The following is a 112,823-nucleotide window of genomic DNA, read 5'->3' as shown; positions in this document are numbered from 1 at the left end:
GCTGGTCTGGAATGCGCGCCAGGTGGCGCTGGCCGACAGCGCCACGCAGGCCACGCGCTTCGTGGCCGGGGCCGAGGCGGCGCTCAACCGCTCGCTGCTGTCGGTGGACGTGCTGCTGGCCAGCATGGACGAGCTGCTGGGGCTGTCGGCCGCCATGGTGGAGTGGATCGACTCCGACAGCGCCAGCCAGCGCCTGCGCAGCTCGGCGCGCCAGAACCTCATGGTGCGCTATGTGGCCCTGGTCGACGCCCAGGGCAAGGTGATCGCATCCTCCGACGCCGCAGGCAGCCGGCTGGCGCTGGACCTGCCCTCCGGCTTTCTGGACGACGTGCTGCGCCAGCCGGTTTCCACCCTCATGGTCAGCCAGCCCGTGGTGAGCTTCGCCAGCGCCGAACGGGTGCTGTATTTTGCGCGCCACCTCAAGCTGGCCGACAGCTCGCGCGTGGTGGCTCTGGCCGAGCTGCCCGTCGCCTCGCTCAGCTCGGTGCTGGTGCAGGGCGTGGACATCAGCGGCCTGCAGGTCACGCTGGAGCGCGCGGGCGGGCAGATGCTGCTGAGCGTGCCTGGCCGCGAGGACGTCGTCACCCACACCCTGTCACCGCCGCTCGATACCCTGGACGACAGCGGTCCGAACTGGCGCGCCCCTGCACGCCTGAGCGGCGAGGTCGCGCTGGTGGTGTACCGCCCCATCCTGTACCAGGACCTGCGCATCTCGGCCAGCATTCCGCAGAGCGATGCCCTGGCGTCCTGGCGCACCGAGCGCAATGCCGTGGCCCTCACCGCGCTGGCCTTCCTGGCCATGATCCTGGCGGCAGGCGTTTTCGCGCTGCGCTACATCGACCGCATGGTGCAGGCCCGCCTGGCCATTGCCCAGAGCAAGGCGACGCTGGACCAGGCCCTCGAATCCATGGTCAGTGGTTTCGTGCTGCTCGACGGCGCGCAGCGCGTGGTGCAATGGAACCGGCGCTTCGAGGAGATCTTTCCCTGGCTCCAGCCCATCCTGGCGCCCCAGGTGCCGTTCCGCAAGGTGCTCGAAGAAAAGGCACGGCACCACCTGCCGCATGCCTCCGACTCGGAGCGTGCCCTGTGGATAGAGCACCGCCTGGCGCTGCAGCTGCAGCCCCAGGGGCCGCACGAGCAGTCCCTGCCCGATGGCCGCGTGATCCAGATCACCGAGCGGGTGACCCCGGAATCGGGGCTGGTCATCACCTACCACGACGTGACCGAGCTGCGCCAGGCCAGCGCCGAGATCGAGAGCCTGGCCTTCTTCGACCCCCTCACCAACCTGCCCAACAGGCGCCTGCTGATGGACCGCATGCAGCAGGCCACGGCCGCCAGTGTGCGCAGCGGCCAGCACGGCGCGCTGCTGTTCCTGGACCTGGACCACTTCAAGACGCTCAACGACACGCTGGGCCACGAGGTCGGTGACCTGCTGCTGCGCCAGGTGGCACAGCGCCTGAAGACCTGCGTGCGGCGCGAGGACACGGTGGCCCGCCTGGGCGGCGACGAATTCGTGGTGATGCTCAGCGACCTGTCGGAGCACAGCAGCGAGGCCGCCGCCTATGCGCGCCGGGTGGGCCAGAAGATCCTGCGCAAGCTCAACCAGCCCTACACGCTCGGGACCCACACCTACCACAGCACCCCCAGCATCGGCGCCACGCTGATGGGCGGTGCCATGCAGCCCTCGGTGGACCTGCTCAAGCAGGCCGACATCGCCATGTACCAGGTCAAGTCCCAGGGCCGCAATGCGCTGTGTTTCTTCGACCCGCAGATGCAGATCGCCATCAGCCAGCGCGCACAGCTCGAGAGCGACCTGCAGGCGGCCCTGACCGGGCGCCAGTTCGTGCTGCACTACCAGCCCCAGTTCCACCTGGACGGCCGCATCGTCGGGGCCGAGGCGCTGATCCGCTGGCACCACCCCGAGCGCGGCCTGATCGGGCCGGGCCACTTCATCGGCGTGGCCGAGGAGAGCGAGCTCATCGTGCCCATGGGCCACTGGGTGCTGCGCACGGCCTGCGAGCAGCTGGCCGCCTGGCAGGGCGATGCGCGCTACCGGCATGTGCAGCTGTCGGTCAACGTCAGTGCGCGGCAGTTCCGCCAGCGCGATTTCGTGGCCCGGGTGGTCGAGGTGCTGCGCGAGACCGGGGCCCGGCCGCACCTGCTCAAGCTTGAACTCACCGAGTCCCTGGTGCTCGACAACGTGGACGACACCATCGCCAAGATGGGCCTGCTCAAGACCAAGGGCGTGCGCTTCTCGGTGGACGATTTCGGCACCGGCTATTCCTCGCTGGCCTACCTCACACGCCTGCCGCTGGACCAGCTCAAGATCGACCAGTCCTTCGTGCGCAACCTGGGCGTCAAGCACACCGACGACGTGATCGTGCAGACCATCATCGGCATGGCGCGCAACCTCGAGCTCGATGTGATCGCCGAAGGCGTCGAGACCCAGGCGCAGAAGGACTTCCTGGCCTTGCACGGCTGCCAGTTCTTCCAGGGCTACCTGATGGGCCGCCCCGTGCCGGTGGCCGACCTCGAAAGCCTGCTGGGTGCCAACAGCACCGCGCTCACCGCTTGACCTCTGGCGGTGCCCAGGTTGTCAGCGCCGCGACGATACGACGATTCCACCGACGATCAGCGCGAAGGCCACGCCGTGGAACAGCTGCGGCGTGTCGCCCAGGAAGGCCGCCGACAGCAGGGCTGCGAACAGCGGCGTGAGGTTCACGAAGAAGCTCGCCAGCGCCGGCCCGGCACGCTGCACCCCCACGCCCCAGAAGCGGTAGGCCAGCACCGCAGGCCCCACGGCGATGAAGGCCAGCGCGGCAACCAGGGGCCAGCCCCATTCGATGTGCGTGCGCCCGCTGGCCCACTCCAGGCCCGCGAACGAGCCCGACCAGGCCAGGCCGAAGACCATCTGCGCCATCAGGAAGGCGGCCCAGTCGCCGCGGATGGTGGCCGGCTCGCGCGTGCCCGAGAGCATCCAGCTGTAGAACGCCCAGGAGATGGTGGCCAGCACCATGAACAGGTCGCCCAGCACCAGGCGCAGGGCCAGCAGCTGGCCCCACTCCCCACGGCTGAGCACCAGCAGCACCCCGCACATGGACAAAAACGCCCCCGCCACCTGGCGGCGCGTGACCGGCGCGCCGAAGAACAGCGCGCCCACGGCCAGCATCCAGACCGGCATGCTCGACCCGACCAGGGTGGCGTTGATGGGCGTGGACGTTTGCAGCGCCATGTACTGCAGCGCGTTGTACAGGCCCACGCCGAGCAGGCCCAGCAGCGCATAGCGGCGCCAGTGCGGCCACAGCGGGCTGTCCCGGCGCAGCACGCCATGCGCCAGCGGCAGCAAAATGAAAAAGGCCAGCACCCAGCGGATGAAGTTCAGGGTGAGGGGCGGGATCAGTTCGTGCACCAGGCGGCCGACCACGGCATTGCCGGCCCACAGCAGCGGCGGTACCACCAGCAGCGCCGCGGTGCCGGGCGAGAGTCTTTGCGTCATGCCGTGACTGTATCTGCCTGCGGCGGGCAAGACTTGCAGATTCATGGCAGGATGGCCGCCGTTTTGTCGCACACGCACAAGGAGACCGATCCCATGAGCCTCGCCGTCCAGATCCGCCAGCATGGCGGCCCCGAAGAACTCCACCTCGCCGATGTCACCGTGGGCGAGCCCGGCCCGGGCGAGATCCGCATCCGCCACCATGCCATCGGCCTGAACTACATCGACGTGTACCACCGCACGGGCCTGTACCCCCTGAACATGCCCGCCACCATCGGCATGGAAGCCGCCGGTGTCGTCGAGGCCGTGGGCGAGGGCGTCACGCACCTGAAGGTGGGCGACCGCGCCGCCTACGCCAGCCAGCCGCCCGGCAGCTACTGCGAGCAGCGCGTGATGCCTGCCAAGTGCGTGTGCAAGCTGCCCGATGCCATCAGCTTCGAAACCGGTGCCGCCATGATGCTCAAGGGCCTCACGGCGCAGTACCTGCTCAAGAAGACGCTGCCGGTACAGGGCCTCGTGGCCGGCGACCATGTGCTGTTCCACGCCGCCGCCGGCGGTGTGGGCCTGATCGCCAGCCAGTGGGCCCAGGCCCTGGGCCTGCAGCTCATCGGCACCGCCGGCACCGATGCCAAGTGCCAATTGGCGCTGGCCAATGGCGCGGCCCATGCCATCAACTACAACACCGAGGACTTTGCGGCGCGCGTCAAGGAGATCACCGGTGGCCAGGGCGTGAAGGTGGTGTACGACTCGGTGGGCAAGGACACCTGGGACAAGTCGCTCGAATGCCTGCGCCCCTTCGGCCTCATGGCCAGCTTCGGCAATGCCTCGGGCCCCGTGCCGCCGTTCGCTCCGGGCTCGCTCGGCGCCAAGGGCTCGCTGTACGTCACGCGCCAGACGCTGTTCACCCACATCGCCACCCGCGAGAGCACGCAGGCCATGGCCGACGACCTGTACGCGGTGGTGGCCAGCGGCCAGGTGAAGATCCACATCGACCAGCGCTACCCGCTGGCCGAGGTGCAGCAGGCACACCGCGACCTCGAAGGCCGCAAGACCACCGGTTGCACCATCCTCACGCTGTGAGCGCGCCCGCGCAGACCTTTGCCGGGTGGCTGGCGGCAGCCCGGGTTGCTGCCCGGCAACCGCCGGCACAGGCCCGGCTGCCGCTGCAGGTGGCAGGGCAGGTGGTGGGCTCGGTGGCCGACGGCGTGCTGGAGGCGGTGGCGCCGGCCCTGGAGGCCGGCCATCGCCTGCACAGGGCGGCAGACGGCTGGCACCTTGGCGTACCAGCCGGCCTGGCTACCGCAGGCCTCAATGCCATCGCCGCCGCGCTGCGCGCCCGGGGCCAGTGCGGCCCGTGGCGCAACGAGCAACTGGCGGTGCCCAACGCCCAGGGCGAGGTGATCGCCACGGTGGAGCGTGGCGCCGTGCGGGTGCTGGGCATTGCCACGCGCGCCGTGCACCTGGTGGGCCTGGCGCCCGACGGGCGCATGTGGGTGCAGCTGCGCTCGCGCAGCAAGCCCAACAACCCGGGCATGTGGGACACGCTGATGGGCGGCATGGTCGCGGCCGTGGATACGCTCGACCAGGCCCTCGCGCGCGAGACCTGGGAAGAAGCGGGCCTCGCTACGGCGGATCTGGCCGATGTCGCGCATGGCGGCCATGTGCTGTTCTCGCGCCCCAGCCGCGAGGGCGGCGGCATCGGCTACATGGTCGAGCGCATCGACTGGTTCCGCGCCACGGTTCCAGGGGGCATGGAGCCCGCCAACCAGGATGGCGAGGTGGAGCGCTTCGAACTGCTCGGCCTGGATGAAGTGCAGCGGCGGGTGGCCCGCAGCGAGTTCACGCAGGAGGCCGGGCTGGTGGTCGGCGCCTACCTCGATTCCACCACCGCTGGCGCGTAGCGTCTTACTCTGTCGTCACGGCGGCGCGCAGCCGGCTTGGCGCCAGCGCCCCGGCCGATTCCAGGATCGGGTAGGCCACCGAGCACAGCAGCGAGTTGATGCGCTTGAGCTCGCTGATCAGGTCGATGTGCAGCGAGCTGGTCTCGATGCTCTGCACCGTGTTGTCCGACAGGCGCACCAGGTGGGTCGCCGAGTAGGCGCGCTCCAGGTCGCGAAAGCGCGCTTTTTCCTCCAGCAGCTTCTGGGCGTCACGCACGTTGCCGTTGAGGAACACGCTCATCGCCAGGCGCAGGTTGTCCAGCAGGCGGGCGTGCAGTTCGTTGATCTCTTCCATGCCGGCCTCGGAGAAGTGGCGGCCTTTCTTGATCTTCTTGTCCTCGATGTCGATCAGCACGCGCTCGATGATGTCGCCGATCTGCTCCATGTTGATGGTGAAGCTGATGATGTCGGCCCAGCGCCGGCCTTCGCGCTCGTCCAGGGCCTCGCGCGAGATCTTGGTCAGGTAGTACTTGATGGCCGAGTACAGGCCGTCCACCTCGTCGTCGAGCTTGCGCAGGTCCTGCGCGAGCTTGAGGTCGTCGGTGCGGATCACGGTGTGCAGGCCGATCATCATGGACTCGACCACATCGGCCTGGTGCAGGGCCTCGCGTGCCGCACACGAAATGGCCAGCGACGGCGTGGCCAGGGCCGAAGGGTCCAGGTGCCGGGGGCGCGTGCCGGCCGACGAGGCCTGTGCATCGGGCGGCGGCAGCAGCCGCTGCACGGCACGTGCCACGGTTCCGGTCAGGCCGATGCAGACGATGCCCACCACCACGTTGAAGGCCAGGTGGAACAGCACCACCAGCGTGGCCGTGTCGGGGACATGCGGCCGCACGTGCTGCAGCCACAGGCCGGTGAGCGGCGTCATGATGGCCACGCCGATGACCTTGAAGAACAGGTTGCCCAGAGGCACCTGGCGCGTCTGCACATTCGCCTTCATGGTGGTCAGCACGGCCAGCAGGCCGCTGCCCAGGTTGGCGCCCAGTACCAGGCCCAGCGCCACATCCACCGGAATGCCGCCCGAGCCAGCCAACGTGGCCGTCAGCAGCACGGTGGCCAGGCTGGAGTAGGCCACCACTGCCAGCACGGCACCGGTGAAGATCTCCAGCAGCAGGTCGCTGGTCAGGGCACCCAGCAGCGTGCGCACCGTGGGCGACTGGGTCAGCACGGTGGTGGATTCCGTGATCAGGCGCAGCGCCAGCAGCATCAGCCCCAGCCCGATCAGCACCCGGCCCACGCGGCCGGCTGCCGTGTCCTTGCGCGTGATGAACAGCACCACGCCGACGAAGATGAACAGCGGGGACAGCCAGGACAGGTCCATGGAGAACACCACGGCCATCACGCTGGTACCTATGTCGGCCCCCAGCATCACGGCCAGGGCAGCGGGCAGGTTGACCAGCCCCTGGCCCACGAACGAGGACACGATGAGCGCAGTGGCGGTGCTCGACTGCACCAGCGCCGTGACCCCGATGCCCGACAGCACGGCGGTGATGCGTGTGCTGACGCTGTGGGCGATCAGCTGGCGCAGGTTGGCGCCGAACACGCGCAGGATGCCGGTGCGCACCAGGTGCGTACCCCAGATCAGCAGCGCGACGGCGGCCAGGAGATTCAGGAGATGCTTCATGAGTAAACGCTAACTTTTCTTATTTTTGACCTGCACTGTGAAGCACGTGCCATGCCCGCTGCGGCTGCCTTGGGGGCAGGCTGGTGTGGCCCGGAAACGGGCGCGGGAAAGGTTTGCGAGGCCGAAAGACCGGCACTGCAGCAAAAACGGCAGACCGCAAACCAGGGAAGCGCCCGCTTTAGTCACAAAACTGTCACATTGCGGACGCTCTAGCATACTCCTGAATCCATAGCACAGGAACCATGTCCATGACACGGCAAGGTGTGTTGCCCCAGCCGGGCTGGCAAGGGTGCGCGCTGCCCCCCGGTGCCGGGCCGCCTCAATCGATCAGTTGCCCGCCGTCGTGGAACGGATAGGGCCCCTCGTGCACGCCGCTGGCCACGGCATGGCTCACCAGGCGCCCCCCCTCGGGCAGGGCATGCAGGCCGAAGCCGGGCGGCTCCAGTGTCCAGGCCGAGGCTGCGTCGGGCGCCAGGTCCAGGCAGACCTGGTGGGCCGGCGAGGGCACGGTCATCGCAATGGAGCCGCCAAAGCGCACCTGGATGCTGCGGTGCAGGTGGCCGCAGACGATGCGCTCCACGTTCGGGTGGCGCGCCACCAAGGCTTCGAGCTCTGCCGCACCGCTCAGCAGCCCGATGGCGTCCATGTGGCCGATCAGCGTCTGGAACGGTGGGTGGTGCATGGCGATCACCACCGGGCGGTGGCGGTGTGCATCGAGCGCATCGGCCAGCCAGGCCAGGCGTTCGCGGCACAGGCTGCCCTCGCTGGCGCCGGGCACCACGGTGTCCAGCGCGATCAGGGTCAGGCCGCCGACGGGCACGCAGTACTGCACGAAGCCTTCGGCGCCCAGGTAGCCGTGCTCCGCAAAGCTCCGGCGCAACTGGGCGCGTTCGTCGTGGTTGCCGGGCAGCAGGTAGGTCGGCATGGCACCCAGCGGCGCCAGCAGCGCGCGCAGGTGCGCGTACTCGGCCGCGCGGCCGAAGTCGGTCAGGTCGCCGGTGATCACCAGCGCATCGGGGCGCTGCGGCAGGCGCAGGATGGCCTGTACCGCCTGCGCGAGGTAGGGCGCGGTGTCGATGCGCCCATAGGCCAGGCGCCCGGGCTCGCGGATGTGCAGGTCGGACAGTTGCAGCAGCAAGGTGGTCATGGGAATGCGTGGAAGGGGGTCAGGAAGCCCCATGGCTGGGCATGAGGTGCTCGGGGCGGATGCGGATCGCTACCTGCTGGCCCTGGCGGGCCGGGTGGTCGCGGGCCACCTCGGCCTGCAGCGGGGGCTGGCCGGCCAGCGCCAGGGTGAGCTGCACGCGCTCACCCAGGAAGCTGCGGCGCGTGACCTCGGCACGGCCCCAGCCGTCGCCGCCAGCGGGGTCCACCTGCACCTCGATGTCCTCGGGCCGCACCAGCAGCACGGTGTCGGCGGCGCAGGCCGCGGGGCTGAGCAGCTCGATGCCGCCCAGCGGCAGCACCTGGCGGGCTCGCGCAGACTCGTCGCGCTGCAGCCGGTTCACCCGCCCCAGGAAGGCGGCCACGAAGGGGTGGGCCGGCGTGCGGTACAGTGTCTCGCCATCGCCCACCTGCACGATGCGGCCGGCCTGCATCACCGCCAGGCGGTCGGCAATCGCCAGCGCTTCCTGCTGGTCGTGCGTGACGTGGATGGCGGTGATGTGCAGGCGGCGCAGCAGCTCGGCCAGTTCGTCGCGCAGCGACTCCTTGAGCTTGGCATCGAGCGCGGTCAGCGGTTCGTCGAGCAGCAGCACGCGCGGGCGCACGGCCACGGCGCGCGCCAGGGCCACGCGCTGGCGCTGGCCGCCCGAAAGCTCGGCCGGGCGCTTTTTTTCCAGCCCGTTCAGGCGCACCAGGTCCACCAGCTCGCCCACCACGCGGCGCTCTTGGGCGGCATCGGTGCCGCGGATGCGCAGGCCGTAGCCGATGTTGGCCGCCACCGTCATCTGCGGGAACAGCGCGTAGTGCTGGAACACCATGCCGATGCCGCGCCGCTCGATCGGCAGCTGCGTCACGTCCGCACCGCCAAAGGCGATGCGGCTGCCTGCGTCAGGCGACTCCAGCCCTGCGATCAGGCGCAGCAGCGTGGTCTTGCCGCATCCCGAGGGGCCCAGCAGCGCCAGCACTTCGCCAGGCTCCACCGTGAGGTCGGTGGGTTGCAGGCCGCGCGTGCCGTCGGCATAGGTTTTGGCGCACTGGACCACGTCCACGCGGGTGCGTTCAAGTTCCATGGTGTTTCTCGATGAAGGTGCCGACGGCCTGCAGGCCCCACAGCACGGGCAGGATGACGATCAGGAAGACCAGGGTGTAGGCCGAACCGATCTCGATGCGCATGGACGCATAGCTGTCGGCCAGGCCCACGGGAAGGGTGCGCGTGAGCGGGGTGTGCAGCATCCAGGTCAGGTTGAACTCGCCCACCGAGAGCGTGAACACCATCAGGCTGCCTGCCACGATGGCTGGCAGCACGGCCGGTACCAGCACGCCCAGGAAGCGCTGTGCGAAGCTGGCGCCCAGCGAGCGCGCGGCTTCTTCGAGCGAGCGCAGCTCGTTCCTCTGGAAGGCCGAGCCCACGGTGCGCACCATGAAGGGCAGCGTGAACACCATGTGCCCGACGAGGATGAAGGCGAAGCCCTGGCGAAAGCCCTTGAGCGTGCCGTAGGCCAGGATCAGCGCCAGCGCGGTGGCCAGCCCCGGCACGGCCACGGGCAGGGTCAGCAGTTCCTCGAACAGGCGCGCCCAGCGCGAGCGGCTGCGTGCCAGCGCATAGGCGCAGGGCACGCCGATGAGCAGGTTGCCCGCCACGCACAGCAGCGCCAGCAGCAGCGATGCGCCCACCGTGCCGCCGTAGTTCTCCCACACCTCACCGAGCCAGCGCAGCGTGAGCCCGCTTTTGAGGCCCATGCTGTAGTTGTTCACCAGCCCGGCCAGGACGGACAGGGCGATGGGGGCGAGCATGAACACGGCCACCAGGGCCGTGAGTGCCACCAGGGACCAGGGGGCTTGTCGTGCGTTTCTCATGGTCGATGCTTCAGAAGGCCGGGGTGCCGGAGGCGCGGCGTGCCGCCCACAGCACCAGCCAGGTGATCAGCCCCAGCGTGATCGACAGGCTGGCCGCCAGCGCGAAGTTGGCGTAGTTGGTGAACTCGTTGTAGATGGTGATGGGCAGCACCTCGAACTTGCTGGCCAGCGTGAAGGCCGTGCCGAAGGCGCCCATGGCGGTGGCGAAGACGATGGCCCCGCAGGCCAGCGTGGTGGCGGCCAGCTCGGGCAGCCACACGTCGCGCGCCACACGCCAGCGCGAAGCACCGAGCGACCGGGCGGCCTCTTCCAGGGCGGCGTCCATGGCACCCGCCGCCGCGGTGTAGGTGGCAATCGCGCGCGGCAGCGAGAAATACAGGTAGGCCAGGAACAGGCCTGCCAGGCCGTAGGCGAAGGTGATGCGGCCCAGGCCCAGCGCGTCCGTCAGGTCCGCCACCAGCCCCTGGCGGCCGCCCAGCAAAATCATGAAGAAGCCCACGATCACCCCGGGGAAGGACAGCGGCAGTGTGAGCAGCGACAGCAGCAGCTGCCGCCCGCGAAAGCGCTGGCGCGCCAGCGTGATGCCCACCAGGGCACCCAGCAGCAGCGTGGCCAGCGTCACGGCCAGCGACAGGCCCAGCGTCTGCAGCAGGCTCTGCAGGTAGCGGGCATTGGTGAGCACGGCGAAGTAGCTGGCCCAGCCCTTGCCGGCCGGCAGGGCCAGCAGCAGGGCCACGGGCAGCAGCCAGAAGGCGGCGAAGAAGGCCACGGCCGGCGCGGCGCAGGCCAGCAGCAGCGTGCGCGAGGGAGCGAAGCCGTGGCGCATCAGGATCACTTCACTTCTGCAAGGTAGCGGTCCGAGAACGCCTTCTGCACCGCGGCCATGCGGCGGTAGTCCACCGTCTTGGCGCGGGCGTACTCGCTGGCGGGCAGGAAGCGCGCCTGCACCTCCTTGGGCATGGCGCTGGCGCGCACCGGGCGCAGGTAGGCATTGGCCCACAGGGCCTGGCCTTCGTCGGACAGCACGAAGTCCAGCACCTTCTTGCCCTCGGCCGCGTGGGGTGCGCCAGCCACCAGGCCCATCACGTAGGGCACCACCAGCGTGCCTTCGGCGGGGATCACGAACTGCACATTGGCCTTGTCCTTGTACTTTGCGCGGTAGGCATTGAAATCGTAGTCCAGCAGGATCGCGATTTCACCCGAGAGCACGCGCGCGTACGAGGTCTGCTTGGGCACGATGGGCTCGTTCTTCTGCAGCGCCTTGAAGTAGTCGATGCCGGGGCCGAAGTTCTCCAGCGTGCCGCCGCGCGCCTGGTTCGCGGCCACGGCCCCCACATAGCCCACGAACGCCGAGGCCGGGTCCAGGTAGCCGATGAGGCCCTTGTAGTCGGGCTTGAGCAGGTCTGCCCAGGACTGCGGCACAGGCTTGCCCTTGAGCGCATCCACGTTGACCATGAAGCCGAGCGTGCCCGAGTGGATGGTGAACCAGTGGCCGGCCGGGTCCTTGAGGCCCTCGGGAATGTCCTTCCACGCCGCAGGCGGCTGGTAGGTGGTGACGAGGCCGTCCTTTTGCGCCTGGATGGCGAAGGTCACACCCAGGTAGGTCACGTCGGCCACGGGACTGGCCTTCTCGGCCGCCAGCTGCGCCAGCGACTGGCCCGAGTTCTTGTTGTCCGGCGGCACAGTGATGCCCGTTTTCGCCTTGATGGCCCTGATCTGGCTGCCCCAGTCGGCCCATTCGGGCGGGCAGTTGTAGCAGATGGCCGTCTGCGCCATGGCCGTGCCGCAAGCGGCCAGGCCAAGGGCGAGCGCGGCGGCGCGCATGAAGTGGGTAAGCGTGTGCTTCATCGAAGACTCCTGTGGAACGTGGGGTGGCGGGGAAGTGGGATCAGGAAATGGGATCGACCGGCGCTGCGCAGGACTCGCCGGTGCGAAAGTGGTGGGCCAGGGTCAGCCCGGCGTCGGGCGCCAGCGGCGTGCCGCTGGCCATGGCCTGCACCAGCAACTGCACGCTGCAGCGGCCGATGTCGGCGTTGGGCTGGGCCACGGTGCTCAGCATGGGCGTGAGGTCTTCGCCGAGGGCGATGCCATCGAAGCCCGCCACGCTCAGCTCGCGCGGCACGGCCAGGCCCGCCAGGTGGGCGGCACGGATGCTGCGGATCGCCAGCAGGTCGTTGGAGCAGACCAGGGCCGTGGGGCGGTCCGGTGCCTGCAGCCGGGCCGTCACGTCCTGCACGGCGGTCTCGATGAAGGGCACTTCGAGCACCGGCCCCTCGGCCAGGCCCGCCGCCGCCATGCCGCGCTGAAAGCCCCGGCAGCGCTGCTGCGCCCGGTCCGACGCCGCGAGCTGGCCGCTGACCATGGCGATGCGCCGGTGCCCGAGCGACGCCAGGTGCGCCACCAGCTCGGCCACGGCCTGTTCGCTGTCCACCGAGACGCAGGGGTGGTCCGGGTGGCGGTTGTAGGCCAGCACATAGGGCAGGCCGGCTTCGGCCAGGCGTTGCAATGCACTGGAGGTGGCGGGGTTGGAGACCACGAGGATCATGCCGTCCACGTTGCCGGCCAGCAGCAGGTGCACGGCGCGGTCTTCCTGCGCGATCTGGTAGTCGGTGGCAAATGGCAGGATGGCATAGCCGCCCGCAACGGCCGCCTGGGCGATGCCCTGCAGGCACTCGGCGAACACCGGGTTGAGCAGGGTCGGCAGCACCACGCCGATCACGCGGCTGCGCTGGGTGCGCAGGGTGCGCGCGCTGGCGTTGGGCAGGTAGCCCAGGGCCTGGGCGACCTGCTCCACATGCTCGCGCGTGGCCGGTGTCACCTTGCCGGGCAGGTTGAAGACCCGCGACACGGTGGCGACCGACACGCCCGCCTGGCGGGCCACGTCCTGGATGCTCATGGAACCTCGTTGCAATGTAAACGTTTACATTGGAGCGAAGCCGTGTGACGCCCGTGTGACCGGGGCGGCGCGCGCGGGCCATGAAGAACGGCCCGCGAGGGGCCGTTCAGGAATGCGCAGGCGAGCGGGGCTACTTCGCTTTCTTCATGCGCAGCAATTCGTCGAGCACCAGGCACACGGCACCCACGGTGATGGCCGAGTCCGCAAGGTTGAAGGCCGGGAAGTGCCAGCCGCGTGCGTAAAAGTCCAGGAAGTCGACCACGTAGCCGTGCATCAAGCGGTCCACCACGTTGCCCACGGCGCCGCCCAGGATGCTGGACAGCGCAAAGCAGAACAGCTTCTGTTGCGGATGCGCGCGCAGCTGCCACACGATGAACACGGTGGCGGCCACGCCGATGCCGGTGAAGGCCCAGCGCTGCCAGCCCCCGGCATCGGCCAGGAACGAGAAGGCCGCGCCCGTGTTGTGCGCCCGCACGATGTTGAAGAAGCTGGTGATGGGCGTCGCATCGCCCAGGCGGTAGGCATCCAGGATCAGCGACTTGGTGATCTGGTCGGCGACCAGGATCACCAGCGCCCAGGCCAGCCAGGGCCACATGCGGCCCAGGGCCGAGCTAGAGGTGCCGCTTGCCGCCATCATGCGTGCACCCGGGTTTCGCCGGCGCCGTACAGGTTGCTCGTGCAGCGGCCACAGATCGTCGGGTGGGCCACGTCCTGGCCCACGTCGGCGCGGTAGTGCCAGCAGCGGTCGCACTTGGCGTCGGCGCTGGGCTTGACGCCGATCTGCAGGGCATCGCCTGCCGCCAGTTCGATGGCCGAGGTGATGAAGACGAACTTGAGGTCGTCGCCCAGGCTGGCGAGCAGGGCATGGTCCTCGGGTGCCGCCGTGAGCACCACGTTGGCCTGCAGCGACGAGCCCACCTGGCCGTCGGCGCGCAGCACCTCGATCTCCTTGTTGACCACGTCGCGGATCTCGCGCAGGCGCGTCCACTTGGCCAGGAGGCCTTCGTCGCCACCGGCGATGGAACCATAGGTCTCCACGAAGATGGAGTCCGACTTGCCGAACACCTTCCACGCCTCTTCGGCCGTGAACGACAGGAAGGGCGCCATCCAGCGCAGCATGGCGTGCGTGATCTGGTACAGCGCGGTCTGCGCGCTGCGGCGCGCCAGGCTCTTGGGGGCCGTGGTGTACAGGCGGTCCTTGAGCACGTCGAGGTAGAAGCCGCCCAGGTCTTCCGAGCAGTACAGCTGCAGCTTGGCCACCACGGGGTGGAACTCGTAGACCTTGTAGTGCGCGAGCACGGTGGCCTGGAACTCGGCCGCGCGCGTCAGCGCATAGCGGTCGATCTCCAGCATCTGCTCGAACGGCACGGTGTCCGTCGCCGGGTCGAAATCGCTCACGTTGGCCAGCAGGAAGCGCAGCGTGTTGCGGATGCGGCGGTAGGCGTCGACCACGCGCGCCAGGATCTTCTCGTCGCCTGCGATGTCGCCCGAGTAGTCGCTGGCGGCCACCCACAGGCGGATGATTTCGGCGCCCAGCTTCTTGTTGATCTCCTGCGGATCGATGCCGTTGCCCAGCGACTTGCTCATCTTGCGGCCCTGGCTGTCGACGGTGAAGCCGTGGGTCAAGAGGCCCTTGTAGGGCGCGCGGCCTTCGAGCGCGCTGGCCAGCAGCAGCGAGCTGTGGAACCAGCCGCGGTGCTGGTCATGGCCTTCCAGGTACAGGTCGGCCTCGGGGCCGGTGTCGTGGTGCACGCCGGGGTGGGTGCCGCGCAGCACGTGAAAGAAGGTCGAGCCCGAGTCGAACCACACCTCCAGGATGTCGGTGCTCTTGGTGTAGCAGGCCGCGTCCTCGGCGCCCAGGATCTCCTCGGGCGTCACCCGGCTCCAGGCCTCGATGCCGCCCTTCTCGACGATGTCGGCCGCCTGGTCCATGATCTCCATGGTGCGCGGGTGCAGCTCGCCCGAATCCTTGTGCAGGAAGAACGGGATGGGAACGCCCCAGCTGCGCTGGCGCGAGATGCACCAGTCGGGCCGCCCGGCGATCATGTCGTGCAGGCGGGTCTTGCCGTTCTCGGGGTAGAAACTGGTGTGCTCGATGGCGTCCAGCGCGATCTGGCGCAGCGTCTTGGCGGGCTTTTCACCGGCCTTGGTGAACACGCCTTCGCCTTCGTCCATGCGGATGAACCACTGCGCGGCCGCGCGGTAGATCACCGGCGTCTTGTGGCGCCAGCAATGCGGGTAGCTGTGGGTGATGTCCTTGGTGGCCATCAGGCGGCCGGCATCGCGCAGCGCCTCGATGATCACGGGCACGGCCTTCCAGATGTGCTGGCCGCCGAACAGCGGAAAGTCCGGCGCATAGGTGCCGTTGCCCTGCACGGGGTTCAGGATGTCGTCGAGCGCCAGGCCGTGGGACACGCAGGAGTTGAAATCCTCCAGCCCGTACGCGGGCGATGAGTGCACGATACCGGTGCCGTCATCGGCCGTGGCGTAGTCGGCCAAGTACACCGGCGAGAGGCGGCGGTAGCCGGCATCCACGTCGTACAGCGGGTGCTCGAACTCCAGGCCACCCAGGTTCTTGCCGGCCGTGGTGGCCAGCACCTGGCCGGTGAGGCCGTAGCGCTCCAGGCATGAGGCCACGAGCGGCTCGGCCACGAGCAGCAGGCGCTCGCCGGCATCCACCAGCGCGTAGCTGATCTCGGGGTTCAGGTTCAGCGCCTGGTTGGCGGGGATGGTCCAGGCGGTGGTGGTCCAGATCACCACGAAGGCGTCCTTGGCCAGGGCCGGCAGGCCGAAGGCGGCGGCCAGCTTCGCCGGCTCGTGCGCCTTGAAGGCCACGTCCAGCGTGGTGCTCTTCTTGTCGGCGTATTCGATCTCGAACTCGGCCAGCGAGCTGCCGCAGTCGAAGCACCAGTACACGGGCTTGAGGCCGCGGTAGACGAAGCCGCGCTCCATCACGCGCTTGAAGGCCCGGATCTCGCCCGCCTCGTTGGCGAAATTCATGGTCTTGTAGGGGTTGTCCCATTCGCCGAGCACCCCCAGGCGCTGGAAGTCGCCCATCTGCTGCGCGATCTGCTCCGTGGCGTAGGCGCGGCTCTTGGCCTGCATGTCGTCGCGGCTCAGGTTGCGGCCGTGCTTCTTCTCGATGGCGTTCTCGATCGGCAGGCCATGGCAGTCCCAGCCGGGCACGTACAGCGCGTCGAAGCCTTCGAGCTGGCGCGCCTTGGTGATCATGTCCTTCAAGATCTTGTTGACCGCGTGGCCCATGTGGATCTGGCCGTTGGCATAGGGCGGGCCGTCGTGCAGGATGAACTTGGGCGCACCGCAGCGCGCGTCGCGCAGGCGCTTGTACAGGCCCTTGTCTTCCCACTCCTTGACCCAGCCCGGCTCGCGCTTGGGCAGGTCGCCGCGCATCGGGAAGGGCGTGTCGGGCAGGTTCAGGGTGCTGCGGTAATCCGGGGCGGTGGATTCGGTGGTACTGGCGTTGTCGGACATGGGGGAGCCTTAAAACGGGGCAATCCGGGGCAGGCCCGGAGCAAAGCGGGAAAAGAGGAGGCGTGGAGAGGTGTCGGGCCTGCGAGGCAGGCGCTGCGCAGGCAGCCCCCTCAAATTCGGTCGCGCGTGGTCTGGCGCCGGGTCTCGGTGTGGTTGGTGGGTGCGTGGGCCAACGCGAAATAGGCGCGCGCATCCGCACAGTCCTTGGCAATGCCCGTCGTCAGGGCATCCAGACCGTCGTATTTGAGCTCGTCGTGCAGTTTGTGCAGCAGTTCCACCCGCACGATTTTACCGTACGCCCCTTCGGCCCCCAGATCGGCGGGCCATTGCAGGCAATGTGTCTCCAGCAGCACGCGCCCGCCGTTCACGTCGTCGGGGTCCAGCGAGGGGCGCACGCCCAGGTTGGCCACGCCTTGCAATGGGAACTCGCCCAGGCCATGCACCAACACGGCAAAGATGCCGCTGGCAGCGGGTTTCCAGTGGGCAAAGCGCAGGTTGAGTGTGCGAAAACCGTCGCCCGCACCCTCGGCCGTGGCCCCCAGTTCGCGCCCGAGCTTGCGGCCATGCACCACGTGGCCCGAGATGGCATAGGGCCGGCCCAGCAAGCGGGCGGCGGCCTCCATGTCGCCCTGGCCCAGTGCCTGGCGCACGGCCGAGCTCGACACGCGCAGCCCATGCACCTCGTAGCTGTTCATGCGCGCCACGTCGAAGCCCCGGGCCTGGCCCGTGGCGTCCAGCAGCGCATAGTCGCCCGCGCGCTGCGCGCCGAAGCGGAAGTCGTCGCCCACCAGCACGTAGCGCGCGCCCAGGCCGCAGACCAGCACCTCCTCGATGAAGGCCTGGGGCGATTGGGCCGCCAGCCGCGCATCGAAGGGCAGCACCACCGTCTGCTGCACGCCACAGCGCGCCAGCTCGGTGAGCTTGTCGCGCAGCGTGCCCACGCGCGCAGGCGCCAGTTCGGGCTTGTGCAGCGCCCCGGCAAAGTAGTCGCGCGGGTGGGGCTCGAAGGTCAGCACGCAGCTTTCCACCCCGCGATGGGCGGCCTCGCTGTTGAGCAGGGCCAGCATGGCCTGGTGGCCGCGGTGCACGCCATCGAAGTTGCCGATGGTCAGCGCGCAGGCAGGGGCGATGCCGGGGTGGTGGAATCCGCGGAAGATCTTCATTGATTTGTTATCTTTTTGATAGCAGCTTGGGCCGGCGGGTAAAGCACCAGACGCCAATCTGTCATGAAAACAGAGTATATTGTGTACTACGGACTCCACAGCGCAGTGGGGTCCGCGAGACATCCGCGTTCCGATTCCTTGTGTTCATTCTTGTTCCAGGAGGCGTGTTTTGAAGGTCTTGAAGCTGTCAGCCCAGGGGCTGCCCCAGTCGTGGATATCGCTGGAGCAGGCCGTCACCCATTACGCCGCCGGCGAAGTGCGCTGGGAGTCCGGCGGCGAGGTAGCGCTCTTTCGCGGGGGCTACAACGCCGTCACGGGCGAGCAGTCGGTGATCGCCGTCAACAGCATCATCGGCACCAAGGGTGTGCCCAGCATCAACCCCTTCGACCTCAAGCCGGGCCTGACCAACAGCAAGCTCTTCATCCGCGACCGCAACGTGTGCGCCTACTGCGGCGGGCACTTCCACGAAGACAACCTCACGCGCGAACACATCGTGCCCTTTGCCCGCAACGGGCAGGACCACTGGATGAACGTGGTGACGGCCTGCCGGCCCTGCAACCACCGCAAGGGGCCACGCACGCCGGAGCAGGCGCACATGCCGCTGCTTTACGCGCCCTATGTGCCCAGCCTGTGGGAAGACTTCATCCTGCGCAACAGAAGAATTCTTGCAGACCAGATGGAATTCTTGATGGCACACGTCCCCAAATCTTCGCGTCTGTTGGCTTAGTTGGGGGAGCGGCCAATACGGCCCCGCTGGCGTCGTTGCTCCGTCTTGCCGCACGAGGGCCTGCCAACGCTCTTTTCGGGGATCGCGTTGCCCAGCCAGGGGGCTGGATGCTAGGCGCCCGTGCGCAGCAAGGCTGATGCCTTGCAAGCGCGGGCAACGCCGCAGACGGCCCCCAGGCTGAGCAACCCGAAGGGAAGGCCCTTGCCGGCGCGCCACTCGTCGTTGCGCTCCTTGCGTGTGCAAGAGCACACGCTGCGTCGCGCGCCTAGATTGGCACGCCGGCAATGGCCTTCGCGACCCCGAAAAGAGCGTTGGCAGGCCCTCCGTACTGTCTGCGACGGAGCGCCTAGCCATCGGGGCCGTCTTGACCACTCTTGGGGGTGTGCTGCACGGAATTCGGGTACCGCGCAGCGTCTGCTCATCAATACGTCAGTTCCAGAAACACCAGGTGCCTGTTGGCTGCCGGCCAGGTCTGTCCCACCACGCGCTCCCCATTGAATTGCGCGGCCACGCTGCGCTGGGGTCCCTCGGGCTTGATCTTGGCCGATGCGGCACCGGCGCCGGCGGGCACACCCACGGGCGGCACGCCGTCGAACAGCATCTGGTCACGCGCCGGGTCCAGGTAGCCGCGGGGGCGGGTCATGGTCACCACATTGGCGGCGGTCTTGTCGGCGTCGGCGATGCGCTCGGCGCGCAGGTGCACGATGGCGCTGCTGCGCGGAAAGCCGCTGCGGTAGATGTGGGTGGTGGCGTAGCCGGGTGCGGCAATGGCGAATTCGAGCGGGGCACCGGTGGGCACCACCAGGGGGCCCCACAGTCCGTCGGCGCCTACCGTGGTGCGCAGCAGGGCGTTGCCTGCGCGCGCGCCCGTGGCGGCATCGGTGGCATACACCTCCAGCTGCGCGCCGGGCAGGGGCAGGTTGTTGCTGAAGTTGCCGGTCTTGGCGTCCAGCGGGTCCACGCCCAGGCCCGTGACCTTGCCCGAGATCGCCACACGCGCTTCGCTGGCGATGGCCGTGGCAGCAGGGGCCTTGCCGGTGATGAACTGGTAGGCCGCCGCAAACGCTGCGGGTGAGAACGAGGTCTCGCGGTGGTCGATGCGCGGGATCACCACGTTGGTCGCGCCCTTGAGTTCGGGGCCTGCCGCCGTGACGTTGGTGGGCTTGCCCTTCTGGCCGATCCACAGGCCGTCGGGCTGCGCGAACTTGTCGTTGTTGTCCGAGCGCACGGTCATCCACCGCACGGGGCCGGTGACTTCGTCGCCTGCGGCGTTCTTGGGCGCGTTCAGGCTTTTCAGGAAGGGGCCGGTGCCGGCGAACTCGCTGCCTTCGCGAAAGCCGGGAATCGCCCAGACGCCGTGGTTGGGCGTGCCGCCCAGGATGGCGTGGCTCACGGTCTGCTCGCCGCCACCGTTCTGGATGTAGTTGCGGATGGCATTGCCGCCCCGCGAGTTGCCCATGAGCACCACCTTGCGCGCGCCCGTGGCCTTGAGCACCTTGTCCACTTCGGCCTTGAGGTAGGCCATGTGCTCTGCCGTCGAGGTGCGGCCGGGTTGGGCCTTGGTGTCGTCGTCGCGGTTGATCGGGTAGGGCACGTCGATGGCGTGCAGGCGCTCGCGCGGCCAGCCGTTGGACTCGAAGCGCCAGGCCGTGGTCTGCCACAGCGCCGCAGTGTCGCCATTGCCGTGCACGAAGACGATGGGGGGCAGCGCCTGCTGTGCAGTGCCTGGTGTGGCGCAGCCGGCGAGGGCCAGGACGGCAGTGGCCGCGGCCATCAGTGCCAAGCGGCGTTGCAGGGGAATCATCATCATGGTGTTCTTCTCTGGAAATGAAAAATGCCCGTGGATCGGGGAATCCACGAGCATGATCGATGGGTGTTACGCCCTTGCGTCAGTGGTTCTCAGGCAAACACGCCGGCCGTGTCCTGCATGCGGGCCGAGACTTCACCGAGGTGGTGCAGCGTGTCGCCGAAGGTCATTTCCAGCTGCGTGAGCTTCTTGAAGTAGTGGCTGCCGATGTACTCGTCGGTCACGCCGATGCCGCCATGCAGCTGCACCGACTGCTGGCCCACAAAGCGCATCGACTGGCCCAACTGCACCTTGGCGCGTGCCATGGCGGCGCGGCGCTCGGCGGCGGGGGCTCCCAGCTTCAAGCTGGCGTAGTAGCTCATGGAGCGGGCCAGTTCGAGCTGCATCTTCATGTCGGCCACGCGGTGGCGCAGCGCCTGGAAGCTCGAGATCAGCACGCCGAACTGCTTGCGCTGGTTCATGTACTCGACCGTGGCGGCCACGGTCTTGTCCATCACGCCCACAGCTTCGGCGCAGGTGGCTGCAATGCCGGTGTCCACGGCCAGTTCCAGCGCGGCCAGGCCGTCGGTGGTCACCAGGGTGGCGGGGGCGTTGGCCAGTTGCACCTCGGCGGCGCGGCTGCCGTCCTGCGTGACGTAGCCCTTGGTGGCCACGCCGCTGGCAGCGCGTTCCACCAGGAACAGCGCGATCTTGCCATCCAGCTGGGCGGGCACGAGGAAGGCATCGGCCTGGTCGCCCGCCGCCACGATGCTCTTGGTGCCGCTCACGCTGTGGCCGCCAGCGGCCGCCGTGGCCTTGGCATCGCAGACGCCGAGGCGGTAGCGCGCCTTGCGTTCTTGCTGGGCCAGCACCACCAGGGCCTCGCCGCTGGCAACGCGCGGCAGCCAGGCGCCCTGCACCTCGGCAGAGCCGTACTGCGACAGCACGGCACTGGCGATGAAGGCCTGCGCCAGGGGTTCGAGCACCATGCCGCGCCCCAGCTCCTCGGCCACCACCATCGCGTCGATGGCGCTCTGGCCCAGGCCGCCCTGGTCTTCAGGCACGGTCAGCGCCGTCAGGCCCAGCCCGGCCAGTTCGGTCCAGGCCTCGCGCGAGAAACCGCCGGCCTCCACGGCCGCACGGCGGCGCTCGAAGGTGTAGCCCTTGTCCACCCACTTGCGCACGGCGTCGCGCAGTTGTTCCTGGTCGTCGGAAAAATCGAAATCCATGCTCTTGTCTCCTTAGCCCAGAACCGTCTGCGCAACGATGTTGCGCTGCACTTCGTTCGAGCCGCCGTAAATGGTGGTCTTGCGCAGGTTGAAGTAGGTCGATGCCAGGGGCGCATTGGCCACCTCGCCGCCAGGGAAGTCGCCTTGCCAGCCGGCTTCCATGGCCTCTTCGATGAAGGGCAGGGCGAAGGGGCCTGCGGCCAGCATCATCAGCTCGGCATAGCGCTGCTGGATCTCGCTGCCGCGGATCTTGAGCAGGCCGGCGATATCGAGCGAGTTCTTGCCCGACTTCTCGGCCGACAGCACGCGCAGCACCAGCATTTCCAGGGCCACGATGTCCACTTCGAGCAAGGCCACCTGGTCGCGAAAGCGCGTGTCTTCCCACAGGCCTTCGGCCTTGGCGATGCGCTTCAAGCGTTCGAGCTCGCGCTTGCTGCGGTTCACGTCGGCGATGTTGGTGCGCTCGTGGCTGAGCAGGTGCTTGGCGTAGGTCCAGCCCTTGTTCTCTTCGCCGATCAGGTTCTCGGCCGGCACTTCGACGTTGTCGAAGAAGACCTCGTTGACTTCGCACTCGCCGTCGAGCAGCTTGATCGGGCGCACGGTGACGCCGGGCGACTTCATGTCCAGCAGCAGGAAGGAGATGCCGGTCTGCGGCTTGCCCTCGGTGCTGGTGCGCACCAGGTTGAACATCCAGTCGCCGTGTTGGCCCAGCGTGGTCCAGGTCTTCTGGCCGTTGACGATGTACTTGTCGCCCACGCGCTCGGCGCGCGTCTTGACCGAGGCCAGGTCCGAGCCCGAACCCGGCTCGCTGTAGCCCTGGCTCCACCACACTTCGCCGCTGGCGATGCCGGGCAGAAAGCGCTTTTGCTGTTCGGCATTGCCAAACGCCATGATCACCGGGGCCACCATCACGGGGCCGAAGGGGATGATGCGCGGCGCGCCGGCCAGGGCGCACTCTTCTTCGAACAGGTGCTTTTGCACGGCGGTCCAGCCGGGGCCGCCGAACTCCTTGGGCCAGCCAAAACCGAGCCAGCCCTTCTTGCCCAGTATCTTGGCCCAGCCCTGCAGGTCGTCGCGGGTCAGGCGCAAGGCGTTGTGCACCTTGTGGGAAATTTCGGGCGGCAGATTGCTGCGGACCCATGCGCGAACTTCGTCGCGGAAGGCCTGTTCTTCGGGGGTGAATGCGAGATCCATGCGGCTTGTCTCCTGAGAAGTCGTGTTTGTAGCACGGTCGTTCGTTTTATTCCTGTCCGGGTGGCGACATCGCCTGCGCCTCTGGCGCGATCCCCAGCTCCGCGCACAGGCGCTGCACCGTGGCGCGCAGGCCGGCCACCTCGGTCTCCAGCGCCTGGACGCGGGCCTGCAGGGCAGGCGTGGCAGCGCCGCTCGCGGCCGGCGCACTGGCACTGCTGCTGGTATCGACCGCTCCGCACAGCAGGTGCGCCCAGCGCTGTTCGCGGGCGCCTGGCGCCCGCGGCAGCAGCACCACCAGCGGGCCGCCCTTTTCGGCGCTGCGCTCCTGCAGCTCGTCCAGGAAGGCCTCGACCGAGGAAATGTCGGCAAAGCGGTACCAGCGCTCGGCGTTGATGCGCAGCTCGCCGGCCGTCTGCGGGCCGCGCAGCATCAGCAGGCCGAGCAGCACCGCCGATTGCTCGGGCACGCCCACGCCGCGCTGGAAGTTGTGCTCCCAGCGCGTGGTGCGGTTGCCGCTGGTCTCGAACGCCAGGGTCAGCTGGCGCAGGGAGTCGAGGGCCTCCTGCGCCTCGGCGTCGCTCAGGGTCATCACCGGCTCGCGGCTGGTCTTCTGGTTGCAGCCCGTGAGCAGGCCGTTGAGCGACATCGGGTAGCTGTCGGGCACGGTGCGGGCTTTTTCCATCAGCGTGGCCAGCACGCGGGCCTCGTTCGCGGTCAGGGGGCGGTTTGCGGGGTCGAAGGGCATGGCAGGGATAATCCGGGGTTGAGCGTCGTCGTGCAATTTATGAAGAACATCGTGATTTTGATCTCCGGCAGCGGTTCCAACATGGCCGCCATCGTCCGGACTGCGCAACAGGAGGACTGGGCCCGCCGGTATGGCGCCCGCGTGGCCGCCGTGCTGAGCAACAAGGCCGACGCGGCGGGCCTGTCGTTTGCCCGCAGCGAAGGCATTGCCACCGAGGCGCTGAGCCACAAGGCATTCGACAGCCGGGAAGCGTTCGACACCGCCCTGGCCCAGGCCATCGATCGCCATGAACCCTCCCTGGTGGTGCTGGCTGGCTTCATGCGCATTCTCACGCCGGGGTTCGTGGCGCGCTATGCGGGGCGGCTGATCAACATCCATCCTTCGCTGCTGCCCGCCTTCACGGGCCTGAACACCCACCAGCGCGCGATCGATGCGGGCTGCAAGGTCGCGGGAGTGACGGTGCACCAGGTAACGGACGAACTGGACGTGGGCCCCATCCTGGACCAGGCCGTGGTTCCCGTGCTGCCAGGGGACACGGCCGAGACGCTGGCCACGCGGGTGCAGGCGCAGGAGCACGTGATCTACCCGCGCGCCGTGCGGGCCTTCGTGGCGGCCCTGGCGTAGTCCGGGGCTACAGGGTCCGCACTACCTGGGCTTCGCTGCTGTCCAGCAGGTCCTGGGCGAGTTTTGCCTGGTGCGAGTCGACCGGGTGGGCCACCACCACCCATTGGCGCTTGCGCAGCGCCGACCGCACCCGGTTGACGACCCAGATCCGGTCGGGCCGCAGTGCATTCAGTGCCCCCAGCATGAGGCCGAAGGTGGTGCCGAAACCCACGATGGCGATGAAGGCCAGCAAGGGCTTGTCCAGTACGGCAGGTTGACGGGTGGCGACCAGGTAGCCAAATGCCATGAGCCCCAGCACGGAGCCCACCAGTCCGGCAATGGCATGGGTACGCACGAAAGTGGTGAATACGCCCTCGGTCTCTGGTTCCAGCGCCCGGCTCAGCAGATCGCGGTTGCGCAGGTCGGCATGCTGCGGCCCCAGCAGCCGGACCTGGCCGGGCTCCATGCCGGGCAGCCGGAGCAAGCGGCGCACAGCGATGTCCGCATCGGCCTGCCGGGCGAAAAACCCGACGACCTTGCTCAGCGACTTGTCGTTGAACATTCCTTGCAATAGATAGTCCATGGTGTGGTCCGTGCCATGCGCTCCAAGGTGCGAGGCGTGCAGTGCCCCCAGCCTGGGCTGGGGGCGGTTCCCCGCAGTCAGCCCGTGGCAGCACGGGACGTATGGGGGACGGTTCCCCAAGGTAACCCGGGTACCGCACCCGGGCTGTAGGACGGTGCGGCATGGGCGCGCAAGTGCAGGGCCTGCGCTCCAGCCACCCTGCCTCGGTCAGGCCAGGGCGCTCAGCGTACTGCCGGTGCTCGACCAGGATCCTGCGACGGCCTCGTACTGGCTGCGTGCGAATCGGGCCAGTTGCATCAGGTCCGTCGTCTGCCCGCTGTCCGCCGTTTGGCTGGCGGCATCGGTGCTGCTGCTGGCGCTGCGCAACTGGCGGGTCAACTGGTCGATGAAGGACCGCGCCTCCTCGCTGCTGATGCTGCTGTCGCCGTCGGTGTCGATGGTCTTGAACAGTGCCGTGATCGCATCCGCCTGGGCGGCGCCCGCCGCCTGCTCGGTCGCAGAGACCACCCCGTCCTCGTTGGTATCGAGCGGGTCGTAGGTCGTGCCGCTGCTGGCCGAGGCCCCGCCGGGACGGCCAGGCCCACCGGGCGGTGGCGGGGGCATGCCACCCACCGCGCCACCACCGGCCTCGCCCGAAGGCCGGCCGGCGTCGAACTCGGCCTCCGAGAGGCTGCCGTCGCCGTCCGCATCGAGTTGGCTGAACAGTTCGTCGCTGCTCACGCCCGTCTTGCTGGCGGTGCCGCCGGAAATCTTCTCCAGCAAGGCCTGCAGCTCGGTCTGGCTGACTGCGCCGTCGCCATCGCTGTCCACCTTGCCGAACAGGTCATCGCCGGCCTGGCCCGTGGCACCCGGGCTGGCGTCGCTGCGCGACTGCGCAAAGGCCATGGTCGAGGGCGGCGCGGGCAGGGCGCTCTGCAGCGTCTTGCCCAGTTCGTCGGCGTCGAGGCTGCCGTCGCCGTCGCTGTCGTACTGCTGGAGCAGGTCGGCAGCGCTGGCCTGGCTGCTGGCGCCGGCTTTTTTGGCCACATCGTCGAGCAGGCCCTGCAGTTCGGTTTCATTCGCGCCGCCGCTGCCATCGGCGTCTATTTGGGCCAGCAGCCGCTCCGGCGAGGGGCCCGGGCGTGGCGCCCGCTGCACGCTTGCACTGGACCAGGCACTGCTGACGCTGTTGATGCTCGTCATCGTCGTTCCTTCCAAGGGTTGCGGGCCGCGGCCCGTGCTCTCCGAGGCGGTGAACAACGCCGGCAGCGGCCCGAATCCATTCTTTTGGGACGAGGTCAAGGCGGTTTGTACGGTTTGTGTCCAGGGGGACACAATGGCGGCACCAATCCTCCGAACTGGCGGATGATTGCCAGGCAGTTCGGCGTTTTGGCCGCGTGCGGTGGTGCAGGTCGGCGATCAGGCCGGTGCTGACGGTGGGGGTAAAGCCTCGTCGGCGCACTTTTCGAAGCGTGGGCGCATGCGGCCATCGATCAGCACGTCCTCGGCGAACATGGCCGCCGGACGCACCCACAGGCCGCGCTGCCCGTACAGCGCGCGGTACAGCGTCATGGGCTCCAGGGTCTCGCTGTGGCGCACGGTGTCGATCACTTCGTACAGCATGCCCTTGTAGTGCCGGTACAGACCGGGCGGGGTGGGGGTGAATGGGGGCAGGTCGTCGTCGGTCATTTAGGATGGCAGGTGGTCAAAAAACAAGGTTGAGGGGAAAATCCAGTGGATCAGGCAGATTTTGTGCACCTGGTGCGCATGAGCGAGCATGACAGCGCCGACAACAGCCGCCGTTACCGGCTCGGCGTGGCCGCGTTCGCCGCCCTGGGCTATGCCTGGGTGCTCGGCTGCCTTGCCGTGGGGGCCGGCCTGATCGCCTGGGTCGTACCCCAGTTGCTCAATGGCCGGTTCCGCCTGGTGCTGGTGTTCGTGCTGCTGGGGGCGGCCAGCCTGCTGTGGGTGAGTATCCGCGCGCTGTGGGTGCGCCTGGACGAGCCCAAGGGCATGGAGATCACGGCGCTGGAGGCGCCCGAGCTGTTCGAGGCGCTGGAGCGCATGCGCCGCAAGATCAAGGGCCCGCCCATCCACCATGTCTACTTGAACGACGAATTCAACGCCAGCATCCAGCAGTTGCCGCGCTACGGGCTGCTGGGCGGTGCGGTGAACTACCTGACTATCGGCCTGCCGCTGCTGCTGGCACTGGACCGGCCGCGCTTTCTGGCCGTGCTCGCGCACGAGTACGGGCACCTGCGCGGCGACCACGGCCGCTTTGCGGCGTGGATCTACCGCACCCGGCTGTCCTGGATGCGCCTGAACAGCAGCCTGGAGGATGACGAGGGCGCCGTGGCCGTGGCCACCCAGGCCTTCATGCGCTGGTACTTCCCGCGCTTCGTCGCCAAGACCTTCGCGCTGGCGCGCCAGGACGAGTACGAGGCCGACCGCATCGCCGGTAAGCTGCTGGGGCGCGACGTCGCTGCGGCCGCGCTGATCGAGATCGAAGTGCGCGGAGAGTGGCTGAACGACAACTTCTGGGGCGCCCACTGGAGCGAGGCCGCTGGCAATCCCTTGCCCGTCGGGCCCTACCGGGCCATGCGCAAGCGCCTGGCCGAGGTGCCCGAGGCCGCTTTCGCCAACGACGCGCTGCGCCAGGCGCTCAAGCGCATCAGCAACGTGGACGACACGCACCCGGGCCTGCGCGATCGCCTTGAATCGCTGGACGCCGTGCCCACCCTGCCTGCCGAGTGGTCGCGCGGTGGTGCGCTGGCCCTGCTGGGCTCCGAGGCCAAGCGCTGGGTGGCGCATTTCGACAAGCAGTGGTGCCGCGACAATGCCGGCGAGTGGAAGCGCCACCATGGCTGGCTGGGTCGCGTGCGCGACCGCGCGCAGACCCTGCAGGCGCGCATGCCCCAGGCCAGCGCGGCCGAACTGGTGGAGCTGGCGCGCCTGCAGCGCCACCTGGATCCGCAGGCCGACGTGCGTGGCCTCTACGAGACCGCGCTCGCGCGCAGCACCGACTACCCGGGCGCACTGCGCGGGCTGGTGCAGTGCCTGGCCTCCGAGGACCGTGAGGGCAAGATGGCGCTGCTGCACCGCCTGTGGGAGGTTGGCAGCGGCGACCGCTACTGGACGGCGCGCACTGCGCTGGCCGAGCTCGAGACCCCGCGCCTGGGCCACGACCACGATGCCGCCGCCTTCAAGCAATGGCGCAAGCGGCTCGAGCGCGCCCAGGAGTCCGAGGAGCGCGCCTGGGAGGAGCTTTCGGGCACCTCCTTCTTCAGCCAGACCACGCGCCATGACCTGAGCCCGTTCGAGCTTGAAGAACTGCAGGCCGAGCTGGTGCGCTATGCCGACGTGGAGCGCTGCTGGCTGGTGCGCAAGAACCTGCGCGAACACCCCCAGCGCCGCGCCTACCTGGTCTTTGTGGACCTGCCCGACCTGGACGACGGCAGCCGCTACCAGCTGTGCCGCGCCATGGAGCGCCAGCTCAGCCTGCCCGGGCCGGCCCTGGTGCTCTGGGCCGGCGAGTCGCCCACGCTCAAGGAAATCCAGCGCTCGGCGTTCGATCCGGTCTTCGCACGTTGATCGGGCCGGCGAAGGCCCTGAAAGAGGGGTTTGGGGCCACAGTGGGACAATCGGGGGATGCATCCCAAAGTTCTTCTCGACTCCTGTGCCGAACTCGTCAGGCTCACCCTCACCTTCGAACACCCCGCCGATGCGGTGGTGTCGCGCTTTTTCCGTGACAACCGGGGCCTGGGGCCCCGCGAGCGCGCCACACTGGCCGAAACGGTCTACACCGTGCTGCGCAAGAAGCTGCTGTTCGACCACATGGCGCCCTCGGGCTCCGGCCCCAAGGAGCGGCGCCTGGCGATCCTGGGCTTCTACGGCCCGCGCGATTTTCTGGAGGGCGCCCTGACTGACCAGGAGCGCAAGTGGCTTGACCAGTGCGATGGCGTCACGGCCGACGACCTGATGGAGCGCCATCGCCACAACCTGCCCGAGTGGCTGGTGCAGCCCCTCAAGGACCAGTTGGGCACGGGCTTTTGGCCGCTGGTGGAGAGCCTGTCGAACGCGGCGCCACTGGACCTGCGCGTCAATGCCCTGCAGGACAAGCGCGCCGATGTGCAAAAAGAACTCGCCAAGGCCGGCATCAAGGCCGTGCCCACGCCGTACTCCCCCTGGGGCCTGCGCATCGACGGCAAGCCGGCGCTCGCCAAGTTCGACGTGTTCACGCGCGGTGCCGTGGAAGTGCAGGACGAAGGCTCGCAACTGCTGGCCCTGCTGCTGGACGCCAAGCGCGGCGAGATGGTGGTCGATTTCTGCGCCGGTGCGGGCGGCAAGACCCTGGCCATCGGCGCCACCATGCGCAACACCGGGCGCCTGTACGCCTTCGACGTGTCGGGCCACCGGCTCGACGCCCTGAAGCCGCGCCTGGCGCGCAGCGGGCTGTCCAACGTGCACCCGGCCGCCATCGCGCACGAGCGCGACGACCGCATCAAGCGCCTGGCCGGCAAGATCGACCGCGTGCTGGTCGATGCGCCGTGCTCGGGCCTCGGTACCCTGCGCCGCAACCCCGACCTTAAGTGGCGCCAGTCGCCCCAATCGGTGGAGGAACTGGTCGCCAAGCAGACCGCCATCCTGGCCAGCGCAGCGCGCCTGCTCAAGTCGGGCGGCCGGCTGGTGTATGCCACGTGCAGCATCCTGCCGCAGGAGAACGAGGCGATTGCGGAGGCCTTCAGCGCCGCCCACCCCGATTTCGTGCCCCTGGACGCAGGCGAAACGCTGGCGCAACTCAAGGTGGAAGGGGCCGAAAAATTGTGCAGCGGCGGCGCGTCGGGCACTGGTTATCTGCGCCTGTGGCCCCATATCCACCAGACTGACGGGTTTTTTGCTGCGGTCTGGACAAGGAAGTAAGCACCCCCTGAGGCGCTTCGCGCCTTCACCCCTCTCTCGACTCGCTGCGCGAGTCGGGAGGGGGACGCCCCAGGCGCGGCGGGGCGGCCCTTGCGCGAGGGCACTGGTGGGGCTGCGCCCGTTTTTCGGTGGCGCCCTGGGGCTGGCACAGCTGTTGCATCCCCTTCGGTGCGGCCAATTCACACTGGATACTGTGGATAACCTCTAATCCAAAAGAGGGGGCGCCCTTTAAAATCCGCACACCTGCCATCGCTGGTGGCGGGGTACTTTGTACAAGGTCTTTCTGAATATGCTGTTACCCGACTGGGTTGTACTGAACGCGGCCATCGACTGGCTGGGCCACGGCCTGTGGAATCTCGCCTGGTGGCAGATCGTGCTGTACACCCTCGCGACGACGCACGTCACGATTGCGGCCGTCACCATTTTCCTGCACCGCTCGCAGGCCCACCGCTCGGTGGACCTGCACGCGATTCCTTCGCATTTCTTCCGCTTCTGGCTGTGGCTCGGCACCGGCATGGTGACCAAGGAGTGGGTCGCCATCCACCGCAAGCACCACGCCAAGTGCGAGACCGTGGACGACCCGCACAGCCCGCAGACGCGGGGCCTCGATACCGTGATGTGGCGCGGCGCCGAGCTGTACCGCGCGGAGTCGAAGAACCTGGAGACCATGAAGAAGTTCGGCCACGGCACGCCCGATGACTGGATGGAGCGCAACGTCTACACCCGCTTCGGCTGGCAGGGCGTGGGCCTGATGCTGGTGCTCGACCTGGCGCTGTTCGGTGCCGCAGGTGCCGCCGTCTGGGCCGTGCAGATGCTGTGGATTCCGTTCTGGGCGGCGGGCGTGGTCAATGGCGTGGGCCACTACTGGGGTTACCGCAACTTCGAGGCGACGGACGCCAGCACCAACCTCTCGCCCTGGGGCGTGGTCATCGGTGGCGAAGAGCTGCACAACAACCACCACACCTACCCCACGTCGGCCAAGTTCTCGGTCAAGCCCTACGAGTTCGATATCGGCTGGGCCTACATCCGCCTCATGAAGTCCATCGGCTGGGCCACCGTGAAGAAGGTGCCGCCCAAGCTGCAACGCGGCGACGTCAAGCCCGTGGCCGACGAGAAGACGCTGGAGGCGCTGATCGCCAACCGCTACGAGGTCATGGCCGGCTATGCCCGCGGCGTGCGCCAGGCGTGCAGGGAAGAGATCGCCGCGCTGCAGGCCCGCCAGGCCGACGCCTCGGTGCTCAAGGCAGCCAAGCGCTGGCTGCACCGCGACACCGAGAAGGTGCCCGCCGGTGCCTTGCCCCAACTGGCCCAGGTGCGTGCCGCCCATCCGGCCCTGGACAAGATGGTGACCATGCGCGAAGAACTGCGCCAGCTGTGGCTCAACACCACGCAGTCGCGCGAGCAGCTCACGGCCGACCTGCAGGCCTGGTGCCGCCGCGCGGAAGAGAGCGGCATTGCCGCGCTGCGTGATTTCTCGATCAGCCTGCGGGCTGCGCGCGCCTGACGAGCAGTTTTCTCAGGCTGTGCCGAAGCCGCTGCAGGGCCCCATGCCCTGGGCGGCTTTTTTCATGGGCACCCGGCGATTCTGCAGGCTGCGCCAGGTCGGCGCCCGCTGGCATGGTCAGCGTGAGCGCGGCGGGTGACGACCCCTGGGCCTGAACGCCCACCCACATGCCCTGCGGGCTGCGCCAGGCCGCATGGGGTGGCAGGCAGGCGGGCGGCGCGGCGCCCAGGTGGCCCGGCGTCGCGCTTTGCAGCAGGGCCGTGCCCGAGAGGCTGCGCAGTTCGCAGCCCGCATCCAGCCAGACAAGGCGGCCCTGGCCGGCTGCCAGTGGCAGGTGCACGACCTGTGGCGCAACGCCGCTGGCCGTGAAGGAGGGGGTGCAGTGGAGGTGCTGTTTCATGCCTCCAGCTTAGGGTGACAGCTTGCATCGCAACAGATACAGAAACCGCGTGAGCGATGCAGAGCAGCGGATTGATTTTCGCTCTGTTCTGATCGGCTTTCGGTATTCCTGTATCTGTTCTGGTTGCCGATTCGGGCGCATCATCGATCCGCCATGCCCGTATCTTCCGAAGAGAACCTCCCCCTGTACCGCCAACTGGCCGACCACTACCAGCATGCGGTGGCCCAGGGCGTATTGCTGCCCGGGGCGCGCATGCCTTCGGTGCGCGAGCTGATGCAGCGCCATGGCGTGAGCCTGTCGACCGCGCTGCAGGCGCTGCGAACCCTGGAGGCGCAGGGCAGCGTGCAAGCGCGTCCCCGGGTCGGCTATTTCGTGCAGGACCACCGGGTGCACCTGCTGGGCCACAGCAGCGAGCCCGACCCCCGCTGCCCGGTGCAGCAGATCGACGGGGCCCAGTTCGCCGGCATCAACGAGCGCATCTCGCTGTGGCTGGAGCAGGGGCGGCGCGCGCAGGTGCGCGTGGACCTGGGGGCCGCCATGCCCGCGCCCGAACTGTTCGACCACCTCACCCTCAACCGCATCGGTGCCGCCTTGCTGCGCGAGTTTCCCGAGGTGCTGGTGCAGGGCAATTCACGGCCCGGCACCCACCCGCTGTTCCAGGCGGCCATGGCCCGCCAGGCGCTGGAAGTCGGCGTGAACGTGGCACCGCAGGAGGTCATGGCCACCCTGGGCAACTCGGATGCGGTGAATCTGGCGCTTGCCGCCGTGACCGAGCGCGGCGACGTGGTGGCCGTGGAATCGCCCACCTTCTATGGTGTGCTGCAGGCGGTGGAGACGCAGAACCTGCGCGCGCTGGAGATCCCCAGCAGCTCGCGCACCGGCATCTCGCTCGATGCACTGGAGCTGGCGGTGCAGCACGAACCCCGCCTGAAGGCCGTGGTCGTCGTGCCGCACCTGCAGATGCCCAATGGCGCGCTCATGCCCGACAGCCACAAGGAGCGGCTCGTGGCGTTCTGCCGGCGCCACGGGCTGGCGCTGATCGAGGACGACATCTACCGCGAGCTGGTCGATGTGCCCGAACTCCAGCGCCCGCTCAAGGCCTGGGACGAGACGGGCCAGGTGATCTACTGCGTGTCCTTCAACAAGACGCTGGCGCCGGGCCTGCGCCAGGGGTGGATGAATGGCGGGCGCTGGCACGAGCGCATCCAGATTCTCAAATTCGCGCGCACGCGCAACATGCAGGTCTGGGCCCAGTTGCTGGCGGCGCGCACCGTGGGCACGCCCGCACACGAGCGCCACCTGCGCCGCTTTCGCAGCGCGCTGCGGGTGCAGCGCGAGCGCAGCGTGCAGATGGTGGCGCGGCATTTTCCGCAGGGCACGCGCCTGTCGGTGCCGCCCGGCGGGCTCAGCCTGTGGATCGAGTTGCCGGCGGGGGTATCGTCGTCGCTGCTGTTCGAGCAGGCGCTGGCCCTGGGCATCCGCGTGGCGCCAGGGCCGATCTTTTCCAACTCGGGCCGCTACGAGGGCTTTTTGCGCCTGAGCTGCGGCCTGCCTTTCTCGCCCGAGGTGGAGTGGGCCTATGGAGAGCTCGGTCGGCTGCTGCATGAGCAGGTCCGCGCAATGCCACCCCAGCGCCAGGCGGCCTGAAAGAGAAAAGCCGCCGGGCACGGGGCCGGGCGGCTTTTTCTGGGGGAAACCAAGCCGAGTTACTTCAGCTTGATTTCCTTGTATTCCACATGCTTGCGTGCCTTGGGATCAAATTTCATGATCAGCATCTTTTCGGGCATGGTCTTCTTGTTCTTCGTCGTCGTGTAGAAGTGGCCGGTACCCGCAGTGGATTCCAGCTTGATCTTGTCGCGTCCGCCTTTGCTTGCCATGGTGTTTCTCCTTAAGCCTGGCCACGTGCGCGCAGGTCTGCGAGCACCGAGTCAATACCGTTCTTGTCGATCAAACGCAGGGCAGCGCTCGAAACGCGCAGGCGAACCCAGCGGTTTTCGGTCTCGACCCAGAAACGGCGGTATTGCAGGTTCGGCAGGAACCGGCGCTTGGTTTTGTTGTTGGCGTGGGAAACATTGTTCCCGACCATGGGCTTCTTGCCCGTTACGTCGCAGACGCGTGCCATGAGGACACTCCGATACTTTTTAACGGCTGCTCGCTGCGTGCTGCAGGGATGTTTCCCAGCAGCACAGCGTGCGGCCTCACCTCGCCAGAAAGGGTGGCGGTAACCCCGGGACGACCGATATGGCCGGCCCGATTGGATTTTTGCCTGCAGGAAAAGCGGGTACGAAAATACCCGCCTGAATTCAGGAAAGCCTCGGATTATAGCGGCCCGCGCGCCAGCGCGTCAAATCGCGCACCGGGCGGCAGTTTTCATTCCTGCTGTTCGAGGAAGCGCTGGGCGTCGAGCGCGGCCATGCAGCCCGTGCCGGCGCTGGTGATGGCCTGGCGGTACACGTGGTCGGCCACGTCGCCGGCCGCGAACACGCCCGGCACACTGGTCTGCGTGGCAAAGCCCTTCAAGCCGCCCTGGGTGATGAGGTAGCCACCCTCCATCTCCAGCTGACCCTTGAAGATGTCGGTGTTGGGCGAGTGGCCGATGGCGATGAAGCAGCCGTGCAGCGTGATGTCCTCGGTGCTGCCGTCCTTGGTGCTCTTGATGCGGATGCCGGTCACGCCGGTGGCATCGCCCAGCACCTCGTCCAGGGTGTTGAACAGCTTGAGCTCGATCTTGCCGGCAGCGACCTTCTCGTTGAGCTTGTCCACCAGGATGGGCTCGGCCTTGAACTTGTCGCGGCGGTGCACCATGGTGACCTTGCTGGCGATGTTGGAGAGATACAACGCTTCTTCGACGGCCGTGTTGCCGCCGCCGACCACCGCCACAGGCTTGTCGCGGTAGAAAAAACCGTCGCAGGTGGCGCAGCCCGACACGCCGCGGCCCATGAACGCTTCTTCGGAGGGCAGGCCCAGGTACTTGGCCGATGCGCCGGTCGCCAGGATGAGCGCGTCACAGGTGTAGGTGCCGCTGTCGCCGGTGAGGGTGAACGGGCGCTTGCTGAAGTCGACCTTGTTGATGTGGTCGAAGATGACCTGGGTCTTGAAGCGCTCGGCATGCTCCAGGAAACGCTGCATCAGTTCCGGCCCCTGCACGCCATGCACGTCGGCCGGCCAGTTGTCGACTTCGGTCGTGGTCATCAGCTGGCCACCCTGGGACATGCCGGTGATCAGCACCGGGTTGAGGTTGGCACGGGCCGCGTAGACCGCTGCGGTGTAGCCAGCCGGGCCGGAGCCGAGGATCAGAACTTTCGCGTGTTGGGTGGTAGACATGGTAAAAGCCTGTGTTTTGCGCCCGCTACACGGGGCGCTGTTGGGAAAGCTGGGGGGCGGGGCGCCAAGTATCAACCGCGCTCGGTCTCCACACGCAGCCCCATTTTCAATCACGGCGATTGTAAGAACCGATCAGAGTGCAGGAGATAGCGCCCTGAATAACCCGCTGCGGCACCGGTGGAGCCGCGCCTTTTGAGAGGAGAAGTTTCCATGTCAACGATGTTGTCCAACCTGGACCTGCTGCGCCGGGTGCCACTGTTCTCGCTGCTCACCATGCCGCAGGCCGAGGTGATCAGCGGTGCCGTGGTCAAGAGGCGCTTCAAGCGCGGCGAGGCGCTGGTCGAGCAGGGGCAAAAATCCAACGCGCTGTTCATCCTGCTCACCGGGCGGGCGCGCGTGCTCACCACCGACAGCCGCGGGCGCGAGGTGATCCTGGCCACGCTCTCGCAGGGGGACTACCTGGGCGAGATGAGCATCATCGACAATGAACCCCATTCGGCCACGGTGCGCGCCGAGGTGCAGACCGATGTGCTGATGCTCGGGCGCACCGAGTTCGCGCGCTGCCTGACCGAGAACGCCTCCATGTCGCTGGTGGTCATGCGCGGCCTGGTCAAGCGCCTGCGCCATGCCGACCGCAAGATCGAATCCCTGGCCCTGCTGGATGTGTACGGCCGCGTGGCCCATGCCCTGCTGGATTTTGCGGTCACCGACGCCCAGGGCCAGCGCATCATCCGCGACAAGATCTCGCGCCAGGACCTGGCCAAGATGGTCGGCGCCTCGCGCGAAATGGTCAGCCGCGTCATGAAGGACCTGGAGGAGCGTGGCTTCATCGAGGTGCTGCCCACCGGCGCCACGCTGCTCAAGGATCGGCTGGACGCGCTGGGCTGAGCGGCCTGCCGGGCTGGCTCCATGGGGTAAGCTCGCTGCGCGCCTATGACCTATTCACTCAATACCCTGAACGCATCGTCCGCCGCGAAGTCGTCGCCCCGCTCGGGAGCGGCCCGCTTCGGGCATGAAATCGGCCTGGTGCTGGGGCTCCTGGCCCTGGTCTTCTGGCTGCTGGCGCTGGTCAGCTATTCGGCGCAGGACGCCGCCTGGTCCTCCTCGGGTCCTTCGGACTCGCGCGCCGTGCTCAACTGGGCCGGGCGCCTGGGTGCCTGGCTGGCCGACGGCAGCTACTTTGCCCTGGGCTTTTCGGTCTGGTGGTGCGTGGCGGCAGGCGTGCGCTCCTGGCTGTCATCGCTGGCGCGCTGGATGCGCGGCGGCGAGGTGCTGCCCGGTGCCCTGAGCCCCATGGCGCGCCGCGGCCTGTTCTGGGGCGGGCTGGTGGTGCTGATGTGTGCCAGCACCGCGCTCGAATGGTCGCGCCTGTACCGCTTCGAATCGCTGCTGCCCGGCCATGCCGGCGGGGTGCTCGGCTACCTCACGGGGCCGGCCAGCGTCAAGTGGCTGGGCTTCACCGGCTCGGCCCTGCTGTGCATCGTGCTCGCCGTGCTGGGCGCGGCGCTGGTGTTCCGTTTCTCCTGGGGCCATGTGGCCGAGGTGCTGGGCGGGCGCATCGATGCGCTGGTGCAGTCGCGCCGCACGCAGCGCGAAGTGGCCAAGGACGTGGCGGTGGGCCGCAAGGCGGCGCGCGAGCGCGCCGTGGTGGTGCTGGAAGAGAAGACCGAGAGCGAGGAGCACCACCCGCAACCGGTGCAGATCATCGAGCCGATTCTGGTCGACCCGCCACTGAGCACACGCGTGGTCAAGGAGCGGCAAAAGCCCCTGTTCACCGAGATGCCCGACAGCAAGCTGCCGATGGTCGACCTGCTCGACGGCCCGCAGCAGCGCCAGGAGACCGTGGCGCCCGAGACGCTGGAGATGACCAGCCGCCTGATCGAGAAAAAGCTCAAGGACTTTGGCGTCGAAGTGCGCGTGGTGGCGGCCATGCCCGGCCCGGTGATCACGCGCTACGAGATCGAACCCGCCACGGGCGTGAAGGGCTCGCAGATCGTGGGCCTGGCCAAGGATCTGGCGCGCTCGCTGAGCCTGGTGTCCATCCGCGTGGTGGAGACCATCCCCGGCAAGAACTTCATGGCGCTGGAGCTGCCCAATGCCAAGCGCCAGTCCATCCGCCTGTCCGAGATCCTCGGCTCGCAGGTCTACCACGAGGCCAAGAGCATGCTCACCATGGGCCTGGGCAAGGACATCGTGGGCAATCCGGTGGTGGCCGACCTGGCCAAGATGCCGCACGTGCTGGTGGCCGGTACCACGGGCTCGGGCAAGTCGGTGGGGATCAACGCCATGATCCTCTCGCTGCTGTACAAGGCCGAGGCGCGCGACGTGCGCCTGCTGATGATCGACCCGAAGATGCTGGAAATGTCGGTCTACGAAGGCATTCCGCACCTGCTTGCGCCCGTGGTCACCGACATGAAGCAGGCCGCCAACGGCCTGAACTGGTGCGTGGCCGAAATGGAGCGCCGCTACAAGCTCATGAGCAAGCTCGGCGTGCGCAACCTGGCCGGCTACAACGTCAAGATCGACGAGGCCAAGGCGCGCGAGGAGTTCATCTACAACCCCTTCAGCCTCACGCCCGAGGAGCCCGAGCCGCTGCAGCGCCTGCCGCACATCGTGGTCGTCATCGACGAGCTGGCCGACCTGATGATGGTGGTGGGCAAGAAGATCGAAGAGCTGATCGCGCGCCTGGCGCAGAAGGCCCGTGCCGCCGGCATCCACCTGATCCTGGCCACGCAGCGCCCCAGCGTGGATGTGATCACCGGCCTGATCAAGGCCAACATCCCGACGCGCATCGCCTTCCAGGTCAGCAGCAAGATCGACAGCCGCACCATCCTCGACCAGATGGGGGCCGAAGCGCTGCTGGGCATGGGCGACATGCTCTACATGGCCAGCGGCACCGGCCTGCCGATCCGCGTGCACGGCGCCTTCGTCTCGGACGAGGAAGTCCACCGTGTCGTCCATTATCTCAAGGAACAAGGGGAGCCGGACTACATAGAAGGCGTGCTCGAAGGCGGAACTGTGGACGGCGACGGGGATCTGTCAGGGGAGGGCGGTGGCGGTGAAGGGGGTGAAAAAGACCCGATGTACGACCAGGCCGTGGAAGTGGTCCTCAAGGACCGCAAGGCCAGCATCTCCTACGTCCAGCGCAAGCTGCGCATCGGCTACAACCGGTCCGCGCGCCTGCTGGAGGACATGGAGAAGGCCGGCCTGGTCAGCGGCCTCACCGCCAGCGGCCAACGCGAAGTGCTGGTGCCTGCGCGCCCCGAATAAGGGGCTGCGGGCACCTGCGCCCCACCCAAGGAGTCTATTTTTGAAAAAAGTTGTGACAGCCATCGTGATCGCCGCCAGTGCCTCAATGGCCAGTGCGGACGGGCTCAAGAGCCTCGAATCCTTCATGAAGAGCACCCAGACGGGCCGGGCCGAGTTCACCCAGGTGGTGACCTCGCCGCCCAAGGAGGGGCAGACGGCGCGCACCAAGAATTCCAGCGGCTCGTTCGAGTTCCAGCGCCCCGGGCGCTTCAAGTTCGTCTACAAGAAGCCGTTCGAGCAGACCATCGTGGCCGATGGCCAGACCCTGTGGCTGCATGACGTCGACCTGAATCAGGTGACGCAGCGCGCCCAGGCCCAGGCCCTGGGCACCACGCCGGCGGCCTTGCTGGCATCGGCACCCGACCTGTCGGCGCTCAAGGCCGATTTCACGCTCGAGGCGGCGCCCGAGGCCGACGGCTTGCAGTGGGTGCTGGCACGCCCCAAGGCCAAGGACGGGCAGCTGCAGAGCGTGCGCGTGGGCTTTGCCGGCGAGCAGCTCGCGGCCCTGGACATCCTGGACAGCTTCGGCCAGCGCTCGGCCATCCGCTTCAGCGGCATGCAGGCCAACCCGTCGCTGCCGGCCGGCACCTTCCAGTTCAAGCCGCCCGCCGGGGCCGACGTGGTCAAGCAGTAACTGCCGCAGCGCCTATTTCTTTTGGATGACGCCGCGCGCATAGCCGCCGTGCGCCGAGGGCAGCACCATGCAGATCATGGCGCGGCCCTGCTGCTTTTCCAGCTGCTGGACCACGGTGCGCTGCTCGTCGTAGTCCTCGCCGGCACGCAGGTCTGCCGCGCTTTTCTTGATGCGCTTGAGCAGGTCCTGCACCTTGTCGTCGTTGACGCTGAGGTTGGGGCAGTTCTTGGCCGCGAAATCGGCCGACGCCAGGGCCGAGCCCAACTGGGCCTCGATGGCCTCGGCTTCGGTCACATCGGCGTGGGCGGCGCCGCACAGCAGGGCGAGGGTCAGGCCCAGCAGCAGGCTGGGTTTGGCAAAGCTTGATGGATGCGTCATGGTTCAGTTCTTTGGGAGGACAGGTGGGATCATGCAAAGGCGTGTTGTCACCAGCGGTAGACGGCAGGCAACTGGCCCGAATGCCTGCGGTGCCGGGTCTTTTTCGCCCCGCTGTCGGAGAGGACCATTTCGGCCCCTTCGAAGGATATCTGCGCCTGGCGGTTCAGGGTGCGGCCGAGAACGGTGAACACCATCTCGATGCTGGTCTGGTCGTTCGCAAGCTTCCAGGTGCCGTCCAGGGTGCGCAGCGCGCCGATCTCGTCCTTCTTCAGGTAGAGCCTGACCGTGCCATCGGGCAGAAACTGCACGATGTTGGACGAGGGGGAATACTCCTCCCACCAGCCCGCCAGGGCGGTGGCCGCATCCGGTGTGCTGGCCTGGGTGGTGGCCTCCTGCGCATGGGCGGGGAACATGGGCTGCAGAAAGCCCAGCAGGGCCAGTACGAGAAGCCGCAGGGCCCTGTGCCAGTGTGTCATGGTCATGGAAGAAGAAGGCAGTGATTGTTCTGCCGGGCTTTATAAGCGATGCAGGCACCGCCTCGCGCCAGTGTCTGCGGGCTTGTGTGACATTTTCGGCATCTGGGGCATGCGGCTGTGTTGGAATCGGGGCCTGCCACCGGCTTGCAGTCTGCCGCCGTGCCTTCACCTGAATGCCATGGCATTCGCTGTTCCCTTTCGGCTGTTTCCATGAGTACCTCCCGCAGTCCTTCGTCCCCTCCCTCCTCTGGCGCAGCCCACCAGCCGCTGGCCGAGCGCCTGCGCCCGCGCACGCTCGCGGAGGTGATCGGGCAGCAGCAGGTGCTGGGGCCCGGCATGCCGCTGCGCCTGGCCTTCGAGTCGGGCCGCCCGCACAGCTGCATCCTGTGGGGCCCGCCGGGCGTGGGCAAGACCACCATCGCGCGGCTCATGGCCGATGCCTTCGATGCGCAGTTCATCAGCATCAGCGCGGTGCTGGGCGGGGTCAAGGACATCCGCGAGGCGGTGGAGCGCGCCGAACTCGCGCGCGATGGCCTCATGCAGCAGCGCACCATCGTCTTCGTCGACGAGGTGCACCGCTTCAACAAGAGCCAGCAGGACGCGTTTTTGCCGCATGTGGAAAGCGGCCTGTTCACCTTCATCGGCGCGACCACCGAGAACCCCTCGTTCGAGGTCAATTCCGCGCTGCTCTCGCGCGCGGCGGTGTATGTGCTGCAACCGCTGTCGACCGAGGACCTGCAGCAGCTCGTGGCCCTGGCCCAGGCGCACAAGGCGCTGCCCGCGATCGAGCAAGACGCCATCGACCGGCTCGTGGCCTATGCCGACGGCGATGCGCGGCGCCTGCTCAACACGCTGGAAACCCTGGCCATGGCGGCCACGCAGGAGCAACTGGCCGAGATCACGGACGAGTGGCTGCTCAAGGTGCTGGGCGAGCGCATGCGCCGCTACGACAAGGGCGGGGAGCAGTTCTACGACACCATCAGCGCGCTGCACAAATCCGTGCGCGGCTCCGACCCCGATGCGGCGCTGTACTGGCTGGTGCGCATGCTCGACGGCGGGGCCGATCCGCGCTACATGGCCCGGCGCCTGGTGCGCATGGCCAGCGAGGACATCGGCCTGGCCGACCCGCGTGCGCTGCGCCTGGCGCTCGATGCCGCCGAGGTCTACGAGCGCCTGGGCACGCCCGAAGGCGAGCTGGCGCTGGCCGAGTGCGTGGTCTACCTGGCCGTGGCGCCCAAGTCGAATGCCGTCTACAAGGCCTACAACGCCGCGCGCGCCTGGGTCAAGCAGGACGGGACGCGCCCTGTGCCCATGCACCTGCGCAATGCACCGACAAAGCTCATGAAGCAACTCGACTACGGCAAGGGCTACCGCTACGCGCACGACGAGGAGGGGGGCTTTGCAGCCGGAGAAAACTACCTGCCCGAAGGCATGCCGGCGCCCGGTTTCTACCAGCCGGTGGAGCGTGGGCTCGAAATCAAGATCGCACAGAAATTGCGTGAACTGCGCAATCGCAATACCACGGCCGATGGCACAGCCCTGCCCGAGGATTGATGGGTTGCAGGGGAAATGGCCCCCAAACCGGCGCTATGCCGATTTTGCATGATTCCAGTAATAAGTTTGCTCAGCAATATTCTTGCGTGCATCAAAATTACTTATGTACCCGGGCGGTCACTGATGAACCGATGAACCCGAGGGAAAACCCCGCCAATCATGGAGAGGGGCTCCTGACACTACTGGCTACAATCCCGTCCACAAACCCGCACAGCTGCATTTCTGGCGGGTTTTTTGCTAGATGGCAGTCGGGCCCACAAGGCTGTACCGATTCCGGTGCCTGCGCTTGGGGTGCGTTACAAACGAAGGACTTCTCTTATGGACATTTTGCTGCAACAGATCATCAACGGTCTGGTTCTCGGCAGCATGTATGCCTTGATAGCCTTGGGCTATACGATGGTGTACGGCATTATTCAACTGATCAACTTCGCCCATGGCGAGGTGCTCATGATCGGTGCACTCACCAGTTGGAGCTGTATCGGCCTGATGCAAGGGGCGATGCCCGACGCACCCGGCTGGCTGATCCTGCTGTTGGCGACCATCATTGCCTGCGTGGTCGCCGCCACCCTGAACTTCGTGATCGAAAAAGTCGCCTACCGGCCGCTGCGCAGCAGCCCGCGCCTGGCCCCCCTGATCACCGCGATCGGCATGTCCATCCTGCTGCAGACGCTGGCCATGATCATCTGGAAGCCCAACTACAAGCCCTATCCGACGATGCTGCCCAGCTCGCCGTTCGAGATCGGCGGCGCCTTCATCACCCCCACCCAGATCCTGATCCTGGGCGTGACGGCGATCGCCCTGGCCTCGCTGGTCTACCTGGTGAACCACACGAACCTGGGTCGCGCGATGCGCGCCACGGCGGAGAACCCCCGCGTGGCCTCGCTGATGGGCGTCAAGCCCGACATGGTGATCTCCGCCACCTTCATCATCGGCGCCGTCCTGGCGGCCATCGCCGGCATCATGTATGCCTCCAACTACGGCACGGCGCAGCACACCATGGGCTTTCTGCCGGGCCTCAAGGCCTTCACGGCAGCCGTGTTCGGCGGCATCGGCAACCTGGCCGGCGCGGTGGTCGGCGGCATCCTGCTGGGCCTGATCGAAGCCATCGGCTCGGGCTACATCGGCACCCTCACTGGCGGCCTGCTGGGCAGCCACTACACCGACATCTTTGCTTTCATCGTGCTGATCATCATCCTCACGCTGCGCCCCTCGGGCCTGCTGGGCGAGCGTGTGGCGGATCGAGCCTGAGGACCCTGTCATGAAGAACAACAACCTTGCCAAATGGATCGCTGGCGGCATCGCGCTGCTGATCCTCCCGCTGATCCTCCAGTACTTCGGCAACGCCTGGGTGCGGATCGCCGACCTGGCCCTGCTGTACGTGATGCTGGCCCTGGGCCTGAACATCGTCGTCGGCTACGCCGGCCTGCTCGACCTGGGCTACGTGGCGTTCTACGCCGTGGGTGCCTACCTGTTCGCGCTGATGGCATCGCCCCACCTGGCCGATACCTTTGCCGCGTTCGCCGCCATGTTCCCCAACGGGCTGCACACCTCGCTGTGGCTGGTGATACCGGTGGCGGCCTTGGTCGCGGCCTTGTTCGGGGCCTTGCTCGGGGCGCCCACGCTCAAGCTGCGCGGCGACTACCTGGCCATCGTGACGCTGGGCTTCGGTGAAATCATCCGCATCTTCCTGAACAACCTGGACCACCCCGTCAACCTGACCAACGGCCCCAAGGGCCTCGGGCAGATCGATTCGGTCAAGATCTTCGGCCTGGACCTGGGCAAGCGGCTGGAGCTTTTCGGCTTCGAGATCAACTCCGTCACGCTGTACTACTACCTGTTCCTGGTGCTGGTGATCATCAGCATCGTCATCTGCTACCGCCTGCAGGACTCGCGCATCGGCCGCGCCTGGATGGCCATCCGCGAAGACGAAATCGCCGCCAAGGCCATGGGCATCAACACCCGCAACCTCAAGCTGCTGGCCTTCGGCATGGGCGCCTCGTTCGGCGGCGTCTCGGGTGCCATGTTCGGTGCCTTCCAGGGCTTCGTCTCGCCCGAGTCCTTCAGCCTGATGGAGTCGGTCATGATCGTCGCCATGGTGGTGCTCGGCGGCATCGGCCACATCCCCGGCGTGATCCTGGGCGCCGTGCTGCTGTCGGCCCTGCCCGAAGTGCTGCGCTACGTGGCCGGCCCGCTGCAGGCCATGACCGATGGCCGCCTCGATTCCGCCATCCTGCGCCAGTTCCTGATTGCCGTGGCCATGATCGTCATCATGCTGATGCGCCCCCGTGGTCTGTGGCCTGCGCCCGACCATGGCAAGAGCCTCACGCAGAAGTCCTGAACACCACCGAAAGTTAGAACATGGCAGAGAAATCCAATGAAGTGGTGCTGAAGGTTGCCGGCATTTCCAAGCGCTTTGGCGGCTTGCAGGCCCTCTCCGACGTCGGCATCACGATTGAGCGCGGCCAGGTCTATGGCCTGATCGGTCCCAACGGTGCTGGCAAGACCACGTTCTTCAACGTGATCACCGGCCTGTACACCCCCGACGCCGGCACCTTCGAGCTCGCAGGCAAGCCCTACGAGCCCACGGCCGTGCACGAGGTGGCCAAGGCGGGCATTGCCCGCACCTTCCAGAACATCCGTCTGTTCGCCGAAATGACGGCGCTCGAAAACGTGATGGTGGGCCGCCACATCCGTACCAAGTCCGGTCTGCTGGGCGCGATACTGCGCACCAAGAGCTTCAAGGAAGAAGAGCTGGCCATTGCCAAGCGTGCGCAGGAGCTGCTCGACTATGTGGGCATCGGCAAGTTCGCTGACTACAAGGCGCGCACGCTGAGCTACGGCGACCAGCGCCGCCTGGAGATTGCCCGCGCCCTGGCCACCGACCCCCAGCTGATCGCGCTGGACGAGCCGGCCGCCGGCATGAACGCGACCGAGAAGGTGCAGCTGCGCGAGCTGATCGACCGCATCCGCAACGACAACCGCACCATCCTGCTCATCGAGCACGACGTGAAGCTGGTGATGGGCCTGTGCGACCGCGTGACGGTGCTGGACTACGGCAAGCAGATCGCCGAAGGCACGCCTGCCACCGTGCAGAAGAACGAAAAAGTGATTGAGGCCTATCTGGGCACCGGAGGACACTGAGAATGGCCGAAAAATCCAACAAGGTACTGCTGCAGGTCAAGGGCCTGAAAGTGGGCTACGGCGGTATCCAGGCCGTCAAGGGCGTGGACTTCGAAGTGCGTGAAGGCGAGCTGGTCTCGCTCATCGGCTCCAACGGTGCCGGCAAGACCACCACCATGAAGGCCATCACCGGCACGCTGCCCATGGGCGATGGCGACATCGAGTACCTGGGCAAGAGCATCAAGGGCAAGGGCGCCTGGGACTTGGTCAAGGACGGCCTGGTGATGGTGCCGGAAGGGCGCGGCGTGTTCGCGCGCATGACCATCACCGAGAACCTGCAGATGGGTGCCTACATCCGCAAGGACAAGGCGGGCATCCTGGCCGACATCGAGAAGATGTTCACCATCTTCCCGCGCCTGCGCGAGCGCAAGGACCAGCTGGCCGGCACCATGTCGGGCGGCGAGCAGCAGATGCTGGCCATGGGCCGCGCGCTGATGAGCCAGCCCAAGGTGCTGCTGCTGGACGAGCCCTCGATGGGCCTGTCGCCCATCATGGTGGACAAGATCTTCGAGGTGGTGCGCGACGTGTACGCCCTGGGTGTGACCATTGTGCTGGTGGAGCAGAACGCCAGCCGCGCCCTGGCGATCGCCGACCGGGGCTACGTGATGGAGTCGGGCCTGATCACCATGACCGGCCCGGGCAAGGAGCTGCTGAGCGATCCCAAGGTGCGTGCCGCCTACCTGGGCGAGTAAACCCCGGATGCATGCAAAGAAAGATGCCGCCCCTCGGGGCGGCATTTTTCATGGTGCAGGCCGGATTCAGTACTTGTACTGCACGCCCAGCGTCGTCATCTTCACACCCGCATTGTCATCGGCGAAGTGGAACTTGTGGCGCTCCCATTCCACCACGGCGGCCCACTGCTGGTTGAAGTTCCAGCGTGCGCCCAGGCCGTAGGACAGGCCGAAGCCGCTGTCCTTGCCCGTGGCCACGCCCAGGCCCGAGAAGCCCGTGGTGCGCGTGCGCCCGTACGTGGTACCGACCTTGCCGAACAGGTCGAACTGCTCGTTCAGCGGGGCCCGCCCGACCAGGCTCAGGTTGACGCCCTGGGCTTTGGTAGTGCCGCCCAGGCGGTGGGCCTTGCCGGCATTCAGATAGCTCAGCTCCACGCCGGCATTGGGGTGGAAGTAGCCGCCGGTGGAGAGCTTCCAGGCCGCGTCGGAATCGTCGAAGCCCAGGCCGGTGCCCGGCGGGCCGCCGTTGAGGTCGTAGTGTGAGCGGCCGCCACTCAGGCCGAAGTAGCCTTGCTGTGTGTACGGAATGAAGGAGTCGCGCTGCTGTGATGCAGCGCTGCTGGTCTGCGCGTGCGCGCCCGTGGCGGCGCAAGCGGCGGCTGCAACGGCCAGCCAGGGAATCATTCGGAGCGGGAATGGCATGGGGTAGGTCCTTGGGATGTGGGGAGGTTCGGCGGGCGGGGGTGCCCGCGAGGCGAATGCCCAATCTAAGGCGCTGCGTGGCCTGCCCCTGTAGGACTGGGGGCGGCTGGCAGGTAGGCCCGGCTCGGGGATGGGGCCTGCGCCGATGGGGCGGATCGGGCGAATGGTCCGCAGGGGCCGGGCCTGCAGCGGCCCGGCGGTTAAACTCCCGGCAGTCACGTTGGCGTCATGGTTTTGTCATGGCGTCGTCATTTTTCAGAAATCCTACCCCCCCGTTCCAGGAGCCGCTCCCATGCTGTTTGCCAAGCTGTTGCCACGCGAAGGCAACTTTTTCGAAATGTTCAACCAGCATGCGGACCGCATCGTGGAGGCGGCTCGCGCCTTTTCGCAACTGGTGGCGAACTACAGCGATCCGCACCTGCGCGACAAGTACAACCAGGATGTGGACAACGCCGAGCGCGCTGCCGATCGCGTGACGCACGAGGTCAACAAGGCCATCCACAAGACCTTCATCACCCCCATCGACCGCGAGCAGATCCACACGCTGATCAACACCATGGACGATGTGGCCGACCTGATCCAGGACTCGGCGGAAACCATGGCGCTGTACGACGTGCGCCACATGACGGAGGAGATCACGCGCCTGACGGACCTGAGCCTCAAGTGCTGCGAGCGCGTGCGCGACGCCGTCAAGCTGCTCGACAAGATCGCCGACCCGGCCGTCGCCGAGGCGGCCCTCAAGACCTGCGAGGAGATCGACAGGCTCGAATCCGACGCTGACCGCGTGATGCGCAGCGCCATGAGCAAGCTGTTCCGCGAAGAGCCCGATGTGCGCGAAGTGATCAAGCTCAAGGCGATCTACGAGCTCTTGGAAACCATCACCGACAAGTGTGAGGACGTGGCCAACTGCATCGAGGGCATCGTCCTCGAAAACTCCTGATCGGCAGGGCTTCGCAGCATGGAAACCGTACAAGCAGCCCTGTGGGTTGTCATCTTGCTCGTGGCGCTCGCTCTCCTGTTCGACTTCATGAACGGGTTCCACGATGCCGCCAATTCGATCGCCACGGTGGTCTCCACCGGCGTGCTCAAGCCCGCGCAGGCGGTGCTGTTCGCGGCGTTCTTCAATTTCGTGGCCATCTTCGTGTTCCACCTGAGCGTGGCCGCCACGGTGGGCAAGGGCATCGTGCAGCCGGGCATCGTGGACACGCATGTGGTGTTCGGCGCCCTGGTGGGCGCCATCACCTGGAACGTGATCACCTGGTACTACGGCATCCCCAGCAGTTCCTCGCATGCGCTGATCGGCGGCATCGTGGGCGCGGTGATTGCCAAGGCCGGCGCGGGCGCGCTGGTCTCCACCGGCATCCTCAAGACCGTGGCCTTCATCTTCGTCTCGCCCCTGCTGGGCTTTGCACTGGGCTCGCTGATGATGGTGGCCGTCGCCTGGATCTTCCGGCGCTCAAGGCCGAGCAGGGTGGACAAGTGGTTCCGGCGCCTGCAGCTCGTCTCGGCGGGGGCCTACAGCCTGGGCCACGGCGGCAATGATGCGCAAAAGACCATCGGCATCATCTGGCTGCTGCTGATCGCCACGGGGTATGCCTCGACGGCCGATGCCTCGCCGCCGACCTGGACCATCGTGAGCTGCTACGCGGCCATCGGCCTCGGAACCATGTTCGGTGGCTGGCGCATCGTCAAGACCATGGGCCAGAAGATCACCAAGCTCAAGCCCGTGGGCGGTTTCTGCGCCGAGACGGGCGGGGCGATCACGCTGTTCCTGGCCACCACCCTGGGCATACCGGTCTCCACCACGCACACCATCACCGGTGCCATCGTCGGCGTGGGCTCCACGCAGCGCGCCAGCGCCGTGCGCTGGGGCGTGGCGGGCAACATCGTCTGGGCCTGGGTGCTCACCATCCCGGCCAGCGCCTTCGTGGCCGCCATTGCCTATTGGGTGAGTCTGCAGCTCTACTGAGTGCGCCTCCGCCCCTGAAAAAAGCCCTCCGGGAACTGCTTCCCGGAGGGCTTTTTGCGCTGTGGCGCGTGCCTATTGCGAAATCTTGCGCGCCTCTTCGATCTGGTATTCGAAATAGCGCTGGAAGCTGAAGGCCAGGCTGGCCATCAGCACCGTGGTGCCCAGCAGCAGGGCCAGGACGATGGCGCCGATGGTGGTCCAGCGCGTCTGGCCGGCGGGCGCTTCCACGGGCATGTCCGGGTTGTGGCGGGCATTCCAGCGCTCGGGCGTCATCAGGCCGTACAGGATGGCGCGCAGCGCGCAGCCGGCGATGGTGAAGCCCAGCAGGGGGATCAGCACCCAGCTGTAGTGGTCGTCCTGTCCCCATTGCTGCACGCGCTGGATGCCGTAGATCCCCAGCGCCGTGGGGATGGGCAGCAGCCAGCCCAGCATGTCTCCCATGCCGTGCAGGTAGAAGCGGTGCAGGCCCAGCGGGCCGCCCAGGAAGGCCAGCCAGGCGGCCAGGGTTTTGTTTTTCATGGGTCGATTATTCAGGCGAAGTGGTGTCGCCCGTGCCGAGGGTCTTTTCCATGAGCACGATGTCGCGCCAGGCGCCGAACTTCCAGCCCATGGAGCGCATCACGCCCACGTCGGTAAAGCCCAGGGCGCGGTGAACGCCGATGGAGCCGGCATTGGCCGAATCGCCGATCACCGCCAGCAGCTTGCGCACGCCCACTGCCTCGGCCTGTGCGATCAGTTCGGCCAGCAACTGCCGGCCCAGGCCCATGCCGCGGGCGTTGTCGGCCACATAGATCGAGTCTTCGGCCGAAAAGCGGTAGGCCGGGCGCGGCTTGAACCAGTTGGCATAGGCAAAGCCCAGCACCTGGCCGTCCTGCTCGGCCACCAGCCAGGGCAGGCCCCGGCCCAGTACGTCGGCGCGGCGGCCTGCCATGTCGGTTTCAGTGGGGGGATCGATCTCGAAAGTGCCTGTGCCGTGCAGCACGTGGTGGGCGTAGATGGCGGTGATCGCCGGGAGGTCGGCGTCGGTACTGGGACGGATGGTGGGCATGGCTGGAGGCGTGGGAATGCAGGTTTGCGCGCGTTCGCCGAAGTGTATGGCACGCTTTTGCGGGAATTGGATATAATCGCGGGCTTTGCAGCGTGTCGCTGGCCGGGTGGCCATGTCGCGTGTCTCAAGCGTTGCGAGAATATGGTTGCGAACACTGTGGCTTTCGGCAGGCACTGCCGGAACCCAACACCCGAAGGATAAATCATGGTCGTCATTCGACTCTCTCGCGGCGGCTCCAAGGGCCGTCCTTTCTTCAACATCGTCGTCGCCGACAAGCGCGTGCGCCGTGATGGCCGCTTCATCGAGCGCCTGGGCTTCTACAACCCCACCGCCAAGGAAACCGAAGAAGGCCTGCGCATCGCCCAGGACCGCCTGACGTACTGGCAGAGCGTGGGCGCCCAGTCCTCGCCTACCGTGGACCGCCTGATCAAGCAAGCCGCCAAGAAGGCTGCTTAAAGCTCCCTGAAAAGGGCGGGTTCCGTCGGCTTGCCTGGCGGAACCCGCCCTTTTCCTATTTCCGAGACCCATTCCATGGCCACGAACCTGACCCTCGCACCCGCAGAACTGCCTGCCGACGCCGTCGAAGTGGGCCGCATTGCCGACGCCTGGGGGATCAAGGGCTGGTTCAAGGTGGTGCCCCACAGCAGCAACCCCGAAGCCCTGTTCTCTGCCAAAAGCTGGTACCTGCAGCCCTCGGATCGGGGTGCCAAGGCCTTCTCGGGCACGGTGCTGCTGCCCATTCGCCAGGCCAAGGACCACTCGGACACCGTGGTGGCCTGGGCCCAGGGCATCGACGACCGCAATGGCGCCGAGGCGCTGCGCGGTGCGCGCATCTTCGTGCCGCGCTCGAGCTTCCCGTCCACCGCCACCGACGAGTACTACTGGGTGGACCTGATCGGTCTGGCCGTGGTCAACCGCGAGGGCTTGGCCCTGGGCACCGTGCGCGAGCTGCTGTCCACCGGTCCCCAGACCGTGCTGGTGCTTGAGTACGAGGAGGCAGGCAAGGTGCAGGAGCGCATGATTCCCTTCGTGGCCCATTTCGTCGACAAGGTGGAACTGCCCGAAAAGCGCATCACCGTCGACTGGCAGCCCGACTACTGAGCGACCCGGTTGCGGTCCGCTGCGCGCCATGCGCTTTGACATCATCACCCTGTTCCCCGAGCTGTTCGCGCCCTTCCTGGCGAGCGGCGTGACGCGGCGCGCCTATGCCGGCGGCCAGGTGGACGTGCGGCTGTGGAACCCGCGCGACCATGCCGAGGGCAACTACCGCCGCGTGGACGACCGGCCCTTTGGTGGTGGCCCGGGCATGGTGATGCTGGCCGAGCCGCTGGCGCGCTGCCTGGCCGCCATCCGCGCCGAGCGCGCCGAGCCTGTCGCGGGCCAGGCCCCGCTGGTGCTGTTTTCGCCCATCGGTGCGGCGCTCAACCACGCGGCGGTGGAGCGCTGGTCTGCCAGCGCCGGGGCCGTGCTGCTGTGTGGGCGCTACGAAGGCATCGACCAACGCTTCATCGACGCCCATGTGGATGTGCAGATCAGCCTCGGTGATTTCGTGCTCTCGGGCGGCGAGATCGCCGCCATGGCCTTGCTCGATGCCGTGGCGCGCCTGCAGCCCGGCGTGCTCAACGACGAGGGCAGCCACCAGCTCGACAGCTTCAACCCCGCGCTCGACGGCCTGCTCGACTGCCCGCACTACACGCGCCCCGAGGAGTGGGCGGGCCAGGCCGTGCCGGCCGCGCTGATGTCGGGCCACCACGCGCAGATCGAGCGCTGGCGGCGCGACCAGCGCCTGGCCATCACCGTGCGCCACCGCCCCGATCTGATCGCTGCGGCCCGCCAGGCAGGCCGCATCACACCTGCCGATGAGGCCGTATTGGCCAAGTTGCGCTGACTTGCTATAATCAAAGGCTTTTCGATCCTCTGGCCGGCCGTTTTGCTGGAAAACAGGGGGAGCATGCAGGCTCCCTTCGTTTGTGCGAAACACTGAGACGTCAATCCCGACGCTGCCATTTTTGGCGCGGACATGATCGTTGGATGTAAAAATGAACCTGATTCAAACCCTGGAAGCGGAAGAAATCGCCCGCTTGAACAAGACCATCCCCGAGTTCGCCCCTGGTGACACCGTCATCGTGAGCGTGAACGTGGTGGAAGGTACCCGCAAGCGCGTGCAGGCTTACGAAGGCGTGGTGATTGCCAAGCGCAATCGCGGCCTGAACAGCGGCTTCACCGTGCGCAAGATCTCCAGCGGCGAAGGCGTGGAGCGTACGTTCCAGACCTACAGCCCGCTGATCGCCGGCATCGAAGTCAAGCGCCGCGGCGACGTGCGCCGTGCCAAGCTGTACTACCTGCGTGACCGCAGCGGCAAGTCGGCACGTATCAAGGAAAAGCTGCCACAGCGCGTCAACAAGGCGGCTGTTGCCGCCGCAGCAGCAGCAGCTACTGCCGCCTGAGGACTGGACCCGTCCAGACAAGCCGCTACAGCCAGCCTGTAGCGGCTTTTTGCATTGTGCCGCCCCACCAACGCCCCCTTGGTACCCTCATCTCGACTGCAGTGAAACCACCGATCAGCCCCGTATCCTCCATCATCCCGCCCCTGTCCACGCTGCCCGATTTCGATCCGCGCAAGGTGCCCGTGGTGGGGGTGGATGCGCACCTGGCTGCGGTGCCGCTGGCGGCGCAGACACCCGAGGCGCTGCGCCTGCGCTTTGCGCGCCCGCCGCAGTGGGAGCCCGAGGTGGTGCTGGAGCGCAAGTTCGCCAACCGCGAGCCGGCCCACGCCTCGGTGCTGCTGGCCATCGTGCTGCGCGAGCAGCCCATGGTGCTGCTGACCGAGCGCACGGCCCACCTGTCCACGCATTCGGGGCAGATCGCCTTTCCCGGCGGCCGCGCCGACCCCGAGGATGCCGACCCGGCCGACACCGCGCTGCGCGAGGCCTTCGAGGAAGTGGGGCTGGAGCGCCAGTACGTGGAGGTGCTCGGTTCGCTGCCCGTCTACGTGACGGGCACCTCCTTCATCATCACACCCGTGGTCGCGCTGGTGCGGCCCGACTGCGTGCTCACGCCCAACCCCTACGAGGTGGCAGACCTGTTCGAGGTGCCGCTGGCCTTTCTGCTCGACCCGGCCCACCACCAGCGCCACCGGCTGGAGTGGGAGGGCGTGGCCCGTGAATGGTTCTCCATGCCCTACCAGGATGGGGAGAAGAACCACCACATCTGGGGCGCCACGGCGGGCATGCTGCGCAACTTCTACCGTTTCATGATGGCGTGAGGCGGCGAGGGCGCACGCGCCTCCTGCACAAACACCTGCCCGCCGGCCGCCACGCCAGTATCATTGGCGCCCATGAGTTTCTTCGCCATCCTGTTCGCTCTGCTGATCGAGCAGGCCCGCCCGCTGGCCCGCAGCAACCCCATCCACGCAGGCCTGCGTGCCTGGGCCCTGTCGGTGAGCCGCAATTTCGACGCCGGCAAGTCGCACCACGGCTGGGTGGCCTGGGGCCTGGCGGCGCTCGTCCCATCCCTGGTCGTGCTGGCCATCCACTGGCTGCTGCTGTGGGGTCTGGGCTGGCCATTCGCCGTGCTCTGGAGCGTGGCGGTGCTGTATGTCACCCTGGGTTTTCGGCAGTTCAGCCACCATTTCACCGGCATCCGCGATGCGCTGGAAGAGGGCAACGAGGACGCGGCCCGCGAACGCCTGGCCCACTGGCAGCAGGTGGATGTGGGCCTGCTGCCGCGCAGCGAGATCGTGCGCCACGTGATCGAGTACTCGGTGCTGGCCGCGCACCGCCATGTGTTCGGCGTGCTGGCCTGGTTCTCGGTGCTCGCGGCGCTGGGCCTCGGCCCCACGGGGGCGGTGCTGTACCGGCTGGCCGAATTCGCCTCGCGCTACTGGCATTACCGCCAGCGCATGGGCGCCCAGCCTGCGAGCGAGTCGCTGCAGCGCGCCTCGGCCCAGGCCTGGACGGTGATCGACTGGGTACCTGCGCGCCTGACTGCGCTGAGCTTTGCGGTGGTGGGCAGCTTCGAGGAGGCGATCGAGGGCTGGCGCTTCCATGCCCAGCGCTTTCCCAATGACAACGATGGGGTGGTGCTGGCGGCGACGGCCGGCGCCATCAACGTCCGCCTGGGGGGCGAGGCGCTCAAGGCCCGGTCGGTGCTGCATACGCCGCAGGGGCTGGAGATCGATGCGGACATGGGGGACAGTGACTCTACCCCGGGGCGGGAGCCTGAAATCGGGCATCTGCGCAGTGTCGTAGGGCTGGTGTGGAGGTCGGTGGTGGTGTGGATGCTGCTGCTGGCTTTGTTGACGTTGGCTCGGTTGTTGGGCTGATCTCGGGTCTTTCCTCGGGTTTTCGCTGGCTGGCAGGCTTGTTTGTGCTGCATGCCTGGTTTGAGGGCGGAGGCCGGGATGTGCGCCCGGCGGCGCACCTACTTTCTTTTTGCGCATGTACGGACCGGACACATGGTGAACACCTGTGCGGGGACATGGTGGACGGGTTTCATTAGACGGCGTCGGTACTGGTCAGGTCAATCACAAGGCAGCGGTGATGGGCAAAGAACACCTCGAAGCAGCCATCCTTGCCAGGCTTTGCCCTGATGCCCACCTGGTGACGATGCAGGGCACTGCTCAGCTTGTAGCGCCTGCCCCTGAACCTCAGAAGCCCGTTCCAGTCGACTGTGCGCACCTCGTCTTCACTGGTGTACTCTGGCGCGCTCAATTGCTCAGGGAACGCCCTCTTGCTGGGCCGGTAGCGCGTGACCGGTGTGGCCCCGTTCAGTGCCTCGTGCGGGCGTTGGTGGTTGTAGACCGTGCGCCAGCCATCCAGCGCCTGCTGGACCTTGTCCAAGCTCTCAAAGCACCGCCCCCTGAGCACCTCGATCTGCAGCGTTCGATGGAAGCGCTCGTCCTTGCCATTGGTCTGCGGGTGGTACGGTCTGCTGTGGCTGACGCGGATTCCCAGCTGCACCAGCCACACACCCAGCGCTGTGAGCTGGCCTGGTGCACTCGGGGAGCCCCAGGGGGCACCGTTGTCGAAGTTGATCTGTGCAGGCAGGCCGTAACGCCGAAACACCTCTGTCATGTGCATTTGAACGACCTCAGTGGCGGTCTTGCCGCAGGCCTGCAGCGCTAAGTTGAAGCGCGAGTGGTCGTCCAGCATGGTCAGCGGCGAGCAGCGTCCCTCCAAGGTCTCAAAGTAGCCCTTGAAGTCGGCCTGCCACAGGGCATTGGGCTCGTCGCGCTCGAACCGCTGCCAAGGCTTGGCGGCTTCGCTGGCCTCGGGCGTGATCAGTCCATGGCGCTTGAGGATCGAGTTGATGGTGCTGGGCGCTACAGCAGGCCCGCCCAGGTGCTGCAGGCGCCAGTTGATCTTGCGCCCGCCCCAGGTGGGGTGCTCGGTGCGCACCGCGATGACGGCAGCCTGTATCTCAGGAGAACAGATGGCAGGGCTGTTCAACGGCTTGCGTGAGCGATCCGCCAGTCCTTGATCGCCCTGCTGCTCAAAGCGATGCAGCCACTTGTATGCAGTCGTAGGACTGATGCAAAAGCGCCGGCACAGATCGCGCAGGTTGGCGCCTTCTTGCCGTGCCAGCTCAACAAATTCGTGTTTCAAAGTCATGGTGTTGCAAGCCTTCCAGGGCATAGGGACCTCCGGCGAAGTTTGCCGAAAGTGTTCACCATGTCCCCGCACACCTGTTCACCATGTGTCCGGTCCGTACATGCGCAAAAAGAAAGTAGGCAAAGAAACAGCGCCCCGCAGTCTGCGTCCCTTCGCTTCGCTGCGGGCAACCTGCGATGCTCGGTCCTGGGGTGGTGCCGATGAACTCGCTGCGTTCCCCCTGCGGGTGAACTCCGCTCAAACAGCATCGGCAAGCCAGATGACGAAGTGCGTGTGTCCTTCGGCACACGCACCCACCCCAGGCCCTGCGCTTCTCGGCGCAGCCTGAAGGGGTGGGAGCGGGGACAAAGACGGCTGCTGCTTCGCAGCTGCGCCTGGGGTCGGTGACGCGCGCGGTGCGCGCTGCCGACGGCCTGATCGCGATCGCTTTGCCCAGGCCAAGCGCAGCGAGGCAGGTGGGGCCGAGCGAAGCAAAGGCCCGTGTGGAGCCCGATCCCACCCCCTTCTGACCGTGCCGAGAAGCGCAGGGCCTGGGGTGAGCGCGTGCCGAAGGACACGCGCATCGTTGTCTGACTCACCGCGGTTGTTTGAGCGGAGTTCACCCGCAGGGAGAACGCAGCGAGTTCCGCGGTGCACCCCAGGTCCGAGCATCGCAGGTTGCCCCCAGCGCCCGACAGGGCGATGGGGGACACGGGCAGCGGGGTCGCCTTTCTTTTGGGCACTTTTCTTTGGCGAAGCAAAGAACAAGTGCCTCGGCCGCCGGGCCGAGACCCGGCCTCCGCCTTCAGCAAAGGCATGCGGAAAAAAATGCACTGTGCCGCCGGGTGCACACCCGGGCCTCCGCGCTCGGCACACAGCAGAAGCAACCAAGAAGCCGAAACTTCAATACCGCGTATGGCTCAACTCAGCAAACAGATCCCCATAGATCCGGTACCGGTTCTCGCTGATCCCATCGTCCGCAGGCCCGCGCTTGACGGCGTCGATCACCCCGCAGCCCGGCTCATGCAGATGCGTGCAGTTGTAGAACTTGCAGTCCGTGGCATGCGCCGCGATGTCGGGCATGCAGGCCGCCAACTGCATGGGCGCGATGTGGTGCAGGCCGAATTCCTGAAAGCCCGGTGAGTCGATCAGCGCCGTGGTGCGCTCCTTGTCCATCCAGTACCAGTGCGTGCTGGTGGTGGTGTGCTTGCCGGAGTTCAGGGCCTGCGAGATCTCGTTCGTGAGTACCGTGGCGCCGGGCACCAGGAGGTTGATCAGCGTGCTCTTGCCTGAGCCCGAGGGGCCCAGCACCAGCGTGATCTTGCCTTGGAGGTGCTCCATCAGCAGCGCCCGGTCCACATCGCTCGACAGGCGCAGCGACAGCGGCAGCACGCCGTAGTGCTTGCCTGCACCCATGTGGCGGTAGGGCAAAAGGCGCTCCCAGGCCCGCGCGAAGGGCTCGACCAGATCGCTCTTGTTGAGCGCGATGATGGGTTGGATGCGCGCCGCCTCGGCCGCGATCAGGGCGCGCGAGAGCTGGCTTTCGGAAAAGACGGGCTCGGCTGCAATCAGGATCAGCACCTGGTCCAGGTTGGCGGCAAACGACTTGGTGCGGATCTCGTCCTGGCGATAGAACAGGTTGCGCCGCTCCTTGACCTTCTCGATCGTGCCTTCCTCGCCCTGGCCGGGTGGGGGCGCCTGCCAGAGCACATGGTCGCCCACCACGGCCTGGCTCTTCTTGCCGCGGGGGTGGCAGATGCGGCGCTCGCCATCGGGCGTCTCGACCATGCAGTGGCGCCCGTGGCTGGCGACCACCGTGCCTTCCATGAGGGCGCTGCGCTCAGCCATGGTGTTGCTGCCCCATCACGCAGCGACCAGCGCGTCGAAGCGGGCGGCGCACTCGAAGTCGGTGCTGGAGATGCCCTTGACGTCGTGCGTGTTCAGGCGCACCACGCAGCGGTTGTAGTGCACCGACAGGTCGGGATGGTGGTCCTGCGCATTGGCCACGAAGGCCACGGCGTTCACGAACGAGATGGTCTCGTAATAGTTGGCGAAGCGGTAGGTCTTCTCGATGGCCACGTCGGCACCATCGCCGGCCAGGCTCCAGCCCTCGACCTTGGCCAGTTGGGTGACCACCTCGGTGGCCGTCAGCGCGCGGCGCGTGATGGCCGACCAGTCTTTTTTGGGGAGCATGGAAGAGGAGGATGTCATGGGGCGGGTGCGGGGGTGTGCTGCATGCGTGCCAGCCGTTCGGTGGCGGGCGGGTGCGAATAGTAGAACCTCACGTACACGGGGTCGGGTGTCAGCGTGGAGGCATTGTCCTCGTACAGCTTGAGCAGGGCCGACGACAGGTCGGCACCACTGGCCTGGGCGACGGCATAGGCATCGGCCTGGAACTCGTGGCGGCGCGACTGCCGGGCGAAGAGCGGAGAGATGAAGAAGCTGAACACCGGCACCGCCAGCATGAACAGCAGCAGCGCCAGGGCATCGTTGGGGGCGGAGGCCACGCCCGCGTCGAACGAGAGGTTGGGCCGCACGCCCAGGCCGGTGTAGAACCACACCTGGTTGGACAGCCAGCCCAGCAGCGCAAAGCCCACCAGGCTCATGGCGAACATGGCCACGATGCGCTGCACGATATGGCGGTGCTTGAAGTGGCCCAGCTCATGGGCCAGCACGGCCTCCACCTCGCCGGGGGCGAGCTGGCGCAGCAAGGTGTCGTAGAACACCACGCGCTTGGCTGCGCCAAAGCCCGTGAAGTAGGCATTGGCGTGGGCGCTGCGGCGGCTGCCGTCCATCACGAACAGGCCCTTGGCCGAGAAGCCGCAGCGCTGCATGAGGGCCGTCACGCGCGCCTTGAGCGATTCGTCCCCGAGCGGCTGGAACTTGTTGAACAGCGGCGCGATGAAGGTAGGGTAGACCACCATCAGCAGCAGGTTGAAGCCCATCCAGAAGCACCAGGCCCAGAGCCACCACAGGGGGCCGGCAGCGCCCATGAGCCACAGGATCAGCGCCGCGATCGGCAACCCGATGAGGGCGCCGACCAGCAGGCCCTTGAGCGCATCGGCCAGCCACAGGCGCAGCGTCATCTTGTTGAAGCCGAAGCGTTCCTCCACCACGAAGGTCTGGTACAGCGAGAGCGGCAGGTCGATGAGGCCGCTGATGGCCGCAAACGCCACCAGCAGGGCGAGCTGCTGCCACATGCCGCCGCCCAGTACGGCCAGCAGCGCCTGGTTCAGCGCATCCAGGCCACCGAGCAGGGTCCAGCCCAGCAGCACGGCGGCGCCGAGCGCCATCTCCAGCAGCCCCAGGCGTGCCTTGGTGATGGTGTAGTCCGCCGCCTTCTGGTGCGCGGCCAGGGGAATGCGCTCGGCAAAGGCCGCCGGCACGCTGGCGCGGTGGCGCGCCACGTGGCGGATCTGCCGGCTGGCCAGCCAGAACCGGAGCGCCAGGCCCATGACCAGGGTCGCGGCAAAGGCCAGTGTGAGCAGCATCGAGGGGGAAAAGTCGTCTGAGGTGGGCATGTGCGGCGAGTTTAGGTCATAGGAGACAATGCCGGCCATGTCAGAAGCCAACAACCCCACCCCTGTAAAGCTCGCCAAATCGGACCAGAACCTGGTCTGGCTCGATTGCGAAATGACCGGCCTGGAGCCCGATACCGACCGCCTGCTGGAGATCGCCGTGGTCGTGACCGGCCCCACCCTGGAGCCCCGCGTCGAAGGCCCGGTGTTCGCCATCCACCAGTCGGATGCACTGCTCAATGGCATGGACGCCTGGAACAAGGGCACCCATGGCCGCAGCGGACTGATCGACAAGGTCAAGGCCTCCACCGTGACCGAGGCCGAGGCCGAGCAGCAGATCATCGCCTTCCTGGCCCAGTACGTGCCCAAGGGCACCGCACCCATGTGCGGCAACAGCATCGGGCAGGACCGGCGCTTCCTGGTGCGCTACATGCCCAAGCTGGAAAAGTTCTTCCACTACCGCAATGTCGACGTGAGCACCTTGAAGGAACTGGCCAAGCGCTGGAAGCCCGAGGCCTACACCAGCTTCAAGAAGGCGCAAAAGCACACCGCCCTGGCCGACGTACACGAGTCCATCGACGAACTGGCCCACTACCGCGAGCATCTGCTGTCCGTGGAGGTGAAGTAAATCTGGGGGGCGCTCGGGCTCCCTTCCCGGTCATGGGATGGGGCCGTGCGGCTTGCAAGTTTTCGAAGTTGAGGGGTATTGCGGGGAAACCCTTAATCGTGCAATAATCGCTGGCTGCGCAGGAATCCCCTCGCAGATTGTGCATCTCCCCTCACACACCGGGCTTGCCAGCCGACTGTCCTTCGACAGTGCAGGACTGGCGAATAACGCCCACCCGCACCGGCCTATACGAGCCAGCGCAGGTTTCGTTTGATGGTTGATGTTTTTTAACCATTTGACGAAGCCAATCGTGGGCAGCGCCCGCGACCGTCTTCGTGAGAGAAAAATTCATGACCGACACCTCTTTGGTGCAGGGCGAATTCGCGCCTGCCGATACTTCCTTTGCTGCCGACCTTTCCGTGCAGTCCTCCACCCTGGATGCCGCAGTGGCCGTTGCCGCTGAGGCCGACGCCGCCGTGACCGCAGAGCCCAATGGCTTCGTGGAACTGGGCCTGGCCCCTGAACTCGTGCAGGCCGTGGCCGACCTGGGCTACACCCAGCCCACCAGCGTGCAACTCAAGGCCATTCCCCTGGCCATGGGCAGCGATGCCTCGAAGTTCATCGACCTGATGGTCTCCAGCCAGACCGGCTCCGGCAAGACCGCAGCCTTCCTGCTGCCCGTGCTGCACACGCTGATCAACCAGCAAGCCGCTGCCGAAGCCGAAGAACGTGCCGCTTTCGAGCGCGCCGTGGCCGAAGCCGCCGAGCGTGGCGAACCCGCTCCCAAGCGCGCCAAGCGCAAGGACCCCACCAGCGCGCGCAACTTCAAGGCCGCCACCCCCGGCGCCCTGATCCTGTGCCCCACGCGTGAACTGGCGCAACAGGTGGCGCACGACGCCATCGACCTGGTCAAGCATTGCCGTGGCCTGCGCGTTGCCAACGTGGTGGGCGGCATGCCTTACCAGCTGCAGATCGCCAAGCTGCAGAACGCCGACCTCGTGGTCGCCACCCCCGGCCGCCTGCTGGACCTGCAGCGCTCGATGCAGATCAAGCTCGACAAGGTGCAATTCCTGGTCGTCGACGAAGCCGACCGCATGCTCGACCTGGGCTTCTCGGACGACCTGGCCGAACTGAACCAGCTGACCGCCCAGCGCAAGCAGACCATGATGTTCAGCGCCACCTTCGCGCCGCGCATCCAGCAACTGGCCATGCGCGTGATGCACGACGGCGGTTCGTCCGTGCAGAAGGTGACCATCGATTCTCCGCAAGAGAAGCATGCCAACATCAAGCAGGTGCTGTACTGGGCCGACAACGCCCAGCACAAGCGCAAGCTGCTGGACCACTGGCTGCGTGACACCACGATCAACCAGGCCATCGTTTTCGCCAGCACCCAGGTGGAGTGCGACGGCCTGGCCAATGACCTGCAACAGGAAGGCTTCTCGGCCGTGGCACTGCACGGCGCCCTGAGCCAGGGCCTGCGCAACCGCCGCCTGATGGCGCTGCGCGCCGGCCAGGTGCAGATCCTGGTGGCGACCGATGTGGCTGCCCGCGGCATCGACGTGCCCACGATCACCCACGTGTTCAACTTCGGCCTGCCCATGAAGGCTGAGGACTACACCCACCGCATCGGCCGCACCGGCCGTGCCGGCCGCGATGGCCTGGCCGTGACGTTCGCCGAGTTCCGCGATCGCCGCAAGATCTACGACATCGAAGCCTACAGCCGCCAGCAGTTCAAGTCGGAAGTGGTTGCCGGCATGGAGCCCACCCAGCGTGCGCCTCAGGCACCACGCGGTGGTGACTTCGGCGGTGGCCGTGGCGGCCCCGGCCGCTCGTACGACAACCGTGAAAACCCATCGCGCGGCCGCTTCAATGGCCCCGCACGTGGCAACGACCGTGGCGGGTTCGGCGGTGGCTTTGGCGGCGGCTTTGCCGGCCGTGGCAGCGACAACCGCGGCGCCCCCCAGGGTGGCGGCCGTGAAGGTGGCTACCAAGGTGGCAACGGTGGCGGCGGCTACGGCGCTCCCCGTGAAGACCGTGGCTTCGGTGGTGGCGCTCCCCGCCGCGATGCCGATGGCTATGGCCGCAAGCCAGGCTTCGGTGACGCGGGCCAGGGCCGCTTTGCCCCCCGTGCCGACGCCGGTGCACCGCGTGGTGACTTTGCTCCCCGCAAGCCCGCATTCTCCAAGCCAGCCGGTGCTGGCGGCGCCAAGCCGTTCGTGGCCCACGACGCGCGCAAGCGTCCTGCCCGTCCTGCTCGCTGATCGCACAGACACCCTGGTCTGAAGGGTCATGAAGGGCTGGCACCGCAAGGTGCCAGCCCTTTTTTGCGTGCGGATGGCATGCCGCGCCGGTTTTCCCGGGCCATGTCGTCAATAATTGCCCACGGAGGAAATTGTCGTGGTGTCATCTCTATCCTCGGGGGCCGATTACGAGCACATGTTCGAGCTGGCGCCCGTGTCCTTGTGGCTGGAGGACTTCAGCGAGCTCAAGCAGCTGTTCGACGGCTGGCGCGCGCAAGGGGTGACCGATCTGCGTGCCCATCTGGGCCAGGACCGGGCCCGCCTGCGCGAGTGCAGCGCATCGCTGCGCGTGCTGCAGGTCAACCGCCGCACGCTGGAGCTGTTCTCCGCCGACAGCCTGGAGCACCTGGTCGCCAACCTCGACAAGGTCTTTCGCGACGACCGGCACGACACCGCAGCGCACGAGCTGGCGCAGCTGTGGGATGGGCAGCTGGAGTTCGCCAACCAGACGGTGAACTACGCGCTCGATGGCCGGCGCCTGGACGTGCAGGTGCGTGCGCGCATCCTGCCGGGCTACGAGCACGACTGGAGCCGCGTGCTGGTCTCGCTCGAAGACAACACCGTGCAGTTCAACGATGCGCGCCGCATCCAGCGCAGCGAGCAGTACGCGCGCGACCTGTTCGAGCATTCCCCCGTGTCGCTGTGGGTCGAGGATTTCAGCGCAGTGAAGAACCTGCTCGATGGCGTGCGCGCCCAGGGCATCGGCGATTTCAAGACCTTCCTCAAGGTGCACCCGGACTTCGTGGCGCGCTGCATGCAGGAGATCCGCGTCATCGACGTGAACCAGCAGACCCTGCGCATGTTCGGTGCCTCCAGCAAGGAGATGCTGCTCAACAGCATCGGCCGCGTGTTCCGCGGCGAGATGCACGAGTCCTTCGGCGAGCAATTGCAGGACCTGTGGGAGGGCAAGACCTTCCAGCAGCGCGAGGTGGTGAACTACGCGCTCTCGGGCGATGCGGTAAACATCCACATGCAGTTCTCGGTGCTCGACAGCCACCGGCACGACTGGGGCCTGGTGCTGCTCTCGCTGGTGGACATCACCGCCCGCAAGAAGGCCGAGGCCTACCTCGAGTACCTGGGCAAGCACGACGTGCTGACCCAGCTGCGCAACCGCGCCTTCTATGCCGAAGAGCTCAACCGGCTCACGCGCAAGGGGCCCTGGCCGCTGTCCGTGATCGCCATCGACCTCAACGGCCTCAAGGTCGTCAACGACGAGCAGGGCCATGCGGCGGGCGACTCCATGCTGCGCCGGGTCGGCGAGGTGCTGGCCAAGGCCGTGGATGCGCCGGCCTGCGCGGCGCGCATCGGCGGCGACGAGTTCACCGTGCTGCTGCCGGGCACCGACGAGCGCGGAGCGCTGGCACTGCAGGATCGCATCAATTCCATGCTGGACCTGAGCAACCAGTTCTACCCCGGCCAGCACCTGAGTCTGGCCATGGGCATCGCCAGCTGCCAGTCCGGCGATGCGGTGGAGGCCACCATCAACCGCGCCGACCAGGCCATGTACGCGGAAAAGAACCGCTACTACCAGCAAAAGGACCGCGACCGCCGGCACGCCGACGCGTGACGTGGCCGCCGCTTGCCCGGGTCAGAGGTTGACCGGGGTGCGGCCGATGTCGGGCCAGCGGTGGTGCAGGTAGATCCAGGCCAGCATGCCGATGCCCATCATCAGCAGCGACGACAGGGCCAGCAATACCGTCGAATGCATCACCAGCGGCGCGATGACCCCGGCCACCAGGCCGTTGGCGGTGGAGCCCACAAAGGCCTGCATCGACGAGGCCATGCCGCGGCGCTCGGGGTACAGGTCCAGCACCAGCAGGGTCACCACCGGCACCATGAGGGCCCAGCCGAAGGCAAACACCGCGATCGGCAGCAGCGCCCACCAGGCATGCGCAGGGAACAGCAGGTTGGCCACCAGGTTGAGCACCGCCACCGTGAACATGATCAGAAAGCCATGGCGGATCTGCCGCTTGGGTGGAATGCGCCCGGCCAGGCGCCCGCTGAGCCAGGCCCCGCCCATGATGCCCGAGATGGTCAGGATGAAGAACCAGAAGAACTGCGTGGGTGCCAGCGACAGGTGGTCGCCCAGAAAGGCCGGCGCCGACAGCACGTACAGGAACATGCCGTTGAAGGGCACGCCGCTGGCCAGCGCCAGCAGCACGAAGCGCGCGCTGGAGCCGAGCTGCACATAGCCCTGCATCAGGTGGCGCACGTTGAAGGGCTGGCGCTGCTCGATGTGCAGCGTCTCGGGCAGCAAGCGGTAGTTGGCGGTCCACAGCACCACACCCACCAGGGTCAGGAACCAGAAGATGCTGTGCCAGCCGGTGTGCACGAACAGCCAGCCACCCACGATGGGCGCGATGGCCGGGGCCACGCCGAAATAGATCGTGACCTGGCTCATCACCTTCTGCGCCTGGGCGGGCGGGAACATGTCGCGGATCACCGCGCGCGAGACCACGATGCCCGCGCCCGTGGACAGGCCCTGCAGCGCGCGGAACACCACCAGCTGCCCGATGGTCTGCGACAGCGCGCAGCCCGCCGAGGCCAGCGTGAACACCGCAATGCCCCACAGGATCACCGGCCGGCGGCCGAAGCTGTCGGCCAACGCACCGTGGAACAGGCTCATGAAGGCAAAGCCGAACAGGTAGGCCGAGAGCGTCTGCTGCATCTCCACCGGTGTGGCACCCAGCGCCGCCGCGATGCCCGAGAACGCCGGGATGTAGGTGTCGATGGAGAACGGCCCCAGCATACCCAGCACCGCCAGCAACACCGCCAGGGCCCAGCGGGGTGCTTTCCAGAGCAGGTGGGCTTGTGGGTTCATGCGGGAGGGGCCGGGAGTTCGTGAGGGGGGGCCGCAGGTGGGCAGGAAAGAGGCCCGACGCGTGGCGGGCTCCCCGGCTGATTATGCGGGAAGCGGCGGACTGCGGCACGGTGCCAGCGCAATTCCTGCACCAGGTTGGGGCCGGGAGCGTGCGCCCCCGGGCGTCAGTAGGTATACGGAATCCACTCTCCGTTGCCCGACTTCATCATGAACTTGCCGGCCGCGTTGCGCATCACGATCACATCCGCGTTCTCCGAAACGAAGGGCGTGGTCTCGGGGGCCTGCAGGCGCTCTGCCAGCGGGCGGGCCGTTGCTGCATAGGGGTTGTCGGCCAGCATGTCACCCAGCAGCGTGAACAGGCCCAGGTAGCTCATGGGCTGGTTCACCACCACCGGCGCGGCGGGCGGCGCGTCTGCAGCCTTTTTCATGCCGACCAGCTTCACGGCGGCCGGCACGAGGGTGATGCGCGGGCCCGGGATCTCGCGCATGCCCGAGATCTGGATCTTGTCGCCGCGCAGCGAGGCGCCATGCTCGGGCACCAGCACCACCACCACCGGGCGGCCGGCGCTCTCCAGCTCCGTGATGAACTTGTCGAAGTCGGCCATCAGCTGCACCAGGCGCGGCTTGTAGGTATCGAGGCTGCTGCGCGAGCTCATGCCCGGCACGCGGTTGCCGTCGTGCAGCGAGATGGTGTTGTAGTACAGCGCCACGGGGGCGCCGCCGCTCTGGGCGCTGCGCTTCTTCCACCACTGCGAGAGCAGGGCATGGTCGTTGTAGATCGGCGAACCATCGAAGTTCTGCATGTGCACCGGCGCATCCTGGTTGCGCTGCAGCTTGCCCGCCAGGCCTCCACGCTGCTCCAGCGTGTGGGCGAACTCCTCGTACACGCCATCGTGGTTGAGCAGGCCCGCCGTCTCGTAGCCGAGCTTTTCCAGGTTGGGGAACACATAGCACTGCGGATCGATGCCTTCGTAGAGCTTCTTGTGCGGCGTCTGCCCGCACGAGCCGTGCAGCACCCGCAGCGAGGCCGGGCCGCTGTAGCTGGCCGCGCTGTTGAAATTGGTGAACAGCACGTCAAAGCGCTGCAGCAGCGGGTGGTTGCGCTGGCCCACGAATTCCATGTCGTCCCAGGACAGCGAGCACACGTGCAGCAGGATGAGGTCGAAGGGCGGCGTGCCGCCCGCGGCCGGGGTGAACTGCAGGCGCTTCTGGCCCTCGCTGGCGTAGAACTTCTGCAGCAGGGCATCGGGGTCCGAGGCATCGGCCGCCTGCGTGCCGTCGCCCTGGCTGGCCAGGGTGCCGGCGGCGTTCTCTTCGGCCTTGCGTTCCTGGATCGCGGCCACCAGTGGCACGCTCAGGATGCCGACGAGGGCGAAGGTGGCAAAGCGCACGCGGCGCGCCAGCGCGCCGTACAGGAACAGGCCGGCGATGGCCAGCACCAGGGCCGCCGGGCTCACCAGGCGCCCGGCCAGCTCCAGCCAGTAGTCGGCGCTGAAGCCGGCCAGGGCCTTGAGCTGGGAGAGCACCCGCTCCAGCGTGGGCAGGTAGGAGTCGTGGTACAGCAGGGCGATGGCCGCGGGCCAGGCCAGCACGGCGCGCGTGCGCCGCAGCAGCGGGTGCGCGATGGGTGGCAGCAGGGCCAGCCACAGCAGCAGGTTCAGCCACCAGCTGAAGCCGATGTAGCCCGTGAAATGCAGGCCGACCTTGACCAGGAAATACAGGTTCCAGTAGCTCATGCGCGCAGCCCCTGCTGCGACCGCTGGCGGCCCAGCGGCCAGCGCGCCCGTGCGGCTTCGAGCAGTGATTCCCAGAACTTGCGGTAGCCCAGCACGCCCAGCTGGGCGATCTCCTGCAGGCCGTGCAGGGGGCGGTCGGTGTCATGGCTGTCGTTCCACTCGCGCCAGGTGTCCGGGCGCGCGAAGGTGCATTGCACCAGGTCGATCTGTTGTTCGCGGGTCATGGTGTCGAATTGCAGGCCCGTGGCGCCCTGGCCCCGGTGCAGCATGATGGTGGCAGGGAAGGTGCACTCGGTGTCGCCGCGCCACAGGCCCACCTGGACCCTGTCGCCCACGGTCAGCGGCGTGCCGCCCGGCAGCTGCAGGCCCAGGCCCGTCATCGAGAAGTCGATGCACACCGCCTGCAGCACGCTGCCATCGTCCTGGTACAGCGTGGCCTGCAACTGGGTGGCTACGCGGTGCATGCGGCGCACCTGGCGCGCCTCGGAGGCCACGCCCAGCGCGGCGCCCAGCATCAGGATGCTGTAGGTGGTCCACAGCAGGTTCAAGAGCACGGTGGCGGTCTCCTCGGTGTTCCAGAAGAACAGGCGCCCGATCCCCATGCCGAAGGCCGCGAAATTCAGCAGCACCAGCACCGTGTAGGGGCGCGAGATCACCCAGTCAAAGTACGGCTGCTCCACCAGCCCTCCCTTGGCCGTGACGTTGAACTTGCCCAGGCGCGGGTTGATCAGCGCCACCGTGGTGGGCAGGGCCACGTACCAGGCCAGCACCGTCTCGTAGACCTCGGCCCAGAAGGTGTGCCGGTGCTCGCCCTGCACGTGGGCGTTGGCAATGTTCGATTGCAGGATGTAGGGCAGCACGTACAGCGCGATCATGATGGCGCCCGCGTTGATGATGTGCCACTCGAAGAACAGGAAGGCCATGGGCGCGGTGAGGAACACCAGCCGTGGCAGCCCGAAGAAGAAGTGCACCATGGCGTTGGCATAGCAGATGCGCTGCCACAGCGTGAGGCCCTTGCCCAGGAACGGGTTGTCCACGCGGAAGATCTGCGCCATGCCGCGCGCCCAGCGGATGCGCTGGCCCACGTGGGCCGACAGGCTCTCGGTGGCCAGGCCGGCGGCCTGGGTCTCGTTGATGTAGGCCGTGGTATAGCCGCGGCGGTGCAGCTTGAGGGCGGTGTGTGCGTCCTCGGTCACCGTCTCCACGGCGATGCCGCCCACTTCCATCAGCGGGCCGCGGCGGATCACGGCACAGGAGCCGCAGAAGAAGGTGGCGTTCCAGAAATCGTTGCCGTCCTGGATCAGACCGTAGAACAGCGCGCCCTCGTTGGGCACGCGGCGGAAGGTGCCCAGGTTGCGCTCGAACGGGTCGGGCGAGAAGAAGTGGTGCGGCGTCTGCAGCATGGCGCACTTCGGATCGCGCTGGAACCAGCCCACGGCCGTGGTCAGGAAGGAGCGCGTGGGGATGTGGTCGCAGTCGAAGATGGCGACCAGGTCGCCGTCCGTCTTGGCGAGCGCGTGGTTCAGGTTGCCGGCCTTGGCATGGTTGTTGTCGGGGCGCACGATGTAGCCCACGCCCATGGACTCGGCGAAGGCGCGAAATTCCTCGCGCCGGCCGTCGTCCAGGATGAAGACCTTGACCTTGTCCTCGGGCCATTCCAGCGCCATGGCGGCCAGCACCGTGGTGCGCACCACGCTCAGCGGCTCGTTGTAGGTGGGGATGTACACGTCCACCGTGGGCCACGAGGCCGGCATGCCCTGCAGTGCGGCCGGGCGGCGCTGCAGCGGCCATGCGGTCTGGATGAAGCCCAGCACCACCACCAGCCAGGTGTAGGCCTCGGCTGCCAGCAGGCCATAGCCCAGGAAGGCCTCGATGACCGAGTCGAACTCGATGGACGAGGTCACGCGCCACCAGGCGTAGCGCCCCATGGCCAGCAGGCTGATGGCTGCGAGCGCCAGCGACGGGTAGCGCCCCGGCAGGCGGCGCAGCACCAGCGACAGGCCCCAGCACAGCAGCATGAACAGGGTCTGCCCGAACCAGTTGAAGGGCGTGGTCATCACCACCAGGCCGGCGAGCAGGCCCACGGCCAGCACCACCCAGCGCAGGCCCGGTATCTCCAGGGCGGGCGACAGCACCTGGTCGGCCAGGCGCATGCCCTTTTCCACATTGACGTGGGTGGCCAGCCGGTCCATGGCGCGCAGGAACAGCCGGATCGGCCAGAACACGGCGGTCAGCAGCAGCGCCAGGCCCTTCCAGCCCCAGCGCAGCACGAAGGCAAGGCCCGCAAACAGCCAATGCACCGGCTGCAGCAGCCAGGGCAGCAGGGCGCGCTCCGGCGTGGCGGGCAGCACCACGCAGCGCCACAGCCACATCCACCAGGGGGCGCCAGGCGCTACTTCGAGCTGGCGCGCCAGCCACTGCCATGCCAGGCGCAGCCGGGCGCGGGCGCCCTGCGCCGTGGCGGGTTCGGCGGGCGTGGACACGCGGGTATCGACTTGTTCCATCATGGCCGGCTGGCTCCAGCCACCAGCATCGACAGGGGTGCCTGGCGCTGGCCGGTGAGCCAGTTGCACACGCCCTGCAGGTCACGGGCCGACTGCGCCTGGGGCGCGAAGCTGCCCACGCACATGCCGCGTGCGAGCGCGCGCGGGATGTTCTCGTCTTCGTGCAGCGTGTAGGGGATCAGCTGCTCGCCCCATTGCTGGCGCAGCGTCTGCAGGGCATCGCGGTGCGAAATCCGGCGCGGGTCGAAGCGCGTCACCAGCACGCCCTGGTCGGCCGGTGCCGCCGCCGCCTCGTGCAGCATGGCCTGCACCCCGGCGGGGTCGGCGCAGGCGCGGGCAGAGGCCTCCAGCGTCACCAGCACGGCATCGGCGCAGCGCAGCGCCGCCCGCGCCAGGGGCGATGGCCAGGCAGGCGTGTCCAGCACCACCGTGCAGTCGTCAGGCACGTCGAGCAGTTCCAACTGGTCCTGCAGCCAGCGCGGTTGCGCCTGCAACTGCCGGTGCAGGGCTTCGATGGCGTCAGGCGGCGCCTTGCCAAAGGGCAGCACGCTGACGCCGTCCGTGTTGTCGAAGCCACCATCGGCCCACCACCGGCCTGCCGCCGCCAGGGGGGCCCAGCCCAGGGCGCTGGGCTGCTGCATGCCCAGGTGCATGCCCAGCAGGTTCTGGGCGCACAGCTCCACCGCCAGGCAGGGCTGGCCCTGGCGCGCCAGGAGCGTGGCCAGGTGGGCGGTCAGGGTGGTTCGCCCCGATCCACCGAGCGGCGATACGACGGCAATCACGCGCATGCAGGGTCTCTCTTCTTCATTCGTTCGGTCATTCCGCGCGCGGCGGGGTCACTGCGCCAGAGGACGGCAGTTGGGGGCGGTAGGGTTGCACGCAGCGCAGCGGCCGGCGCGCGTGCCGCACGCGGCGCAGCAGCAGCCAGCAGGGCCAGGCCAGCAGGGCGCCAAGCACGGTGTAGAGCAGCAACTCGATCAGGATCTTCATGCCATCGACCTCGGTGAGGGGCGCGGCACGGCACGCCGCGCAATGGGCCGGTGCTGCACGCCAGGTCCGGCGGCCACGGGAAGCAGCGGACGGGATTCGGTGCCGGCCACCTCGGGCGCCAGGCCAGGCGCCAGCGGCAGGGCCGGCATGCCTGCCAGAACCGGGGTAGCCGCCGGCACGGCACGCGCCACAGGCAGTGCCGCGGCGGGCCGGGCGCTGCCTGCGAGCGCAGCGCTGTAGTCGGGCAGGCCCTTGCGCACCGATTCCTGCAGGGGGGCCACCATGGCGCGGATGCCGGTGTCCGTGCTGTCCGTGGCTTCGCTGGCGAACAGCTGGGTCAGGGGCAGTGTGAACAGGCGGTGCAGCGCCAGCTCGACGTCGGGCTCGCGGCAGGCGAACAGGAAGACGTAGACGCTCTCGTGGTCGGCCGTGAGCAGGTCGCCGTCGCGCGAGGTGTGGCAGGCGCGCAGGGCATCGAGGTGCGGGATCTGTGCCAGCACGTTCAGCCGCACCAGGCTGTGCGACAGGCCGATGCCCTGCGTGCGGTCCAGCATGCCGCGCACCAGGGCGCAGAACTGGGCCGGCGGCTGGTAGCCGCGCTCGCGCGCGGGCATGAAGCTGTCCAGCGCCTGTTCGTAGTCGGGGTGCACCTTGCGCGTGTGGCTCTGGGCGTTGATGTCCTGCAGCAGTTGCAGCAGCCGGGAGAAGCCCACTTCCTTGTAGACCACGGCGCTCGCGCCCAGTTGCAGCAGGGCCTGCTCGCTGTGCGTGCGCAGCTTGCCCAGGTTCTCGCGCACCACGATCTTGAGCGTGAGCGGGCGCGACAGGCGCAACTGGTGCACCAGGCGCGCGCGCGCCTCGAAGTCCGAGGCCTGGCCGGCGTCGATCAGCACCGTGGCGGCCACGCTCGCAGCGGCGGCCACTTCCATGTCGGCCAGGCTGTCGACGATGCGCCAGTGGCCGGGCACGCCGCGCTGGCCATCGACCGAGGCACGCGTGGCGATCACCTCCGATTGGTCCACGGCCTCGACCAGCTCGCGCACGGCGCCGCGGGTGCGCGTGCCGTCGGCGGCCAGGCGGCCCGATGCGCCATCGTGCAGCAGGCCGAAGGCGGTCTGGAAGAGGGCGCCGGCATCGGTGTTCCAGCGCTCCAGCCCCAGGCTCCAGCGGTCGGCCTCGGTGCGCAGCGTGGCGATGTGCATGGACATCTGGCACAGATTGCGCAGCGTGGGCAGCAGCACTTCGGGCGCAAGCGGCGGCAAGAAGCCCAGCACCACGGGGCGCAGCCGCTCGCGGCACAGCGCACTGAGCTGGCGGCTCACGCGCGCCAGCTCGGTCACGCTCAGGCCCGTCAGCAGGCCCTGCGCATCGCAGATGTACAGGGCGTGTTCGTCCTTGAGTCCCGTGCGCCCGAGTTCGTCCAGCAAGGGCGGCAGGCCGTGGCGGCGCACCTCGGCCTGCAGGCCGGGCGAGAGCACCCACAGCATCAGCCGGCCTGTGCGATAGGCTTCTCGGACCGGCGGGCGCAGCAGCAGTTCGTCCGCCCAGGCGGTGCCCGACGCCACCAGGGCCACCGGGCCTGCAGCGACGGCATCCTCGATGAGGGCCGGGAACCACCGCGCGGCACTGCTGTCGTCGGCCGCCACCAGCGACACCGGCACATGCGGCGGCAACTGCCCCACGCCGTCGGGCAGGCCTTGGATGCCGATGCGCGTGGGTGCGGCGCTGCCGACCATCTCCTGACGCGATGGGGGCCGCACGAGCCGGGCAAGGGAGCGCAGCCAACCCGCAGGCGGGGCAGCTGTGCGCTGGGAAGAGGGGGCGGAGGACATGTCAGAAACTCGAATAGGGCTGAACGGGGCGCGGCCGGTTCTCCAGCGGCGCGAGCACCGGATCGAAGCGGAAGCGGCCATAGACCATGAGGTTGGTGGGCGCGTAGTAGGCCGAGCGGTCCAGCTCCAGCTGGGCACCCAGCGCGAGGTTTTTGGTGACCTGGTACTCCAGTGCGCCGCGGAACGAGCGGCCGAAGCCCGAGCCCGAGCTGCCCGTGTACACCGGCACGCTGCCGCTTTCGGCCAGGCGTGCGCGCGCCAGCGACTGCAGCAGCGCGTTCTGCGGAAAGTAGTCGGTATCGCCGCTGCTGCTGCGCGAGACCGAGATGGAACCCCGTGCCAGCCAGGTGAGCGCACCCTTGCGGCCGCTCCACTCGAGGGGCAGCGCCACGGAGGCGTAGCTGCGCGGGCTGTAGTAGCCGCCATGGCCGAAGCTGTACTCCGACAGGTCCTTGCCGTAGTGCCAGGCCGAGAAGGCCACGCCCATGTTGACCACGCTGGTGTCGCCCTTCCAGACATCGCGGTCCACCGCCACGCGCAACTGGGCGCGGGTGTTGCTTTCCACGTTCTTGCCCGTGAGGGCCGCCAGGCTCAGGCTCACCGAGCTGCTGTAGGGGCCGAAGTCGGTCGACAGGCGCCCGGAGGCGCCAGTGGCGACCACGCCGCCCCAGACCTGGCCGGTGATGGGGTCGCGCGCGCCGGCATAGGACAGCAGGCTGCCCGTGATCGGACGGCGAAAGCCTTCGAGCTTGTAGCCGTAGCGGCCCAGGTCGCCGGTTGTGGCGATGCCGCCTACCAGGTTGGTCACCGGAAAGCCCACGCCCGTGGTGCCGATGTCCCACTGGAAATCGTCGCCGACGAAGCCGAAGCCCAGGTTGGTGCCCGTGCCGCGCTGGCGCCGGTAGGCCAAGGGCGAATTGGGCGGCAGCGCCGCGATCTGGCCGAAGTCCGTGAAGTCCGAGCCATCGGCCGGCAGTTCGCCCGCATCGAGCTTGACCCGGTCCACGTGCAGGAAGTAGTGCCCGTCGTAGCCACGCGGCATGAAGGCCACCACGGGCCGCTCCCAGCCGCGCAGGCTGGAGATGCCATCGGTGGAGTTCTTGCGCAGGCCCGTGTGGGCGGCTTCGATCCACACCTGGCGGCGCGCTTCGATGGAGTCGATCTCGCCTTGGATCTTGGCCACCACGGCCGTGTCCACGGGCAGCGAGAGCGCATAGCTCTGCTGCAGTACCAGCGGGGGCTCGACCACTACGGATTCGCTTGGGGCGGGCTCCGTGGGCGCGCTGGCAGCGCCGCGCGTCTCCAGCGTGAGCGCGCTGCGGAAAAACACCAGCGCCTGCGCGTAGTTGCGGTTGGCGCGCTCGAGCCGCGCCGCATGCAGCAGCACGTCGCTGTCCTGCGGAAAGTCCTGCAGCAGCCTGGCGGACAGGGCACGCGCCTCGTCCATGCGGCCGGCGCGCTGCCAGATGCGCAGCAGCGCCAGCTGCTGGCCGGCATCGGTGGGTGGCAGGTGGTCCTGCAGCCACAGGGCCTGCTCGGTGGCGCCCCGTGCATCGCCCAGGCGCGACAGTGCATCCGCCAGGTTCATGCGGACCTCCAGGCTGTCGGGCTGGGTCTTGGCCAGCGGGGCCAGCAACTGAGCGGCATCGGCGTACTCGCCGGCAGCCATGAGCAGGCGGGCCTGCGTCTGGGGGCGCTGCTGCGCGGTGGCGGGCGTGTCGGGCAGTTGCAGGGGCTGGCGGGCCAGGCGCAGGGCCTCACCCAGGTGGCCGGCCTGGCGCTGCTGCTCGATGAGCCGCTCGCGGTGCGCGGTGTACACGGCGACGAGCCGCGCCTCCTGCTCGGCGCTCCAGCCGGGCGATTGCAGCAAGGCGGGCAGGCGGGCGGCCAGGCCCACGTCGTCCTGCGCGCGGTTGAGCAACTGGGCGTGGTCTAGCTGCACGTCCATCGGCAGCGCTGCGCTGCGCGCGGCCAGGCGGTCGAACACGGCCACGCCGCGGGCCGGCTGCGCGCGGCGGAACCAGGTGTTGGCCACCGAATACAGCAGCTCGGCATCGTTGCCCGCCGCCTGCTCGGCCTTGTCGAGCAGGGCCTGGGCCTGTGCCGGGCTGCGGCTGGCGCCGCCCTGCGCCACCAGCGACTTGACCGTGGAGCGCTGCGCCAGGGCCCGCATGGAATCGGTCTGCTCGGCCGCAGGGATCTGTGCCAGGTCGGCGAGGGCGCCCTGGTCGTTGTCCACGGCCGAGCGCACCAGGGCGCGCGCATAGTGCATGGCGCTGCGATCCGTGCCGGCCGCAGGTGGCCGCGCGATGCCTTCGTCCATCACGCTCAGCGCCTCGCGCGGCAGGTTCAGCCGCAGGTACAGGCGCGCCAGGCGGTGGCGCAGCCAGGCATCGTCGGGCGTGAGCAGCACGGCCGATTCCAGCGTGCGCATGGCGGCGCTCAGGCGCTGGGCCTGCAGGTGCTCGTCGGCCTGGGCACCAAGGATGTCGGCCTGCGTGCCCACCAGCTTTTCGCCCAGGGCCGTGTCGCTGGCAGAGGCTTTTTCGAGCAGCACCAGGGCTTCGCCCGAACGGCCCGTGCGCGCATACAGCCCGGCCAGGCCCTTCAAGGCCGAGCTGCTGTTGGCCTCGGCCCGGATCGCGCTCTGGTACAGGGCTTCGGCCTGGGTGCGCTCGCCCTGTAGGTCGCGGATGCTGGCCAGGGTCGTCAAGGCTTCGGCATTGTTCGGCTGCATGGCCAGGGCCCGGACCGCCAGGTCGGCGGCCGTGGCCAGTTCGTTCTTTTCCAGTGCCACGTCGGCCTGGCGCAGGTAGCCCCAGAACCGGGCCGTGGCCTGCAGGTCCTTCCACTTGCCCTGGCGCGTGAGCGCGAAGGCCTGGCCGAACAGGTCCTGGGCCTCTCCATGCTGGCCCTGGCGCAGGCGGACCATGCCCAGGTTACCGAGGCTCTCGCCATCGCCGGGGCGCAGCGCGAGCACGGTCTGCAATTGCTCCTCGGCGCGCTCGGTGTTGCCCTGGTCGAGCGCCAGGCGCGCAGCATTGCGCGCGATGTTGGCCGGGTCGCGGGCTGCGCGCTCCGCGCGTTCCACCGCCTGCTGCATGGCGGCCAGGCGGTCCACCATGGCCTGGTCGCCCGGGTAGCGCTGCAGGAAGCTGCGCACGCGCGGCAGGTTGGCCGCGGTGTTGGGCAGGCGGTCGACGGCGCGGCGCCACAGGTCCTGCAGCTGCTGGGCATTCACGTCGGGCTGTTTGGCCAGCGCCTCGATCTCCTGCACCACGGCGCTGGGGTTCTCGCCGCCGTACATGCGCATTTCGAGTTGCGCCAGGCGGTAGCGCGACTCACCCGTGTCCTGGTAGAGCTTGCCCAGCTGGCGCACGGACTCGCCGCCGCCCTTGGCGCCCGAACCCAGGATCTGGTGGTACTCGAGGGCCAGGCCGCCGAGTTCGGGCGGACCCTCTGGAAACAGCTCGCGCGCCAGGTCGGCGGCCTCGGCCTTGCGGCCGGCGCGCGCCATCAGGCGCATCTGCGAGAGCTTTTCACGGTCGGGGCCGTACACGCGCACCAGCGCTTCGAGTTCCCGGGTCACCTTGTGCTGGGGGTGGCGGGTGCGCAGCGTCTCCAGGATGCGCCGGGCCTCTTCGGTCTTCTTCTCGCGCAGGGCCAGGTCACCGAGGGTGCCCAGGCCCTGGGGCGAATAGGGGTCCATCGCCAGCAGCTTGTCCACCAGCTGGCGCGCCATGTCCGGGCGGTTCTTGGAAGCCCACAGGCGCGCACCACTGAGCAGCTCGGCCTCGATGGCGGGCGGCGCGCTGGCCAGCACGCCGTGGCTGGCGGGAAGGCAGGCGGCGGCCAGGAAGGTGAGCGAGGGCAGCCACAGGCGGGTCCGGCGGGGCATCCTGGTCACGGCTTCCACCGCGCGATGAGCTGGCCCGCCGCCGTGAAGCGGTACTGTCCATCGAAGGCGCCCTGGCCGAAGAGGGCCAGCACCTGCTCGTAATAGGCCGTGGGCCGCAGGGGCCGCGCTTCCAGGCGCATGCGCTGGGCTTGCAGGGCCTTGTCGTCCCCTGCGGCGCGCAGGAAGGGCAGCATCGCGGCCGAAAAGCCCGAGGGTGCGGGGCCCGAGGCCTGCCCGGTCAGGATGTCGATGGATTCGGGCGGATAGCCCTGGTCGCGCACGTAGCGGGCCATGGGCGCCAGGGTGTCGAGCAGCGCCTTGCGGCCCGGTGCGTCAGTGTGCATCATGCCGGCCCACAGGTAGACGCGGATGGCGTTGTAGGTGCCCTGGCCTTTCTCTTTGCCCTCGGTGTCGACGAGGAAGCCCTGTTTGGCGTCGTACACCGTCCAGTCGGGCGTGAAGCCCTTGGGCGACGAACCGCGGATGACCTTGAGCGAGCTGTCCACCAGCAGCTTCCACTGCGCATCGGCGTCGCCCGCCGCCAGCCAGTGCATCAGGTGCATGGGCATGTAGCTCGGGTTCAGGCGCCAGCGGCCGTTGGGCTGTACAAAGCCCTTGGGTGCGGGCAGCAACGTGGGGCCCAGTCCGGGGATGTCGGCGGTCTCCTCGCGCAGCACGCGCGCGGCCAGAAGGGCCGAGAGCGCGCGGTAGCTGCGTTCGTTCCACAGCCGACCGGCTTCGCCCAGCGCGTAGGCGATCCACAGGTCGGCGTCGGAGGCGGCGTTGGCGTCAATCACGCCCCAGGTGCCGTCAGGCCGCTTGCCCCACAGCCATGCCGGCAGGCGCGCCGTCATGTCGCCGGCGCACAGGTTGTTCTCGGTCCAGCGCAGCAGCTTGTCGAACATCGGGCGGTCGTTGGCCACCAGCGCGAAGAACAGCGCATAGCCCTGCCCCTCGGAATAGGTCTGCCCCCCCCCATCGTCATCGGAGACCACGCGGCCGCCCTCGTTGATGAACTGCGCCTTGAAGGCATCCCAGGCAGGCCAGACGGCGCGGCCGGCGCCCGCCTGCTGGGCCAGAGCGGCCGGCAGGCAGGCCAGCAGTGCGGCACCGGCTGTGGCCTGCAGCGCAGTGCGGCGTCGGAGGGAATCAGTCATTGCGTTCCGCCAGTCGGCGCCGGGCCATGCTGCGCAGCGCGGCATAGACGATGAAGGTCAGCAGCAGGCCGGTGCCGATGCCCACCAGGGCCAGCAGCAGCGGATGGCTGTGCATGTGGAACCACAGGCGCTGCCACCACGGCAGGTCGCCCACGTAGTACACCGGCTTGATGCGAAAGCTCTCGATGGCGTCGCCGCGCATCAGGCCCAGGTCGCCGCGCAGGCTCTTGATCTTGCCGGCATCGTTGAGGCCCAGGCTCAAGAGGGCCATGGCCTCCTTGTCGGTGGCCGTGAGTGCCACCACGCTGCGCCCTGCCGACAGGGGCGACTCGAAGCCGGTGACGGCGGCCAGCGGGCCATTGCCCTGCAGGATGGCCTGGCCGCCCGATGCCGACAGGCGCTGGTTGGATTCGAGGTTGAACAGGTCGATGAAGGAGCCCATGGCGCGCTCCAGCGGCTGCACGGAGCGCGCGCCCGCGGCCAGCAGGGCCGGCAGGTGGCTCTGCCACTTCTGCAGCAGGCCGTCGCTGTCGGCCTGGGAGATCACGAGGATGTCGGTGTCGGCGGCCTTGTCGGCCTCGGCCGCGCGCAGCAGCTTGAAACGCGTGCCGGGGTAGCCGGTGGAGGCGCTCATGCGGCCCACGGCGGTGAGGAAGACTTCCACGTCCGCCGTGGTGGGCTGGTTGGGCAGGATGATGGAGGTCTGCGCCAGGTCGGGTACCCGCGTGAACGGGAAGCCGCTGTTGGCATAGGCCGCCAGGTTGGGCATGGCCAGGTAGTGGCGGAAGGCCGTGAGGTCGATGGTCGACTGCGGGTCGATGGCGGCGTACAGCTCCGTCGGCGGTGCCGAGCGGCAGCGGCCCAGGTCGTTGGGCGGGATCTGGAAGGCGAACTGCAACTGGTTGTCGCCGCCGATCATGAAGGCCGGGATCTTCAGGTCCGAACGCGTCTGGGCATTGCCATCGTCGAACAGCGGCAGCATCACCGTGCTCTTGCCGCTGGTGCGGTCCTCGCGCGACTGCAGCGGGTAGGACTGGATGAACTGGTTGTTGATCGAGATGTTCAGCGCGCCGTGGTCCGACACGCTGTTGGGCGTGTAGCGGTAGGTCAGGTCCAGCGGCACGCCCTTGGCGTTCCAGGTGAACAGGTCGGGCGCCATGCGCGTGTAGACGTTCACCGTGTCGTTGAGCACCGAGCCGCGCAGCTGCAGGTCGGCCGCGCTCTGCACCAGCTCGGCCAGGCGCACGGGGCGCTTGGTGGTGATCCAGCGCGGGGCATCGTAGGGCTTGGCCAGGGCGGGGTAGTCGAGCGACTTGACGGCGATGCTCTGCCCCGACAGTACGGCCTTGCCCAGGGCCAGGGCATCGGCGGCCATCTGCACCTGCGCATCGTCCTGGCCCAGCACCAGCAGCAGCTTGGCGCCCGGAACCTCGGGGTGGGGCACCACGGACAGGGTGGGCTCGGTGACCGGCGCCATCGCCTGCAGGAAGGCGGGGCGGTTGTCGTTGGTGGCCAGCACGACGGCATGCTGGCGTGGCAGCTGGTTCTCGAACACCGGGAACTGGTTGCCGCGGTAGCCGGCGAGCATGCCGATCCAGCTGGCAATCGAGCCCGATGCCTTGAGCGTGCCCGTAGTGGGCTTGGCGCCGTACACGAAGGGCAGGTTCACCGGCCGGTTGTCGCGCGGGTCGAAGAACGGGGCGGGCAGCAGGGCCAGGTCGTCGCGCAGCGGGATCTGGCGCAGCGACAGGTCCAGCTGGCTTTCATTGCTGATGGTGGCCCACAGGCTCGAATGGTTGGGCGCCTCGCATTCCATCGTGTAGTGGCCGATGAACTGGAAGCGAAAGCGGTTGTAGTCGGTGAAGTAGCGCGGGTCGATGTTGAGTTCGACCGTCTGCGGCGTCCCCAGGCGCTCCTTGTCGAGCACGATGGTCTGCAGCGTCTCGTCGTTCAAGATCACCTTGAGGTGCGACAGGTTCGGGATCAGCGCCGGCGAGAGCGTGAAGGTCAGGCGCAGCCGGGCGGCCTCCACCACTTCGTCACGCCGCACACCCACGCCGACACTGGCTTCGCTCTCCACGCCACGCAGGGAGATGGGGCGCGCCAGGCCCAGGTCCTTGAGGCTGGTCTTCCACTGGCGCAGGGGCAAGGCGGGTGCGGTGGGCTCTGCCGCCGTGACCGTTGCGGGGCTGTCGGGCACCGGGGCTGCGTTGCGGGCCGCGCGGGCCTTGGCCCGCTCCCTGGCGGTCGATTCCTTGGCGGGGCCCGTCTGGGCGTTGGCCGTGGGAAGGGGTGCAGAGACCAGGCCCAGGGCCATCAGCGCAGCCAGCAAGGGAACTGTTCGGGTGGTGTATCGAGAATTCACGGGGCTTTGAAGGGTTCTGGCGGTTGGGTGGTGGAGACGCCCGCGACGTGCCTGCCGACGATGTCATCTGTATGACAAAGTGTACCGATGCATTTTGGCTATGGAATGGCGGAAGACACTAGTTTGCAATTAACACGGAGGCATTGAGGGCCTTGCGCAGGGGTACGCGGGAAAGTGCCTGCTGGATGCAATTTCTGCGCAAAAATCTGTCGCGCCAAATTCACGCTGGCTTTTGTCGGGAACCAGGGAGGCTTCGGTGAGGGGCGAACGCAGGCACGGCGCGCAGGCTTCGCGCGTGCATCCCGGGCGGCGAGCGTGGAGAGCAAGGGGCGTGATCGGTGGCGTGCGCAGACCGGGGGGCGGGGCATCGGCAGCATCGTCGGCGGCGCCAACAAAAAAGCCGACACTACGTTTTGTAGTATCGGCTTCATGTGCCTTGCGGCTTAGATTTGGTGGGTCCTGAGTGACTCGAACACTCGACCTACGGATTAAGAGTCCGCTGCTCTACCAACTGAGCTAAGAACCCAAATCTTTTAATGATCTGTCTGCGTTGCTGCAGAGCCTCGAATTATGCACTAGTTTTTTCAGGGTTGGCAAGTCGGGGCAAAAAAATCTTCATTGCATCGCATTGCGACTGGCCAGTTCAACGAACAGTCCGCTGTGGTCCAGCTCGCCCAGGCCATGCTCCACCCCCTGGGCATACAGCGCCTCGAAGAGTGCCGTGATGGGCGCGTCGAAGCCGATCTCGCCGGCCGTCGCCAGGGCGTTGCGCATGTCCTTGAGCTGCACCGTCATGCGGCCCTGGGGAGCAAAGTCGCGCTCCACCATGCGCTGGCCGTGCAGTTGCAGGATGCGGCTGTCGGCAAAGCCGCCGCCGATGGCCTCGCGCACCTTGGCCATGTCGGCCCCGCCCTTGGCGGCGAACAGCAGCGCCTCGGCCACGGCACCGATGGTGATGCCCACGATCATCTGGTTGGCCAGCTTGGCGAGCTGGCCCGCGCCATGCGGTCCCACGTGCGTGGCGCGCCCGAAGGCGGCGAAGACGGGCAGGGCACGGGCGTAGTCCTCGGGCCGCCCGCCGGCCATGATGGCCAGGGTGCCGTTCTCGGCGCCCACGGTGCCGCCGGAGACCGGGGCATCGAGGTGGGCGATGCCCATCTCGCCCAGGCGCGCGGCATGGTCGCGCGCCTCGCGCGGCTGGATGGAGGCCATGTCGATGAACAGCGCGTCGCGGCGCAGGGCCTGCGCCGCGCCCAGTTCGAACAGCACCTGGCCCACCACGGGGCCGTTGGCCAGCAGGCTGATCACCACGTCCGCGCCGGCCACGGCAGCGCGCAGGTCGGAGTGGACGGTGATGCCCGAGGCGGCGAGCGGTTCGGCCGTCTCGCGCGTGCGGTTCCAGGCATGGACCTCGTGGCCGGCGGCGCGCAGCCGGCGCGCCATGGGCGCGCCCATCATGCCGATGCCCAGGACGGCGGCGCGCAGGGGAGGGGTGTTGTTGTTCATGGTGTCTGTCTCCTGGTGCGGTTGTCTCTGGCGCCATCATCGGCGGTTTTCGCGCTGCCAGCCTGTCATCGGGCTTGCAGTCGGCGCCACTTGCCGGGATGATGTAACGAGGACGACGAGGAGAACAAACCCATGGCCCTGGACACCAAAACGCCGCACGACCCCGCCTGGCTCGAGCTGATGTACAACAACCGGGCGCTGGTGCCCGAGCACGTGAACTACTTCGCCCGCTGGGCCCAGGAATCGGCCCAGGTGCGGGCCGATCACCCGTGCGTGGCCGACCTGGCCTATGGCAAGGGCACGCGCGAGACCCTGGATATCTTTCCCACCACCCAGCTGCCGCCCGGCTCCAGCAAGGGGGCTCCGGTGCTGGTTTTCATCCATGGCGGTTACTGGCGCGCGCTCGACAAGTCGGACCATTCCTTCATCGCGCCGGCCTTCAACCGCGAAGGTGTCTGCGTGGTGGTGGTCAACTATGCGTTGTGCCCCGGCACCCCGGAGGCCCCGGTCGGCATTCCCCAGATCATGCGGCAGATGGAAAAGGCCATCGCCTGGATCTGGCAGAACATCGGGCGCTATGGCGGCGATCCGCACCGCATCACGGTGGCCGGGCATTCGGCGGGGGGGCAACTGGCGGCCATGCTGCTCACCAGCGTCTGGCCCCTGATCGGCAACCTGCCCGATGGCGCGGTGCGCAGCGCCCTGTCCATCTCGGGCCTGCACGACCTCGATCCGCTGATGCACACACCTTTCCTGCAGGAGACGCTCAAGCTCACGGAACAGCAGGTGCTGCAGTACAGCCCGGCACGCCTGCAGGCGCCCGGCCAGGGCATGCTGTACTGCGCCGTGGGCGGCGATGAAAGCCCGGAGTTCATCCGCCAGGCGCGGCTGGTGCAGGACGCCTGGGGCTCGCACGCCGTGCCGCGCTGCCAGGTGCAGGAAGGCCTGAACCACTTCAGCATCGTCGATGCGCTGGCCAAGCCAGGGCACGATGTGCACCACATGGCCTTGATCCTGCTGCGGGCCTGAGGTTGTCCCGGGCCCGGTGAAGAACGGGCGTGCTTACATTAGCAGGTGCTCGCCCGCGTTGTCGCCGCCCAGGATCACGTAGTTCACCTTGCGGATGTCCATCAGCTTCTTGCCGCCGGCGTAGCTGATGGAGCTTTGCACGTCCTGCTCCATCTCGATCAGGGTGCCCGCCAGCTTGCCCTTGATGGGCTCCAGGATGCGCTTGCCCTCGACGTGCTTGTACTCGCCCTTGTTGAAGTCGCTGGCCGAACCGTAGTACTCCTTGAACAGTGCGCCGTCCACTTCCACGGTGTTGCCGGGCGATTCCTCGTGCCCCGCGAACAGCGAGCCGATCATGACCATGCTGGCGCCAAAGCGGATGCTCTTGGCGATGTCGCCGTGGCTGCGGATGCCGCCGTCGGCAATGATGGGCTTGGTGGCAACGCGGGCGCACCACTTGAGCGCCGACAGCTGCCAGCCGCCCGTGCCGAAGCCCGTCTTGAGCTTGGTGATGCAGACCTTGCCCGGGCCCACGCCCACCTTGGTGGCGTCGGCGCCCCAGTTTTCGAGGTCGATCACTGCCTCGGGCGTGGCCACGTTGCCGGCGATCACGAAGGCCGCGGGCAATTTGGACTTGAGGTAGCCGATCATGTTCTTCACGCTGTCGGCATGGCCGTGCGCGATGTCGATGGTCACGTACTCGGGCGTGATGCCTGCAGCCGCCAACTGGTCCACGGTGTCGTAGTCGGGCTGCTTCACGCCCAGCGAGATCGAGGCGTAGCAACCCTTGGCGTGCATGTCGCGCACGAACTGGACGTTGTCCAGGTCGAAGCGGTGCATGACGTAGAAATAACCGTTGAGTGCCATCCAGGTGCAGATGGTCTCGTCCACCACCGTCTTCATGTTGGCCGGTACGACCGGCAGGCGGAAGGTGCGCCCGCCCAGCTCCACGCCGGCATCGCATTCCGAGCGGCTTTCCACCCGGCACTTGCGCGGCAGCAAGAGAACATTGTCGTAGTCGAAGATTTCCATGAGATTTCCAAGCTCCATAAAAGGACGCCGCAAAACAATTTCCACGGCGGTGGGCGCTTGGCTTGGAGACCGGTTCCGTGGCTGCGACCGTGCTGGCCGCCGCGAACCCTGCTGTGCGCAGGCACAAAAAAACCGGGCTGCAAGAAACTTGGGCCCGGTGATTGATTCTACCCGCGCCAGCGGGCGCCGGTATATCCCTACTGTTATCCCTTCAATAGGAAATGGTGTCTACGGCACGCAGCGCGACTGGGCTGCGTCGATGATGCGGCCGTCCCTGTCCTGCACCCAGCCCACCAGGCGCAGGCGGTCGGTCTTGGCGCCCTCGGGGATATAGATGGGGCGTGAGTCACGCCAGCCCGAGCGCTCGCCCTTGGACAGGGTGTGCGGGTTGTCCAGCGCGCGCTGGTACACATTGCGCACCAGGTGCCGGGCCACCGGCGAGCCTTCGGCACCGGCGGGGAGGGATTCCACCAGCAGCAGGTAGAAACCGCCCGCATCGGGCCCTGCCGCAGGGGTCGCGCCCCGCGTGGGCACAGGAGAGAAGGCGATGGAAGCGCCCAGGTAGTCGTTGAACGCCGGCCCGTGCGACACGCGCAGCCGGCTGCCCTGCACGCCCTGCACGGGGGCGGTGTGCACGTCGGTCGCCGTGGGCGCCGTGCGGCCCAGGGCGGCCAGCCGCGCCAGGGCATCGCGCGTGGCGGCGGCCGACAGCGGGGCGTTGTCACCCTGGGTGCCGGGCACGATCCAGTCCAGCACCAGGGTGCCGGGCGCCTTGGGGGCCGGGGTGGCTTTGTCGGCCCAGCAGCTTTCGCAGTCGGCGCTCACGAAGCGCTCGAACAGCGCCACGGGGCGGGGCACGCCGTCGCTGCTGCAGCTCGACTGGGCTGCGAGGTGGGGCGCATGCAGGGCCAGCAGCATGGCTGCGGCAAGGGCAATGTTTTTCATGGCGGGCGGTGGCGCTTTCTACAATGCCCCCATGTTCCCACAAGACCTGTTCCCGGGTGCGCCAGATCCCCTGGTGCCCCCCACGCCCGCTGCACCATCGGCTGTACCGCCCCTGCTGGCCAATCTCAACCCCGAACAGCTCGCCGCCGTCACCCTGCCAGCGGGGCATGCGCTGATCCTGGCGGGTGCCGGCTCGGGCAAGACCCGGGTGCTCACCACGCGCATCGCCTGGCTGCTGCAGAACGGCTACACCACGCCCGGCGGCATCCTGGCCGTGACCTTCACCAACAAGGCCGCCAAGGAAATGGTGGCGCGCCTGTCGGCCATGCTGCCGGTGAACGTGCGCGGCATGTGGATCGGCACCTTCCACGGCCTGTGCAACCGGCTGCTGCGCGCGCACCATAAGCCGGCCGGGCTGCCGCAGTCCTTCCAGATCCTGGACACGCAGGACCAGCTCTCGGCCGTCAAGCGCCTGTGCAAGCAGCACAACGTGGACGACGAGCGCTTTCCGCCCAAGCAGCTGGCGTACTTCATTTCCGGCTGCAAGGAAGAGGGCCTGCGCCCGGGCGACGTGCAGGCCAACGACAGCGACACGCGCAAGAAGATCGAGGTCTACCAGCTCTACGAAGAGCAGTGCCAGCGCGAGGGCGTGGTGGATTTCGGCGAGCTCATGCTGCGCAGCTACGAACTGCTGCGCGACAACGACCCGATCCGCGAGCACTACCAGCGCCGCTTCGCGCACATCCTGGTCGACGAGTTCCAGGACACCAACAAGCTGCAGTACGCCTGGCTCAAGCAACTGGCGGGCAACGACAGCGGTGGGCGCTTCGAGGCGCGGGGCAGCGTGATCGCCGTGGGCGACGACGACCAGAGCATCTACGCCTTTCGCGGGGCGCGCGTGGGCAACATGGCCGACTTCGTGCGCGAGTTCGATGTGCAGCAACAGATCAAGCTCGAGCAGAACTACCGCAGCTACAGCAACATCCTCGATTCGGCCAACGCCCTCATCAGCCACAACAGCCGCCGCCTGGGCAAGAACCTGCGCACCACGCAGGGCCCCGGCGAGCCGGTGCGCGTGTACGAGGCCACCACCGACCTGGCCGAAGCGCAGTGGATGGTGGACGAGATCCGGCAACTGGTGAAGAGCGACGGCTTCGAGCGCAAGGAGATCGCCGTGCTCTACCGCAGCAATGCGCAGAGCCGGGTGATCGAATCGGCCCTGTTCAATGCCAGCGTGCCCTACCGGGTGTACGGCGGCCTGCGCTTCTTCGAGCGCGCGGAAATCAAGCACGCGCTGGCCTATCTGCGCCTGTTGGAGAACCCGCACGACGACACCAGCTTTCTGCGCGTGGTCAACTTCCCGCCGCGCGGCATCGGCGCGCGCAGCATCGAGGTGCTGCAGGACGCGGCGCGTGCCGCCGGCTGCTCGCTGCACGACGGCGTGAGTGCCGTGCCCGGCAAGGCGGGGGCCAACCTGTCGGCTTTCGTCGCCATGGTCGACGTGCTGCGCGAGCAGACCGAGGGCATGAACCTGCGCAAGATCATCGAGACCATGCTGCAGTCCTCGGGCCTGGTGGAGCATTTCCGCGCCGAGAAGGAAGGCGCCGACCGCATCGAGAACCTGGAGGAACTGGTCAACGCGGCCGAAAGCTTCGTCACGCAGGAGGGTTTTGGCCGCGATGCCGTGGCCCTGCCGGTAGACGAGCTGCGCAACGACCGCCTCACGCAAAGCCCGGCCAGCCAGGGGCTTGACCCCGATGCGCCGGTGGCCGACGAGGCCCTGCCCACCGTGGCCGGCATCGTCGATGCCGACACGGGCGAAACGCTGTCGCCGCTGGCGGCCTTCCTCACCCATGCGGCGCTGGAGGCCGGTGACAACCAGGCCCAGGCCGGGCAGGACGCCGTGCAGCTCATGACGGTGCATGCCAGCAAGGGCCTGGAGTTCGACGGCGTGTTCATCGGTGGCATGGAGGAGGGGCTGTTCCCGCACGAGAATTCGGCCAACGAGCGCGAGGGCCTGGAGGAAGAGCGCCGCCTGATGTACGTGGCCATCACCCGCGCGCGCAAGCGCCTGTACCTGAGCCATTCGCAGACACGCATGCTGCACGGCCAGACGCGCTACAACATCAAGAGCCGCTTCTTCGATGAACTGCCCGAGGCGGCGCTCAAGTGGATCACGCCCAAGCAGCAGGGCTTTGGCACCTATGCGCCCAATGCAGGCAGCAACACATTCGGCCAGCGCGATCGCAGCCCATTCGGCTCCGGCCGCTCGGAGCAGTTCGCCAGCCCCCCGGTGCCGGTGCAGAAGGCCGCGCCCTCGCATGGCCTGCGCGTGGGCCTCGCGGTGTTCCACACCAAGTTCGGCGAGGGCAAGGTGCTGGCGCTGGAGGGCACGGGCGACGATGCGCGGGCCCAGGTGAGCTTTCCGCGCCACGGAACCAAGTGGCTGGCGCTGTCGGTGGCCAAGCTGACCATCGTCGATTGACAGGGGTGAAGGCCCTGGCGCGGCCTGCTTTTTGACGCCCTTTTCTGACAGACAGCGCGGGCCTTGGCCGCAAGAATGGACGCTCCAGCGGCCTGCGCGCGCGCCGTCCGGCGCAGGCCCTCTGCTTTGACGGCCAGGAGGTCCCGCCCATGCTCCGCCATCCATCATCCCCACTGTCGCGCGCCGCCCTGGCCGGCGCCTGTGCCCTGGCGCTGGCCCTGGCCCTGGCTGGCTGCGACAAGGTGCCCAAGCCCAAGGCCCAGGAGGCGCCGGCCCCTGCCCCTGCCGCTGCTCCGGCACCTGCGCCTACCCGGTAGCGCGCTGCCTTTTCCAGCCAGCGGCGGCCCGTTCAGTCCACCTTGATGTTGCGTGCCTTGACCACGCGGCTGTAGATCTCGGCATCGCGGCGCACCATGGCCGCCATCTCGGTGCGTGTCACGCCCAGGGGCTCGCTGTGCAGCTCCTTGATGCGGCGCGACAGGTCGGGGTCCTTGCTGGCTTCGACCAGCAACGCGTTGAAGCGGGTCAGGATAGGCTGCGGCGTGGCGGCGGGCGCCCAGATGCCGTGCCAGGACATCATCGAGAAGCCCGGCATCACTTCCGACAGTGTGGGCACATCGGGCAGGGCCGGGTGGCGCGTGGGGCCCGAGTAGGCCAGTGCCTGCACCTTGCCGCTGCTGATGAGCTGGTAGCCGGTGGCGATGGGCTCCATCAGCGTGTCCACCTGGCCGCCCACTAGGTCGGCGATGGGGCTGGCGCGGTAGGGCACGTGCAGCATGTCGATGCCGACCTCATCCTTGAGCGACTCCACGATCAGTTGCGAGGGGCTGCCCGCGCCGTACGAGGCGTGCGAGTAGGTGCCCGGCTTGGCCTTGGCGGCGGCTACCAGGTCCTTGACGGTCTTGGCGGGGAACTTGTTGGTGGCGATCAGCACCAGGCCCTGGCGCATGGTGGTGGCCACGGGCACTAGGTCCTTGTCAGGATCGAAGGGCAGCTTGCTGTAGATGAAGGGGTTGATCGTGAACGCCGTGGACAGGTTGTACACAAAGGTGTAGCCGTCCGCAGGCGACTTGGCCACCGTGTCCGAAGCCAGGTTGCCGGCCGTGCCGGGCCGGTTGTCGATCACCACGGGCACGCCGAGCTTCCTGCCTGCGTACTCACCGTACATGCGGGCGAAGATGTCGGGCGGCGTGCCGGGTGCAAAGCCCACCACGATCTTGATGGGCTTGTTCGGCCATTCGGCCCCCTGGGCCAGGGCCTTGCCGGCCAGCAGCGCCCCGGCGGCCAGCACCAGCATCGTCTTCATCACCATTGTTCTGCGCATTCTTGTCTCCTGTCGCGGGTTCGTGTCCGCTTGTGTGGTCTGTTCGCTTCGCTCGTTTGCCGCGCAACGCCGCCATGGCGTGCACCGCACCGTGTGGGTCTGTCCGTCAATCGATGGCATCACTCCTTTCGTGCCGGGCATGGCTGCGCCAGAGCCGCCGACTCCGGTGGGCGGGCTGTGGGAGGGGCATGCGTGGCCTGTGGGTCGCTATCAGTCCACCTGGGCGCCGGAGCGTTTCACCGCTTCGCCCCACTTGGCGATCTCGGCTGTGCCGAACGTGGCCATCTCTGCGGCGGTCATGGCCGCGGATTCAATGCCCTGCGCGGCGAGCTTCTCGCGCACCTCGGGCTGGGCCAGCACGGTCTGCGTGGCATCGCGCAAGGCGTCGCGCTGCGCGGCCGGCATCGAGGCGGGCGCATACAGCATGAACCAGGCGACCAGGTCGAAATCCGCCACCCCCTGCTCGGCCAGTGTGGGCACGTCGGGCGCGGCCGCGCTGCGCTTTGCGCTCGATGCGCCCAGCGCGCGCAGCTTGCCCGCGCGGATGTGCGGCAGCACGGCGGCCGGGTGGTAGAACATGAACTGCACGTTGCCGCCCATCAGCTCGGTCAGTGCCTGCGCGCCGTCGCGGTAGGGCACGTGCACGAAGTCCTTGGCCAGGCGGATGTTGAGCGTCTCGCCGGCCAGGTGGCCCGAGGTGCCGTTGCCCGCCGAGGCAAAGCTCACCGACTTGCCGCTGGCCTGGCGCAGGTCGGCCACGTTCTTCCATGGCGCGCTGGCCGGCACCACCAGCAAGGTGGGCGTGGCGCCTGCAAAGCCCAGCGGCACGAAGTCGCGCAGCGGCTGGTAGGGCAGCTTCTTGTACAGCGTGGGGTTGATGGCATGCGTGCCCACAGTGCCCAGGAGCAGGGTGTTGGCGTCGGCGCCCGCACGGGCCACCATTTCGCTGCCGATGGTGCCGCCCGCACCGGGTTTGTTCTCCACGATCACCGTCTGCGCAAGCTGGCGGCCCAGGGCCTCGGCCAGCACCCGGCCCACGATGTCGGTCGAGGTGCCGGCGGCAAAGGGCACGAGCAGCTTGAGGGGGCGGCCATTGCCCTGGGCGCAGGCCCCGGCGGCCAGCAGCGCCAGGGTGGTGGCGGCAAGGATGTGCCGGCGCTTCATGGGGCCTCTCCAAAGCCATCGGGCAGGCTGCCCTCGTACTGCAGCTCGCGCGTGGCCTGGTACGACAGCGCGAAGCCGCTCGGCGTCTCGGCCTCTTCGGCCAGGTGGGCGATGAGCCCCGCCGTGCGCGCCAGGATGGGCACGCCGCGCAGCGACGCGACCGGAAAGCCCACGCCCATCAGCACTGCAGGGATCGCGGCCGACACGTTCAGGCGCAGCTCCTTGCCGACGATGCCGGGGATCACCTTCTCCAGCGCCAAAGCGATCTGCACATAGCGCAGGTCGGCACCCGCTTCGGTGGCCACGGCGATGAGCCGGCCCACGCGCGGGTCCACCTCCTTGTGCAGCGGGTGGCCATAGCCCGGGATGGAGCGGCGTGCGGCCTTGAACTCGGTGACCACGGCCGTGGCCGCATCGTCGAGCGTGGCGCCGGCATCGACCCGCGCCGCCACGTCGGCGAACATGCGGCCCGCCGTTTCCGATGCGCCCAGGATCACCGAGCCACAGCCCAGGATTCCGGCGGCCACCGCGCCTTGCAATGCATCGGGCGCTGCGGCGAAGGTCATGCGGCTGGCCTGCACGCTGGGCACCAGGCCGTGCTCGGCAATCGCCACCAGGGTGGCGTTGAGCACCGCGCTGCAGGCCGCGTCGGGCCGGCGGCCGGTGAGCAGCAGAAAGAAGTAGTCGGCGAACGAGATGTGGCCGATCAGGTCCTGGCACAGGTCCTCCCCGCGCACGGCGATGGTGTGCTCGTTGGAGGTGCAGATGGCCGTGCGCGGGACGGTGGATTTTCCGATTTTCATGGAGCGGCTTTCAGGCGTGTTGCGGTTCGAGGCGGAAGTCGTAGTGCGCCGACCACCAGGGCGCGGCCTGTGCGCTGCCGTCGGGCGCCTGGCCGGCGGGGTGCTGCTCGAAATCGACGACCAGGCTGGGGCGCACGCCGAACACCGCGTCCGACTCGATGTACGGGCTGCCTGCCACGAAGAGGTGGGTGGTGACCGGGGCATGCCCTGGCGCCGAGACCATCATATGGATGTGGCCGGGCCGGTTGGGGTGGCGGCCCATGCCACCCAGCATGCGGCCCACGGGGCCATCCACCGGCACGGGGTAGAAGCTCGGGCGGATGGACCAGAACCAGTAGCGGCCCTGCGCATCGGTGCGGATGCGGGCGCGCGCGGCCATGCCCGAGCCTTCCACCTGCATGTCGTACACGCCTTCGCCATCGCCCGACCAGATGTCGAGCAGCGCGCCCGCCAGGGGCTGGCCGTGCGTGTCGGTCACGCGGCCGCTGTAAAAGGTAGGTTCGCCCTTGACGCCTTCGGACAGGTTGGCGCCCAGCGGCAGTTCGGGTGCGCCTTCCCAGTAGTAGGGGCCCTGCACCGTGGCCTCGGTGGCTTCGGTCATGCGCTGGCTGCCCTTGGCGTGGGCGGTGGCACGCAGCTGGTCGAGCATCACCACCATCATCGAGGCGCCCAGCGTGTCCGACAGCAGGATGAACTCCTGGCGCTGGCCGGTGCAGGCCTTGCCCACGGCGGTGAGGAATTCGATGCCCTGCATCCATTCATCGGGCTTCAGGTCCACCTCGCGGATGAAGGCATGCAGGTGCGTGACCAGCGATTCCATGATCTGCGCGAAGCGCGGGTCGCTGGCGCCGTCCAGGCGCTGCAGCACGGCCTGGGTCAGCTCGTTTTCGTTCGATGGGGTCATGGGGTCTTGTCTCCTTGTTTTTTGGGGGGCGGTTTGCGGGTCAGAGCGCTTGCCCGAGCCGCTGGCGTATCGGCCCGACGATGGCTGCGTTGTCGGCCCCCAGCGTGGGGGGCGCCGTGACTTCCAGGGCGCGCTCGCCATCGAAGCTCACGGGCGAGCGGATGGTGCGCCACTGGCCGCCTTCGGGGTGGGGGGCGCTCACTTCCAGCTGCAGGTGGCGGGCCTGGGGGTCTTCCATGGCCTCGCGGGTGTCGTACATGGGGGCATGCGGCACGTCCTCTGCTTCGAGGCGCTCGCACCAGGTGCTGCGCGTCTGTTCGCGGAACAGGCCGCCGAGCAGCGCGATCAGGTCTTCCTGGTTGGTGATGCGCGCCTCGCGCGATGCAAAGCGCGGGTCGTCGAACAGGCGCGGGCGCTCGATGGCGTTGGCCAGCCCTTGCCAGAACTTCTCGGGCGAAGACATGTGCAGCGCGATCCACAGACCGTCGGCGCATTCGAGCACGTAGGACTGCGAGACGCTGGGCCGGCTGTAGGGGCCCATGACCTCGTCCTCGGAAAAGTAGTGCGTGAACGCGTCGAGGTTGAAGTGGCACATGGCTTCGAGCATGGACACCTCGACCTTGCGGCCCACGCCCGTGCGCCCGCGCTCGACGATGGCGCCCAGCACGCCGTAGGCGGCATAGAAGCCGGTCATCGCATCGGCCAGCGCCGGGCCCACCACGCGGGGGTTGGCGGGGTTCACCAGCAGCTTGAGGAAGGCGCTGGCGGCCTGGGCCACGGTGTCATAGGCGGGGCGCCCTGCGGCCGGTCCGGTCTGGCCGAAACCGCTGATCGCGCAGTACACCAGGCGCGGGTTCAGGCCGCGCAGGCGGGCTTCGCCCGCGCCCAGCCGGTCGGCCGCGCCGGGGCGAAAGTTCTGGATGTAGACGTCCGCATCCTTGATCAGCTCGTCGAACACGGCTGCATCTTCGGGCAGCTTGGGGTTGAGCGTGATGCTGCGCTTGTTGCGGTTGTAGGTCTGGAAGTGCGGGCTGTACAGGCCGCCGCGGAAGGCGCGGAACGGGTCGCCTGCGCCGGGCTGCTCGATCTTGATGACCTCGGCCCCCAGGTCGGCCAGGAACATGCCCGCCGCCGGGCCCGTGATGAATGTGCCTTGTTCCAGCACCTTGATACCGCTGAGGACTTTGTGCACCTCGTTGTCTCCTGTTGTGGGTCTTGGGCCGCCCGGTCTTCAGGGCTGGCCTTGTGGGTTGGAGGCGACTGTAGGCGGCGCGGCGGATTCCTGGAAATGATTGTTTTTCATGGTTACCATCGATCGCATCGATCAACCACCGGTGGCACCGCCATGGAACTGAGGCACCTGCGCTACTTCATCGCCCTGGCCGGCTCGCTCAACTTCACGCGCGCGGCCGAGCGGCTGCATGTCACGCAATCGACGCTATCGCACCAGATCAAGCAGCTCGAAGAGGAGATCGGCGCGGCGCTGTTCGACCGCGCAGGCAAGCGCGTGGCGCTGACCGGTGCGGGCGACGAGTTTCTGCACTACTGCACCAAGGCCCTGCACGAGATCGACCTGGGCCTGGGTGCCCTGCGCCAGAACGGCTCGGAGGTGGCGGGCGAGCTGCATATCGGCTCCACGCACACCTTCAACCTGGGTTTCATCCCGGGGTGCATCGCCGCCTTCCACGAGCGCCACCCACGCGTGAAGGTGGTGGTCGAAGAACTGTCGGCCGACCACATCGCCGCGCGCCTGCAGCAGGGCACGCTGGACCTGGGCATCGCCTACCGGCCGGCTGCGCCGGGGCCGCTGCAGTTCGAGCCGCTGTACAACGAGGAGATGGTGCTGGTGGTGGCCAAAGGACATGCGCTCGCCCGGCGCAAGCGCGTGCGCATGGTGGAGCTGCACCGCATGCCCATGGTGCTGCTGCCTGCGAGCTTTGCCACGCGGCAGATGCTGGACGAGTGCTTTCGCTCCTGCGGCGCCGAGCCGCAGGTGGTGGCCGAGATCAACACGCTTGCGCCCATGATGGACCTGGTGGGCAAGACGCAACTGGCGTCCATCGTCGCGGCCAATGTGGTGTCAGCGCATTCGGGGCTGGTGGTGGTGCGGCTCGAAAGCCCCACGCCCGTGCGCACGCCGGGCATGCTGTGGTCGCCGCTGGCGCGCGAGTCGGCACCTACGCGGGCGTTCTCGGCCATCGTGCGCAAGCTGGCGCTGCGCCGCAGCCTCAAGGACGTGGCCCAGCGCGCAGGCCGGGCGGCCTGAAACGCCCACCCCCTGGGGGGTGTCAGGCGAACCTTACCCAGTGGTTGTCCATGCGCGCGCCCGTGAGCTCCTTGGCGTGCGCATGCGTGAGGGGGCTGGGGGAGCGCGCGTCTTCGAGGGTGTGCGATACCCCGGCGGCCCACAGCCGGCCACTGCCCACGGCGAGCGCGCAGACCTCTTCCAGCCCCACCAGGGCGCGCCACTGGCCATCGGGCGTGAAGGTGGCCACGCCCTGGCTGCGCGGGCAGCTCACGGCCCAGCCCTCGGCGGTGCTGGCGATGCTGCCGCCGTAGCCCGCCATCGACTGCCCGGCGGGGCACAGGCGCAAGGCCTTGCCGTCGAACAGCGCGAGGATGGGCGCGGCCGCCTTGTCGGCCGCCTCGCCATGCTCGGCCTGCAGGGCAATGCCCAGCACCGTGCGCTCGGCATTCCAGGCCAGGTGGCGCAGGCTCAGGCGCGCATCGGGCAGGCGCCACTGGCCCTGCAGCTCGCCGCTGTCGCCATGCAGCTGCACGATGCTCGAATCCATGGTGTGCAGGTCGCGCTTGGTGCGACCGGTCTCGGGGGCGGTGGGCACGCCGCCGTTGGCCACGATCAGCGAGGGCTTGGCGCCCTGGGCGGCGGGGGCCCAGATCAGCTCGTGCGCATCGATGCCGTGCGTTGTCCACTCGTCCACGGTCTCCAGGCTGCGTGCGTCGCGCCTTGCCACGAGGCTGGTGCCTGTGTCGATGTCGGTCTCGGTGGTGTAGAGATGGCGGCCATCGGCGCTGGCGATCACATGGCCGTTGAACGAGCGCGTGGCATCCACCCAGTGCCACTGCGCCTTGTCGGCGGGCTGGCCCGGGTGCCAGCGCACCAGCCAGTCGCCGGGGCGGCGCGCGCTGGCGACCATGCTGCCATCGGGCAATTGGCTGAGGCCATGGGCGCGTGTGGGCACTTCCAGCACGTGGCGTACGCGCAGCGGCGAAGGGCCGCCGGCCTGGGCCGCGAGCACGCCGATGCGGTAGCTGCCATCAGCATGCTGCCAGGCGCCCAGCAGTTGCATTTCCGAACCCCGGGGAGTGGCGTGCGCAGCCAGGGGCACGGCGGCCAGACCGCCCATCAGCACCAGCGCCTGGCGGCGGCTCAGCGATACATGCACTTCAGTCTCCGTCTGCGTCTGAAAAGCCGATGCTCACTTGCAGCGCTGGGGCAATCTCTGCTTCGGCCAGCCGCTTGAGCGCGGCCAGCTCCCTGGACGCCTGCAGCACCCGTTCGCCACCCGCCTTGCCGGTGGCACCGGACTGGTCGATGGCCTGCAGTGCCTTGTCCACGCGCTGCGTGGTGGCCAGCAACTGGTCGGCCAGCGGGTTCAGGCCGCGGCCACGCAGGTAGGTTTCCAGCGGCACCAGGGCCTCGCCGGGCGTGGGGGTGGGTGCGCTTTCCGGCAGCACGGCCAGGGTGCGCAGCGCGTTCCACTCGGCCTGCCAGGCGGCAGAGGCCTGGCCGCTGGCGGCGCGCGGGTACTCGGGCGTGCGCGTGCCCTGGGCGGCGCGCAGCGGCTTTTCCATGTGCGCCCAGCGCAGGCGCTCGATACCGCCGACCCACTGGTTGATGAACTCGCCCATGGCCGCGGTGGAGCGCTCCTGCTCGCCCTCGGCGGCCCAGTCGGTGCCGGCGGCGGCGTCGAAGGCACTGGCCACGGCCACGGCCTCGCGCTCGATGTCCAGCGCCACCTCCACGGCGTAGCTGCAGGCGGCCGACCCAGGGGCCACGGGCTGCGTCCACAGCAGCCATTCCAGCGCCGGCAGGCCCTTGGCAGGTGTGCCGATGCGCTCGAAGGCCTTGGCACCCTGGGGCTGGGTCTTGATGGCGCGTTCGATCAGCGCCGGGCGCGTGGGCGCAAAGTCCATCTGCCGCTGGGTGCGGCGCGCGATCACCGGGCCCACGGCCACGGCGCCCAGCGTCTCCCAGGCCATCGTGCTGCGCTGCCAGGCGCTGCGGGCGCCGGTGAGGGCTCTGGCCGACTGGCCGGCCGGTGCCTCGCACAGCGCGCGCACGGCCGGCGCCAGCGCCTGCGCGGCCGTGGCCAGCTCCTGCGCGCGCGGCTTGCCCCAGTGGCCGTACAGGCTTTGCAGCGCGTGCGTGGTGTCGTAGAAGGGCACGGCGTTGCGCTTCCAGCCGGTCTGGGCCTGGGCTGGCAGCAGCAGCGCGCCCAGGGCCAGGGCGGCGGCGGCCGCGCGAAGGGAGGGGTGTTTCATAGCGACTCCACGAACTTGACCAGCGCATCGCGCTCGGCCTTGTTCATCTTCAGTACCTGGTCCTTGGCGGCCTCGGCTTCGCCACCGTGCCACAGCACGGCCTCGAGCACGCCGCGCGCGCGGCCGTCGTGCAGCAGCCGGGTGTGGCCGTTCACGTCCTTGATCAGGCCCGTGCCCCACAGCGGCGGGGTCTTCCACTGCCGGCCATTGGCGGCGAAGTCGGGCCGGTTGTCGGCCAGGCGCTCGCCCATGTCGTGCAGCAGCATGTCGGTATAGGGCCAGATGCGCTGGCCCGACAGGGCCTTGCTCGTCAGGTGCGGGAAAGGACCTTCCTTGGTGACATAGCTCGGCCGGTGGCAGGTGGCGCACTGGGCCTGCGCGAACAGCGCCTGGCCGCGCAGCACCTGCGCGTCCTTGGGGTTGCGGCGTGCGGGTGGCGCCAGCGTGGCCTGGTAGAAGACCACGTCGTCGAAGGTCTTGTCGTCGATCTCCACACCCGGCTGGCCCTGCGCCGCGGCGCTCTTGCCGCTGGGTGCGGCCAGGCAGTCCTTTTGCGTGGGGGTGCAGGTCTCGTTGGCGAAGTGCTTCGAGGTGATGCCCATGTCGCCCTGGAAGGCGCCGCCGGTCTGGTGCGCGATGGTCGCGACGTTGCCCTTCCAGCCGAAGCGGCCCAGCATCATCCGGCCCGAGGGCGCATCCCACACCCGGTTGGGCACGCCCTTGATCGGGCCGCCTGCTGCGGCCTGGTCGGCCGCGTTGGCCAGGATGTCGGCCTCGGCAATGGCTTCGAGCAGGCCCACGCCGATGATCTGCGGCGCAATGCGCGGGCTCGCCATGATCTCGGGGTGCATGGGGCCGTAGCCCAGGTCGGCAAAGCCATAAGTCGGGTCGAGCAGTTCGTAGCGCGTGCCGTCGGCGAACCGGCCCTTGATGGTCTTGTAGCGCAGAGTCACGCGGCCCTCGGGCTTGACGCCCTGCACAGCCGCGTTGTTGAACTGGTCGCCGTACACCGGGTCGTGCTTCGGGCCGCCATGGGCGTCTGCGCCCGGGATGGACAGGCGGATCAACAACGCCACCGTGGGGTCCTTGGTGTCGCCCAGGCGGTTGAAGAGGGCCGGCGGCTCGCCCCGGCCGTCCTGCACGTGGCAGCCGCCGCACGAGCGCGCGATGAAGTGCGGGCCCAGGCCGTCGCGCGCCTTGGTGGAGGCCGGTGCCTCGACCCAGTTGCGGCGGAAGAACGAATTGCCGATCACGAAGCGCGTGCGCTCTGCGTCATCGAGGTTGGCGGCCGGGAACGAGAAGGCATTGCGGCCCGTGGCAAACACCGTGGTGTTGCCGCCGACCTTCTCGCCGAGCGGGTCGGCAGGGGTGTCGGCCATGAGGCCGCCCAGGGCCGCAAGGCCGATGCTGGCGACCGCCAGGCGCAGGGCGCGCCGGCGGTAGGGGGCTTGCAAAAGGGTCATGGAACGCAAGGAAGGCGCAGTCGGCCTCAGGGTTGGACCAGCGTGAGCTTGGTGATGCCGATGGCGTTGGCGGCTTCCACGAGGTCCTTGCTTTGTTGGGTCAGGCTGTCGATGGTCTTCTGGATGCGCTGGCGGCCCGGCGCATCCTTGCCGCCGATGATCTCACGGTCGAACGGCGCCTGGATGCCTTCGGCCGCCGCCACCGAAGCAGCGATCTGCTGGCTGGTCTTGTCGGCCAGGGCCGGGTTCCGGGCGGCGACGAGGTCGCGCAGCGAGGCACCCTTGAGCATGCTGCCATCAGCGCGCTGGTACTCGCCCAGCCACACATTCTGGATGCCCTTGGCATTGGTCACGGCATCGCGGTGTGTGTTGTCCGAAAAGCACGAGTGCTCGTCTTCCTGGTCCTGGCTGTTCACGGCCACTTCCAGGCGTTCGCCAGCCAGCTCGCCGCGCGAGAGCGAGCCCAGTCCCACCAGCATCTTGCGCACCGACTCCATGTTGCCCTTGGCGAAGCGGGCGCGGTAGTTGGACTTGCCCTCGGGTGCCCAGGACTTCACGAGGAAGGACAGGTCGTCGACCAGCAGTTCGGTCACCACCGTGAGGTACTGGCGGCGGCGGTCGGCGTTGGGCTTCTTGCCGTCCACGAAGTCTTCGAAATTGCGGTTGCCCGGCCCGGTCTCGGACAGGTCCTGGCCCCACAGCAGGAATTCGATGGCGTGCCAGCCGGTGGCGATGTTCTCCTCGCCGCCGCGCTCGTTCTGCGCCGCCAGCGCCTTCTTGGTGATGGCGATCTTGCGGTTGTTGATGAGGCCGGCCTGGGGTTTGCCTTCGACGCTGTCCACATACGATTCGTCCATGGGCCAGGCATTGATCTGGCCCTCGGGGCCCTTGTCGTCGTCGATCGGGCCGCCGTAGAAGCGGAATGCCTCCGTCTGGCCATAGAACTCGCGTGCTGCCAGCCAGGTCTTGCGCGCCTCGGCCAGGGTGTCGGCCGACGGCTGGGCCGTGAAGGCCTTGATCGCGGCCTGCATGGCTTTGGCGCTGGTCAGCGTGTCTTCGTAGTTGGCATGCACCAGCGTGGCGTACTGCGCAGCCACTGCGGCGGCGGTCACGGCCTGCGGTGCCTGGGCGCTCGTGCCTTGGGCCTGCGCCACACCCGGAACGCCCAGGGGGCTCGCGGCGATCAGGGCCACAGCCAGGGTGGTGGTGTGCAGTAGCGTGGTTTTCATGCGCTTTTTCTCCAGAAACAAACGAAGACGATGACGGGGCGGCCGGCCGCCGCAGGCGATGCGCCTGCGGCGCAGACAACGGGTGGGAGTCAGGGCGCGCCGGGTAGAAAGCAGGGCAGGGCAAGACCGGTGGTCCTGGTTCGGCGACGAGTTCCTCGACCCTCTGCTGCAGATGCTTGGCAGGCGGATTATATAAATAGGATTGATTTGCATTACTTTGAAGACCGATGGGTCGGAGGGAGATGCCTGACCCGGGCGATGCCAAGGTGTCTGCAGAGGTCATGAAGATGCCTCCAGGCAGTCACATCAGTGTCATTTGTGCTTCGTACGCTGCACGGGTTTCCCCACAGACAAACCAAGGACTGTCATGACACAACGTGCAGACGCGCCCCAGGCGGCCGTCGATTTCAACAACGAAGACTCCAATACTTCCGCCAACCCCACCTTTGAGGCGGTGCTCAGCGCACGCCTGAGCCGCCGCGGCATGCTGCGCGGCAGCGTGGGCACCGTGGGTGCCACGGTGCTGGGCAGCTTGGGTATGACCGCTTGTGGTGGGAGTGATGATGAGCCCGCCAAGCTGGGCTTCGGTGCCGTCGCCAAGAGCCTGGCCGACGTGGTCAGCGTCCCCGCAGGCTACACGGCCAGCGTGCTGTATGCACTGGGCGACCCTATCCTCGCCGGCGCTTCGGCCTACAAGAACGACGGAACCGACACCGATTTCGACAAGCGCGGCGGTGACCACCACGATGGCATGGAATGGTTTGGCCTGAGTGCAGACGGCAAGCGCTCGGACAATGCCACCGATCGCGGCCTGCTGGCCATCAACCACGAAGCGACGACGGATGAAAGGCTCTCCTCCTTCTTCATCCATGCCAACGGCGGCACTTCCACCCTGCCGCGCCCTGCGTCCGAAGTGGACAAGGAAGTGGCCCTGCACGGCATCGCCGTGATCGAAGTGGCACGCATGGCCGGCAAGTGGGCGTATTCGACCAATTCGGCACTCAATTTCCGCCTGACGCCGCTGAGCGCGATGGAAATCTCCGGCCCTGCCCGTGGCAGCGCCGACCTGGTGACCAAGTACTCGCCGACCGGAACCATGACCCGTGGCACGCTGAACAACTGCGGCACCGGCAAGACCCCTTGGGGCACCTTCCTGACGGGCGAGGAAAACTGGTTCGGCTATTTCACGCGCGATGCGGCCGACGACGCCGCACGCGGCAACGACAAGAGCGTCGCATCGCTCAAACGCTACGGCCGCACACAAGGCGCTGCATCGCGCCATGGCTGGGAAACGGGTGGCTCGGCCGACCAGTACCAGCGCTGGAACAACAGCAAGACCGGCAGCTCTGCCAACGGCAGCGACGACTACCGCAATGAGATGAACGGCATGGGCTACATCGTCGAGATCGACGCCTATGACAAGTCCCGCATGGCCAAGAAGCGCACCGGCCTGGGCCGCTTCGCGCACGAGAGCGCTGCGTTCGGCCAGGTGACGGCAGGCCAGCCGCTGACGGTTTATATGGGTGACGACTCGCGCGGCGAATACATCTACAAGTTCGTCTCCACCGCGCTGTGGAATGCGGCCGATGCCAATGCGGCTGACCGTCTGGCCGTGGGCGACAAGTACCTGGACAGCGGCAAGCTGTACGTGGCCAAGTTCAACAGCGATGGCACGGGCCAGTGGGTTGAACTGACGGTGGCCAACAGCGCCATTGCCAACTATTCCGCCTTCCGCTTCACCAACGCCGCCGAAATCGCCGTCCACACCCGCCTGGCTGCCGACGCCGTGGGTGCGACCAAGATGGACCGCCCCGAGTGGAACGCCGTGAACCCCGTCAACGGTGAAATCTACTTCACGCTGACCAACAACAGCAACCGCCGCCTCGAACCTTCGGGCAGCTCGCAGATGGGCCTGGACGCAGCCAACCCCCGCGCCTACACGGACATGAAGGGCACGGCGCGACAGGATGGCAACTCGCATGGCCATGTGGTGCGCATGAAGGACGGCACCTCCAGCTTCACGTGGGACGTGTACCTGTTCGGCGCCGAAGCCGGCGCGGACAAGGCGCTGGTCAACCTGTCGTCGCTGACCGACGACCAGGACTTCTCCAGCCCCGATGGCCTGGCTTTCAGCAAGTCCACCGGCATCTGCTGGATCCAGACCGATGACGGCGCCTACACCGATGTGACCAACTGCATGATGCTGGCCGCAGTGCCTGGCCAGGTGGGCGATGGCGGCAAGAAGACCCTGGCCTACACCAAGGCCGACGGCAGCAAGGTGGATGTGTCCACCTATGTGGGCAAGACGCCTACCCCTGAGACGCTCAAGCGCTTCCTGGTGGGCCCCAAGGGCTGCGAGATCACGGGCCTGGCCGAAACGCCGGACGGCAAGACCATTTTCGTGAACATCCAGCACCCCGGCGAAGGGACCGCGATGGCCAACGTCACGGATCCGACCAAGTACCAGAGCCAGTGGCCTTCCAATGCCGGTTATGGCGCTGGCAAGCGTCCCCGCTCGGCCACCATCGTGATCACCAAGAACGACGGTGGCGTGATCGGCAGCTAAAGCGCTTCAGCGCAAGACGGGAAGGGGTTGCGAAACCCCTTTCGTGCAGCCGCCTGGCTGTCTCCGCAGGGGGACGCCAGGCGGCTTTTTTTCGCCAGGAGCTTCTGGGCCGTGGAGTGTTCCTGGGCGCAGGATCGGGCAGGCAGGGCGCGTCAGAGGCTGGGAGTTTTGGCGTGCAAGGCGGTCACGGATGAAAGGCTTTCTGCCTCTCAGTAGTCGGAGCCGTACGGCGACGGTGGCCGCGCACGCGATGTGGGTCCGGGGGGCGGGGGCGGGGGCGGTGCTGGGGTAGGGGTAGGGGTTGCTGGCGCGCTGCCGCCAGGCGCTGCGGGGTAGGTGATCTGCCCGCTGCCATCCTTGCTGCCCTTGTGCCCGGCGATCTGCCAGGCCGTGCGCTGGTCCACGAGCTTCGCCAGGAACTCCAGTTCCTCGTCCGTGTGGTTGATGGCGCCGGCCGGTGTCAGCAGGCGCCCGTTGCGCGGCGCCACCTCGGCCCAGAAGGCCTGGTGGTAGGACGCCTGGCTGACGACGGATTCGCCGCCAGCCGCAATGTCCACCGTGCCGTAGCAGTTGCAGAAGTAGCTGCGAAAGTCCTGTTCGGGGAAGACCTCGGCATACACCCCTGTGCCGCGGATGCCGGCCGTGGCCGTGGGCATGACCACCTGGCGCTCGCTGCCGCGGCCCCAGACGCTGGCCACGGCGCCCGTCAGCAGGCGCAGCACCTTCACCGCCGTGGGGGTGTCGCCTTCGAGCGACATGCGCGTGTTCTGGCGCACCATGAAGGCGTCCTTGCCGACGGTGAAGACCACGGTGGAGCCCGGCCCGGTCTCGATCCGGTCACCGGGCGCGATGGCTTCGCCCGCCGCCAGGGCCTGGCCGTTGCGGCGCACGTCGCCGCGCATCTCCACCACGTTGCGGCCCTGCTGCGCGTGCGCCGCAGTGAACCCGCCAGCGGCCGTCCAGGCCGCGGCCGCCTGCAACAGGCTGCGCCTGTGGTACCAGACGATTTCGTCCTCAGTGCGGCCCTGGAGCTGGTGCTGGCTGTTCGTCATGGGATTCCTCCGATGAGGGTTTGGCAGGCGGTTCGAAGCAATCGCGGAAGGTGAACACGATGGAGGTGAAGAACATCGCAGCCAGCATCATGGCCGTGCCGACCATGATGCCGCTCGCGGCCGCACCCAGCCCGGCCAGGGCAATCAGGCCCGAGGCCAGGGCCACGACCACGCCGGCCATCAGGAACACGCCCATCCAGCCCAGGCCGAACACGAAGAAGGCACCGAAGTTGCGCACGCAGGCCACCAGGCTGAAGAACAGGGCCTTCACGGGAGGAATGCCGTGCCAGTGCACCAGGCCGGGCGCATGCCAGAAGGTCAGCGACAGCGGCAGGTACAGCAGCATCGACAGCCACATGGCGGCCTGGAAGCTGCCGCTTTCGGCCACTTCGCGCTTGAGCGGCGTGCCGCCCAGGTAAACGCCGGCGAACTGGCCGCCGTCGATCAGTGCCGAGAGCCCCATGATGGAGAGAAAGCCCACGGCGTACAGGGCGCCCAGCACCAGCATGTCGCGCAGGCGCTGCTGGCCGGTGCGAAACGCCACCAGCAGCACGGCGGGTGTGGGAAAGCGCCCCATCGTGGTTTCGGCGGCCGCCACCATCATGGCCAGCGTGGCCGAAGGCAGCAGGGCCAGCGCGATCGCCGGGCCCACCAGGGGCACCAGGCTGGCCAGCGACATGGCGGCCATGGTCATGAAGAACAACGCCGCCAGCGCCATGGGTTGGCGCCAGAACGACCGGATGCCGAGCTTGACCCAGGCGATGCCGGTGCGGGCGGGGACGATGTTGAGTTTCATGGGAACGGAGGGCGGCTCAGGAAAGCGGCCCGTGCGGTCGGGCCTGGCGAATGGGCGGGGAGACAGTGCCTAATTTACCCCAGCGCACCATGGCCGGGGCCGCATGGGGGCATGCGAAAGTGCCCCAGGGCGTGACATTCCTCGCGGAATACCGGTTCAGGTGCGTTTTCGGGAGGCTCAGCCGGCATGCACGGGCTGCGCAATGCGCCCGCGCAGCACGCGCTCGAAGTGGGTCGGGTCGTGCGGGGTCAGCATGGAGGCCTCGCGCGGCAGGTAGAAATCCCACAGCCGCGAGATCCAGAAGCGCAGGGCGCCGGCGCGCAGCAGGGCCGGCAGCAGTTCGCGCTCGGCGGCGGTGAGCGGGCGCACGGCCTGGTAGGCATCGAGCATGCGCCGGGCGCGCTCGGGGTCGTGGGCGCCCGTGGGCAGGTCGATGCACCAGTCGTTCAGGCACACGGCCAGGTCGAACAGCCAGGTATCGACACCGGCAAAGTAGAAGTCGAAGAAGCCCGTGAGCTCTTCGCCATCGAACATCACGTTGTCGCGGAACAGGTCGGCATGCACCGGCCCGGTAGGCAGGGCGGCGTAGGCCGAGGAGGCCGCCACATGGTTCTGGTAGGCCAGTTCCGAGCGCAGCAGCGCCGTCTGGCCGGCATCGAGGTGCGGCAGCACCACGGGCACGGTCTCGTTCCACCAGGGCAGGCCGCGCAGGTTGGGCTGGTGGCGGTCGTAGCCACGGCCTGCCAGGTGCATGCGCGCCAGCATGTTGCCCACGGCGGCGCAATGCACCGGGCCGGGGGCCAACTGGCTCTTGCCGCGCAGCTTGCTCACCACGGCGGCCGGCTTGCCGCACACGCTGTGCAGAATGTCGCCGTTGCCGTCGGCGCGCGGGTCGGGCACGGGCACGCCGCCGTGCGCCAGGTGCTTCATCAGGTGCAGGTAGAACGGCAACTGCCCGGCCGTCAGGCGCTCGAACAGCGTCAGAACGAACTCGCCCTGGTCGCTGGTCAGGAAATAGTTGGTGTTCTCGATGCCGCCTTCGATGCCGCGCAGCGCCACCAGCTTGCCGAGGTTCAGGAGGCGCAGCAGATCGCGCGCCTCTTCATTGGAGACTTCAGTGAAAACGGCCATCGCTCAGCAGGGGGAATGCGGAAAAATCCGGAGGAAAAAGCGGGAGCAGGGGGCGCAGCACCCCCGGCCAGGCATCAGAATTTCAGGACGTTCCAGACCCGGGGGCCGGTATTGGTCTCGGCGCCGTTGAGGGCGCCGGTGCGGCCGCGCGCGCCGTCGGGCGACTGCACTTCGTAGCTGGGCATGTTGCCGGTCTTGGGCTGCACGTTGATGCTCTGCGTCTGGCCGCCCACGCGCAGCTCGTCGACGCGGCTGCCCGCGTCCTCGATCTGGATGCGTTCGGTGCGCTGGTTGGTGCGACCGGACAGGGACTCGGGCGTGGTGAGCGCCTCGCCTTGCCGGGGGGCGCCCGCAGGGGCATTCTGGCCAGGGGTCTGGGCCAGTACGGGGCCGCAGGCCAGGGCCAGCAGCAAGGGGAGGTGAACAGCGCGCATGGCCCGATTGTAGAGCGCACCGCACAGGGGCGCTGTGCAGGCTTTGGCCGTGCACAATGGCTCCCCATGAGCAATAAAAAGACCCTGGTGCTGGTGGACGGCTCCAGCTACCTGTACCGCGCCTACCATGCCATGCCCGACCTGCGGGCCGTGCCCGGCGACCCCACGAGCGCGGCCACGGGCGCCATCCGCGGCATGATCAACATGATGCAGGCCCTGCGCAAGGAGGTGCATGCCGACTATGCGGCCTGCATCTTCGACGCCAGCGGCCCCACTTTCCGCGACGAGATCTACCCCGAGTACAAGGCGCAGCGCGCGCCCATGCCCGACGACCTGCGCGCGCAGATCGACCCGATCCACGAGGTGGTGCGCATGCTCGGCTGGACGGTGCTGGCGATTCCCGGCGTGGAGGCCGACGACGTGATCGGCACCCTGGCCGTGACCGCTGCCAGCCAGGGCATCGACGTCGTGGTCTCCAGCGGCGACAAGGACCTGTCGCAACTGGTGGACGAGCACATCACCATCATCGACACCATGAACGGCAAGCGCCGCGATGTGGCCGGCGTGACGGCCGAGTTCGGCGTGCCGCCGCACCTGATGGTGGATTACCAGACCCTGGTGGGCGACACCGTGGACAACGTGCCCGGCGTGCCCAAGGTGGGCCCCAAGACGGCCGCCAAGTGGCTCATGGAATACGGCTCGCTGGCCGAGCTGGTGGCGCGCGCCCATGAGATCAAGGGCGTGGCCGGCGAAAACCTGCGCAACACGCTCGACTGGCTGCCCACCGGGCGCAAGCTGGTCACCATCCGCACCGATTGCGACCTGGTCGAGCACATCGTGGGCCTGCCCGCGCTCGATGCCATCGTGATCGGCGAGCAGCAGGTCGATGGCCTGCGCGAGTTCTACGAAAAGTACGGCTTCAAGGGCCTGGCGCGGGCCCTCGGGGGGGCTGCCGCCGAGCCTGCTGCCGAGCCCACGCCCGCTGCCCGCAAGAAGGCCGGTGACACCGACACCGCCGACCTGTTCGCCGAGCCTGCGGAAGGTGGGGCAGATGGCGCCCCGGCTGCGGTGGAAAAGCCCGCCCGCAATGGGCGCTACGAGACCATTCTGACCTGGGACCAGTTCGACCGCTGGCTGGCCACCCTGCACGTGGCGCCGCTGACGGCGCTGGACACCGAGACCACCTCGCTCGACGAGATGCGCGCCGAGATCGTGGGCATCAGCTTCAGCGTGGAGCCGGGCGCGGCCGCCTACATCCCGCTGCGCCACGAGGGGCCCGACGCTCCGGCGCAACTGCCCTTCGACGAGGTGCTGGCACGCCTGAAGCCCTGGCTGCAGGACCCGCGCCACCCGAAGCTGGGCCAGCACATCAAGTACGACCGCCATGTGTTCGCCAACCACGGCATCGAGGTGCAGGGCTACGCGCACGACACCATGCTGCAAAGCTACGTGCTCGAAGTGCACAAGCCCCATGGCCTGGCCAGCCTGGCCGACCGCCACCTGGGGCGCAGCGGCATCAGCTACGAAGACCTGTGCGGCAAGGGCGTGCACCAGATTCCGTTCGCGCAGGTCGACGTGGCCAAGGCCGCCGAATACTCGTGCGAGGACTCCGACCAGACCCTGGACGTGCACAAGGCCCTGTGGCCGCTGCTCGAAGCCAACGACAAGCTGCGCTTCGTCTACGACCTGGAGATGGCCAGCAGCGAGGCCCTGTACCGCATCGAGCGCAACGGCGTGCTGATCGATGCACCCACGCTGGCCAACCAGAGCCATGAGCTGGGCCAGCGCATCGTGCAGCTCGAAACCGAGGCCTACGAGATCGCGGGCCAGCCCTTCAACCTGAGCAGCCCCAAGCAGCTCGGCGAAATCTTCTTCGACAAGCTGGGCATGCCCGTGGTCAAGAAGACCGCCACCGGCGCGCGCAGCACCGACGAAGAGGTGCTCGAAAAGCTTGCCGAAGACTACCCGCTGCCGGCCAAGCTGCTGGAGCACCGCAGCCTGGTCAAGCTCAAGGGCACCTACACCGACAAGCTGGCCCAACTCGCGCTGCCGCGCACGGGGCGGGTGCACACCCACTATGCGCAGGCCGTGGCCGTCACCGGGCGCCTGTCGAGCAACGACCCGAACCTGCAGAACATCCCCATCCGCACGCCCGAAGGCCGGCGCGTGCGCGAGGCCTTCGTGGCGCCTGCGGGCAGCGTGATCGCCAGCGCCGACTACTCGCAGATCGAGCTGCGCATCATGGCCCACATCAGCGGAGACCACTCGCTGCTGCATGCCTTCCATGCCGGGCTGGACGTGCACCGCGCCACCGCCGCCGAAGTGTTCGGCGTGGCGGTGGACCAGGTCACCAGCGAGCAGCGCCGCTATGCCAAGGTCATCAACTTCGGGCTCATCTACGGCATGAGCAGCTTCGGCCTGGCCAAGAACTTGGGGATAGAGACCAAGGCCGCAGCCGCCTACATCGACAAGTATTTCCAGCGCTACCCCGGCGTCAAACAGTACATGGACGAGACCAAGGCCGCCGCCAAGTCCATGGGCTATGTGGAGACGGTGTTCGGCCGGCGCCTGTACCTGCCCGAGATCAACTCGCCCAACGGCCCGCGCCGCAGCGGCGCCGAGCGCGCGGCCATCAACGCCCCGATGCAGGGCACGGCGGCCGACCTGATCAAGCTGGCCATGGTGGCCGTGCAGAAGGAGCTGGACGCACACAAGCCGCAGGTCAAGATGATCATGCAGGTGCACGATGAACTGGTGTTCGAGCTGCCCGAGGGCGAGGTGGACTGGGTGCGCAGCCACATCCCGCGCCTGATGGCCGAGGTGGCGGCACTCAAGGTGCCGTTGCTGGCCGAGGTCGGCGTAGGCCCCAACTGGGACAAGGCGCACTGAAAAGCCGCGGCGCTGGCGCATTCATTGCAAGGTAAAGAGGCATGCGCCTTCGCCACATTGAAGTCTTCAACGCCGTGATGCTCACCGGCAGCGTGAGCGCTGCCGCGCGGCTCATCAACGTCACCCAGCCTGCGGTGAGCCGCATCCTGGCGCATGCCGAGCTGCAGCTCGGGTTCGCGCTGTTCCACCGGCTCAAGGGCCGGCTGGTGCCGACCACCGAGGCACAGACGCTGTACCCGCACATCGAGCGCCTGTTTGCCCAGCTCGACGACGTGCAGCGCCTGGCGGCCAGCCTCAAGGGCGACCGGCGCGAGGGGGCGCTGCACATCCTGACCGTGCTGGCGCTGAGCTACGAGGTGCTGCCGCGCGCGCTGCGCAGCTTCCGAGCGCTGCATCCGGACGTGGACGTGGCCATCGACGCCCTGCACTCGCCGCAGATCGTCTCGGCCCTGGTGCTGCAGGAGGCGGATGTGGGCTTCGTCTTCAGCTCCATCGCCCACCCCTCGCTGAGCCAGGAGCACATCGCCGACGGCTACATGGTCTGTGTGGCGCCCAAGGGCATGCTGGACCCGGCGCTGGTGCACGCCGGCAGCGTGCACCTCACCGACCTGGCGGAAACCCCCGTGGTGCGCCTGGATGTGCGCGACCCCATCGGCACCGTGATGGGCCATGCCTGCCGCGAGGCCGGCGTGGGGCTGCGCACGGCCATCACGGTGCAGACCTACCATGCGGCGCTGGCCCTGGCACAGCACGGCCATGCGGTGGCGCTGGTCGATGCCTGCACGGCCGCCTCGGCCGACCGCAGCCAGGTCGACGTGCTGGCCCTGGCGCCGCACATCCCCGTGCCCATCCAGTCGCTGCGCACCGTCAACCGGCCGGCCTCGCTGCTGGCCAGCGCCATGGCCGCCTGCATGCGCCAGGCCGTGGCCGAGACCATGGCCAGCAAGGGCCTGCCCAGTCCCAGGCCCTGAGGACAGGTTCCGATCGTCGGGGGCGGGCGGCGCCCCCATAACTTTCCGGCATGGCCTACCCGGAGAAATGAATTGTTCAAAGCGGCGCTGAATTTCTACAGTGCGTCCACGCCCTGCGTTTGTGCATTTCTCTCCATCCCATCCCACCTGTCCCTGAAGGAAATTCCATGCAACTGTCCGCCGTCTCCCGTGCCGCCCTGCTGTCCACCAGCCTGCTGGCCGGCTCCATCGCCAGTGCCGACACGCTCAAGAAGATCGCCGACACCGGCAAGATCACGCTGGCCTACCGCGAATCGTCCGTGCCCTTCAGCTACCTGGCAGGCACCGGCCAGCCGGTGGGCTTTGCCGTGGAGATCTCGAACGCCGTGGCCGACGCCGTGAAGAAGCGCCTGAACAACCCGGCCATTAAGGTCGAGCTGCAGCCCGTGACCTCGCTCAACCGCATCCCGCTGGTGCAGAACGGCACGGTGGACCTGGAATGCGGCTCCACCACCAACAACAGCGTGCGCGGCAAGGACGTGCAGTTCGCCACCAACTACTTCTACACCGGCACGCGCCTCTTGACCAAGAAGAGCTCGGGCATCAAGGGCTTTGGCGACCTGGCCAAGCGCAAGATCTCCACCACCTCGGGCACCACCAACGCCCAGGTGGTGCGCAAGTACGACCGCGACAACAAGCTCGACATGGAAGTGCTGATGGGCAAGGACCACGAGGATTCGCTGCTGCTGGTGGACACCGGCCGGGCCGAGGCCTTCGCCATGGACGACATCCTGCTCTACGGCCTCATGGCCAACGCGCGCAACCCGGCCGAGTGGGACGTGGTGGGCGAGGCGCTGCAGGTCGAGCCCTATGCCTGCATGCTGCGCAAGGACGACCCGCAGTTCCAGGCCCTGGTCAACGGCGTCATCGGCGCCATGATGAAGTCCGGCGAGTTCGAGAAACTTTACACCAAGTGGTTCATGTCGCCCATCGCGCCACGCGGCCAGAACCTCAGGCTGCCCATGGGCAAGGAGTTGCGCGACAACCTCACGGCCCAGAGCGACAAGCCGGCCCTCTGAAGGGAGCCACCGAGCATGTTGGCAAGCCATCGCCCCGCCACGCAGACGGTGGGCATCCTGGGCGGCATGGGGCCGGCTGCGGGCGCGGATTTCGCGCGCCTGTTCGTGCAGGCCTGCGGCGAGCGCATGGCGCAGTTGGGCATTCCCGTGCACGACCAGGCCTACCCCGAGCACTGGCTGGCACAGGTGCCCATTCCCGACCGCACGAATGCCCTGGGCGACACGCGCCTGGGCGCGCACCAGCCCGCCGAGCCCATGCTGCAGGCTACCGGCCGCCTGGCGGCGCTGGGCGCCCGCGCCGTCGCCATTGCCTGCAATACCGCCCATGCCTGGCATGGTTTGCTGCAGCAGCGCTTTCCGCAGTTGGTGGTGCTGCATGGCGTGCAGGAGGTGGTGGCCGGCCTCGCTGCGCGCCAGGTGCGCAGCGTGGGCCTGCTGGCCACGCGCGGCGCCTATGACGCCGGGCTGTACCAGGGCGAGCTGGAGCGCGTGGGCATCGCCTGCTGCCTGCCGACCCTGGCCGAACGCGAACAGCTCATGCAGGGCATCTACGACGGGGTCAAGGCCGGCGACTATGCCCTGGCACGCCAGCGCTTCGGGGCGGTGGCGCTCGCGCTGCAGCAGCGCCATGGCATCGGCACCCTGGTCATGGGCTGCACCGAGATACCGCTGGCGCTGGAGGAGGGGCCGGCGCTGCCCGGCCTGGCGCTGGTCAACCCCTCGGCCGTGCTGGCGGCGGCGCTGGCGCGGCAGGCCTATCTGGAGGCGGTGCAGGTGCCGTGAATGCCCGGCGGCCGTCGTGCAATGACAGACGGGTGGCACCGTCTTTTGGAACGCACTGGCAGCGCCCACCCAAACCGCCTAGACTGCGCGCTCGCCTTGTCCCATTTACCTTTGGAGATCGACGATGCTGAGCGATGACCACCGACTGGATACCGAGGCCCTGGTGCCCGGCCGCACCACCGAAGCCGGCGCCACGCGCCGCCTGGCTCTGCAGACGGCCCTGGGCCTGGGCTATGCCGCCGCAGCCACGCCGCTGATGGCGCAGACGGCCATCGCCACCCCGGCCGACGGCCTGACGGCGGGCGAGGTCAGCTTCACCGTGGGCGGCTTCAAGGTGCCCGCCTACCGCGCCGCGCCTGCCGGCAAGACCGGCCTGCCCGTGGTGCTGGTGATCCAGGAGATCTTTGGCGTGCACGAGTACATCGCCGACACCTGCCGCCGTTTCGCCAAGGCCGGCTACCTGGCCATCGCCCCGCAGCTCTATGCGCGCCAGGGCGATGCCTCCAAGTACACCGAGGCCGCCAAGCTCATGGCCGAGCTGGTGTCCAAGGTGCCCGATGCGCAGGTGATGGCCGACCTCGACGGCGCCGTGGCCTGGGCCACGGCCAACGGCGGCGACGCGGCACGCATCGGCATCACCGGCTTTTGCTGGGGTGGCCGCATCACCTGGCTGTACGCAGCGCATGGCCCGGTCAAGGCCGGCGTGGCCTGGTACGGCCGCCTCGTGGGCCAGGCCAGCGACCTCACGCCCAAGCACCCCGTGGACATCGCGCCCATCCTCAAGGCGCCGGTGCTCGGCCTGTACGGCGAAAAAGACACCGGTATCCCCCTTGACACGATTGATAAGATGAAAGCAGCCCTGGCCGGTGGCACTGCCGCCGCCAAGGCTTCGGAATTCGTGGTGTACCCCGACGCGCCGCATGCCTTCCACGCCGACTACCGCCCCAGCTACCGCAAGGAAGCGGCCGATGATGGCTGGAAGCGGGCGCTGGCCTGGTTCAAGGCAAATGGCGTCGTCTGACCGGCCGCTCTCCTACAATCAGCCGCCCCTGCATTCAAGGGGCGGCTTTTTTTGAGCCCGTGGTGCCACCCGATTGACACAAGAATCAATCCCTATCGCTCAATGGACGGGCACGTAAAGCTATGACTCTGATAGCAATCATTTTGGCCACCCTGGCTGCCGGCATCGGCAGCGTGTGGCTGGCCGCGCTGCTGATGCGCCTGGGGCTTGGGGGCCGCAGCGACAGCGTGGGTCCCCAGCACCTCTTGAGCCTGGCGGCCGGCGCGCTGCTGGCCACGGCCTTCATGCACCTCTTGCCCGAGGCGTTCGAGAGCCAGGCCGGAGCGCACGATCTGTTTGCCACGCTGCTGATCGGCGTGGTGTTCTTCTTCCTGCTGGACAAGGCGGAGCTCTGGCACCATGGCCATGAGCACAGCCATGCGGCCCCCGAGCCGGCCCCGCACGGGCACGCAGAGCACGAGCACGGCCATGGGCACCACCACCACGACCACGGCGCCCCCCGCACCGGCGGCTGGGCCGTGCTCACGGGCGACAGCGTGCACTGTTTTGGTGACGGCATCCTGATCGCATCGGCCTTCATGGCCGACATCCGGCTGGGCATGATCGCCGCCGTCTCGGTGCTTGCGCACGAGGTGCCGCACCACATGGGCGACCTGGTGGTGCTGCGCCAGACCAGCCCGAACCGGCGCATGGCGCTGGTCAAGGTGTCGCTGGCGGGCGCCGTCACGGCACTGGGCGGCATCGTCGGCTACTACCTCGTGGGGCAACTGCAGGACCTGCTGCCCTACTTCCTGGCCGTGGCGTCGAGCAGTTTCATCTACGTCGCCCTGGCCGACCTGATTCCCCAACTGCAAAAGCGCCTGTCTGCGCGCGAAACCGTGGCGCAGATCGCCTGGCTGATTGCCGGCATGGTCATCGTCACCCTCGTCAGCGGCGCGGCCCATGCGCATTAGAGAGGCACCCCCTGAGTCGCTTCGCGCCTTCCCCCTCTCTCTCCTCGCTGCGCGAGTCGGGAGGGGGGCGCTCCCAGCGCGGCGAGGCGGCCCTTGCGCGGGAGCACTGGCCTGGGCTGTGGCACTTCAACGGCTGCGAACGGTGGCTGGCGAGGAACTGAAAGACAAGAATCGATGATTACGATTTACCACAACCCCCGTTGCGGCACCTCGCGCAACACCCTGGCCCTGCTGCAGGAGCGTGGCGTGGAGCCCGAAATCGTCGAGTACCTCAAGACCCCGCTGGACCGCGCCGCGCTGCAGGCGCTGGTCGCGGCCATGGGTGTGCCGGTCATCGACGTCGTGCGGGCCAAGGAAGCGGTGTTTGCCGAATTGAAGCTGGGCGAGCCGGGCGTGACCGACGCGCAGCTCATCGACGCCATGGTGGCCCACCCCATCCTCATGAATCGGCCCATCGTCGCCACGCCGCTGGGCACACGGTTGTGCCGGCCTGCAGAGACGGTGCTGGAGATCCTCTAACCGCAGGTCAGCGCGCCAATTCTTCGCGCACGGCCGCCACCTGCCGGCGCGAGACGGTGAGCACCTCCGTCATGCCCTGCAGCCGCACGGCCCAGCCATCGCCCTCCTCGGGGTCGTAGTGCTTTTCGAGCGCGCGCACGGCGCGCCGGGCCACCAGCGCATTGCGGTGGATGCGCAAGAAGCGCGTCGGGTAGCGCGCCTCCAGCTCGCTCAGGGCGCCGTCCATGATGTAGCTGCGCGTGGCGGTGCGCACCGTCACGTACTTCTGCTCGGCCTTGAAATACAGCACCTCGGCCAGCGGCAGGCGTTCGGTGCGGCCCCGGTCCTGGATCACCAGCGCCTCGCCATCGGCGGCCGAAGGGGCCACCGGGCTGTGCGTGGGGCGGGTGGTGCGTTGCACCTTGGCCAGTGCCTGCTGCAGGCGTTCGCGCCGCACCGGCTTGGTGAGGTAGTCCACGGCGTCGAGCTCGAAGGCATTCACCGCGTGGTCGGCATGGGCCGTGACGAAGACCACGGCCGGCGGCCGGGCCAGCGCCTGCAGCGCATGCGCCAGGCCCAGGCCGTCCTGGCCGGGCATGTGGATGTCCAGCAGCACCAGGTCGAAGGCGCTACCCCCGGTGGGCCCCAGCAGGGCCATGGCCTCGCCGGCGTTGCCGGCTTCGGACACGGTGGTGTGCAGTGTCTCGGCGCAATCGCCCAGCAGGGTGCGCAGGCGGCTGCGGGCCAGGGCTTCGTCGTCAACGATGAGGATGTTCATGGCGCGGCATTGCGGGTAGGGGCGGAAGGGGGCGGGGTAGAGGAGGGGGGCGTCGCGGGCCGGCCGTGCCGCCTCGGGCGCCGGGATACGCGGGCCGGCGCGCTCTGGACGGGCAGGGAGATGCGCACCTGGTAGAGGCCATCGAGCACCCCGGCCGTGAACTCGCCCTGCACATCATGCAGCAGGGCCAGGCGCGCACGCACGTTGGCCAAGGCGATGCCATGGCCGCGCGGCACATCGTGGTAGCGGATGTCGCTGGCGGGCAGGGTGTTGGTGATGCGCACCACCACGCGGTTGCCGCGCAGCTCGGTCATCACCTTGAGCTTGCCGCCGCGCGGGCTGGGTTCCACGCCGTGCTTGACGGCGTTTTCCACCAGCGGCTGCAGCAGCAGGGGCGGCAGGCGGGCGCTGTCGGTGCGCGGGTCCAGGCTCCACTGCACCTGCAGGCGCTTGCCAAAGCGCACCTCCTCGATGCCCAGGTAGCGGCGCGCCAGGGTGATCTCCTCGGCCAGCGTGGTCGATTCGCCCTGCTCGACGAGCGCCACGCGAAACAGGTCGCTCAGGTCTTCCAGAAGCGATTCGGCCTTGGCGGGCTCCTTGCGCACCAGCGCGATCGCGCTGTTGAGCGTGTTGAACAGAAAGTGCGGGCGAATGCGCGACTGCAGCTCGGTCAGGCGGGCCGTGGTGGCCGCCGGGGTGCGCCCGCGCGCACGCAGCACCAGGGCCGCCACCAGCAGGGCCGCGAGCAGGGCCCCCGTGGCGGCACTGGCCACCCAGGGCGAGCGCTCGGCCACACCGGCCAGCGTGAGCATGGCGCAGGCATACAGGCCCGCCAGCGCCCCCAGGGCCACGCCGGCCGCATACTGCTGGCCCGTGCCCAGGCCCTGCAGCACGGTCTTCAAGCTGCAGGCCGTGATCAGCCAGGCCAGGGTGGCCGGCAGTGCGCCGCCCGTCACCAGGGCCATGCTGGCCAGCCACTGCGCCGGGTCCTGGGCGCCGAACAGGGTGCCCACGCCGACCACGAGCTCGACGAACAGCACGGCCCGCAGCACCACGCCGACCTGGCAGGCGTCGAACACCAGCGCCCTTCCGGCAGCGGGCTGGCCACTGCGCGAAGGGCCTCTGGGTGGGCCGGATTCGGCCTCGGGAGGCTGGGTCGATAAAATTTGCGTGTTTTGCATTGCGGCATCCGGGCGTTCCGGGTGTCAGAACTACCGGATTATTGCCCTCCCATGTCCAACAGCCAAGCCAATAGCGCGCCGTCCGCGCCCTCCCACAACCAGCTCGACACCAAGGCCCAGGCCTGGTCGGCGCTGTTTTCCGAGCCCATGAGCGACCTGGTCAAGCGCTACACCTCCAGCGTCTTCTTCGACAAGCGCCTGTGGCAGGCCGACATCGCGGGCAGCCTGGCGCATGCCGACATGCTGGCCGCGCAAGGCATCATCAGCGCCGAGGACCATGCCTCGATAGAGCGCGGCATGGCGCAGATCAGCGCGGAAATCGAGTCCGGCGGCTTCGAGTGGAAGCTCGACCTCGAAGACGTGCACCTGAACATCGAGGCGCGCCTGACCCAGCTCGTGGGCGACGCCGGCAAGCGCCTGCACACCGGCCGCAGCCGCAACGACCAGGTGGCCACCGACGTGCGCCTGTGGCTGCGCGGC

General features: G+C 67.9%; 98 protein-coding genes, 1 tRNA gene and 1 pseudogene (2 of these 100 only partly in view). 41 read left to right on the top strand and 59 right to left on the bottom strand.

The features are described from left to right. A protein-coding gene (locus U5N23_RS32345; protein ID WP_322596760.1) for an EAL domain-containing protein crosses the window boundary here: on the top strand, positions 1 to 2,575 show its 3' portion. The gene continues 89 nt to the left of window position 1, outside the view; only the last 2,575 of its 2,664 coding nucleotides appear in the window; the start codon falls outside the window, past its left edge; it ends in the stop codon at positions 2,573 to 2,575. Between the two features lie 21 nt (positions 2,576 to 2,596). Here the strand turns inward: U5N23_RS32345 and U5N23_RS32340 are convergent, their stop codons facing one another. Then, positions 2,597 to 3,496, bottom strand: coding sequence for a DMT family transporter (locus U5N23_RS32340; RefSeq protein WP_322596759.1), 900 nt, complete (start codon positions 3,494 to 3,496; stop codon positions 2,597 to 2,599). 93 nt (positions 3,497 to 3,589) lie between these two features. Here U5N23_RS32340 and U5N23_RS32335 point away from each other — a divergent pair, with 93 nt between their 5' ends. Both U5N23_RS32335 and U5N23_RS32330 read left to right on the top strand, forming a co-directional pair. Then, on the top strand, positions 3,590 to 4,573 hold the full coding sequence (locus U5N23_RS32335; RefSeq protein ID WP_322596758.1) for a quinone oxidoreductase: 984 nt from the start codon (positions 3,590 to 3,592) through the stop codon (positions 4,571 to 4,573). Beyond that, entirely contained in the window at positions 4,570 to 5,394 is an 825-nt protein-coding gene (locus U5N23_RS32330; protein WP_322596757.1) for an NUDIX hydrolase, read from the top strand. Before U5N23_RS32335 ends, U5N23_RS32330 begins: the two co-directional genes overlap by 4 nt. A 4-nt stretch (positions 5,395 to 5,398) precedes the next feature. Here U5N23_RS32330 and U5N23_RS32325 read toward each other — a convergent pair whose 3' ends face one another. The 10 genes from U5N23_RS32325 to U5N23_RS32280 all read right to left on the bottom strand — a co-directional run bounded on the left by U5N23_RS32325 (position 5,399) and on the right by U5N23_RS32280 (position 17,629). Next, positions 5,399 to 7,057, bottom strand: a complete 1,659-nt coding sequence (locus tag U5N23_RS32325) for a Na/Pi cotransporter family protein (RefSeq protein WP_322596756.1) — start codon at positions 7,055 to 7,057, stop codon at positions 5,399 to 5,401. A gap of 319 nt (positions 7,058 to 7,376) precedes the next feature. Further along, positions 7,377 to 8,204: a phosphodiesterase gene (locus U5N23_RS32320; protein ID WP_322596755.1), complete on the bottom strand. Its 828-nt coding sequence runs from the start codon at positions 8,202 to 8,204 to the stop codon at positions 7,377 to 7,379. Between the two features lie 19 nt (positions 8,205 to 8,223). Then, on the bottom strand, positions 8,224 to 9,291 hold the full coding sequence (locus tag U5N23_RS32315; RefSeq protein ID WP_322596754.1) for an ABC transporter ATP-binding protein: 1,068 nt from the start codon (positions 9,289 to 9,291) through the stop codon (positions 8,224 to 8,226). After that, positions 9,281 to 10,078: an ABC transporter permease gene (locus U5N23_RS32310; protein WP_322596753.1), complete on the bottom strand. Its 798-nt coding sequence runs from the start codon at positions 10,076 to 10,078 to the stop codon at positions 9,281 to 9,283. Before U5N23_RS32310 ends, U5N23_RS32315 begins: the two co-directional genes overlap by 11 nt. Positions 10,079 to 10,088: 10 nt before the next feature. Further along, positions 10,089 to 10,904, bottom strand: a complete 816-nt coding sequence (locus U5N23_RS32305) for an ABC transporter permease subunit (RefSeq protein WP_322596752.1) — start codon at positions 10,902 to 10,904, stop codon at positions 10,089 to 10,091. A gap of 5 nt (positions 10,905 to 10,909) precedes the next feature. After that, positions 10,910 to 11,926 carry an ABC transporter substrate-binding protein gene (locus tag U5N23_RS32300; protein WP_416208708.1) on the bottom strand — a complete coding sequence of 339 codons (1,017 nt, stop codon included), beginning with the start codon at positions 11,924 to 11,926 and terminating at the stop codon, positions 10,910 to 10,912. A 40-nt stretch (positions 11,927 to 11,966) separates the two neighbouring features. After that, positions 11,967 to 12,974 (bottom strand): LacI family DNA-binding transcriptional regulator, encoded by a 1,008-nt coding sequence (locus U5N23_RS32295; protein ID WP_322596751.1) that lies wholly within the window; start codon positions 12,972 to 12,974, stop codon positions 11,967 to 11,969. Positions 12,975 to 13,104: 130 nt separating this feature from the next. Next, entirely contained in the window at positions 13,105 to 13,608 is a 504-nt protein-coding gene (gene lspA / locus U5N23_RS32290; protein ID WP_322596885.1) for a signal peptidase II, read from the bottom strand. Further along, entirely contained in the window at positions 13,608 to 16,466 is a 2,859-nt protein-coding gene (gene ileS, locus U5N23_RS32285) for an isoleucine--tRNA ligase (protein ID WP_322596750.1), read from the bottom strand. The genes lspA and ileS overlap by 1 nt, the downstream gene beginning before the upstream one ends. A gap of 110 nt (positions 16,467 to 16,576) precedes the next feature. After that, positions 16,577 to 17,629 (bottom strand): bifunctional riboflavin kinase/FAD synthetase, encoded by a 1,053-nt coding sequence (locus U5N23_RS32280; RefSeq protein ID WP_322596749.1) that lies wholly within the window; start codon positions 17,627 to 17,629, stop codon positions 16,577 to 16,579. 169 nt (positions 17,630 to 17,798) lie between these two features. On the opposite strand from U5N23_RS32280, the gene U5N23_RS32275 reads away from it, so the two are divergent. Then, on the top strand, positions 17,799 to 18,356 hold the full coding sequence (locus U5N23_RS32275; protein WP_007852885.1) for an HNH endonuclease: 558 nt from the start codon (positions 17,799 to 17,801) through the stop codon (positions 18,354 to 18,356). A gap of 421 nt (positions 18,357 to 18,777) precedes the next feature. Here the strand turns inward: U5N23_RS32275 and U5N23_RS32270 are convergent, their stop codons facing one another. From U5N23_RS32270 to U5N23_RS32255, 4 genes are all read right to left on the bottom strand, one after another. Then, positions 18,778 to 20,160 (bottom strand): alpha/beta fold hydrolase, encoded by a 1,383-nt coding sequence (locus tag U5N23_RS32270; protein ID WP_322596884.1) that lies wholly within the window; start codon positions 20,158 to 20,160, stop codon positions 18,778 to 18,780. Positions 20,161 to 20,255: 95 nt separating this feature from the next. Continuing rightward, positions 20,256 to 21,371 (bottom strand): acyl-CoA dehydrogenase family protein, encoded by a 1,116-nt coding sequence (locus U5N23_RS32265; protein ID WP_322596748.1) that lies wholly within the window; start codon positions 21,369 to 21,371, stop codon positions 20,256 to 20,258. A 12-nt stretch (positions 21,372 to 21,383) separates the two neighbouring features. Then, positions 21,384 to 22,565 (bottom strand): acyl-CoA dehydrogenase family protein, encoded by a 1,182-nt coding sequence (locus U5N23_RS32260; RefSeq protein ID WP_322596747.1) that lies wholly within the window; start codon positions 22,563 to 22,565, stop codon positions 21,384 to 21,386. 46 nt (positions 22,566 to 22,611) lie between these two features. Continuing rightward, positions 22,612 to 23,310, bottom strand: coding sequence for a YceH family protein (locus U5N23_RS32255; protein WP_322596746.1), 699 nt, complete (start codon positions 23,308 to 23,310; stop codon positions 22,612 to 22,614). A gap of 39 nt (positions 23,311 to 23,349) precedes the next feature. On the opposite strand from U5N23_RS32255, the gene purN reads away from it, so the two are divergent. Beyond that, on the top strand, positions 23,350 to 23,934 hold the full coding sequence (gene purN, locus U5N23_RS32250) for a phosphoribosylglycinamide formyltransferase (RefSeq protein ID WP_322596883.1): 585 nt from the start codon (positions 23,350 to 23,352) through the stop codon (positions 23,932 to 23,934). Positions 23,935 to 23,941: 7 nt separating this feature from the next. Here the strand turns inward: purN and U5N23_RS32245 are convergent, their stop codons facing one another. From U5N23_RS32245 to U5N23_RS32235, 3 genes are all read right to left on the bottom strand, one after another. Next, positions 23,942 to 24,496: a hypothetical protein gene (locus tag U5N23_RS32245; RefSeq protein WP_322596745.1), complete on the bottom strand. Its 555-nt coding sequence runs from the start codon at positions 24,494 to 24,496 to the stop codon at positions 23,942 to 23,944. Between the two features lie 207 nt (positions 24,497 to 24,703). Continuing rightward, entirely contained in the window at positions 24,704 to 25,678 is a 975-nt protein-coding gene (xopAW, locus tag U5N23_RS32240) for a XopAW family type III secretion system calcium-binding effector (RefSeq protein WP_322596744.1), read from the bottom strand. A gap of 216 nt (positions 25,679 to 25,894) precedes the next feature. Then, a complete protein-coding gene (locus U5N23_RS32235; RefSeq protein WP_322596743.1) occupies positions 25,895 to 26,164 on the bottom strand; it encodes a DUF1653 domain-containing protein in 270 nt (89 codons plus the stop codon). A 45-nt stretch (positions 26,165 to 26,209) separates the two neighbouring features. Here U5N23_RS32235 and U5N23_RS32230 point away from each other — a divergent pair, with 45 nt between their 5' ends. The 3 genes from U5N23_RS32230 to U5N23_RS32220 all read left to right on the top strand — a co-directional run bounded on the left by U5N23_RS32230 (position 26,210) and on the right by U5N23_RS32220 (position 30,899). Further along, positions 26,210 to 28,066, top strand: coding sequence for a M48 family metallopeptidase (locus tag U5N23_RS32230; RefSeq protein ID WP_322596742.1), 1,857 nt, complete (start codon positions 26,210 to 26,212; stop codon positions 28,064 to 28,066). A 57-nt stretch (positions 28,067 to 28,123) separates the two neighbouring features. Further along, positions 28,124 to 29,395 (top strand): RsmB/NOP family class I SAM-dependent RNA methyltransferase, encoded by a 1,272-nt coding sequence (locus U5N23_RS32225; RefSeq protein ID WP_322596741.1) that lies wholly within the window; start codon positions 28,124 to 28,126, stop codon positions 29,393 to 29,395. Between the two features lie 289 nt (positions 29,396 to 29,684). Then, entirely contained in the window at positions 29,685 to 30,899 is a 1,215-nt protein-coding gene (locus tag U5N23_RS32220; protein WP_322596740.1) for a fatty acid desaturase, read from the top strand. Here the strand turns inward: U5N23_RS32220 and U5N23_RS32215 are convergent. After that, a complete protein-coding gene (locus tag U5N23_RS32215) occupies positions 30,874 to 31,299 on the bottom strand; it encodes a hypothetical protein (protein WP_322596739.1) in 426 nt (141 codons plus the stop codon). The genes U5N23_RS32220 and U5N23_RS32215 overlap by 26 nt on opposite strands. A gap of 153 nt (positions 31,300 to 31,452) precedes the next feature. On the opposite strand from U5N23_RS32215, the gene U5N23_RS32210 reads away from it, so the two are divergent. Beyond that, complete coding sequence (locus tag U5N23_RS32210; RefSeq protein ID WP_322596738.1) at positions 31,453 to 32,946, top strand: PLP-dependent aminotransferase family protein; 1,494 nt, start codon at positions 31,453 to 31,455, stop codon at positions 32,944 to 32,946. 59 nt (positions 32,947 to 33,005) lie between these two features. On the opposite strand, the gene rpmG is transcribed toward U5N23_RS32210, so the two are convergent. The 3 genes from rpmG to trxB form a co-directional block, all read right to left on the bottom strand. Beyond that, on the bottom strand, positions 33,006 to 33,176 hold the full coding sequence (gene rpmG / locus U5N23_RS32205; protein WP_007859760.1) for a 50S ribosomal protein L33: 171 nt from the start codon (positions 33,174 to 33,176) through the stop codon (positions 33,006 to 33,008). An 11-nt stretch (positions 33,177 to 33,187) separates the two neighbouring features. Beyond that, complete coding sequence (gene rpmB / locus U5N23_RS32200; RefSeq protein ID WP_007859763.1) at positions 33,188 to 33,421, bottom strand: 50S ribosomal protein L28; 234 nt, start codon at positions 33,419 to 33,421, stop codon at positions 33,188 to 33,190. Positions 33,422 to 33,669: 248 nt separating this feature from the next. Further along, positions 33,670 to 34,623 (bottom strand): thioredoxin-disulfide reductase, encoded by a 954-nt coding sequence (gene trxB / locus U5N23_RS32195; RefSeq protein WP_322596737.1) that lies wholly within the window; start codon positions 34,621 to 34,623, stop codon positions 33,670 to 33,672. A gap of 210 nt (positions 34,624 to 34,833) precedes the next feature. Between trxB and U5N23_RS32190 the strand changes: the two genes are divergently transcribed. Genes U5N23_RS32190 through lolA form a run of 3 tightly spaced genes read left to right on the top strand, consistent with a single transcriptional unit; the run spans position 34,834 to position 38,566 of the window. Then, positions 34,834 to 35,511, top strand: a complete 678-nt coding sequence (locus U5N23_RS32190) for a Crp/Fnr family transcriptional regulator (protein WP_322596736.1) — start codon at positions 34,834 to 34,836, stop codon at positions 35,509 to 35,511. Between the two features lie 45 nt (positions 35,512 to 35,556). After that, the gene (locus U5N23_RS32185) at positions 35,557 to 37,893 is read left to right on the top strand and encodes a DNA translocase FtsK (protein ID WP_322596735.1); all 2,337 of its coding nucleotides are present in this window, start codon (positions 35,557 to 35,559) and stop codon (positions 37,891 to 37,893) included. Between the two features lie 40 nt (positions 37,894 to 37,933). Further along, positions 37,934 to 38,566, top strand: coding sequence for an outer membrane lipoprotein chaperone LolA (lolA, locus tag U5N23_RS32180; protein WP_322596734.1), 633 nt, complete (start codon positions 37,934 to 37,936; stop codon positions 38,564 to 38,566). Positions 38,567 to 38,578: 12 nt separating this feature from the next. Here the strand turns inward: lolA and U5N23_RS32175 are convergent, their stop codons facing one another. Together U5N23_RS32175 and U5N23_RS32170 are read right to left on the bottom strand one after the other, a co-directional pair. Beyond that, positions 38,579 to 38,944, bottom strand: coding sequence for a hypothetical protein (locus tag U5N23_RS32175; RefSeq protein ID WP_322596733.1), 366 nt, complete (start codon positions 38,942 to 38,944; stop codon positions 38,579 to 38,581). A 47-nt stretch (positions 38,945 to 38,991) separates the two neighbouring features. After that, a complete protein-coding gene (locus tag U5N23_RS32170) occupies positions 38,992 to 39,426 on the bottom strand; it encodes a hypothetical protein (RefSeq protein WP_322596732.1) in 435 nt (144 codons plus the stop codon). A gap of 204 nt (positions 39,427 to 39,630) precedes the next feature. Between U5N23_RS32170 and U5N23_RS32165 the strand changes: the two genes are divergently transcribed. From U5N23_RS32165 to U5N23_RS32145, 5 genes are all read left to right on the top strand, one after another. Beyond that, a complete protein-coding gene (locus tag U5N23_RS32165; RefSeq protein WP_322596731.1) occupies positions 39,631 to 40,974 on the top strand; it encodes a replication-associated recombination protein A in 1,344 nt (447 codons plus the stop codon). Positions 40,975 to 41,292: 318 nt separating this feature from the next. Continuing rightward, the gene (locus U5N23_RS32160; protein ID WP_322596730.1) at positions 41,293 to 42,222 is read left to right on the top strand and encodes a branched-chain amino acid ABC transporter permease; all 930 of its coding nucleotides are present in this window, start codon (positions 41,293 to 41,295) and stop codon (positions 42,220 to 42,222) included. Between the two features lie 10 nt (positions 42,223 to 42,232). Then, a complete protein-coding gene (locus tag U5N23_RS32155) occupies positions 42,233 to 43,312 on the top strand; it encodes an ABC transporter permease subunit (protein ID WP_322596729.1) in 1,080 nt (359 codons plus the stop codon). Positions 43,313 to 43,332: 20 nt separating this feature from the next. Further along, a complete protein-coding gene (locus U5N23_RS32150) occupies positions 43,333 to 44,115 on the top strand; it encodes an ABC transporter ATP-binding protein (protein ID WP_322596728.1) in 783 nt (260 codons plus the stop codon). Positions 44,116 to 44,117: 2 nt separating this feature from the next. Next, positions 44,118 to 44,846 (top strand): ABC transporter ATP-binding protein, encoded by a 729-nt coding sequence (locus tag U5N23_RS32145; RefSeq protein WP_322596727.1) that lies wholly within the window; start codon positions 44,118 to 44,120, stop codon positions 44,844 to 44,846. 66 nt (positions 44,847 to 44,912) lie between these two features. Here the strand turns inward: U5N23_RS32145 and U5N23_RS32140 are convergent, their stop codons facing one another. Continuing rightward, complete coding sequence (locus tag U5N23_RS32140; RefSeq protein WP_322596726.1) at positions 44,913 to 45,527, bottom strand: outer membrane beta-barrel protein; 615 nt, start codon at positions 45,525 to 45,527, stop codon at positions 44,913 to 44,915. Positions 45,528 to 45,819: 292 nt separating this feature from the next. Between U5N23_RS32140 and U5N23_RS32135 the strand changes: the two genes are divergently transcribed. Further along, positions 45,820 to 46,467, top strand: a complete 648-nt coding sequence (locus U5N23_RS32135; protein ID WP_322596725.1) for a DUF47 domain-containing protein — start codon at positions 45,820 to 45,822, stop codon at positions 46,465 to 46,467. Between the two features lie 18 nt (positions 46,468 to 46,485). Then, the gene (locus U5N23_RS32130) at positions 46,486 to 47,496 is read left to right on the top strand and encodes an inorganic phosphate transporter (protein WP_322596724.1); all 1,011 of its coding nucleotides are present in this window, start codon (positions 46,486 to 46,488) and stop codon (positions 47,494 to 47,496) included. A 72-nt stretch (positions 47,497 to 47,568) separates the two neighbouring features. On the opposite strand, the gene U5N23_RS32125 is transcribed toward U5N23_RS32130, so the two are convergent. Then, the gene (locus U5N23_RS32125; protein ID WP_322596723.1) at positions 47,569 to 48,015 is read right to left on the bottom strand and encodes a hypothetical protein; all 447 of its coding nucleotides are present in this window, start codon (positions 48,013 to 48,015) and stop codon (positions 47,569 to 47,571) included. A gap of 7 nt (positions 48,016 to 48,022) precedes the next feature. Further along, positions 48,023 to 48,544 carry an N-acetyltransferase family protein gene (locus tag U5N23_RS32120; RefSeq protein ID WP_322596722.1) on the bottom strand — a complete coding sequence of 174 codons (522 nt, stop codon included), beginning with the start codon at positions 48,542 to 48,544 and terminating at the stop codon, positions 48,023 to 48,025. Positions 48,545 to 48,748: 204 nt separating this feature from the next. On the opposite strand from U5N23_RS32120, the gene rpsP reads away from it, so the two are divergent. The 6 genes from rpsP (at position 48,749) to U5N23_RS32090 (ending at position 52,868) form a co-directional block, all read left to right on the top strand. Beyond that, entirely contained in the window at positions 48,749 to 49,000 is a 252-nt protein-coding gene (gene rpsP, locus U5N23_RS32115) for a 30S ribosomal protein S16 (protein WP_007859791.1), read from the top strand. A gap of 75 nt (positions 49,001 to 49,075) precedes the next feature. Continuing rightward, positions 49,076 to 49,645 carry a ribosome maturation factor RimM gene (gene rimM / locus U5N23_RS32110; RefSeq protein ID WP_322596721.1) on the top strand — a complete coding sequence of 190 codons (570 nt, stop codon included), beginning with the start codon at positions 49,076 to 49,078 and terminating at the stop codon, positions 49,643 to 49,645. 28 nt (positions 49,646 to 49,673) lie between these two features. Further along, positions 49,674 to 50,432, top strand: a complete 759-nt coding sequence (gene trmD / locus U5N23_RS32105; RefSeq protein ID WP_322596720.1) for a tRNA (guanosine(37)-N1)-methyltransferase TrmD — start codon at positions 49,674 to 49,676, stop codon at positions 50,430 to 50,432. A 151-nt stretch (positions 50,433 to 50,583) separates the two neighbouring features. Further along, a complete protein-coding gene (rplS, locus tag U5N23_RS32100; protein WP_322596719.1) occupies positions 50,584 to 50,991 on the top strand; it encodes a 50S ribosomal protein L19 in 408 nt (135 codons plus the stop codon). A 101-nt stretch (positions 50,992 to 51,092) separates the two neighbouring features. Continuing rightward, a complete protein-coding gene (locus tag U5N23_RS32095) occupies positions 51,093 to 51,809 on the top strand; it encodes a CoA pyrophosphatase (protein ID WP_416208706.1) in 717 nt (238 codons plus the stop codon). Between the two features lie 72 nt (positions 51,810 to 51,881). Next, complete coding sequence (locus tag U5N23_RS32090; protein ID WP_322596718.1) at positions 51,882 to 52,868, top strand: CobD/CbiB family protein; 987 nt, start codon at positions 51,882 to 51,884, stop codon at positions 52,866 to 52,868. 172 nt (positions 52,869 to 53,040) lie between these two features. Here U5N23_RS32090 and U5N23_RS32085 read toward each other — a convergent pair whose 3' ends face one another. From U5N23_RS32085 to U5N23_RS32070, 4 genes are all read right to left on the bottom strand, one after another. Beyond that, positions 53,041 to 54,180 (bottom strand): IS481 family transposase, encoded by a 1,140-nt coding sequence (locus tag U5N23_RS32085; RefSeq protein WP_322594692.1) that lies wholly within the window; start codon positions 54,178 to 54,180, stop codon positions 53,041 to 53,043. 858 nt (positions 54,181 to 55,038) lie between these two features. Then, positions 55,039 to 55,983: a ribosome small subunit-dependent GTPase A gene (gene rsgA, locus U5N23_RS32080; protein ID WP_322596717.1), complete on the bottom strand. Its 945-nt coding sequence runs from the start codon at positions 55,981 to 55,983 to the stop codon at positions 55,039 to 55,041. A 15-nt stretch (positions 55,984 to 55,998) separates the two neighbouring features. Then, a complete protein-coding gene (locus U5N23_RS32075; RefSeq protein ID WP_322596716.1) occupies positions 55,999 to 56,346 on the bottom strand; it encodes a 4a-hydroxytetrahydrobiopterin dehydratase in 348 nt (115 codons plus the stop codon). Then, a complete protein-coding gene (locus U5N23_RS32070; RefSeq protein WP_322596715.1) occupies positions 56,343 to 57,656 on the bottom strand; it encodes a M48 family metallopeptidase in 1,314 nt (437 codons plus the stop codon). Before U5N23_RS32070 ends, U5N23_RS32075 begins: the two co-directional genes overlap by 4 nt. 37 nt (positions 57,657 to 57,693) lie before the next feature. Here U5N23_RS32070 and orn point away from each other — a divergent pair, with 37 nt between their 5' ends. From orn to U5N23_RS32055, 3 genes are all read left to right on the top strand, one after another. Then, positions 57,694 to 58,281 carry an oligoribonuclease gene (gene orn / locus U5N23_RS32065; RefSeq protein WP_322596714.1) on the top strand — a complete coding sequence of 196 codons (588 nt, stop codon included), beginning with the start codon at positions 57,694 to 57,696 and terminating at the stop codon, positions 58,279 to 58,281. Positions 58,282 to 58,610: 329 nt separating this feature from the next. Continuing rightward, complete coding sequence (locus U5N23_RS32060; protein ID WP_322596713.1) at positions 58,611 to 60,521, top strand: DEAD/DEAH box helicase; 1,911 nt, start codon at positions 58,611 to 58,613, stop codon at positions 60,519 to 60,521. A 136-nt stretch (positions 60,522 to 60,657) separates the two neighbouring features. Then, positions 60,658 to 62,127 (top strand): GGDEF domain-containing protein, encoded by a 1,470-nt coding sequence (locus tag U5N23_RS32055; RefSeq protein ID WP_322596712.1) that lies wholly within the window; start codon positions 60,658 to 60,660, stop codon positions 62,125 to 62,127. 21 nt (positions 62,128 to 62,148) lie between these two features. On the opposite strand, the gene U5N23_RS32050 is transcribed toward U5N23_RS32055, so the two are convergent. The 11 genes and pseudogenes from U5N23_RS32050 to U5N23_RS32000 form a co-directional block, all read right to left on the bottom strand. Then, entirely contained in the window at positions 62,149 to 63,381 is a 1,233-nt protein-coding gene (locus tag U5N23_RS32050) for a multidrug effflux MFS transporter (RefSeq protein WP_322596711.1), read from the bottom strand. Between the two features lie 164 nt (positions 63,382 to 63,545). Further along, positions 63,546 to 65,117, bottom strand: coding sequence for a cellulose biosynthesis protein BcsG (gene bcsG, locus U5N23_RS32045; RefSeq protein WP_322596710.1), 1,572 nt, complete (start codon positions 65,115 to 65,117; stop codon positions 63,546 to 63,548). Next, positions 65,114 to 67,624, bottom strand: coding sequence for a UDP-forming cellulose synthase catalytic subunit (gene bcsA / locus U5N23_RS32040; protein WP_322596709.1), 2,511 nt, complete (start codon positions 67,622 to 67,624; stop codon positions 65,114 to 65,116). The genes bcsG and bcsA overlap by 4 nt, the downstream gene beginning before the upstream one ends. Then, a complete protein-coding gene (gene bcsQ, locus U5N23_RS32035) occupies positions 67,621 to 68,409 on the bottom strand; it encodes a cellulose biosynthesis protein BcsQ (RefSeq protein ID WP_322596708.1) in 789 nt (262 codons plus the stop codon). The genes bcsA and bcsQ overlap by 4 nt, the downstream gene beginning before the upstream one ends. A 28-nt stretch (positions 68,410 to 68,437) precedes the next feature. Next, entirely contained in the window at positions 68,438 to 68,611 is a 174-nt protein-coding gene (locus tag U5N23_RS32030) for a hypothetical protein (protein WP_322596707.1), read from the bottom strand. Then, the gene (bcsE, locus tag U5N23_RS32025; protein WP_322596706.1) at positions 68,608 to 70,443 is read right to left on the bottom strand and encodes a cellulose biosynthesis protein BcsE; all 1,836 of its coding nucleotides are present in this window, start codon (positions 70,441 to 70,443) and stop codon (positions 68,608 to 68,610) included. Before bcsE ends, U5N23_RS32030 begins: the two co-directional genes overlap by 4 nt. Position 70,444: 1 nt before the next feature. Continuing rightward, positions 70,445 to 74,341 carry a cellulose synthase subunit BcsC-related outer membrane protein gene (locus U5N23_RS32020; RefSeq protein ID WP_322596705.1) on the bottom strand — a complete coding sequence of 1,299 codons (3,897 nt, stop codon included), beginning with the start codon at positions 74,339 to 74,341 and terminating at the stop codon, positions 70,445 to 70,447. Positions 74,342 to 74,346: 5 nt separating this feature from the next. After that, entirely contained in the window at positions 74,347 to 75,498 is a 1,152-nt protein-coding gene (gene bcsZ / locus U5N23_RS32015; protein ID WP_322596704.1) for a cellulose synthase complex periplasmic endoglucanase BcsZ, read from the bottom strand. Then, positions 75,491 to 77,830, bottom strand: coding sequence for a cellulose biosynthesis cyclic di-GMP-binding regulatory protein BcsB (gene bcsB, locus U5N23_RS32010; RefSeq protein WP_322596703.1), 2,340 nt, complete (start codon positions 77,828 to 77,830; stop codon positions 75,491 to 75,493). The genes bcsZ and bcsB overlap by 8 nt, the downstream gene beginning before the upstream one ends. A gap of 483 nt (positions 77,831 to 78,313) precedes the next feature. Further along, positions 78,314 to 78,389, bottom strand: a tRNA-Lys gene (locus tag U5N23_RS32005). Between the two features lie 89 nt (positions 78,390 to 78,478). Beyond that, positions 78,479 to 79,378: pseudogene (locus U5N23_RS32000) on the bottom strand (NAD(P)-dependent oxidoreductase); the annotation flags it as partial. Positions 79,379 to 79,501: 123 nt separating this feature from the next. On the opposite strand from U5N23_RS32000, the gene U5N23_RS31995 reads away from it, so the two are divergent. Then, positions 79,502 to 80,398 (top strand): alpha/beta hydrolase, encoded by an 897-nt coding sequence (locus U5N23_RS31995; RefSeq protein WP_322596701.1) that lies wholly within the window; start codon positions 79,502 to 79,504, stop codon positions 80,396 to 80,398. Positions 80,399 to 80,431: 33 nt separating this feature from the next. Here the strand turns inward: U5N23_RS31995 and U5N23_RS31990 are convergent, their stop codons facing one another. Both U5N23_RS31990 and U5N23_RS31985 read right to left on the bottom strand, forming a co-directional pair. Beyond that, complete coding sequence (locus U5N23_RS31990; protein ID WP_322596700.1) at positions 80,432 to 81,409, bottom strand: GMP reductase; 978 nt, start codon at positions 81,407 to 81,409, stop codon at positions 80,432 to 80,434. 228 nt (positions 81,410 to 81,637) lie between these two features. Then, a complete protein-coding gene (locus U5N23_RS31985) occupies positions 81,638 to 82,354 on the bottom strand; it encodes a hypothetical protein (RefSeq protein WP_322596699.1) in 717 nt (238 codons plus the stop codon). 31 nt (positions 82,355 to 82,385) lie between these two features. On the opposite strand from U5N23_RS31985, the gene U5N23_RS31980 reads away from it, so the two are divergent. After that, the gene (locus tag U5N23_RS31980; protein WP_322596698.1) at positions 82,386 to 84,839 is read left to right on the top strand and encodes a UvrD-helicase domain-containing protein; all 2,454 of its coding nucleotides are present in this window, start codon (positions 82,386 to 82,388) and stop codon (positions 84,837 to 84,839) included. Positions 84,840 to 84,988: 149 nt separating this feature from the next. Beyond that, the gene (locus tag U5N23_RS31975; RefSeq protein ID WP_322596697.1) at positions 84,989 to 85,156 is read left to right on the top strand and encodes a hypothetical protein; all 168 of its coding nucleotides are present in this window, start codon (positions 84,989 to 84,991) and stop codon (positions 85,154 to 85,156) included. A 32-nt stretch (positions 85,157 to 85,188) separates the two neighbouring features. Here U5N23_RS31975 and U5N23_RS31970 read toward each other — a convergent pair whose 3' ends face one another. From U5N23_RS31970 to U5N23_RS31950, 5 genes are all read right to left on the bottom strand, one after another. Further along, positions 85,189 to 86,163 (bottom strand): Bug family tripartite tricarboxylate transporter substrate binding protein, encoded by a 975-nt coding sequence (locus tag U5N23_RS31970; protein WP_322596696.1) that lies wholly within the window; start codon positions 86,161 to 86,163, stop codon positions 85,189 to 85,191. A gap of 210 nt (positions 86,164 to 86,373) precedes the next feature. Beyond that, positions 86,374 to 87,327, bottom strand: coding sequence for a Bug family tripartite tricarboxylate transporter substrate binding protein (locus U5N23_RS31965; protein ID WP_322596695.1), 954 nt, complete (start codon positions 87,325 to 87,327; stop codon positions 86,374 to 86,376). Continuing rightward, positions 87,324 to 88,130 (bottom strand): citryl-CoA lyase, encoded by an 807-nt coding sequence (locus tag U5N23_RS31960; RefSeq protein WP_322596694.1) that lies wholly within the window; start codon positions 88,128 to 88,130, stop codon positions 87,324 to 87,326. The genes U5N23_RS31965 and U5N23_RS31960 overlap by 4 nt, the downstream gene beginning before the upstream one ends. A gap of 10 nt (positions 88,131 to 88,140) precedes the next feature. Next, positions 88,141 to 89,034: a dioxygenase gene (locus tag U5N23_RS31955; RefSeq protein ID WP_322596693.1), complete on the bottom strand. Its 894-nt coding sequence runs from the start codon at positions 89,032 to 89,034 to the stop codon at positions 88,141 to 88,143. 40 nt (positions 89,035 to 89,074) lie between these two features. Further along, positions 89,075 to 90,226, bottom strand: a complete 1,152-nt coding sequence (locus U5N23_RS31950; protein WP_322596692.1) for a CoA transferase — start codon at positions 90,224 to 90,226, stop codon at positions 89,075 to 89,077. Between the two features lie 153 nt (positions 90,227 to 90,379). Here U5N23_RS31950 and U5N23_RS31945 point away from each other — a divergent pair, with 153 nt between their 5' ends. Continuing rightward, positions 90,380 to 91,300 (top strand): LysR substrate-binding domain-containing protein, encoded by a 921-nt coding sequence (locus U5N23_RS31945; RefSeq protein ID WP_322596691.1) that lies wholly within the window; start codon positions 90,380 to 90,382, stop codon positions 91,298 to 91,300. Positions 91,301 to 91,322: 22 nt separating this feature from the next. Here the strand turns inward: U5N23_RS31945 and U5N23_RS31940 are convergent, their stop codons facing one another. The 4 genes from U5N23_RS31940 to U5N23_RS31925 are packed head-to-tail and all read right to left on the bottom strand — an operon-like array spanning position 91,323 to position 96,232. Beyond that, a complete protein-coding gene (locus U5N23_RS31940; protein ID WP_322596690.1) occupies positions 91,323 to 92,441 on the bottom strand; it encodes a DUF1513 domain-containing protein in 1,119 nt (372 codons plus the stop codon). 1 nt (position 92,442) lies between these two features. Further along, the gene (locus U5N23_RS31935; RefSeq protein ID WP_322596689.1) at positions 92,443 to 93,540 is read right to left on the bottom strand and encodes an imelysin family protein; all 1,098 of its coding nucleotides are present in this window, start codon (positions 93,538 to 93,540) and stop codon (positions 92,443 to 92,445) included. Then, positions 93,537 to 95,003 (bottom strand): di-heme oxidoredictase family protein, encoded by a 1,467-nt coding sequence (locus tag U5N23_RS31930; RefSeq protein WP_322596688.1) that lies wholly within the window; start codon positions 95,001 to 95,003, stop codon positions 93,537 to 93,539. Before U5N23_RS31930 ends, U5N23_RS31935 begins: the two co-directional genes overlap by 4 nt. A gap of 26 nt (positions 95,004 to 95,029) precedes the next feature. Then, positions 95,030 to 96,232: an imelysin family protein gene (locus U5N23_RS31925; protein WP_322596687.1), complete on the bottom strand. Its 1,203-nt coding sequence runs from the start codon at positions 96,230 to 96,232 to the stop codon at positions 95,030 to 95,032. 367 nt (positions 96,233 to 96,599) lie between these two features. Between U5N23_RS31925 and U5N23_RS31920 the strand changes: the two genes are divergently transcribed. Continuing rightward, positions 96,600 to 98,798, top strand: coding sequence for a PhoX family phosphatase (locus U5N23_RS31920; protein WP_322596686.1), 2,199 nt, complete (start codon positions 96,600 to 96,602; stop codon positions 98,796 to 98,798). Positions 98,799 to 99,007: 209 nt separating this feature from the next. Here the strand turns inward: U5N23_RS31920 and U5N23_RS31915 are convergent, their stop codons facing one another. The 4 genes from U5N23_RS31915 to U5N23_RS31900 all read right to left on the bottom strand — a co-directional run bounded on the left by U5N23_RS31915 (position 99,008) and on the right by U5N23_RS31900 (position 102,211). Then, positions 99,008 to 99,850 (bottom strand): iron dicitrate transport regulator FecR, encoded by an 843-nt coding sequence (locus tag U5N23_RS31915; RefSeq protein ID WP_322596685.1) that lies wholly within the window; start codon positions 99,848 to 99,850, stop codon positions 99,008 to 99,010. Further along, positions 99,813 to 100,646, bottom strand: a complete 834-nt coding sequence (locus U5N23_RS31910; RefSeq protein WP_322596684.1) for a BPSS1780 family membrane protein — start codon at positions 100,644 to 100,646, stop codon at positions 99,813 to 99,815. Before U5N23_RS31910 ends, U5N23_RS31915 begins: the two co-directional genes overlap by 38 nt. A 177-nt stretch (positions 100,647 to 100,823) precedes the next feature. Further along, positions 100,824 to 101,777, bottom strand: a complete 954-nt coding sequence (locus U5N23_RS31905) for a homoserine kinase (protein WP_322596683.1) — start codon at positions 101,775 to 101,777, stop codon at positions 100,824 to 100,826. A gap of 74 nt (positions 101,778 to 101,851) precedes the next feature. Then, positions 101,852 to 102,211 (bottom strand): hypothetical protein, encoded by a 360-nt coding sequence (locus U5N23_RS31900; RefSeq protein WP_322596682.1) that lies wholly within the window; start codon positions 102,209 to 102,211, stop codon positions 101,852 to 101,854. Between the two features lie 66 nt (positions 102,212 to 102,277). Here U5N23_RS31900 and polA point away from each other — a divergent pair, with 66 nt between their 5' ends. From polA to arsC, 7 genes are all read left to right on the top strand, one after another. Beyond that, positions 102,278 to 105,100, top strand: a complete 2,823-nt coding sequence (gene polA, locus U5N23_RS31895; RefSeq protein WP_322596681.1) for a DNA polymerase I — start codon at positions 102,278 to 102,280, stop codon at positions 105,098 to 105,100. Between the two features lie 41 nt (positions 105,101 to 105,141). Further along, the gene (locus U5N23_RS31890) at positions 105,142 to 106,071 is read left to right on the top strand and encodes a LysR family transcriptional regulator (RefSeq protein ID WP_322596680.1); all 930 of its coding nucleotides are present in this window, start codon (positions 105,142 to 105,144) and stop codon (positions 106,069 to 106,071) included. Positions 106,072 to 106,238: 167 nt separating this feature from the next. Continuing rightward, the gene (locus U5N23_RS31885; RefSeq protein WP_322596679.1) at positions 106,239 to 107,129 is read left to right on the top strand and encodes an amino acid ABC transporter substrate-binding protein; all 891 of its coding nucleotides are present in this window, start codon (positions 106,239 to 106,241) and stop codon (positions 107,127 to 107,129) included. A gap of 15 nt (positions 107,130 to 107,144) precedes the next feature. Beyond that, positions 107,145 to 107,912 (top strand): aspartate/glutamate racemase family protein, encoded by a 768-nt coding sequence (locus U5N23_RS31880; RefSeq protein WP_322596678.1) that lies wholly within the window; start codon positions 107,145 to 107,147, stop codon positions 107,910 to 107,912. A gap of 124 nt (positions 107,913 to 108,036) precedes the next feature. Further along, positions 108,037 to 108,933, top strand: coding sequence for a dienelactone hydrolase family protein (locus tag U5N23_RS31875; RefSeq protein WP_322596677.1), 897 nt, complete (start codon positions 108,037 to 108,039; stop codon positions 108,931 to 108,933). 122 nt (positions 108,934 to 109,055) lie between these two features. Next, positions 109,056 to 109,886, top strand: coding sequence for a ZIP family metal transporter (locus tag U5N23_RS31870; RefSeq protein WP_322596676.1), 831 nt, complete (start codon positions 109,056 to 109,058; stop codon positions 109,884 to 109,886). A gap of 174 nt (positions 109,887 to 110,060) precedes the next feature. Beyond that, positions 110,061 to 110,405, top strand: coding sequence for an arsenate reductase (glutaredoxin) (arsC, locus tag U5N23_RS31865; protein WP_322596675.1), 345 nt, complete (start codon positions 110,061 to 110,063; stop codon positions 110,403 to 110,405). Between the two features lie 7 nt (positions 110,406 to 110,412). Here arsC and U5N23_RS31860 read toward each other — a convergent pair whose 3' ends face one another. After that, on the bottom strand, positions 110,413 to 111,162 hold the full coding sequence (locus U5N23_RS31860) for a LytR/AlgR family response regulator transcription factor (protein WP_305742197.1): 750 nt from the start codon (positions 111,160 to 111,162) through the stop codon (positions 110,413 to 110,415). Then, on the bottom strand, positions 111,159 to 112,343 hold the full coding sequence (locus tag U5N23_RS31855) for a sensor histidine kinase (protein WP_322596674.1): 1,185 nt from the start codon (positions 112,341 to 112,343) through the stop codon (positions 111,159 to 111,161). Before U5N23_RS31855 ends, U5N23_RS31860 begins: the two co-directional genes overlap by 4 nt. A gap of 51 nt (positions 112,344 to 112,394) precedes the next feature. Here U5N23_RS31855 and argH point away from each other — a divergent pair, with 51 nt between their 5' ends. Next, positions 112,395 to 112,823: the 5' portion of an argininosuccinate lyase gene (gene argH / locus U5N23_RS31850; protein ID WP_322596673.1), read on the top strand. 1,041 nt of this gene lie beyond the right edge of the window; the window shows 429 of its 1,470 coding nt (coding positions 1-429); its start codon is at positions 112,395 to 112,397; its stop codon lies beyond the right edge, outside the window.

Source organism: Acidovorax sp., from assembly GCF_034519795.1.
Classification (GTDB): Bacteria; Pseudomonadota; Gammaproteobacteria; order Burkholderiales; family Burkholderiaceae_C; genus Acidovorax.
This window is presented reverse-complemented; position numbering and strand designations above follow the sequence as displayed.

Excerpts from the sequence above, each read along its gene's own strand:
- U5N23_RS32340 (WP_322596759.1), bottom strand. The coding sequence starts at position 3,496 with ATGACGCAAAGACTCTCGCCCGGCACCGCGGCGCTGCTGGTGGTACCG.
- U5N23_RS32335 (WP_322596758.1), top strand. The coding sequence starts at position 3,590 with ATGAGCCTCGCCGTCCAGATCCGCCAGCATGGCGGCCCCGAAGAACTC.
- U5N23_RS32325 (WP_322596756.1), bottom strand. The coding sequence starts at position 7,057 with ATGAAGCATCTCCTGAATCTCCTGGCCGCCGTCGCGCTGCTGATCTGG.
- U5N23_RS32320 (WP_322596755.1), bottom strand. The coding sequence starts at position 8,204 with ATGACCACCTTGCTGCTGCAACTGTCCGACCTGCACATCCGCGAGCCC.
- U5N23_RS32315 (WP_322596754.1), bottom strand. The coding sequence starts at position 9,291 with ATGGAACTTGAACGCACCCGCGTGGACGTGGTCCAGTGCGCCAAAACC.
- U5N23_RS32310 (WP_322596753.1), bottom strand. The coding sequence starts at position 10,078 with ATGAGAAACGCACGACAAGCCCCCTGGTCCCTGGTGGCACTCACGGCC.
- U5N23_RS32305 (WP_322596752.1), bottom strand. The coding sequence starts at position 10,904 with ATGCGCCACGGCTTCGCTCCCTCGCGCACGCTGCTGCTGGCCTGCGCC.
- U5N23_RS32300 (WP_416208708.1), bottom strand. The coding sequence starts at position 11,926 with ATGAAGCACACGCTTACCCACTTCATGCGCGCCGCCGCGCTCGCCCTT.
- U5N23_RS32295 (WP_322596751.1), bottom strand. The coding sequence starts at position 12,974 with ATGAGCATCCAGGACGTGGCCCGCCAGGCGGGCGTGTCGGTCGCCACC.
- lspA (WP_322596885.1), bottom strand. The coding sequence starts at position 13,608 with ATGGCGGCAAGCGGCACCTCTAGCTCGGCCCTGGGCCGCATGTGGCCC.
- ileS (WP_322596750.1), bottom strand. The coding sequence starts at position 16,466 with ATGTCCGACAACGCCAGTACCACCGAATCCACCGCCCCGGATTACCGC.
- U5N23_RS32280 (WP_322596749.1), bottom strand. The coding sequence starts at position 17,629 with ATGAAGATCTTCCGCGGATTCCACCACCCCGGCATCGCCCCTGCCTGC.
- U5N23_RS32270 (WP_322596884.1), bottom strand. The coding sequence starts at position 20,160 with ATGATTCCCCTGCAACGCCGCTTGGCACTGATGGCCGCGGCCACTGCC.
- U5N23_RS32265 (WP_322596748.1), bottom strand. The coding sequence starts at position 21,371 with ATGGATTTCGATTTTTCCGACGACCAGGAACAACTGCGCGACGCCGTG.
- U5N23_RS32260 (WP_322596747.1), bottom strand. The coding sequence starts at position 22,565 with ATGGATCTCGCATTCACCCCCGAAGAACAGGCCTTCCGCGACGAAGTT.
- U5N23_RS32255 (WP_322596746.1), bottom strand. The coding sequence starts at position 23,310 with ATGCCCTTCGACCCCGCAAACCGCCCCCTGACCGCGAACGAGGCCCGC.
- purN (WP_322596883.1), top strand. The coding sequence starts at position 23,350 with ATGAAGAACATCGTGATTTTGATCTCCGGCAGCGGTTCCAACATGGCC.
- U5N23_RS32245 (WP_322596745.1), bottom strand. The coding sequence starts at position 24,496 with ATGGACTATCTATTGCAAGGAATGTTCAACGACAAGTCGCTGAGCAAG.
- xopAW (WP_322596744.1), bottom strand. The coding sequence starts at position 25,678 with ATGACGAGCATCAACAGCGTCAGCAGTGCCTGGTCCAGTGCAAGCGTG.
- U5N23_RS32235 (WP_322596743.1), bottom strand. The coding sequence starts at position 26,164 with ATGACCGACGACGACCTGCCCCCATTCACCCCCACCCCGCCCGGTCTG.
- U5N23_RS32225 (WP_322596741.1), top strand. The coding sequence starts at position 28,124 with ATGCATCCCAAAGTTCTTCTCGACTCCTGTGCCGAACTCGTCAGGCTC.
- U5N23_RS32220 (WP_322596740.1), top strand. The coding sequence starts at position 29,685 with ATGCTGTTACCCGACTGGGTTGTACTGAACGCGGCCATCGACTGGCTG.
- U5N23_RS32215 (WP_322596739.1), bottom strand. The coding sequence starts at position 31,299 with ATGAAACAGCACCTCCACTGCACCCCCTCCTTCACGGCCAGCGGCGTT.
- U5N23_RS32210 (WP_322596738.1), top strand. The coding sequence starts at position 31,453 with ATGCCCGTATCTTCCGAAGAGAACCTCCCCCTGTACCGCCAACTGGCC.
- rpmG (WP_007859760.1), bottom strand. The coding sequence starts at position 33,176 with ATGGCAAGCAAAGGCGGACGCGACAAGATCAAGCTGGAATCCACTGCG.
- rpmB (WP_007859763.1), bottom strand. The coding sequence starts at position 33,421 with ATGGCACGCGTCTGCGACGTAACGGGCAAGAAGCCCATGGTCGGGAAC.
- trxB (WP_322596737.1), bottom strand. The coding sequence starts at position 34,623 with ATGTCTACCACCCAACACGCGAAAGTTCTGATCCTCGGCTCCGGCCCG.
- U5N23_RS32190 (WP_322596736.1), top strand. The coding sequence starts at position 34,834 with ATGTCAACGATGTTGTCCAACCTGGACCTGCTGCGCCGGGTGCCACTG.
- U5N23_RS32185 (WP_322596735.1), top strand. The coding sequence starts at position 35,557 with ATGACCTATTCACTCAATACCCTGAACGCATCGTCCGCCGCGAAGTCG.
- U5N23_RS32175 (WP_322596733.1), bottom strand. The coding sequence starts at position 38,944 with ATGACGCATCCATCAAGCTTTGCCAAACCCAGCCTGCTGCTGGGCCTG.
- U5N23_RS32170 (WP_322596732.1), bottom strand. The coding sequence starts at position 39,426 with ATGACCATGACACACTGGCACAGGGCCCTGCGGCTTCTCGTACTGGCC.
- U5N23_RS32165 (WP_322596731.1), top strand. The coding sequence starts at position 39,631 with ATGAGTACCTCCCGCAGTCCTTCGTCCCCTCCCTCCTCTGGCGCAGCC.
- U5N23_RS32160 (WP_322596730.1), top strand. The coding sequence starts at position 41,293 with ATGGACATTTTGCTGCAACAGATCATCAACGGTCTGGTTCTCGGCAGC.
- U5N23_RS32155 (WP_322596729.1), top strand. The coding sequence starts at position 42,233 with ATGAAGAACAACAACCTTGCCAAATGGATCGCTGGCGGCATCGCGCTG.
- U5N23_RS32150 (WP_322596728.1), top strand. The coding sequence starts at position 43,333 with ATGGCAGAGAAATCCAATGAAGTGGTGCTGAAGGTTGCCGGCATTTCC.
- U5N23_RS32145 (WP_322596727.1), top strand. The coding sequence starts at position 44,118 with ATGGCCGAAAAATCCAACAAGGTACTGCTGCAGGTCAAGGGCCTGAAA.
- U5N23_RS32140 (WP_322596726.1), bottom strand. The coding sequence starts at position 45,527 with ATGCCATTCCCGCTCCGAATGATTCCCTGGCTGGCCGTTGCAGCCGCC.
- U5N23_RS32135 (WP_322596725.1), top strand. The coding sequence starts at position 45,820 with ATGCTGTTTGCCAAGCTGTTGCCACGCGAAGGCAACTTTTTCGAAATG.
- U5N23_RS32130 (WP_322596724.1), top strand. The coding sequence starts at position 46,486 with ATGGAAACCGTACAAGCAGCCCTGTGGGTTGTCATCTTGCTCGTGGCG.
- U5N23_RS32125 (WP_322596723.1), bottom strand. The coding sequence starts at position 48,015 with ATGAAAAACAAAACCCTGGCCGCCTGGCTGGCCTTCCTGGGCGGCCCG.
- U5N23_RS32120 (WP_322596722.1), bottom strand. The coding sequence starts at position 48,544 with ATGCCCACCATCCGTCCCAGTACCGACGCCGACCTCCCGGCGATCACC.
- rpsP (WP_007859791.1), top strand. The coding sequence starts at position 48,749 with ATGGTCGTCATTCGACTCTCTCGCGGCGGCTCCAAGGGCCGTCCTTTC.
- rimM (WP_322596721.1), top strand. The coding sequence starts at position 49,076 with ATGGCCACGAACCTGACCCTCGCACCCGCAGAACTGCCTGCCGACGCC.
- trmD (WP_322596720.1), top strand. The coding sequence starts at position 49,674 with ATGCGCTTTGACATCATCACCCTGTTCCCCGAGCTGTTCGCGCCCTTC.
- rplS (WP_322596719.1), top strand. The coding sequence starts at position 50,584 with ATGAACCTGATTCAAACCCTGGAAGCGGAAGAAATCGCCCGCTTGAAC.
- U5N23_RS32090 (WP_322596718.1), top strand. The coding sequence starts at position 51,882 with ATGAGTTTCTTCGCCATCCTGTTCGCTCTGCTGATCGAGCAGGCCCGC.
- U5N23_RS32085 (WP_322594692.1), bottom strand. The coding sequence starts at position 54,180 with ATGCCCTGGAAGGCTTGCAACACCATGACTTTGAAACACGAATTTGTT.
- rsgA (WP_322596717.1), bottom strand. The coding sequence starts at position 55,983 with ATGGCTGAGCGCAGCGCCCTCATGGAAGGCACGGTGGTCGCCAGCCAC.
- U5N23_RS32075 (WP_322596716.1), bottom strand. The coding sequence starts at position 56,346 with ATGACATCCTCCTCTTCCATGCTCCCCAAAAAAGACTGGTCGGCCATC.
- U5N23_RS32070 (WP_322596715.1), bottom strand. The coding sequence starts at position 57,656 with ATGCCCACCTCAGACGACTTTTCCCCCTCGATGCTGCTCACACTGGCC.
- orn (WP_322596714.1), top strand. The coding sequence starts at position 57,694 with ATGTCAGAAGCCAACAACCCCACCCCTGTAAAGCTCGCCAAATCGGAC.
- U5N23_RS32060 (WP_322596713.1), top strand. The coding sequence starts at position 58,611 with ATGACCGACACCTCTTTGGTGCAGGGCGAATTCGCGCCTGCCGATACT.
- U5N23_RS32050 (WP_322596711.1), bottom strand. The coding sequence starts at position 63,381 with ATGAACCCACAAGCCCACCTGCTCTGGAAAGCACCCCGCTGGGCCCTG.
- bcsG (WP_322596710.1), bottom strand. The coding sequence starts at position 65,117 with ATGAGCTACTGGAACCTGTATTTCCTGGTCAAGGTCGGCCTGCATTTC.
- bcsA (WP_322596709.1), bottom strand. The coding sequence starts at position 67,624 with ATGATGGAACAAGTCGATACCCGCGTGTCCACGCCCGCCGAACCCGCC.
- bcsQ (WP_322596708.1), bottom strand. The coding sequence starts at position 68,409 with ATGCGCGTGATTGCCGTCGTATCGCCGCTCGGTGGATCGGGGCGAACC.
- U5N23_RS32030 (WP_322596707.1), bottom strand. The coding sequence starts at position 68,611 with ATGAAGATCCTGATCGAGTTGCTGCTCTACACCGTGCTTGGCGCCCTG.
- bcsE (WP_322596706.1), bottom strand. The coding sequence starts at position 70,443 with ATGTCCTCCGCCCCCTCTTCCCAGCGCACAGCTGCCCCGCCTGCGGGT.
- U5N23_RS32020 (WP_322596705.1), bottom strand. The coding sequence starts at position 74,341 with ATGCCCCGCCGGACCCGCCTGTGGCTGCCCTCGCTCACCTTCCTGGCC.
- bcsZ (WP_322596704.1), bottom strand. The coding sequence starts at position 75,498 with ATGACTGATTCCCTCCGACGCCGCACTGCGCTGCAGGCCACAGCCGGT.
- U5N23_RS31995 (WP_322596701.1), top strand. The coding sequence starts at position 79,502 with ATGGCCCTGGACACCAAAACGCCGCACGACCCCGCCTGGCTCGAGCTG.
- U5N23_RS31990 (WP_322596700.1), bottom strand. The coding sequence starts at position 81,409 with ATGGAAATCTTCGACTACGACAATGTTCTCTTGCTGCCGCGCAAGTGC.
- U5N23_RS31985 (WP_322596699.1), bottom strand. The coding sequence starts at position 82,354 with ATGAAAAACATTGCCCTTGCCGCAGCCATGCTGCTGGCCCTGCATGCG.
- U5N23_RS31980 (WP_322596698.1), top strand. The coding sequence starts at position 82,386 with ATGTTCCCACAAGACCTGTTCCCGGGTGCGCCAGATCCCCTGGTGCCC.
- U5N23_RS31975 (WP_322596697.1), top strand. The coding sequence starts at position 84,989 with ATGCTCCGCCATCCATCATCCCCACTGTCGCGCGCCGCCCTGGCCGGC.
- U5N23_RS31970 (WP_322596696.1), bottom strand. The coding sequence starts at position 86,163 with ATGCGCAGAACAATGGTGATGAAGACGATGCTGGTGCTGGCCGCCGGG.
- U5N23_RS31965 (WP_322596695.1), bottom strand. The coding sequence starts at position 87,327 with ATGAAGCGCCGGCACATCCTTGCCGCCACCACCCTGGCGCTGCTGGCC.
- U5N23_RS31960 (WP_322596694.1), bottom strand. The coding sequence starts at position 88,130 with ATGAAAATCGGAAAATCCACCGTCCCGCGCACGGCCATCTGCACCTCC.
- U5N23_RS31955 (WP_322596693.1), bottom strand. The coding sequence starts at position 89,034 with ATGACCCCATCGAACGAAAACGAGCTGACCCAGGCCGTGCTGCAGCGC.
- U5N23_RS31945 (WP_322596691.1), top strand. The coding sequence starts at position 90,380 with ATGGAACTGAGGCACCTGCGCTACTTCATCGCCCTGGCCGGCTCGCTC.
- U5N23_RS31935 (WP_322596689.1), bottom strand. The coding sequence starts at position 93,540 with ATGAAACACCCCTCCCTTCGCGCGGCCGCCGCCGCCCTGGCCCTGGGC.
- U5N23_RS31930 (WP_322596688.1), bottom strand. The coding sequence starts at position 95,003 with ATGACCCTTTTGCAAGCCCCCTACCGCCGGCGCGCCCTGCGCCTGGCG.
- U5N23_RS31925 (WP_322596687.1), bottom strand. The coding sequence starts at position 96,232 with ATGAAAACCACGCTACTGCACACCACCACCCTGGCTGTGGCCCTGATC.
- U5N23_RS31920 (WP_322596686.1), top strand. The coding sequence starts at position 96,600 with ATGACACAACGTGCAGACGCGCCCCAGGCGGCCGTCGATTTCAACAAC.
- U5N23_RS31915 (WP_322596685.1), bottom strand. The coding sequence starts at position 99,850 with ATGACGAACAGCCAGCACCAGCTCCAGGGCCGCACTGAGGACGAAATC.
- U5N23_RS31910 (WP_322596684.1), bottom strand. The coding sequence starts at position 100,646 with ATGAAACTCAACATCGTCCCCGCCCGCACCGGCATCGCCTGGGTCAAG.
- U5N23_RS31905 (WP_322596683.1), bottom strand. The coding sequence starts at position 101,777 with ATGGCCGTTTTCACTGAAGTCTCCAATGAAGAGGCGCGCGATCTGCTG.
- U5N23_RS31900 (WP_322596682.1), bottom strand. The coding sequence starts at position 102,211 with ATGCGCGCTGTTCACCTCCCCTTGCTGCTGGCCCTGGCCTGCGGCCCC.
- polA (WP_322596681.1), top strand. The coding sequence starts at position 102,278 with ATGAGCAATAAAAAGACCCTGGTGCTGGTGGACGGCTCCAGCTACCTG.
- U5N23_RS31890 (WP_322596680.1), top strand. The coding sequence starts at position 105,142 with ATGCGCCTTCGCCACATTGAAGTCTTCAACGCCGTGATGCTCACCGGC.
- U5N23_RS31885 (WP_322596679.1), top strand. The coding sequence starts at position 106,239 with ATGCAACTGTCCGCCGTCTCCCGTGCCGCCCTGCTGTCCACCAGCCTG.
- U5N23_RS31880 (WP_322596678.1), top strand. The coding sequence starts at position 107,145 with ATGTTGGCAAGCCATCGCCCCGCCACGCAGACGGTGGGCATCCTGGGC.
- U5N23_RS31875 (WP_322596677.1), top strand. The coding sequence starts at position 108,037 with ATGCTGAGCGATGACCACCGACTGGATACCGAGGCCCTGGTGCCCGGC.
- U5N23_RS31870 (WP_322596676.1), top strand. The coding sequence starts at position 109,056 with ATGACTCTGATAGCAATCATTTTGGCCACCCTGGCTGCCGGCATCGGC.
- arsC (WP_322596675.1), top strand. The coding sequence starts at position 110,061 with ATGATTACGATTTACCACAACCCCCGTTGCGGCACCTCGCGCAACACC.
- U5N23_RS31860 (WP_305742197.1), bottom strand. The coding sequence starts at position 111,162 with ATGAACATCCTCATCGTTGACGACGAAGCCCTGGCCCGCAGCCGCCTG.
- U5N23_RS31855 (WP_322596674.1), bottom strand. The coding sequence starts at position 112,343 with ATGCAAAACACGCAAATTTTATCGACCCAGCCTCCCGAGGCCGAATCC.